Origin of the sequence: Flavobacterium sp. YJ01, from assembly GCF_029320955.1 — a bacterium.
Lineage (GTDB): Bacteria > Bacteroidota > Bacteroidia > Flavobacteriales > Flavobacteriaceae > Flavobacterium.
The window spans coordinates 4,786,733-4,902,075 of sequence record NZ_CP119757.1 but is presented as its reverse complement, the minus strand read 5'-3'; the positions used below and the strand labels follow the sequence as shown (position 1 = coordinate 4,902,075).

General features: G+C 33.6%; 79 protein-coding genes (2 of these 79 running past the window's edge). 18 read left to right on the top strand and 61 right to left on the bottom strand.

From position 1 onward, the window contains the following. From P0R33_RS21215 to P0R33_RS21180, 8 genes are all read left to right on the top strand, one after another. Positions 1–623, top strand: the end of a protein-coding gene (locus tag P0R33_RS21215) for a DUF4955 domain-containing protein (protein WP_276173155.1). Its footprint begins 967 nt before the window's first position; only the last 623 of its 1,590 coding nucleotides appear in the window; its start codon lies off the left edge, out of view; the stop codon is at positions 621–623. Positions 624–798: 175 nt separating this feature from the next. Then, positions 799–4,890 carry a two-component regulator propeller domain-containing protein gene (locus tag P0R33_RS21210; RefSeq protein ID WP_276173154.1) on the top strand — a complete coding sequence of 1,364 codons (4,092 nt, stop codon included), beginning with the start codon at positions 799–801 and terminating at the stop codon, positions 4,888–4,890. 216 nt (positions 4,891–5,106) lie between these two features. Then, positions 5,107–8,109 carry a TonB-dependent receptor gene (locus P0R33_RS21205; RefSeq protein ID WP_276173153.1) on the top strand — a complete coding sequence of 1,001 codons (3,003 nt, stop codon included), beginning with the start codon at positions 5,107–5,109 and terminating at the stop codon, positions 8,107–8,109. 187 nt (positions 8,110–8,296) lie between these two features. Next, positions 8,297–9,817 carry a RagB/SusD family nutrient uptake outer membrane protein gene (locus P0R33_RS21200; RefSeq protein ID WP_276173151.1) on the top strand — a complete coding sequence of 507 codons (1,521 nt, stop codon included), beginning with the start codon at positions 8,297–8,299 and terminating at the stop codon, positions 9,815–9,817. Positions 9,818–9,998: 181 nt separating this feature from the next. After that, the gene (locus tag P0R33_RS21195) at positions 9,999–11,189 is read left to right on the top strand and encodes a glycoside hydrolase family 88 protein (protein WP_276173150.1); all 1,191 of its coding nucleotides are present in this window, start codon (positions 9,999–10,001) and stop codon (positions 11,187–11,189) included. Positions 11,190–11,258: 69 nt separating this feature from the next. Continuing rightward, positions 11,259–13,670: a glycoside hydrolase family 2 TIM barrel-domain containing protein gene (locus P0R33_RS21190; RefSeq protein ID WP_276173149.1), complete on the top strand. Its 2,412-nt coding sequence runs from the start codon at positions 11,259–11,261 to the stop codon at positions 13,668–13,670. Between the two features lie 208 nt (positions 13,671–13,878). Beyond that, entirely contained in the window at positions 13,879–15,678 is a 1,800-nt protein-coding gene (locus P0R33_RS21185) for a glycoside hydrolase family 2 TIM barrel-domain containing protein (RefSeq protein ID WP_276173148.1), read from the top strand. 185 nt (positions 15,679–15,863) lie between these two features. Next, entirely contained in the window at positions 15,864–16,427 is a 564-nt protein-coding gene (locus P0R33_RS21180; RefSeq protein WP_276173147.1) for a DUF2911 domain-containing protein, read from the top strand. A 234-nt stretch (positions 16,428–16,661) separates the two neighbouring features. Here P0R33_RS21180 and P0R33_RS21175 read toward each other — a convergent pair whose 3' ends face one another. Genes P0R33_RS21175 through P0R33_RS21165 form a run of 3 tightly spaced genes read right to left on the bottom strand, consistent with a single transcriptional unit; the run spans position 16,662 to position 20,490 of the window. Continuing rightward, a complete protein-coding gene (locus tag P0R33_RS21175; RefSeq protein ID WP_276173146.1) occupies positions 16,662–18,866 on the bottom strand; it encodes a xanthine dehydrogenase family protein molybdopterin-binding subunit in 2,205 nt (734 codons plus the stop codon). An 8-nt stretch (positions 18,867–18,874) separates the two neighbouring features. Beyond that, a complete protein-coding gene (locus P0R33_RS21170) occupies positions 18,875–19,855 on the bottom strand; it encodes a xanthine dehydrogenase family protein subunit M (RefSeq protein ID WP_276173145.1) in 981 nt (326 codons plus the stop codon). After that, positions 19,852–20,490 carry a 2Fe-2S iron-sulfur cluster-binding protein gene (locus P0R33_RS21165; RefSeq protein ID WP_276173144.1) on the bottom strand — a complete coding sequence of 213 codons (639 nt, stop codon included), beginning with the start codon at positions 20,488–20,490 and terminating at the stop codon, positions 19,852–19,854. The genes P0R33_RS21170 and P0R33_RS21165 overlap by 4 nt, the downstream gene beginning before the upstream one ends. Positions 20,491–20,806: 316 nt before the next feature. Here P0R33_RS21165 and P0R33_RS21160 point away from each other — a divergent pair, with 316 nt between their 5' ends. Beyond that, on the top strand, positions 20,807–21,943 hold the full coding sequence (locus P0R33_RS21160) for a cysteine desulfurase family protein (RefSeq protein WP_276173143.1): 1,137 nt from the start codon (positions 20,807–20,809) through the stop codon (positions 21,941–21,943). Positions 21,944–22,185: 242 nt separating this feature from the next. Here P0R33_RS21160 and P0R33_RS21155 read toward each other — a convergent pair whose 3' ends face one another. The 4 genes from P0R33_RS21155 to P0R33_RS21140 all read right to left on the bottom strand — a co-directional run bounded on the left by P0R33_RS21155 (position 22,186) and on the right by P0R33_RS21140 (position 25,272). After that, positions 22,186–22,788, bottom strand: coding sequence for a nucleotidyltransferase family protein (locus P0R33_RS21155; RefSeq protein WP_276173142.1), 603 nt, complete (start codon positions 22,786–22,788; stop codon positions 22,186–22,188). Continuing rightward, entirely contained in the window at positions 22,778–23,899 is a 1,122-nt protein-coding gene (locus P0R33_RS21150; protein WP_276173141.1) for an XdhC/CoxI family protein, read from the bottom strand. The genes P0R33_RS21155 and P0R33_RS21150 overlap by 11 nt, the downstream gene beginning before the upstream one ends. A 94-nt stretch (positions 23,900–23,993) precedes the next feature. Continuing rightward, positions 23,994–24,467 carry a copper resistance protein NlpE N-terminal domain-containing protein gene (locus tag P0R33_RS21145; protein WP_276173140.1) on the bottom strand — a complete coding sequence of 158 codons (474 nt, stop codon included), beginning with the start codon at positions 24,465–24,467 and terminating at the stop codon, positions 23,994–23,996. 61 nt (positions 24,468–24,528) lie between these two features. After that, entirely contained in the window at positions 24,529–25,272 is a 744-nt protein-coding gene (locus P0R33_RS21140; protein ID WP_276173139.1) for a helix-turn-helix transcriptional regulator, read from the bottom strand. A gap of 136 nt (positions 25,273–25,408) precedes the next feature. Here P0R33_RS21140 and P0R33_RS21135 point away from each other — a divergent pair, with 136 nt between their 5' ends. Beyond that, positions 25,409–26,155 carry a DUF1349 domain-containing protein gene (locus tag P0R33_RS21135; RefSeq protein ID WP_276173138.1) on the top strand — a complete coding sequence of 249 codons (747 nt, stop codon included), beginning with the start codon at positions 25,409–25,411 and terminating at the stop codon, positions 26,153–26,155. A gap of 141 nt (positions 26,156–26,296) precedes the next feature. Next, positions 26,297–26,629, top strand: a complete 333-nt coding sequence (locus tag P0R33_RS21130) for a YegP family protein (RefSeq protein WP_276173137.1) — start codon at positions 26,297–26,299, stop codon at positions 26,627–26,629. Between the two features lie 72 nt (positions 26,630–26,701). Here the strand turns inward: P0R33_RS21130 and P0R33_RS21125 are convergent, their stop codons facing one another. The 7 genes from P0R33_RS21125 to rhaT form a co-directional block, all read right to left on the bottom strand. Next, positions 26,702–27,289: an LUD domain-containing protein gene (locus tag P0R33_RS21125; RefSeq protein WP_276173136.1), complete on the bottom strand. Its 588-nt coding sequence runs from the start codon at positions 27,287–27,289 to the stop codon at positions 26,702–26,704. Beyond that, a complete protein-coding gene (locus P0R33_RS21120) occupies positions 27,282–28,682 on the bottom strand; it encodes a lactate utilization protein B (RefSeq protein ID WP_276173135.1) in 1,401 nt (466 codons plus the stop codon). Before P0R33_RS21120 ends, P0R33_RS21125 begins: the two co-directional genes overlap by 8 nt. A gap of 165 nt (positions 28,683–28,847) precedes the next feature. After that, on the bottom strand, positions 28,848–29,588 hold the full coding sequence (locus P0R33_RS21115) for a (Fe-S)-binding protein (RefSeq protein ID WP_229350430.1): 741 nt from the start codon (positions 29,586–29,588) through the stop codon (positions 28,848–28,850). A gap of 95 nt (positions 29,589–29,683) precedes the next feature. After that, on the bottom strand, positions 29,684–31,045 hold the full coding sequence (locus tag P0R33_RS21110) for an FGGY-family carbohydrate kinase (RefSeq protein ID WP_276173134.1): 1,362 nt from the start codon (positions 31,043–31,045) through the stop codon (positions 29,684–29,686). 72 nt (positions 31,046–31,117) lie between these two features. After that, positions 31,118–32,392 carry a TIM barrel protein gene (locus P0R33_RS21105; protein ID WP_276173133.1) on the bottom strand — a complete coding sequence of 425 codons (1,275 nt, stop codon included), beginning with the start codon at positions 32,390–32,392 and terminating at the stop codon, positions 31,118–31,120. 441 nt (positions 32,393–32,833) lie between these two features. After that, positions 32,834–34,975 (bottom strand): bifunctional aldolase/short-chain dehydrogenase, encoded by a 2,142-nt coding sequence (locus P0R33_RS21100; protein WP_276173132.1) that lies wholly within the window; start codon positions 34,973–34,975, stop codon positions 32,834–32,836. A 27-nt stretch (positions 34,976–35,002) separates the two neighbouring features. Further along, complete coding sequence (rhaT, locus tag P0R33_RS21095) at positions 35,003–36,052, bottom strand: L-rhamnose/proton symporter RhaT (RefSeq protein WP_276173131.1); 1,050 nt, start codon at positions 36,050–36,052, stop codon at positions 35,003–35,005. Between the two features lie 386 nt (positions 36,053–36,438). On the opposite strand from rhaT, the gene P0R33_RS21090 reads away from it, so the two are divergent. Next, on the top strand, positions 36,439–37,479 hold the full coding sequence (locus tag P0R33_RS21090; protein ID WP_223704995.1) for a GntR family transcriptional regulator: 1,041 nt from the start codon (positions 36,439–36,441) through the stop codon (positions 37,477–37,479). Positions 37,480–37,618: 139 nt separating this feature from the next. On the opposite strand, the gene P0R33_RS21085 is transcribed toward P0R33_RS21090, so the two are convergent. The 12 genes from P0R33_RS21085 to P0R33_RS21030 form a co-directional block, all read right to left on the bottom strand. After that, on the bottom strand, positions 37,619–37,795 hold the full coding sequence (locus P0R33_RS21085) for a histone H1 (RefSeq protein WP_012026201.1): 177 nt from the start codon (positions 37,793–37,795) through the stop codon (positions 37,619–37,621). Positions 37,796–38,172: 377 nt separating this feature from the next. Continuing rightward, positions 38,173–39,456 (bottom strand): DUF4861 domain-containing protein, encoded by a 1,284-nt coding sequence (locus tag P0R33_RS21080; RefSeq protein WP_276173130.1) that lies wholly within the window; start codon positions 39,454–39,456, stop codon positions 38,173–38,175. 189 nt (positions 39,457–39,645) lie between these two features. Beyond that, on the bottom strand, positions 39,646–40,035 hold the full coding sequence (locus tag P0R33_RS21075; RefSeq protein WP_276173129.1) for a hypothetical protein: 390 nt from the start codon (positions 40,033–40,035) through the stop codon (positions 39,646–39,648). A 19-nt stretch (positions 40,036–40,054) separates the two neighbouring features. Beyond that, positions 40,055–40,198 (bottom strand): hypothetical protein, encoded by a 144-nt coding sequence (locus tag P0R33_RS21070; RefSeq protein WP_276173128.1) that lies wholly within the window; start codon positions 40,196–40,198, stop codon positions 40,055–40,057. Positions 40,199–40,721: 523 nt separating this feature from the next. After that, complete coding sequence (locus tag P0R33_RS21065) at positions 40,722–41,474, bottom strand: rhamnogalacturonan acetylesterase (RefSeq protein ID WP_276173127.1); 753 nt, start codon at positions 41,472–41,474, stop codon at positions 40,722–40,724. Between the two features lie 175 nt (positions 41,475–41,649). Next, a complete protein-coding gene (locus tag P0R33_RS21060) occupies positions 41,650–43,005 on the bottom strand; it encodes a glycoside hydrolase family 28 protein (protein WP_276173126.1) in 1,356 nt (451 codons plus the stop codon). Between the two features lie 10 nt (positions 43,006–43,015). Beyond that, positions 43,016–45,016, bottom strand: a complete 2,001-nt coding sequence (gene pelA / locus P0R33_RS21055) for a pectate lyase (protein ID WP_276173125.1) — start codon at positions 45,014–45,016, stop codon at positions 43,016–43,018. 231 nt (positions 45,017–45,247) lie between these two features. Then, a complete protein-coding gene (locus P0R33_RS21050; protein WP_276173124.1) occupies positions 45,248–46,837 on the bottom strand; it encodes a glycoside hydrolase 43 family protein in 1,590 nt (529 codons plus the stop codon). Between the two features lie 166 nt (positions 46,838–47,003). Then, on the bottom strand, positions 47,004–48,230 hold the full coding sequence (locus P0R33_RS21045) for a glycoside hydrolase family 88 protein (protein ID WP_276173123.1): 1,227 nt from the start codon (positions 48,228–48,230) through the stop codon (positions 47,004–47,006). A 22-nt stretch (positions 48,231–48,252) separates the two neighbouring features. Further along, complete coding sequence (locus P0R33_RS21040; RefSeq protein ID WP_276173122.1) at positions 48,253–49,476, bottom strand: glycoside hydrolase family 88 protein; 1,224 nt, start codon at positions 49,474–49,476, stop codon at positions 48,253–48,255. A gap of 50 nt (positions 49,477–49,526) precedes the next feature. After that, positions 49,527–50,465 (bottom strand): alpha/beta hydrolase, encoded by a 939-nt coding sequence (locus tag P0R33_RS21035; protein WP_276173121.1) that lies wholly within the window; start codon positions 50,463–50,465, stop codon positions 49,527–49,529. 122 nt (positions 50,466–50,587) lie between these two features. Continuing rightward, positions 50,588–52,033 (bottom strand): glycoside hydrolase family 28 protein, encoded by a 1,446-nt coding sequence (locus P0R33_RS21030; RefSeq protein WP_276173120.1) that lies wholly within the window; start codon positions 52,031–52,033, stop codon positions 50,588–50,590. Between the two features lie 289 nt (positions 52,034–52,322). On the opposite strand from P0R33_RS21030, the gene P0R33_RS21025 reads away from it, so the two are divergent. Then, positions 52,323–53,351, top strand: coding sequence for a LacI family DNA-binding transcriptional regulator (locus P0R33_RS21025; RefSeq protein WP_276173119.1), 1,029 nt, complete (start codon positions 52,323–52,325; stop codon positions 53,349–53,351). Positions 53,352–53,677: 326 nt separating this feature from the next. Here P0R33_RS21025 and P0R33_RS21020 read toward each other — a convergent pair whose 3' ends face one another. The 8 genes from P0R33_RS21020 to P0R33_RS20985 form a co-directional block, all read right to left on the bottom strand. Beyond that, a complete protein-coding gene (locus tag P0R33_RS21020) occupies positions 53,678–55,300 on the bottom strand; it encodes an altronate dehydratase family protein (RefSeq protein WP_276173118.1) in 1,623 nt (540 codons plus the stop codon). A 39-nt stretch (positions 55,301–55,339) separates the two neighbouring features. Further along, the gene (locus P0R33_RS21015; protein ID WP_276173117.1) at positions 55,340–56,785 is read right to left on the bottom strand and encodes a tagaturonate reductase; all 1,446 of its coding nucleotides are present in this window, start codon (positions 56,783–56,785) and stop codon (positions 55,340–55,342) included. Positions 56,786–57,006: 221 nt separating this feature from the next. Next, positions 57,007–57,675 (bottom strand): bifunctional 4-hydroxy-2-oxoglutarate aldolase/2-dehydro-3-deoxy-phosphogluconate aldolase, encoded by a 669-nt coding sequence (locus P0R33_RS21010; protein WP_202004538.1) that lies wholly within the window; start codon positions 57,673–57,675, stop codon positions 57,007–57,009. A gap of 13 nt (positions 57,676–57,688) precedes the next feature. After that, entirely contained in the window at positions 57,689–58,711 is a 1,023-nt protein-coding gene (locus tag P0R33_RS21005) for a sugar kinase (protein ID WP_276173116.1), read from the bottom strand. A gap of 97 nt (positions 58,712–58,808) precedes the next feature. Beyond that, on the bottom strand, positions 58,809–60,212 hold the full coding sequence (gene uxaC / locus P0R33_RS21000; RefSeq protein WP_276173115.1) for a glucuronate isomerase: 1,404 nt from the start codon (positions 60,210–60,212) through the stop codon (positions 58,809–58,811). A 24-nt stretch (positions 60,213–60,236) separates the two neighbouring features. Then, entirely contained in the window at positions 60,237–61,028 is a 792-nt protein-coding gene (locus tag P0R33_RS20995) for a gluconate 5-dehydrogenase (protein WP_276173114.1), read from the bottom strand. 4 nt (positions 61,029–61,032) lie between these two features. Then, positions 61,033–61,872, bottom strand: coding sequence for a 5-dehydro-4-deoxy-D-glucuronate isomerase (gene kduI / locus P0R33_RS20990; protein WP_276173113.1), 840 nt, complete (start codon positions 61,870–61,872; stop codon positions 61,033–61,035). A gap of 98 nt (positions 61,873–61,970) precedes the next feature. Next, the gene (locus tag P0R33_RS20985) at positions 61,971–63,440 is read right to left on the bottom strand and encodes an MFS transporter (RefSeq protein ID WP_276173112.1); all 1,470 of its coding nucleotides are present in this window, start codon (positions 63,438–63,440) and stop codon (positions 61,971–61,973) included. 406 nt (positions 63,441–63,846) lie between these two features. Between P0R33_RS20985 and P0R33_RS20980 the strand changes: the two genes are divergently transcribed. Next, entirely contained in the window at positions 63,847–64,782 is a 936-nt protein-coding gene (locus P0R33_RS20980) for an alpha/beta hydrolase (RefSeq protein WP_276173111.1), read from the top strand. 84 nt (positions 64,783–64,866) lie between these two features. On the opposite strand, the gene P0R33_RS20975 is transcribed toward P0R33_RS20980, so the two are convergent. The 5 genes from P0R33_RS20975 to P0R33_RS20955 all read right to left on the bottom strand — a co-directional run bounded on the left by P0R33_RS20975 (position 64,867) and on the right by P0R33_RS20955 (position 76,314). Continuing rightward, entirely contained in the window at positions 64,867–65,514 is a 648-nt protein-coding gene (locus tag P0R33_RS20975; protein ID WP_276173110.1) for a porin family protein, read from the bottom strand. Positions 65,515–65,579: 65 nt separating this feature from the next. Beyond that, positions 65,580–71,720 carry a M4 family metallopeptidase gene (locus P0R33_RS20970; RefSeq protein WP_276173109.1) on the bottom strand — a complete coding sequence of 2,047 codons (6,141 nt, stop codon included), beginning with the start codon at positions 71,718–71,720 and terminating at the stop codon, positions 65,580–65,582. A 383-nt stretch (positions 71,721–72,103) separates the two neighbouring features. After that, positions 72,104–73,732 (bottom strand): hypothetical protein, encoded by a 1,629-nt coding sequence (locus tag P0R33_RS20965; RefSeq protein ID WP_276173108.1) that lies wholly within the window; start codon positions 73,730–73,732, stop codon positions 72,104–72,106. A gap of 111 nt (positions 73,733–73,843) precedes the next feature. Then, entirely contained in the window at positions 73,844–75,463 is a 1,620-nt protein-coding gene (locus tag P0R33_RS20960) for an arylsulfatase (RefSeq protein WP_276173107.1), read from the bottom strand. Positions 75,464–75,507: 44 nt separating this feature from the next. Continuing rightward, complete coding sequence (locus P0R33_RS20955) at positions 75,508–76,314, bottom strand: DUF2490 domain-containing protein (RefSeq protein WP_276173106.1); 807 nt, start codon at positions 76,312–76,314, stop codon at positions 75,508–75,510. Positions 76,315–76,594: 280 nt separating this feature from the next. Between P0R33_RS20955 and P0R33_RS20950 the strand changes: the two genes are divergently transcribed. The 4 genes from P0R33_RS20950 to P0R33_RS20935 all read left to right on the top strand — a co-directional run bounded on the left by P0R33_RS20950 (position 76,595) and on the right by P0R33_RS20935 (position 80,028). Next, positions 76,595–77,593, top strand: a complete 999-nt coding sequence (locus tag P0R33_RS20950) for an aldo/keto reductase (RefSeq protein ID WP_276173105.1) — start codon at positions 76,595–76,597, stop codon at positions 77,591–77,593. Positions 77,594–77,609: 16 nt separating this feature from the next. Continuing rightward, positions 77,610–78,509, top strand: a complete 900-nt coding sequence (locus P0R33_RS20945; RefSeq protein WP_276173104.1) for a helix-turn-helix transcriptional regulator — start codon at positions 77,610–77,612, stop codon at positions 78,507–78,509. Positions 78,510–78,606: 97 nt separating this feature from the next. Beyond that, positions 78,607–79,188, top strand: coding sequence for a TetR/AcrR family transcriptional regulator (locus tag P0R33_RS20940; RefSeq protein WP_276173103.1), 582 nt, complete (start codon positions 78,607–78,609; stop codon positions 79,186–79,188). A 48-nt stretch (positions 79,189–79,236) separates the two neighbouring features. Continuing rightward, positions 79,237–80,028 (top strand): SDR family oxidoreductase, encoded by a 792-nt coding sequence (locus tag P0R33_RS20935; protein WP_276173102.1) that lies wholly within the window; start codon positions 79,237–79,239, stop codon positions 80,026–80,028. 66 nt (positions 80,029–80,094) lie between these two features. Here the strand turns inward: P0R33_RS20935 and P0R33_RS20930 are convergent, their stop codons facing one another. From P0R33_RS20930 to P0R33_RS20825, 22 genes are all read right to left on the bottom strand, one after another. Then, on the bottom strand, positions 80,095–81,132 hold the full coding sequence (locus P0R33_RS20930) for a proline iminopeptidase-family hydrolase (protein WP_276173101.1): 1,038 nt from the start codon (positions 81,130–81,132) through the stop codon (positions 80,095–80,097). Between the two features lie 105 nt (positions 81,133–81,237). Continuing rightward, on the bottom strand, positions 81,238–82,020 hold the full coding sequence (locus P0R33_RS20925; protein WP_276173100.1) for a hypothetical protein: 783 nt from the start codon (positions 82,018–82,020) through the stop codon (positions 81,238–81,240). A gap of 74 nt (positions 82,021–82,094) precedes the next feature. After that, positions 82,095–83,504, bottom strand: a complete 1,410-nt coding sequence (locus P0R33_RS20920) for a TolC family protein (protein ID WP_276173099.1) — start codon at positions 83,502–83,504, stop codon at positions 82,095–82,097. A gap of 2 nt (positions 83,505–83,506) precedes the next feature. Then, positions 83,507–86,662 carry an efflux RND transporter permease subunit gene (locus P0R33_RS20915; protein ID WP_276173098.1) on the bottom strand — a complete coding sequence of 1,052 codons (3,156 nt, stop codon included), beginning with the start codon at positions 86,660–86,662 and terminating at the stop codon, positions 83,507–83,509. A gap of 33 nt (positions 86,663–86,695) precedes the next feature. Further along, the gene (locus P0R33_RS20910; RefSeq protein WP_276173097.1) at positions 86,696–87,841 is read right to left on the bottom strand and encodes an efflux RND transporter periplasmic adaptor subunit; all 1,146 of its coding nucleotides are present in this window, start codon (positions 87,839–87,841) and stop codon (positions 86,696–86,698) included. Positions 87,842–88,219: 378 nt separating this feature from the next. Further along, the gene (locus P0R33_RS20905; protein WP_276173096.1) at positions 88,220–88,975 is read right to left on the bottom strand and encodes a LytTR family DNA-binding domain-containing protein; all 756 of its coding nucleotides are present in this window, start codon (positions 88,973–88,975) and stop codon (positions 88,220–88,222) included. 5 nt (positions 88,976–88,980) lie between these two features. Next, complete coding sequence (locus P0R33_RS20900) at positions 88,981–90,075, bottom strand: histidine kinase (RefSeq protein WP_276173095.1); 1,095 nt, start codon at positions 90,073–90,075, stop codon at positions 88,981–88,983. Positions 90,076–90,108: 33 nt separating this feature from the next. After that, a complete protein-coding gene (locus tag P0R33_RS20895; RefSeq protein WP_276173094.1) occupies positions 90,109–91,155 on the bottom strand; it encodes a beta-ketoacyl-ACP synthase III in 1,047 nt (348 codons plus the stop codon). 611 nt (positions 91,156–91,766) lie between these two features. Next, positions 91,767–92,600 (bottom strand): universal stress protein, encoded by an 834-nt coding sequence (locus tag P0R33_RS20890; protein ID WP_276173093.1) that lies wholly within the window; start codon positions 92,598–92,600, stop codon positions 91,767–91,769. Between the two features lie 124 nt (positions 92,601–92,724). Further along, positions 92,725–93,858, bottom strand: coding sequence for an aldose epimerase family protein (locus tag P0R33_RS20885; protein ID WP_276173092.1), 1,134 nt, complete (start codon positions 93,856–93,858; stop codon positions 92,725–92,727). A 30-nt stretch (positions 93,859–93,888) separates the two neighbouring features. Further along, entirely contained in the window at positions 93,889–95,031 is a 1,143-nt protein-coding gene (locus tag P0R33_RS20880) for a glycoside hydrolase family 76 protein (RefSeq protein ID WP_276173091.1), read from the bottom strand. A 36-nt stretch (positions 95,032–95,067) separates the two neighbouring features. Next, complete coding sequence (locus P0R33_RS20875) at positions 95,068–96,393, bottom strand: sugar porter family MFS transporter (protein ID WP_276173090.1); 1,326 nt, start codon at positions 96,391–96,393, stop codon at positions 95,068–95,070. 12 nt (positions 96,394–96,405) lie between these two features. Further along, positions 96,406–99,105, bottom strand: coding sequence for a glycoside hydrolase family 78 protein (locus P0R33_RS20870; protein WP_276173089.1), 2,700 nt, complete (start codon positions 99,103–99,105; stop codon positions 96,406–96,408). A 34-nt stretch (positions 99,106–99,139) separates the two neighbouring features. Further along, positions 99,140–101,101, bottom strand: coding sequence for a glycoside hydrolase family 97 protein (locus P0R33_RS20865; RefSeq protein WP_276173088.1), 1,962 nt, complete (start codon positions 101,099–101,101; stop codon positions 99,140–99,142). 58 nt (positions 101,102–101,159) lie between these two features. Then, positions 101,160–103,337, bottom strand: a complete 2,178-nt coding sequence (locus P0R33_RS20860; protein ID WP_276173087.1) for a GH92 family glycosyl hydrolase — start codon at positions 103,335–103,337, stop codon at positions 101,160–101,162. 29 nt (positions 103,338–103,366) lie between these two features. Next, complete coding sequence (locus tag P0R33_RS20855) at positions 103,367–104,800, bottom strand: glycoside hydrolase family 125 protein (protein ID WP_276173086.1); 1,434 nt, start codon at positions 104,798–104,800, stop codon at positions 103,367–103,369. A gap of 48 nt (positions 104,801–104,848) precedes the next feature. Further along, positions 104,849–107,140: a GH92 family glycosyl hydrolase gene (locus tag P0R33_RS20850; RefSeq protein WP_276173085.1), complete on the bottom strand. Its 2,292-nt coding sequence runs from the start codon at positions 107,138–107,140 to the stop codon at positions 104,849–104,851. A gap of 7 nt (positions 107,141–107,147) precedes the next feature. Further along, a complete protein-coding gene (locus tag P0R33_RS20845) occupies positions 107,148–108,956 on the bottom strand; it encodes a sugar-binding domain-containing protein (protein WP_276173084.1) in 1,809 nt (602 codons plus the stop codon). Between the two features lie 101 nt (positions 108,957–109,057). Further along, positions 109,058–110,242 carry a glycoside hydrolase family 76 protein gene (locus P0R33_RS20840; RefSeq protein WP_276173083.1) on the bottom strand — a complete coding sequence of 395 codons (1,185 nt, stop codon included), beginning with the start codon at positions 110,240–110,242 and terminating at the stop codon, positions 109,058–109,060. Positions 110,243–110,304: 62 nt separating this feature from the next. Beyond that, complete coding sequence (locus P0R33_RS20835) at positions 110,305–111,432, bottom strand: SusE domain-containing protein (RefSeq protein ID WP_276173082.1); 1,128 nt, start codon at positions 111,430–111,432, stop codon at positions 110,305–110,307. A gap of 26 nt (positions 111,433–111,458) precedes the next feature. Further along, positions 111,459–113,084, bottom strand: coding sequence for a RagB/SusD family nutrient uptake outer membrane protein (locus P0R33_RS20830; protein ID WP_276173081.1), 1,626 nt, complete (start codon positions 113,082–113,084; stop codon positions 111,459–111,461). Between the two features lie 11 nt (positions 113,085–113,095). Beyond that, positions 113,096–115,343, bottom strand: partial view of a TonB-dependent receptor gene (locus tag P0R33_RS20825; RefSeq protein ID WP_276173080.1) — the 3' portion only. The gene runs 857 nt beyond the window's last position; the window shows 2,248 of its 3,105 coding nt (coding positions 858–3,105); its start codon lies beyond the right edge, outside the window — the gene reads right to left on this strand; its stop codon occupies positions 113,096–113,098.

Genomic DNA, 115,343 nt, shown 5'->3' with positions numbered 1-115,343 from the left:
TATTTAATAGTTGGGTACAAGATGTAAAAATCACCAACGCCGACAGCGGTATTTTAGCCGAAGAAGTTTCTAACGTTACCATTCAAGATATTACAACCGACGGACCGCATTTGTCACACTATACCGTAACTTTGGGAGGTGTTCATAATGTTTTAGTTAAGAATTTGAAAATCTACAATAAGGCAGTTCATCCTTTGAGTTTCAATACATTTTCAACTAAAAATGTATATCAAAATTGTGAGATTTTTGACGATGCGCTTTTAGATCAGCATTCGGGAGCAAATCATCAAAATTTATTTGATAATATTACCGTTCATATTACACCTGACAAAAATAATAGCTATCTTTTATTTGGCGGCGGCGGCGCAGACTATTGGAAACCATCGCACGGACCTTTCAGTACTTTTTGGAATTTAAGTGTTCAAGTTGAAAATCCAAATGTTTCAAAACCAGTTTTATTGTACGGAATGAAAGACGGCGCTTTGGCAAGGATTATTGGTGTTCATGGAAATACTAAATTTGAAATCAAATACGACGTTGATCCTTATATTGAATTTTTAAACACGCCTGTAGAAAAAATTCCGTCTTTGTATGATTATCAATTAAAAAAACGATTAAAATAGGTTCAAAAATTTGCCACAGATTTCACAGATTAAATGGATTATTTTTCTTTGCGTTAAGATTAATAACAAATCACGAATTTTTTAAATCATTTTTTATAATTCGTGAATTAGTGGCTAAAAAATCATTTTAATCTGTGAAATCTGTGGCAAAAAACTTCACCATAATACAAATGCTATGAAATACAAAATAGTCTTTCTGGTTTTGCTTTTTATTTCAGGAAACCTATTTTCCCAAAATAAATACCGTCTTAAAAATTTCTCTACAACCGACGGACTTTCGCAAAGTTCTGTCATTGCCATTCATCAGGATAAATTTGGACAGATGTGGTTTGGAACGCGTGACGGTTTAAACAAATATGACGGAAGCCGATTTACCATTTTCAGAAATGATACTGCCGATAAATATTCGATTAGTAACAATGATATTTTGGCAATTGAAGAAGACAATTCAGGAAAAATATGGGTTGGAACTTACAACGGATTAAATTGCTACGATCCTATTTCTAATCGTTTTACGAGATATCTACACACCAAAGCTAATCACACCATAAGTAATAATGCTGTTTGGAGCATTCGGGAAATTGGAGGCGAAATGTGGTTCGGAACTTCAAAAGGATTAACCATTTTAAATAAAAAATCGGGATTATTTACTTCCGTATTCCATTCAGATGATGATGCTTCAACTCTTCCAAGCAATAATATTCTTAGTATTTTAAAAACCACAAAAGGAGAAATATGGATTGGAACTACGAAAGGTTTATGTCAATTAACGAATAGAAAAAATGGAAAATTATCCTTTAAAAATTATCCTTTAAATGTAACAGATTTATTAAATGTTCAATCGATTATCGAAAATAAAGATGGTAGTTTATGGGTAGGAACAAAAAATAAAGGGCTTTTGAAATTCAATCAAAAAGAAAAAGCTTTTGTTTCTTTTTTACCTGCTGAAAAATACCGCGAAATCAATACTGATATTCGATCTTTAGTAATTGACAATCAAGGTTCTTTGTGGGTTGGCGCTTATGACGGAATTTATATTTTAGGAAAAGATCAAAGTCTTCAAAAAATCAATAATAGCAATAACGCGAACGGAATCGACAAAGTAAAGTCGGTTTTTATGGATAAAAAAGGATCGATTTGGATTGGCTGTTATTACAAAGGCGTGAATCTTTGGGATGTTTCGAATGTTAATTTCTCTAATTACAACCAAACCTCAAAAAAAATTCCAATGAGTTTTGATGTGGTAAGTTCCATTATTTCAGACCAAAACAATAATATTTATTTTGGAACTGAAGGTGGCGGAATAACAATTTACAATAAAAATTCTGAAGCTATAAGTTACATCAACAGCAAAACTGGACAATTTAATAAAAACGATATAAAAGCGATGTGTCTTTCTGACGATCACATTTTATGGATTGGAACTTTCTCGAAAGGATTATCGGCTTATAATACCATTTCTAAAAAAATTGAGGATAACAGAATTGCGTCTGATTTAACCGAATTATTAAAAGAAAGCGGTGTTTATTCGCTTAAAGCTGAAAACAAAATTTTATGGATTGGAACTTTTGGCAAAGGTTTAATTCGTTATAACACATTAGATAAAACCTTCCAAATTATTGGAAATGAAACTTCTAAACCAGTTTTCTTAACCAATAATATGGTTCGCAGTATTTTGATTGACAAACAAAATTCAATATGGCTTGGAACACAAAATGGATTAAATCGTATTTCGCTTCGAAATTTTAATCCAAAGAAATATCAAATACAGCATTTCTTTTACGATCATTCGGCTTTGTCTGGTGATGATATTTTGACATTGTTTGAAGATTCTCAAAATAAAATTTGGGTAGGAACAAAAGCAAAAGGGCTTCATGTTTTTGATGGAAAAAAATTCAATAGAATTAATCTCAAAGTTGGAAATACGGTCATTACTTCTATTCATTCTATTTTAGAAGACGACGCTAAAAACCTATGGATAAGTACCAATCAGGGAATTATAAAATACAATCAATCTAAAAAATCGGTCGTTATTTATGATCAGAAAGATGGTTTGGCAAGTAATGAATTCAATGATAATTCTGCTTTAAAAGTAAGTTCTAATCAATTTTATTTTGGAAGTCCATCTGGTGCTACCTTTTTTGATGCATCAAAAATTTCCTTAAATAATTATGCGCCGCAGGTTTTGATTACTGATTTAAAAATTAAAAACGAAATTATCAATGCGCATGACAAAGATGGAATTTTAGAACAAAGTATCGGCTTTACCAAAATGATTACTCTAGATTATGATAAAGCAAATTTCTCCATCAATTTTGCGATTCCGAATTACATTCGATCTAAAAACAATCAATACAGTTATCGTTTGGTTGGTTTAGAAAACAACTGGACGACGACTAAAAACAGCGAAGCCAATTTTGCGATTCAAAATCCGGGAACTTATACTTTTGAAGTTCGCGGTGCCAATAATGACGGCGTTTGGAATCAGAATCCTACAACATTAACTGTAATTGTAAATCCCGCTCCGTGGCGCAGTATTTGGGCATTTTTATTGTACGGAATTATAATTGGTTTGGGCTTATACGGTTTGATTTGGATTATGAAATCGAAAGCGAGATTGAAGCAAAAACTGGAATTGGAATACCTGGAAACACAGCGAATTGAAGAAAACAACAAATTAAAATTGGATTTCTTTACCAATATTTCGCATGAATTTAGAACACCTTTGACTTTAATTTTAGGTCCGTTACAGCAAATTTTGGCTGATTACAACGGAACTAACGAAATGTACAAAAAGCTTTTGGTTATTGAAGGAAGTGCCAATCATCTATTGAGTTTGATTAACCGTTTAATGGATTTTAGAAAACTAGAAAATCACCAAGTTACGTTAGAATCAGCAAATGGAAACATTGTCAAATTTACCAAAGAAATCTTTTTATCTTTTATAGAATATGCCAAAGACGGCGGTTACGATTATACTTTTGAAACTCAAAACGAAGAAATTCTGGTTTATTTTGACCGATACAAACTCGAACGTGTATTTTATAATCTGATTTCTAATGCTTTTAGATACACTCCAAAAGGAGGTTCCATTCATATTAAAATAAATCACGATCAGCAAAATCTTTTTATTGCTGTTGAAGATTCAGGAGTTGGTATTTCTGAAGAACATATCGATAAGATTTTTGATTTATTTTTTGAAGTTCCGACACACAATCAAGTTCAGAAAAATTACAATAAAGGAACTGGAATCGGGCTTTCGATTGTAAAAAACATTGTCGAGCTTCATAAAGGAAAAATTGATGTTACGAATAAACCAACTGGCGGAGTTATTTTTACAGTGACTTTACCGCTTGGTCGCGAACATCTTTTGGATAGTGAAATTATTACTGACTTTAAAATCAGTGACGATATTGAGCAATATTCTGCACAATTGGAAACTTCTGAAATTGTTGAAAATGATGACATTGAAGATTTAATTGTAAATGAAGAAAAACAAACCATTTTATTGGTTGAGGATCATAAGGTTTTGAGAAAATTCATGAAAAACCTTCTCAAAAAAGATTATAATATCATCGAAGCTGAAAATGGAAAAATTGCTTTAGAAAAAGCATTAAAATTTGTTCCCAACCTAATTATCAGCGACGTGATTATGCCCGAAATGGTTGGAACTGAGCTTTGTTCTAAAATTAAAGAAAACATTAAAACCAGTCATATTCCCGTTATTTTGCTCACTTCTCGATCTTCATTAGTTTATAAATTTGAAGGACTAGAAAGCGGTGCCGATGATTACATCAGTAAACCTTTCAACTTAATGGAATTCAGGCTTCGCGTTAAAAACCTTTTAAATACAACAGAACGTTTAAAAATCAAGTTTTCTAGCGAAGACAGTTTTATTCCGTCAGAAATCACGGTTTCTTCTTTGGATGAAGAACTATTAAAAAAGGCTTTTAAAATTGTTGAAGAAAACATATCAAACGAACAATTCGATATTCCGTTTTTCTGTTCTGAATTAGGCGTAAGCCGAACCATGTTATTTTTAAAAATTAAAGCTTGGACCAATTGCACACCAAATGAATTTATTCATGAAATAAGATTAAAACGCGCCGCTCAATTATTAGAACAAAATAAATTAACCGTTTCAGAAATCAGTTATAAAGTTGGTTTTAATAATCCGAAATACTTTAGCAAATGCTTTCAGAAAAAGTATGGAGAAACTCCTTCTCAATATGCCGACAAATTTTATAAATCTTCGGCAACATTTTAAACAATCCGCATTTTTAAAGGCTTAAAAAAGGGTATCTGTATTTTTAGATACCCTTTTTTGTATTTCTGTTTCTTTTTTGGCTTCTACATTTGCGATATGAAAATCAAGAAAACAAACTTCTTATTGCTGCAAATTCTATTTGTCATTATCATCATCGGAATGAGTTTATTGCTTTTCTACTTTATCTAACTTATTAACCTTAAAACCAAAAAATGAATGTTTACAAACCAAAAAAACAAATCGTTTAAATGGTGTTTACTAGTTTCTTTTTTACTAGTAAATATCATGATGAATGCACAGGAACGAAAAGTTACCGGAAAGATAACTTCTAGCGAAGATTTACTCGGACTTCCTGGTGCTAATGTTTATATTAAAAATTCTTCTGTTGGAGCTTCCGCCGATATGGATGGAAATTACACGGTCGTTGTAGGAGAAAAAAATGCTGTTTTAGTTTTCAATTTTGTCGGATTTCAAACCGTTGAAATTCCAGTTGGAACCAAAACCGTAATCAATGTTAGTTTAAAACCAGACACCAAAGCACTTGACGAAGTAATCGTAGTTGGTTACGGAACACGTAAAAAAAGTGACATTACAGGTTCTGTTTCTTCTGTAACGGCAAAAGAATTGACTGCTTATCCGCTTTTAAATGCAGAACAAGCTTTGCAAGGCCGTGCAGCGGGAGTTTCTGTAATGACGAACAATGGTGGCGAACCAGGCGCTCCTGTAAAAATCAGGGTTCGTGGAGGAACTTCTATTAATGCCAGCGGTGATGCCCTTATCGTTGTTGACGGTTTTGCAGGAGTAGCAATGCCGGCTCCGCAAGATATCGCTTCGATTGAAGTTTTAAAAGATGCTTCGGCGACGGCTATATATGGATCTCGAGGTTCAAATGGAGTTATCATGGTTACGACTAAAAAAGGAAAACCTGGAAAACCTGTAATTGAATTTAGCAACTCAACTTCTGTACAATCTGTAAATAATAAATTGCATTTATTGAATGCCGATCAGTTTGCAGCTTACCGCAAAAGTTTTACCACGCATACGCAAGGTCCTGCAAATTCAGATTGGCAAGATATTATTTATCGTGATGGAATGATTTCGAATACGCAATTATCATTTTCTGGCGGTTCAGAAGATATTAAGTATTATGTTTCGGGAACTTATTTTAACCAAGATGGAGTTGTTATTAATTCTGGAATTGATAAATACACCATTGTTGCGAATCTTGAAGCGAATCTTACTCCAAAATTGAAAGTTGGATTAAACAATTTTACAAGTAAACAAAACAAAGAAGGAATTATTAGCCAGACTGGTGCTGGAGGAACTGGTGCTGCTGGTGTAATTGCGTCTGCATACCGTTTTATGCCAGACAAAGGAATTTACAACGCAGATGGAACATACACGACAACGGCTCCAATTGGAGATGATATTGACAACCCGTATGCAACGGCAATGGAAAATATCTTGGAAACAGTTTCTATCGTAAACCGAAACAATTTCTTTGCGCAATATCAAATCACTAAAGATCTTGATTTTAAAACAACTTTAGGCTTAACCGATAATAATTCGCAAACCGGAAGATTTATTCCGTCAACTTTAATTGCAGGAAAAAATATTAAAGGAGAAGCTTCTGTAAACAATACTAGATTTTCTTCTTTCTTGACAGAGAATTACTTGACTTTCAAACGTGAAATTATCGCAAAAGGAATTTTAACTGTTCTTGGAGGATATTCATACCAAAAAAACAAAAACGAAAGTTCTTATGCCGCTTCAAGAGGTTTTTTAACAAATACGAATTCGTATAGAAATTTAGGAGCTGGAACGGTATTCTTAAAACCAGATTCTAACTTGTCTGAAACTGAATTAATTTCTGCTTTTGGAAGGTTAAACTTCGATTATGACGATAAATATTTGCTAACATTTACGGCTAGAAGAGATGGTTCTTCAAGCTTTAGTAAAAATTACAAATACGGGACTTTCCCTTCTGGAGCAATTGGTTGGAACATAGCAAAAGAGAACTTTTTGAAAGACAATAAAACTATTTCGAACTTAAAATTAAGAGCAAGTTACGGAGCGACAGGAAATCCATCAATCGGCGCTTACTCTACTCTTTCTAGATTCTCTGAAATTTATGATGTCAGCGGCGACGTGATTGTAAATGCGGTTCAATTAACTTCTTTAGATAATCCGAATCTGAAATGGGAAACTTCATACCAACAAGATTACGGAATTGATTTAGGTTTATTTGATAACAGAATTAGCATTACAGCAGATTATTATAAAACAATTACCAAAGATTTATTGTTCAACAGACCGCTTCCGGGAGTTTCTGGAATTGCTTCTCAGCTTCAAAATGTGGGTGAATTAGAAAATAAAGGTTGGGAATTAGGTATTAATACTAAAAACTTTATCGGTGCCGATTTTACGTGGTCAACAAGTTTTAATATTTCTTCAAACAAAAACAAAGTATTAAAATTAGCGGATAACAAAGATCTTTTAATCAACTCTGCTCCTGGTCACTTTTTAGCAACTGAATCGCAGATTTTGAGAGTTGGACAACCGGTTGGTTCTTTCTTCGGATTTATTTATGATGGTGTAATTCAGCAAGGAGAAGCCGTTTTACCAGGAAATTTTGAAACGATTGCAGGAGGTGAAAAATTCAGAGATGTAAATGGCGACGGGAAATTAGATTCGCAAGATAAAACGATTATCGGAAATCCAAATCCTGATTTCATTTTCGGATTCAATAATGATTTCACTTATAAAAATCTGGATTTAAATATCTTCTTCCAAGGTTCGCAAGGAGGTCAAATCTTAAACTATACTTTGATGGAATTGGCTTCTGGAAACAATAACGCCACAACAGAAGTTTTAAACGCTTGGACACCAACAAATACAGATACAAATGTTCCTATAAATGCAGCTAGAACCAAAAGAATCACTTCAAGATTTGTTTATGACGGAAGTTATATTCGTCTAAAAAACATCTCTTTAGGATATAGTTTGGATGAAAAAATTGTTTCGAAAATGGGATTAAGCAAAGTTCGTTTTTACATCAGTGCTCAAAACCTTTGGACTATTACCGATTATCCAGGAACAGATCCTGAAACAAACTACTTAAACGATACCAACTCAAGAAGTAACACCAATTTAGGATTAGATTATGGCGGATATCCAAACGTAAGAACATTTACATTCGGATTTAACCTTAAATTTTAATCTAAATAATATTAAACACATAGAAACATAGATTTTTTTCAGAAGAAGAGAATTAAAAAAACTAGCTTTTATACATAGCTATACACAAAGCACTATGATTATTAATGCAAGTGAAATGCCTATTTAGCATTCCTAAAAGCTATGTATCTATGTTTTAAGTTATACCCTAATATCAAAAAATAATATTATGAAAAAATATATCGCTTTTTTATTATTCGGAACACTCGCTTTTTTTAGCTGTTCCGATCTGGAAGAACATCCGGTTGGTGTTATTCGTCCAGAGAACTTTTTCAACAATACAGATGATTTGCAAGCAGCAGTAAATGGTGCATTTGCCAACATCGCACACAATAATTATTGGGGACGAGAATTTACAATTGCTTTAATGCTTCGCGACGATATGTCTGATATTGGCGATAGAACCACGCAAGCAGCTCGTATTGATGTAAATGATATGGGCATGAATGATACCAACGCACTTGTTGCCAACTTTTGGCCACAATCTTACGTGATTATAACGGCGGCAAATCAAGCGATTGAAGGTGCAAAAAAAACACCTGGAGATCCAGCAAAAGTTAACGCTATCGTGGCTCAAGCCTATTTTGCCAGAGCATTTACTTACTATCATTTGGTGCGTCTTTTTGGAGACATTCCATACATCGATTTTGTTGTGAATGATGTAAAACAAGTTAGTTCGATAACTAAAACAAAAGAAGCAGATGTTTATCCTAAAATTATTGCCGATTTAGAATTTGCAAAACAATGGCTGGAAGATAAACCAAAAGTAAAAGCAGTTCCCGGAAAAGGTACAGCTGCGGGATATTTATCTTCTGTTTATTTAACTTTAGGACAATATCAAAAAGCTTATGACGAAGCTAAATTTGTTATTACAAACGAAGCTAAATTTGGTTTAGGTTTAGATGCTGATTTTCAGGATTTGTTTAATGCTACAAAAACTGCTTCGTTAAAAGAACCTCTTTTTACAGTTGACTTTAACAACTTAACTTCAGGAAATTATGGTCAAGATTATACAGCGTTTTTTACAGGTTCTCTAAAAGATGACAGCTACAGTTATGGACAAGGATTTTCGGTTGCCGTTCCTTCTTTAAAAGTATTTACTACTTGGGATCAGAGAGATTATAGAAGAGCAGTAAGTTTTGATACTATTATTAGAAAGAAAACAGGTCCAGGCGGTTCTTTGCAAGTTTTTCCTTCAAGTGATAATGAAAAAGCGCCACGTCCGCATATTGCAAAATATTTCCGTTTTCCGGGAAAAGCTGGTGCAAACGGAAGAACTTCTCAGCATAATTACATTACAATGCGTTATGCAGAAGTTTTACTGACTGCAGCCGAAGCTTTAAACGAAATTACTCCAGGAACAACGGAAGCTGATGGTTATGTAAATCGTGTTCGCGCAAGAGCAAGAAACAAAGCAGGAAAACAAGTTTCTTTTCCAGCAAATGTTACTCCAGGTTTATCTAAAGATGCTTTTAGAAAAATGGTTGTTGACGAAAGAAGATTAGAATTGGCTTTTGAATATATCAGATGGTACGATATTAAAAGACTTAAAATTGGTCCTGAAGTTTTTGGTCCAGCTGGTTTAGAACCACATGCTAATTTCGATCCGAATAAAGATTATTTATGGCCGTTGCCAGGAACTGAATTGGCTATTAATCCGAATCTAAAACCAAATAATCCTGGTTATTAATTTAGCACAATTAGTATTGAACGCAGATAAAACGGATTCGCCATCGCGAAGACGAGGATTTTCGAGGATTTTTTTAATCTATATTTTTTAAAATCCGTTTTAATCCTTGTTTTTACGAAGTAAATCCGTAAAATCCGCGTCTAAAATTTAGTTTAGATACTAAAAAAATATTATTTTAAATATGAAGAATGTCAGTTTCATTTCTTTAATTCTTGGGTTTGCATCGTTGGTAACAGCATGCAAATCCGGAATTAATTCTCCCAAAAAAAACACTCAAGCAGCGACAGAAAAACTGGAAATGCGTTACAAAATGCTACTCGATTATCCTGTTGATTCTATGTCGATGCCGAGAAGTATGAACATTAAAACATTAGAAATTCGCAAAGTACCTTCTAAGGATTGGACAAGCGGTTTTTTTGCTGGAAATCTTTGGCAATTGTACCGATTAACAGGCGATTCAAAATACAAAGAACAAGCTCAAAAATGGACTCCGTTTAGCAAAAAGGAAAGTGTCAACAGTAATTCGCATGATGTAGGTTTTAAAGTGTTTTGCAGTTTTGGAGAAGCTCTAAAAGTGGAAAATAAGAAAGAATACGAAGCGGTGATTATTAAAGGCGCTGAAACTTTATGCACAAGATTTAATCCAAAAGTGGGTTCTATTCGTTCTTGGGATTTCAATAAGGAAATTTGGGATTATCCGGTAATTATTGACAATATGATGAATTTAGAGTTGCTTTTTGAAGCTTCCAAATTATCTGGAAATCCGAAATATCGTAACGTAGCGATTCAACACGCTAATACCACTTTAAAAAATCAATTTAGGGAAGACAACAGTTGTTATCACGTCATCGACTACAATCCAAATACGGGTGCAGTTAGAAAGAAAACTACTCTTCAGGGTTACAACGATGATTCGGTTTGGGCTCGTGGACAAGCTTGGGCAGTTTATGGTTTTACAATGTCATATCGTTATACAAAAGACGAAGCATATAAAAAACAGGCAGAAGCTACTGCTCTCTTTTTTATGACAAATAAAAACCTGCCAGAAGACGGAATTCCATATTGGGATTTAAAAGATCCAAGTATTCCAAATTCACCAAGAGATGTTTCTGCTGCTATGGTTATGGCTTCAGCTTTATACGAATTGTATGATTATACCAAGAAAGAAAATTATTTGGCATTTGCAGATAAACTGATGACTTCTGTACAAACCGATAAATACATTCTAGATACTGAAATTAAGGCTCCATTTCTTTTCGATCATAGCACAGGAAACTGGCCAAAACATGATGAAATAGACGAACCAATAATTTATGCTGATTATTATTTTCTAGAAGCACTTCTTAGACAAAGGGACAAAGGTTCAAAGTAACAGAGTAACAAAGGTTTCTAGCCTTTGTCACTTTTAGCCTTTGTCACTTTGTCACTAAAAAAATAACCTATGAAAAAAAGACATAACCATACATTTTCAATTTTTGCGCTTTTTGTTTTGTTTCAGATTTGTCTGAGCAGTTTTGCTCAGACAAAAATGAACATTAACGACAATTGGCTTTATTTAGAAAATCACACTACAAACCTCAACGAAGCGGAAAAAGCTTCAAATTGGGTTTCACTAAACTTACCTCATACTTGGAACGCTGAAGACGCAACAGATTTAAATCCGGGTTATCGACGTGATGCAAGCTGGTATCAAAAAAAATTAAATATTCCGCAAATCGACAAAACCAAAGTTTATTCTTTATACTTTGAAGGTTCGAATGTAACTACAAAAGTGTATGTAAACGGAAAAGAAGCTGGAAGTCATATTGGCGGTTATATTGGCTTTTCAATTAACATTACGAACTTCATCAAAGAAGGAAATAACGACATTTTTGTTCGCGTTGATAATAGTTATGATATAGAAATCATTCCGTCTCAAAAAAGTGATTTCTTTATTTATGGTGGAATTACACGCGATGTTTGGCTAGTTTCTCAATACAAAAATCATATTGAAAATATAAAAATTACAACTCCAGAAGTTTCTGCTAAAAAAGCTTCTGTGCAAATTATCTCTTCAATTGTAAATCCTGATAATTCAAAAGATTTATCATTGAGAGTAACTTTAAAAAATCCGAAAGGCAAAAAAGTAGCTAGTAAAACAGTTTTGGTTTCAGATAAAACTTCAACTATCACTTTCGAAAACATCAAAAATCCAGAACTTTGGGATACTGAAAAACCTAATTTATATAGTCTTTCTGCTGTTTTATCAGAAAAAAATCAAATTAAAGACAGTGTTTCAGAAAAAGTAGGTTTTAGATGGTTTGAATTTAAAGATCATGGTCCGTTTTATTTAAATGGAAAACGTCTACTAATTCGCGGAACGCATCGTCATGAAGAACAAGCTGGAGTTGGTGCGGCAATGAGCAACGAACAGCATTGGGCAGATATAAAATCGATTAAAGCAATGGGTGCTAATTTTGTTCGTTTAGCACATTATCCGCAAGATCCTGAAATTTATAAAGCTTGTGACGAACTTGGTCTTTTGGTTTGGGATGAACTACCGTGGTGTCGCGGCGGAATTGGGAATGAAGTTTGGAAAACGAATGCCAAGAATATGCTGGAAGAAATCATCAACCAAAACTACAATCACCCAAGTATTATTATTTGGTCTTTAGGAAACGAAATTAACTGGCTTCCTGATTTTCCTGATGGAGATAATGCCGATAAAACCAATGCTTTTTTAAATGAATTGAATGACATTGCCCACAAACTCGATTCAAATAGAAAAACAGCAATTAGAAAATATTATGAAGGTTCGCACATTGTAGATGTTTTTTCTCCTTCTATCTGGTCTGGTTGGTATTCTGGAAGTTACAAAAGTTATCAAAAAGCGATTGACGTTTATAAAAAAGAATACAAACATTTTATTCATGCTGAATATGGCGGAGACAGTCATGTTGGCCGTCACAGCGAAAATCCAGTAACGGGAGAAAATGTCATTAAAGCCGAAGGCTGGGAAGAAGCCATTGTTCAGACTAAAATTGCAAACATTGCCCAAATCGGAGATTGGAGCGAAAATTATATAGTAGATTTATTTGATTGGCATTTGCATGTATCTGAAAATGATCCAAACTTTGTGGGAAATATTCAATGGGCATTTAAGGATTTTGCTACGCCTTTACGTCCAGAAGATGATATTCCGTACATGAACCAAAAAGGATTGACAGATCGAAATGGAAATCCGAAAGATGCGTATTATGTTTTTAAAAGTTATTGGGCAAAAGAACCTTTTGCTTACATCGAATCGCATACTTGGACAGAACGCCAAGGTCCAGAAAATACGGCGAGAACAATTAGTGTTTTCAGTAATTGCGAAAAAGTAACTTTATCTCATAACGGAAAATCTTTAGGAGAAAAACAACGAAATCTTTCGCTTTATCCCGCAATTGGCTTGACTTGGGATGTCAATTTTACTAAAGGAGAAAATATTCTAATTGCAATTGGAAAAACAAAAGAAGGAAAGACGGTTTCTGATACTTTAAAAGTCAATTATCGTTTCAATAAAAACGATACGGCTTCATCATTGCAACTTTCATCAGAAAAATTAAAAAATGGCAATTTATTAGTAACAGCAATTGCAATTGATAATAACAATCTGCGCTGTTTAGATTATGAAGAAAGTGTTTATTTTCAATGTCTAAAAGGCGGTAAAACTTTAAAAAATCAAGGAACACCAACAGGCAGCGAATCCATCAGAATGGCAAACGGAAAAGCTTCAATCGAAGTTATTCCTGATGGTTCTGGAAATCCGATTGAAATGACGGCTTTGAATCAGAGTTTTAAAGGAGAATATTTGAGAATTCCGGTTAAATAAAAGAAGCTAAGATTCTAAGTTTTTTTAGTCTAGTTTGTCATTTCGATGAACGAGAAATCACACTAGAAACTCCTCAATTTTTGTAGAATGCCGATTGCGATCCTTTCTCCGTCAGGATGACAAACAAGGCTAAAAAACCTTTGCGAACTTTGCGTAAAACCTTGCGTCTTTGCGTTTAAAAAAAATACAATACAAATTAATACAAAAAATGAAAAAACTATTAACCGCATTACTCCTAACCTCTTCTGTTCTAGGATTTACACAAAATCTAATCTCTAATGTTCCTAACCGAAATACCACTTCTTTAAACGGCGTTTGGAATTACATAATAGATCCTTATCAAACTGGTTTTTACAGCTTTCACTTGGATCAATACGACAAACAGGAAAAACCAGCAAAAGGAGCGTTTTTTAGTAATTATCATGCTCAAAACAAACAGGAATTAGTAGAATATGATTTTGATAAATCACCAACAATTAATATTCCAAGCGATTGGAATTCGCAGATTCCAGAACTGAAATATTATGAGGGAAATGTATGGTTTAAAAAGTCTTTCGATTATAATCTAAAGCAAAAAAAACGTCTTTTTTTATATTTGGGAGCTATCAACTACAAAGCAGATGTTTATTTAAACGGAAAAAAACTCGGAACACACGAAGGCGGTTTTACTCCGTTTAACTACGAAATAACGTCAATTGTACAGCCAAAAGACAATTATCTGGTTATTAAAGTTGATAATACGCGTCACAAAGAAGATGTTCCAACTGTAAATACCGATTGGTGGAATTATGGAGGAATCACAAGAGATGTAACTTTAGTTGAAGAAGAATCTTCTTTTGTAGAAGATTACACGATTCAGTTGAAAAAAGGGAATGCAAATGTCATTTCTGGCTTTATTAAAATCAATAATTTAGAAACTTCACAAAATAATATTTCAATTTCTATTCCTGAATTAAAAATCAATTTTAAAGGAAAAGCGGATAATAGCGGAATTTTAAACTTCGAAATTCCAGCGAAAAAAATCTCATACTGGTCTACAGAAAATCCAAAATTATATGATATTTCCATCGATTTTAACGGACAAAAAGTAAAAGATCAAATTGGTTTTAGAACTATCGAAACAAAAGAAGATAAAATTCTGTTAAACGGAAAACCAATCTTTTTACGAGGTATCTCCATTCACGAAGAAAATGCCAAAGGCGGAAGGGCTAATTCTCAAGAGGATGCTTTACGTTTATTAAACTGGGCAAAAGAAATGGGATGTAATTATGTCCGTTTGGCACATTATCCTCATAACGAAAATATTATTCGCGAAGCTGATAAAATGGGAATAATGGTTTGGGAAGAAATTCCGGTTTATTGGACAGTTGAATTTACAAACAAAGACACTTATCAAAATGCCGAAGATCAGTTAACGGCTTCTATTACAAGAGATAAAAATAGAGCCAGTATTATTATTTGGTCAATGGCAAATGAAACACCAATTTCGGAAGCGAGAAATAGTTTCATTAAAAATTTAGCATCACACGCCAGATCATTAGATAATACCAGATTAATCAGCGCTGCTTTATTAACCAAAAAAGAAACTATTGATGATCCGATTGGTGAAGTTTTAGATGTTGTGGCTTTCAACCAATATTTGGGTTGGTATGGCGGAAATCTAGAGGATGCCGAAAAAATAACGTGGAAATCTAAATACAATAAGCCTATTGTAGTTTCTGAATTTGGTGGCGATGCTAAAGCTGGTTTTCACGGCGAAAAAAACGAACGCTGGACTGAGGAATATCAAGAATATTTATACATTCAGAATTTGAAAATGATTGAAAAAATTCCACATCTAAGCGGAACGAGTCCGTGGATTTTGGTTGATTTCAGATCGCCAAAAAGATTGCTTCCAGGTATTCAGGACCGTTACAATCGTAAAGGTCTAATCTCAAATGATGGTGAAAAAAAGAAAGCTTTTTACATCATGCAAGATTGGTATGCTAAAAAGAAAAAAGAATATTAAAAATTTATTCTAACGCAACATTTATTTGTAAAGACGCGCCTCAGTACGTCTCTACGGAAAGTATAATCAGGAATAAAATTATTTGCTAAAACTGTTATCAATTCATTAACAAAAAACAAACTGTAAATTATATGATTTTTCTTCATTATTAGCTTACTTTGTAGTTATTCTAAAAATTGTAATCTATGAAAAATTTATGTTTATTGGCAGTTACATTGTTTGCTGCTTTTACAGTACAGGCGCAAGATGTAGTAAAATTTGCTCCGCTTGACGCAAGTCCGGTTGATATCTCTTATTTCCCTAACAAAGCGGTGAAATTCAAAAAAACGGATAATCCAAATCCGGTTATCAAAGTTCTTTACGCAAGACCTTCTGCAAAAGGAAGAACTATTTTTGGTGATGTTGTAAAATTTGGAGAGGTTTGGAGAGTTGGTGCTAACGAAAACACCGAAATTAAATTCTACAAAGATGTAACAATTGGTGGTAAAAAAGTGGCTGCTGGATATTACAGTTTATTTGCTATTCCTGAAAAAGATAAATGGACAATTATCATTAACAAAGAATTGGATTTATGGGGTGGTTATGCTTATGACCAAAGCAAAGATGTTGTGAGAGTTTCAGTTCCTGTGAAACCAGTTTCTGATGTTATCGAAGCTTTATCTATTGCTTTTACAACTCAAGGTAATGTAGCAAATCTTGTTATTGGTTGGGATAAAACCACAGTTGAATTGCCAATTACGGTTAAATAATTAATCGTTTTTGATATATAAAAGAGGCATTGAAAAATGTCTCTTTTTTTATGCAGGTAATTTTCTTCGCATATAATAACACAATCCTAGTCAAACATAGCCTAGTATCAACTAGGGGTACGCAAAGTATATAACATTACGTTTATAAAAATCCGTTTCCCGTGGTTGAAACCACGAGCTATGTTTAAAATCGGAACGTAAAACAAAAAAAGACATTTTTCAATGTCTCTTTTTTTAAACCTTAACAGTTTCTATAATTTTATCCAATGTAATAGGCAAATCTCTAACACGTTTTCCAGTAGCATTGAAAACGGCATTTGCGATTGCTGGTGCCATTCCAACTAAAGCCGTTTCTCCCAAACCTTTAGTTCCCATTGGATTACTGATTGGATCTTTTTTATTGACAAAGAAAACTTCTTGTTTTTCAATATCGGCATTTACGGGAACATGGTAATCTGCGAAATTATTATTGATCGGACGACCGAAACGATGATCGATTTCTAAAGCTTCCATTAATCCCATTCCGATTCCTCCTACTGCACCGCCAAACATTTGTCCTGCTGACGTTTTTTGATTAATAACAGTTCCAATATCAGCACAAGAAACAACGTGTGCTAATCTTATTTTACCCAAATTCGGATTCACAAGTACTTTTACAAAATGTACCGAAAACGAATAAATTGAATATTTCTTAGCTTCTTCTGCTGCTTTTGATAAATTTTCTACTTCTAATCCTTCTAATTTATTACTACTCAAAAGAGAAGCTAACGTAACCGATTTAGATTTATCTTTTTTAGAAGAAATCATACTATTTTCAAAAGTCAGATCGGTAATTGGAATTCCTTTAAAAGTCGGATTTTGAGTTGCCAATTCCAAAGCTTTGCTTACTAATAAATTGCAAGAATCATGCACCGCAGAACCAACAGAAGAAGTCGTTGCCGATCCGCCTTGCGTTGGGCCTTTTGGAAGTCCGCTTTTTCCCATTTCTATGATAATATTTTCAGCAGGAAGGCCTGTAATTTCAGCTCCAATTGCTGTCATCATCGTAGCGGTTCCAGGGCCCATGTCGTTTACACTACATTGAAGCACTAAATTTCCGTCAGGTAAAAATTTTGCTTTTACAGAAGTCGGACTTCTATAACAGCCAAAAGTTCCCGTTCCCATTCCGTAACCTACAAACCAGTTTCCTTCTTTTACAGAACCAGGTTCATTTTTACGATTTTTCCATCCAATGCGTTCCATTCCGCCTTCGTAACATTCTAACAGATATTTACTGCTCCAAGGTTTATTTTGTTCCTGATCTTTTTCGGCATAATTCAATTTGCGAAACTCAATTGGATCTAAATTTAATTTATAAGCCAATTCATCCATTGCACATTCTAAGGCAAAAGAACCTGTTGCTTCGCCGGGACCCCTCATCCAGATTGGCGTACAAGTATCTAAAGGCACAATTCTATAACGCGTAGAAACATTGGCACAATCGTAAATAAATCGTGACATATTTACGGTTCCTTCCATAAAATCCTCATAACTAGAAGTCATTGCAACAGCTTCATGAGTTAAACCTGTTAACTTTCCTCCTTTTGTTGCGCCAAGTCCCATTTTCTGGATTGTGTAAGGTCTAAAACCTACATTGGTAAACATCTGTTCGCGATGTAAAACCAATTTCACTGGACGATTTAATTTCTTTGCACCAATCAAAGCTGCAATTTCATACGGCCAAGTGTGCAATCCCATTCCGAAAGCACCTCCAAGATATTCAGAATGAACCTCAACATCTTCAACTGGAACTTCAAAAACTCCAGCGACACTTTTCCTTGTTCCTTCAACGCCTTGACTTTTCGTATATAAAATTGGTTTATTGCCATTCCATTTGGCAATAATATTCGCCAATTCCATCGGATTGTGAACTTCCGTCGGAATCGTATATTCAGCTTCTAAAATAACTTCAGCATTTTTATAACCATCGTGTTCGCCACGATGATAATCATTTCCTTTATCAGTATCTATTTTTCTTTCTTTATCAGCCGTTTTGTGAAGATCGGTTGAATGTTCTTCTTTAAAATAATCCGCTTTAATTAAACTCGCCGCATATTGCATGCGTTCAAAAGTATCAGCAATTACCAAAGCAATCGGCTGATCGTAATATAATACCGAATCATCTTTAAAAATTTGTAAAGGCTGACCAAAGTTTCTTTTATCTTTTGGTTTTTGATACCCAGATGGTTTATCAACATTCAAATGTGTAATTACAGCCAAAACTCCGGGTGCCCATTCTGCTTTTTTAGTATCAATGCTTTTGATTCTTCCTTTAGCAATTGTACTTCCTACCAAACAAGCATAAACAACTCCATCCGTTTTATATTCTGCCGAATAAGTTGCTGATCCAGTTACTTTAGCAAATCCGTCAACTCTATTAATATTACTTGTCTTGCTCATAATTCTAATTATTTTGATGCTGCTATTGTAAGTGCTTCAGTTATAGCATTGGCTCCAAGTGTAATTTTAAAATCATTATCACCGTATCCTCTTGCGCCTTTCATTGCTAGATTGGCTGCTTGTCTAAATGTTTCCTCAGAAACAGTTTTTCCTTTCAAAAATTCTTCTGCATCGGTTAATCTCCATGGTTTATGAGCTACGCCTCCCATTGCGAGTCTAACATCTTTAATCACATTATTTTTTAAATCTAATGCGGCGGCAACAGAAACCAATGCAAAAGCATAACTGCTTCTATCTCGAACTTTTAGATAATGAACATTTTTATTGAAATTATTGTCTGGAATTTCAATTGAAGTAATTAGTTCTTTTGTTTCCAAAGTATTATCTTTTTCTGGAGTGTTTCCCGGCAAACGATGAAAATCTGTAAATTTAATTTGTCTTTTACTTTTTGGTCCTTCAACCAAAACTGTCGCATCCAGTGCTGCCAAAGCCACACACATATCACTTGGATGAACAGCAATGCAACTTTCTGAAGCTCCAAAAATAGCAGACATTCTATTCGAACCTCCAATTGCGCCACAACCACTTTTTGGCGCTCTTTTATTACAAGGCATATCAGGATTATAAAAATAAGAACAGCGAGTGCGTTGCAGCATATTTCCTCCAACTGTTGCCATGTGTCTTATTTGCTGCGATGCTCCAGCTGCTAAAGCCAAAGCCAGCAAAGGATGTTTTTCTTTAATAGATGAATCTTCTGCAACCTGACTATTTTTTGCTAAAGCACCTATAGAAACTTTTCCCTTAAGAAATTCTATTTTTTTAAGATCTAAACCATTAATATCAACCAACTTATCTGGAGCAACAATATTCTTTTTCATTAAATCTACCAGATTTGTTCCACCAGCAATAAACATAGCTTCTTTTTCTTTACTAATATTTGTTACTGCCGAACCTGCTGATAAAGCTCTAATTATCTGAAAATTTTTCATAACTCCTTCCCTCCTTCCTTCACTTCTGTTATGGCATCAACAATATTATGATAAGCACCGCAACGGCAGATATTTCCACTCATATATTCGCTGATTTCTTCTCTGCTGTTAGCATGACCTTCTTTTATACAAGCAATTCCTGACATGATTTGTCCTGGCGTACAATAACCGCATTGAAAGCCGTCATGCTTGATAAACGCCTCTTGCATCGGATGCAGTTTTTTTCCTTTTGAAAGTCCTTCGATTGTGGTTACTTGTGCGTTTTGCTGCATAGATGCCAAAGAAAGACATGACAAAATTCTAGTTCCGTTTACGTGAACAGTACACGCACCGCATTGTCCGTGGTCACAGCCTTTTTTAGTTCCTGTAAGATGCAGCTGTTCTCTCAATAAATCCAATAAAGTAGTTCTTGGTTCAATATTGAGGTTATGTTTTGTGCCATTTACTTCAATAGAAATTGGTACAGTTTCTAAATACTCCGCTATTTTTTCATCCCATTTCTTGTCTGAAGCCATTACCAATGAAGGTGGCGTAAAAGCAAGAGCGGTAAAAAGTCCTGATTTCTTTATAAAGTCACGACGAGAATTGGAGTCGTCCGAAGTAACTTTATTCTGATTTGTTTTTTTAGAAGCCATTCAGTCTATTTGTTAAATTAGCAAATTCACTTTTTGTCATTCTAACAAATTTAATCATCTTAAATCACAAAAAGTTATGAAATTCAAACATTACGCTTATTTAGAATAATTACAATTTCTAGCGCAAAGAATTTTACTCTAGAGAGTTTTTATAAAAATGCTAAATTCATAAAGGGGGAATTGATAAAGCTTTGCGAACTTAGCTTAAGATAAAGTGATATAAAAAACTTTGCGCTCTTTGCGTTAAAAAACAAACATCAAACTCATTTATTCTTTACTTTGAAATTGTACATTTACGAGAATATAAGTTTTTATTATGCCACATCAACAAAATATTTATTTGGATAATAATGCTACAACTCGTGTTGATGCACGTGTTTTAGAAGCAATGTTACCTTATTTCACAGAATACTACGCTAATTCATCTAGCACGCATATTGCAGGATTGACAGTTAATGAAGCCGTTGAAAATGCGGCGTGGCAAGTTGCAGATTTAATTAATGCCGATGCAGAGGAAATCACTTTTACATCGGGTGCAACTGAAGCAATCAATCTGGCAATTAAAGGTTTGGTTAATCAAGACCGAAAACATATTATTACCGTTCAAACCGAACATAAAGCGGTTCTTGAAACTTGTCATTTTATGGAAAAGAATGGCTTTGATGTAAGTTATTTATCTGTAAGCAAAGACGGACTTTTAGACATTAAATTATTAGAAGAAATAATTACCGATAAAACTCTGGTTTTCATCGGGATGCTTTCTAACAACGAAACTGGCGTCATACAAAATATCGGCAAAATTTCTAAGATTTTAAAAAGAAAAAATGTACTTTTTATTTGTGATGCTACACAGGCTGTTGGAAAAATTCCAATTGATGTTAAAGCTTTAGGAATTGATCTTTTGACTTTGTCGGCACATAAATTTTATGGCCCAAAAGGAATTGGCGCTTTGTATATTTCAGCGAAAGCTAAACTTAAATTGCAATCACAAATTGTTGGTGGAGGTCAGCAAAGAAAATTGCGAAGCGGCACCTTAAACGTTCCTGGAATTATTGGTTTAGGAAAAGCTGCAGAAATTGCTGTAAATGAATTAGAAAAAGATAAAAATAGAATTGAAATTTTGAGAGATAAACTGGAAAAAGGTTTACTGCAATTTGAAGGTTCTTTCGTAAACGGAAATATTGAAAACCGAATTTATAACACTTCAAATATTTGTTTTCCGAGAGTAAATTCAGAACAATTGATTATGGCTTTAGGAAATATTTCAGTTTCAAATGGCGCTTCTTGTTCGGCAGTAACTTCTGAACCTTCTCACGTTTTAAAAGCAATGGGATTATCGGATGAAGAGGCTTTGAGTTCGATTCGATTTAGTTTGGGAAGATTTACTACGGATGAAGAAATTGATATCGCGATTGAAAGAATATTAAATCTTGTTGAAAAATTAAAGATCTAATATTCAATCTCGCAAAGTCGCTAAGAAGCAAAGGTTTTTTTTTTGAATTGCCTCCAGTTTCAACTGGAGAAATAAATAGAATCACAGCAAAAGGCTTTAGCCAAACTTCTGCTGTTTTTGGCTAAAGCCTTTTGAATATAAATAATTATATCATCCAGCTAAAGCTGGACGCTATTCATCTTTTAGTAAAAAACCTCTGAACCTTTGTCCCTTTGTCCCTTTGTCCCTAAAAAATCAAGAAATCAAGAAATCAACTCCTGATAATCTTCTTCGGTATCAATATCAATATTCCCTTTTTCAAAAAGAACAGAGACAACATCATCAGTATATTTTTTAATCAGTTTTTTGGCTCCTTCCTGTCCTGTTAATTCTAAAAGCTCTTCGAAATATTTTTGATGAAATAAAACTGGCGTGCCTAAAGTTTCGGAGTAAGCAGAAGCTATAATTCCTTTTTGGGTTTTATGATGTTCGTTTATAAGATTTTCAAATATTGTACTGGTTACAAAAGGCTGATCGCAAACTGCTAAAATACACTGCTGACAATCGGGATTTAAGATTGATAATTCATTTAATCCCTTTGCAATAGAAGATGACATTCCGTTTTCCCAATCTGTATTTAAACAAACTGTTATTTCAGCCGAATTAATTTCATTTTTTATAACTTCATCGTTCGCACCCGTTACAACTATTACCAATGCATTTTCGACCTTTAAAGCTTCAGAAATTGTGTTCTTTAAAAGTGTTGATTTTTTATATTCCAGCAATTGTTTCGGGCGTCCTAATCTCGAAGAATTTCCTGCGGCTAAAATGATAATTCCAGTTGAATTAGACAGTTTATTTTCCATGATAAACTTCATTATGAATTTTACCCGATTTGTATTTCAAGTAAGTTCCGGCACGTTGTGATGCAACGGCTTTAATTTCGGAAATGATAGATAATGCAATTTCTTCTGAAGTTTCGGCACCAATATCCAATCCGACAGGACTATGAATTCGGCTTAACTGTTCTTCGTTTATCAAAATTCCTTCGCTCTGGAGATCATCTAACATTCGGCTAAATTTTGATTTTGGACCGAGAATACCAATATAATGGCAGTTCGTTTGCAATAAAGATTTTAAAACTGCCAGATCATATTTGTAATTATGCGTCATTAAAAGAAAATAGGTATGATCGTCTATTTCAATATTATCAAGGAATTGCTCGGGTTTTACAACCAAAACTTGATTGGCTTTAGGAAAGCGCTTTAAAGTAGCATGTGTGGCACGACCTTCTCCAATATTGATTTCCCAACCTAAAATAGTTGCCATCTTTACTAAAGGCTGAATATCATTTCCAGCTCCGGCAATCACTAAAGATATAGACGGTTTTATATATTCTATTAAAGCTTCGTCTTCATTTTCTTTAAGTTTCTTGACTATTGAGGTTTTGTTTTTAAGAACTTCTACTACATCAGGAATCAGATTTAAAACTTCGTTACTATGATTTAAAACAGTACTTTCTTTTCGAAAAAACAAAGTCGTTCCTGTCTGAAAAGCATTTCTCTTTAAAGAAAAAACCGTTACCATTACGGCTTCTTTTCTTTCTAATTCCAATTGTTTTAAAAGCTCAATCGGATTGTTTCCAGTCTCTTCATTTATATATTCAAAAAGAATGTGAACAATTCCGTTGCATCCAAGCTGTAAACCAACTTCTGCATCATCTTCATTACTTGTATTGTAAGTTACAAGTTTATTTTGCTTTTGATTAATTGAAAGAAGCGCTTTTCGCAACGCATCTCCTTCTAGACATCCTCCGCTAATTGCACCAGTAAGCATTCCGTCTTCAGTTACCAGCATGCGCGCGCCAGGCTGCCTGTATAATGAGCCTTCGACTTTAACTACGGTTGCCAGAGCTGTTTTTTTTCTTGCTTCTTTTGCTGCTGAATAAGCTTTAAGAATTTCGCTGATTTCTTTCATGGGTAATTTTCATCAATATAAATTCTATTGAAGTATTTTTTATCAGCTTAAAAATAAAAACTTAATCTGAAACAGCGCTTACAATACACATTAATTATTCATTTAGTTCTAAAGAATAATCTAATTTTGATTTTATCACTTTTTTATTTCTATCGAGCATATAAATCTTTTCTGGATTTTTACTGAAATAACCATAATACGTTTGTTTATTTTGCGGTTTGTCCCAATTTAAAACATAAATTGTACCATCTGGATCATTTTCTAAGCCTCTTTCTGTATTAAGGTTTCCTTTTTCTTTAGATGTTCGTTCTGGAGATTTTCCTTTGTAAATACTAGAAAGTTCGTATTTATTATTCAAACGATCAATTCTCAAAATCGTTTCGATTCCAGAACAATCTGCGCATGGCAGTAATCCTTCAAAAACCAAAATATTATCTGTTTCTTCTCTTTCAATTTGATTTTCTATTGAATCTTTTTTTACAATTTCATCTGTCTCGGCTTGCTTTTTAGAATTACATGATACAAACAATTGAGCAAAAACTGCGGTAAGAATTAATATCTTTTTCATTTTCTTTTTTTACAAATATAAAGAATATTCTTACTTTTTTTGAATTAATTATTTTTAGGTTCTAAAAAGAAATCAGCCCAAGAACATAAGCCGTTTGAACTGCTTCTGCAGTATTAGTTACTTTCAACTTTTCAATAATATTTTGTCTGTGACGTCGAACGGTATAAACTGAAATATGCATTTCTGCGGCAATTTGTTCGCTTTTATTTCCTTTTGCAACACTATTTAAAACTTCTATTTCTCTTTTAGAAAGAATAGCTTCCGCTTTATTTTTATACTTTTCAGCTTCAATAACTTCTCCTGTTTGAATATTGAAAATTTTTCCGTCAATGCCGTTTTTAAATTGTAAATCTGTTGAAGGTGCATATAAACATAAGGCAAGAGAAATACTTCCGTTGCTGAAAGTTTTAAGGTAAATGGTGCGATGATTGATGTAAGAACATTTCTCAACCGAATCTTTCATTCTTAATCTACTCAATGTACTGTAATTGGAATATTCCTCTTTCGGAATTCCCTTTAAAAACTCATAAAAATTAAGTTCTAAGACATGGCGTTCAACCAAATCTTCTGGATTGATTTTAGTAAAAATACATTCTTCAAAAGCAGAGTCAATCACAGAACTTTCATTTGGAAGTCCGAAAACAGAACCAAAATTTCCTGCAAATATATAACTGCAATCAGCTTGATAATCAGACAAAACTGCCACACATTGCTCAATTTTGACATAATTTGCGACAAATTGTTTGTACATTTCTATGTCGTTAGATTCTCCAATCTCAAACTTTTGTTCTAAAAACGTATTCATTAATTGGTTTTCGACTGAAGGATTTTGTGGCATATAAAAAAGTGGAATTGGTTAATTTTACGTATTGCTGTTCTTATTTAGCAATTCTATTTTTGGAAACTTAAAAATATCACTTTCTATCCCAAAAAAATAATTTATGAAAACATTTTTTTACAACGCTCTTATTATCCTAAGCCTTTTTTTAGCTAGCTGTAATAATAAAAATGAAGGCCCGAAAACAACTATGACAGAAGAAATAAAATCAGATTCGGCAATTGTTAATGGTTCTCCTTGCGATATTAAATTGTCAAATATCCATTTTACAAAAGCAATAAATGGTGCCGACACTTTAATTAAAACAGAAACAAATGAAAAAATCGTTTTTAAAGCTGGCGAAAAATCAGATTATTTTTCTGATCCTGATGGAAAATTATCTAATACAACAGCTCCAATGCTTTTATCAAAAGTAGATAATACCAAACCTTTTACGCTTGTTTCTAAAGTAACACCACAATTTACAGAGAAAGGCTTATACAATGCTGGAGTTCTATACATTTATGTAAATGACAGTTTTTACCAAAAATTCTGTTTTGAACAGGACGAAAGAGGCAACCATAGGATTGTAACTGTTCGCACGATGGGAACTTCTGATGATAATAATCATGATGTTGTAAAACAGCCTTCAGTATATATGAAAATATCTTCGGACACTAAAACGGTTGCAAGCTATTATTCTCTTGATAAAAAGAACTGGCAAATGGTGCGTTTGTACAAAAACAATTATCCTAAAGAAATCTGGATGGGAATTAGCACACAATGCCCTATGGATAAAGGAACACAAAGTATTTTTGAAGAAATCAATTTAGAAGAAAAAAGTGTTTCTGATTTCCGTTTAGGAATTTAAATTTCACATAAGTTATTGTACTAAAATGATTTGTTATTGTTACGGTAATTATTTTTTCAAATTCACGTATGATTTGTATTACTAAGTTTTGTATTTTTATCGATAGCGAAATAATTAATACTCACCTTAAATTTAAACTGCATGGGAAAATTTGTAATTACTACTAGAACCAATGGAGAGTTTCAGTTCAATTTGAAAGCTGGTAATGGCCAGACAATTTTAACAAGCGAAGGCTATACAACAAAAGCTGCTTGCAATAACGGAATCGAATCTGTAAAAACAAATGCAGGCGACGATAATCGTTATGACAGAAAAGAAGCGAAAAACGGAAAACCATATTTTAACTTAAAAGCTGGAAATGGACAAATTATAGGTTCTAGCGAAATGTACGAAAGCACTTCTGCAAGAGAAAACGGAATTGAATCTGTTAAGAAAAATGCTCCAGATGCAACAATTGATGATCAAACAGCATAATTAAAACTGTTTTAAACATAAAAAAAGCGAGGTAAATGCCTCGCTTTTTCATTATATAAATATTCGATTTTCTTAATCTAATAGAAACACAATCAATCCTCTCGCGCCGTGAGCACCAAGAACTAAAGATTGTTCAATATCTGCTGTTTTTGATGGACCTGCGATGAAAGTTCCGAAACCATATTCCATGTTTCCAATTCTTTGATACGCTTGCTGCATTGTTGGAATAAGATCTTTTTTATGAACTACAATTGCTAAATATTGCGCTATGAAAGGCGCGACACGCTGACCTAAAATATCATCTGTTACCCAAAGTCCGCTGTTTTCTGCAACTCCAAAATGCGCTTTTACAACTGTTAATTCAACATCTTGTAACGAATGCGGATCGACTGTTTTCCAATCTAAAGAAGCAATCTCAGAAAGTTCTGGAAGCGTTGTAATTAATCGTTTTTCGAGATTATAATTGAATTTGATGTAATTTATAATTTCGCCATAACTCGCAACTTCAACAGGATCGCCACCAATTCCTTTTAAAACCGTTTTATAAGTTTCTAAAATATCAAATTGTTCTGAACCTAAAAGATTTAAATCTGGCAGTTCTGAAACCAATTCTGGCTGATTTGCTTTTATTCTTTTTAAAATTTCGCCTTTACTACTCATTTCCTTTTTCTTTAGATTCTCGCGAATTTTTCTTGTACCATTCTCTAAAAGATTCTTCTGGAACATCTGGCATTTCGCGCTGATCGTACCATTTATTCATTTTATTATTGACCATTCCTGGAATATTCTTCATTACGAATCGTCCAGATTTTCCAGCAATATTAAAAACTGTTGGATTTGCCAATACCGTTGCCATCGTTTTCATTGCTACAGTTTTAGCTGTCGGTGTATGCCCTTCTTTTACCAAAACCTGACGCCATTTGTACAATTGATCATGAATATCAATTTTTACTGGACAAACATTGGTACATGAACCGCAAAGCGTACTTGCAAAAGGCAGATCGGCATTTTTGCTCATATCTAAATTTGGCGCCAAAATAGAACCAATTGGTCCCGCAACCGCATTATGATAACTATGTCCACCGCTTCGTCTATAAACAGGACAAGTGTTCATACACGCTCCACAGCGAATACATTTTAGCGAATTTCTAAAATCTTCTCTTCCTAATTGTGTACTTCTTCCGTTGTCTACAATTACGATGTGCATTTCTTTTCCGTCTCTTGGTTTTTTGAAATGGCTTGAAAAAGTTGTAATAGGTTGCCCCGTAGCACTTCTTGCCAATAATCGCAAGAAAACACCTAAATGTTCTCTTTTCGGAATTAGTTTCTCGAATCCCATACAAGCGATGTGAACGTCTGCTAAATGCGCGCCCATATCGGCATTTCCTTCATTCGTACAAACTACAAATTCGCCTGTTTCTGCAACAGCAAAATTAACTCCAGTCAAAGCTACTTTTCTAGTCAAGAAAGTATTTCTCAAACTATGACGAGCCGATTCCGTTAAATATTGTGGATTGAAATTTCCTTTTTCTGTACCTAAGTGTTCGTGGAAAGTTTCACTTACATCTTCTTTTTTTAAGTGAATCGCCGGAAGCACAATATGGCTTGGCGGTTCTTTTCTAAGCTGTACAATATATTCTCCTAAATCAGAATCGATTACTTCTATTCCTTTTTCGGCTAAATAATCATTTAAATGACATTCTTCTGTAAGCATCGATTTAGATTTAACCATCTGCTTTACATCATGTTTTGCCATGATAGAATGCACAATTTCGTTATGTTCTTTAGCATCGGCTGCCCAATGCACAATGACACCGTTTCGTTGCGCATTCGCTTCAAATTCAACTAAATAATCGTGAATGTTAGAAAGTACGTTAAATTTTATTTGAGAAGCCGTTTCGCGAAGCAATTCCCAATCTGCTATTTGATGAGCTGATTTATCTCTTTTAGCACGAACAAACCAAAGTGTTTCATCGTGCCAATTGACACGCTCTACATCTTTATTGAACTTTGTTGCGGCTTCGCTATGCTGTATTATTTTTTCTGATGACATTTTTAATTATTTAAAAGTCAATTTTGAAATGTTTATAATGATTTATTTAACCGAAAGGTGCGCAAAGAAAAAAACGCAAAGTGCGCAAGGATAAAAATTAGCTTTGCGAACATTGCGTAAAACTTTGCGTACTTTGCGGTTAAATTTTATACTCAACATTTATTTTTAGTTTTCGAGTGAATTTAGTATTTCGGCAATGTGGATGGTTTTGATTCTACTTTTTTGTCTTTTTAGAATTCCATCCAAATGCATTAAGCAAGACATATCACCTCCTGTAATATAATCCACATCATGACTTTCGTGATCTTTAATACGATCTTGTCCCATTTTTACAGAAACCGCTTCTTCGGTTACACAGAAAGTTCCACCGAAACCACAGCATTCGTCTTTTCTCGTAAGAGCAACTAAATCAAGGCCTTCTATATTGTGCAATAATTGTTCTGGTTTTGAGAAAAATGGCGCGTTTAATTCAGACATCTGCGAAAGCTTTAAACCACGCTGACCGTGACAGCTTACGTGCATTCCGACTTTAAACGGAAATTTTCCGTCGATATGATCGATTTTTAAAACGTCTGTTATAAACTCTGTAAGTTCGTAAACTGTATTTCGTATTGCTGTTGCTTTCTCTTCTTGTTTTTCGTCATGCAAATGATCTTTGACATGTAAAACGCAACTTCCAGAAGGACAAACGATATAATCAAATCCAGAGAAATTGGCGATAAAATTAGCATCGCAACCTTTTGTCAAATGTGCATAACCGCTGTTTGCCATAGGTTGTCCGCAACAGGTTTGTCCCATTGGGAAATGCACATCACAGCCTAATTTTTGAAGTAATTCGTAGGTTGCAATTCCTACTTTTGGGTAAAATTGGTCGACATAACAAGGTATAAAAAGTCCAATTTTCATATTTTAATATTTAGTGTGTTGTTCATTAGGCGTATACTGTAAAAATGTAAAAATTACGTTTCTCAGCAAATTTACAACATACAGACCGTTTTTACCTAATGTTTATAGAATTTCAAGTCAATTAAATCGTTCTGAATTGGTTTCGGATTCCAGTTTTGATGTATCGCCAACGCCGCGCCCAAAGCACTCGCTTGAGCCATTGAGGCCGCATAAACTTCTACATCTGGAAAAGCTTCTGCCAGTAAATTCATGTAAATGGAATTTTTACTGAAACCTCCATCTACAAAAATCTTTTTTACCGGACTGTTATGAATGACCAAATTGGTAGAAAAAACCTGTTGTTCCACCAAATCCAACATTAATTGATGATAAGCTGTTTCGTAATCCTTATAGTTTGAAAGATCTCTTTTTTGAAAAGGACATTCTTTCAAAATATCAAAATTGTATTTTTTAGGATAAATAATCTGGAAATTAAGCGCTCTTAAATTGGCTACTATTTTCTTATCAAAATATACTTCTTTATAAGCGTCAACTGGAACATTAAAATACTCTGCCAAACGTTTGGTCTGCACTTCATGTTCATTTCCTGCAAATAAACGCGCTGCTTTTACTGGCTTTTCAGTGTATTGCATGTAACAAAGACAATCGTTTTGCGATTCGTCAAAAGTTAAAGGTTTATTGTTGAAAGGATTTAAAGAAATGCTCCAAGTTCCTGTTGATAATAAAACAAAAGGTTCTGTAAAATTGATCGTGTACGGAATAATGGCTGATGAACTATCATGAAGACCAACTCCAATCGCTAGATTTTCGCGGGTCATGATGACATCTTTTCCAAAATGTATTGGCGGTATTTTCTCAGAAATATTCTCTTCTTTCAGCCATCTGTGGTATTTCATTTTTTTGAAATTCCACATATTCGTATGACAGCCAATACTTGTAATATCCGCGTAAGCTTCATTCGTTAAAAGAAAACTCAAAAACTGCGGCAAATGCAGACAGTATTTTACCTTTTCGAATATTTCGGGCTTTTCTTCTTTTAAGCGGTAAATCTGCATTCCAGAATTTAAACTGCCTAAAACTGGAGAAGCTGTTTTTACAGCAAACTTTTTTTCTCCTTTGTATTTTTCGTAGAATTGAGTTTTTAATTCCTCTGGATAATCTTTTAGATAATTATACAGAGGAGTTAAAACTTTTCCGTTTTCGTCAATGTAAACAAAACTGGCGCCGTAAGTGCTAAAATTGATGGCTTTTAAAACATAATCTTTAAGCTCTTTTATTTCAGATAATCGATCTAAAATCCAATTTTTAAGTACTTCGATATCTTCACACGGAAATCCATCTTCGTCTGTGGTTTCCTCTAGATTAACTGATTTTTCCCAGACAATTTTATAATTTTCGTTAAATAAAAAAACTTTTTTGTTTGTTTTACCAATATCAAAAATCGCAACTACATTCATTTTTTTTAATTGTAAATTGTTAATTATCAATTGTCAATTAATGATTCATAATTAACAATTAATAATTTATAATTATAATCCAGTTGCCATTGTTTTTAAACCTCTTTCTTCGATAAGATTTTGTCTTACTTGAAGCGAACGATATAATGCTACAGGGTTTAACGCAGCTCCAGAACGTAAACGAGCTTCAGCAACTAACGCGCGAACATCTGTACGGAAAGCATTCTGCAAAATTTCTTGCGCTTTTACCACGTCATTTTCTTCTTGCGCTTGTTCTAAAGCTTTTCTGTCAACAGAAAGTGCTTGTGCGTAAGCAATCATAATCGCTTCAACAGATTGCAATAAATCTTCTAAAGGATCTTTGATGTTATGAGAAGCATCGATCATCCAACCTAAATCTTTGGCGTGGTTCATTCCTCTTGCATCCATTCCTTCAACCAATTCATTAAAAATCAAGAATAATTGATATGGTTTTAATGCACCAGCTGTTAAATCGTCATCACCGTATTTTGAATCATTAAAGTGGAAACCGCCTAATTTGTTATCCATCAACAAAATAGAAACAATTTGTTCGATGTTTGCATTTGGTAAATGATGCCCTAAATCAACAAGTGTTTTTGCTTTGTCTCCTAATTTTTGAACATAAGAATAAGACTGTCCCCAATCTGCTACAGTTGTAGAATAGAAGTTAGGTTCAGCACATTTGTATTCTAAAAATAATTTCCAGTTTGAAGGCAATGCATCATAGATTTCTTCTAAACTTTCTAATGTATTTTGGTAGGCGCGTCTGAAGTTTAATTGTCCAGGAAAATTAGAACCATCTGCTAACCAAACTGTTAAAGATTCAGATCCTAATTCGATTCCGTGTTTAATTACTTCAATATTATGTGCAATTGCTTGTTTACGAACCGCTTTATTTACGTTTTGTAAAGAACCGTATTTGTAAGTATGTTCCGCGCTTGCTTGATCTTGAAAAGTATTCGAGTTCATAGCATCAAACTTCAATCCGTGCTGTCCTGCTAATGTTTTGATAGCATTATAATCTGTTGGAATATCCCACGGAATATGAAGTGAAATTGCGCCAGAAGCATTGTTTAATTTGTGAAGCAAACCAACATCTTCTATCTTTTCTTCAATAGAACGAGGTTCTCCTCCTCCAGCGAAACGTCCAAATCTTGTTCCTCCTGTTCCTAAAGCCCAAGATGGAATTGCAATTTGAAAATCGATTAATTTCTGAATAATCGCTTCTGTATCATTGATTTCTGAAGCTGTAAAAACTAATTTATTCTGGTGTTTTTTGATTAAATCTTCGTTATGAGATTCGATGTGGTTTGATCCGATTAACATAGTTATTGATATTTTAATAGAGTTTACAAGGTATAAATTTTATACGTTTAGTATATTTTTTTAACACATAATGCCACAGTTTTAGTGCCGAAATTTTTGACGCTGATTTTACGGATTCGCTATCGCGAAGACGCGGAAAAAAACGGATTTTTAAAAAAGATAATTAAAAAAGATAATTAAAAAAAATCTGTGTCAATCGGCGTTTTCGCGATAGCGAATCCATCTCATCCGCGTTCTATGATTTTCATATGTTTAATATTTTTCAACTTAAAAATTTTATACAAACCAAACTCTGGTTGTACTTCACTTTTTTGTTAAGTTTTCTTTGTTAAAGCGAATTGTTATATGCTAAAAAAATCTAACGTTCGAAAGAATTCGAACGCTAGACCACAAAAAACCACTTTTGCTTAAACAAACTTATATAAAAAACCTAAACAATCTTTATCTATAAAAGCCCATTGCTACGCCACCGTCCACGTTTAATGCATTTCCTGTAGATTTACCAAGTAAACCTCCAACAAAAGCATAACAAGCGTTAGCGATATCATCAGGCAATATGATTTCATTTAATAACGTACGTTTTGCATAGTAAGCCGGAAGTTCTTCAACTGTAACTCCGTATGCTTTTGCACGACCTTCTGCCCATCCTCCAGACCAAATGTTTGAATCTGAAATTACAGCGTCAGGATTTACTGTATTTACACGAATTTTATCAGCTCCAAGTTCTGCAGCCATTAAACGTGTTAAGTGCGCTTGTGCCGCTTTTGCCGAACCATAACCTGGGTTATTTGGACCAGCAACAACTGCGTTTTTAGAAACGATATTTACAATATCTCCTCCAAAACCTTGCTTGCGCATTACTTCGATTCCGGCTTTAGAAACAATAAATTGTCCTTTTACCAAGATATCGTATAATCTATCCCACTCTTCTAAAGTATGTTCTGCGATAGATTTTGAAATACTGATTCCAGCGTTGTTTACTACAATATCAACACCTCCAAAAGCTAAAGAAGCTTCGTCTAATGCTTTTTCTGTACTTACTTCGTCAGTTACATTCAATAAAGTGCTAGAAACGGCATCTTTCCCAAAAGCTTTAATAAATTCAGCAGTTGCACCTTCTAAACGTTCTTCGTTAATATCATTAATCACCACGCAAGCACCTTCTTGAGCGAATTTTTTAGCGATAGCTTTACCAATTCCGCCCGCAGAACCTGTAATAAGAGCTACTCTTCCAGATAATGCTTTTGGTTTTGGCATACGCTGTAATTTAGCTTCTTCCAATAACCAATATTCAATATCAAAAGCTTCTTGGTGAGGCAAAGAAGTATATTCTGAAACTGCTTCTGCTCCTTTCATTACGTTTACAGCATTGATATAATATTCAGATGCTAAACGCGCCATTGTTTTATCTTTAGCAAAAGTGAACATCCCAACTCCAGGATATAAAATCACAACCGGGTTTGGATCACGCATTGCTGGTGAATTCGATTTTTTACATGCATTGTAATAGTCTTTGTACATTGCACGGTATGCTTCAAAAGCAGGAGTTAATTTTGCTTTAATAGCATCAATATCAGATAAATCTTCGTTTGGATCTAATTCTAAAACTAAAGGACTGATTTTAGTTCTCAAAAAGTGATCTGGACAAGAAGTTCCTAATGGAGCTAATTTCGAAAGATCATTAGAATTAATGAACTCCAAAACTCTTGCATCATCAGTATAATGTCCAATCATTTGACGTTCTGACGAACAGAAACCTCTTAAAATTGGTGCTACTTTAGCTGCTTTCAATTTACGATCTGCTTCTGGAAGACTGTCAATTTTCTTTCCTCCAAAAACAGGACGTTTTTTTCCGTAATTATCTTCTAAGTAAGTCGCACATTTCTCGATTACTTCCAGCGTATTAATATAACTTTCAAACGCAGTATCTCCCCAAGTAAACAAACCATGAGAACCTAACATGATTCCGCGTAGTTGTTTTCCGTTTTGAGCAGCTTCTTCTAAACAAGCTCTTAACTGAAGACCAAGATCAAATCCTGGACGCTGCCATCCTACCCAACCGATTTCTCCGTTGAATAATTCTTCTGTAATTTTCTTTCCATCTTTCGCAGCAGCGATAGCAATAGCCGCATCTGGATGCAAGTGATCAATATGTTTGAATGGAAGAAAACCGTGTAAAGGTGTATCAATAGAAGGCGCTTTTGAAGCTAAATCGAAAATGCAGTGGTTGAATAATTCTACCATTTCGTCTTCAAATTCAATTCCTCTGTAAACGTTTTCAAGATTACGAAGTCTGTCTAAATATAAAGCTGCACAACCTGATTTTGTCAATGTTCCGATATCTCCGCCAGAACCTTTAATCCACATTACTTCTGAAGATTCTCCAGTTAACGGATCTTTATCAGTAATTTTTACAGAAGTATTTCCTCCTCCATAGTTTGTCAATCTTAAATCGGCTCCTAACAAGTTAGAACGATAAATAAAAAGCGCTACTTCATCTCCCGCCAATTCTGCGGCTTTAGCATCATCCCAAAGGTAGCTTACATGCTTAAAATTTGTATTAATTGTGTTTGTATTCGACATATACTTTATAATTATTTCTTGTATTATTTATAATGAGTTACCAATTCCTACCAAAACGATCGCCAGCATAATAAGCCCGATTCCCCAGAAAAAAGTTCTTAATGTTTTTTTAGAAACTCCTTTCCATTCTTTCAAATAAAATCCCCAAAAGTTTGCTGTTAAAATGATTGTTGCCATATGCAAGATCCACGAACTAGCACCATTTCCTAATTTGCTTTCTCCCATTCCGTAAAAGAAAAATTGTAAAAACCACATGGTTCCAGCAAGCGCAGAAAACAAAACGTTTTTTGTTATGGGAGTAGATTTATCTGTATAATTTTTAATTGTTCTATTCTTAAAATTCAAATAAAGACACCAAATAAAATTGGTTGTAAGTCCGCCCCAAAGCAATACAACATAAGTCACGTTGTTTTGAAATAAAGGATTAGCACCATTTATTACGGCTTGTTCTGCCATTGGTTTTCCAGCTTCAATTCCGTAATTAAAAAAAGAACTTAAAATTCCAGAGATTACAGCTACAATTAAACCCTTTACTAAATTGAAATCTTTGTCTTTATCTTCATGACCTGTTGCAAAATCTTTCTCTTTTAGCATACCTGCTTTTCCAGAAATTGCAATTCCTAAAAGATATACCACAACTCCCAATAACACAATCTGACCGCCAGTATTAGTAAGCATGTGAGAAAATGAAATTTTTCCTTCTGTTGGAACAAAATCATAATATATTGAAGGAACTAATGCTCCAAATGCCGAACAAAATCCTAACGTAATTGAATTTCCTAAAGACATTCCTAAGTAGCGAACGCCTAAACCATAAGTTAGACCACCAACACCCCAAATTAATCCCATCGAGTAAGTGAAAGTTTTAATTGATGGAGACGCCGCTGCGATAATTTCACCAAAATGCGGAATCGTTAAATAAGCTGCGACTGGAGGAACAATAAGCCAAGAGAAAAATCCTCCTACTAGCCAATAGCTTTCCCAAGCCCAATCTTTTACTTTTTTAAAAGGCATATAAAAACTACCTGAAGAAAATCCTCCGATAGAATGAAAAATGATTCCTAATAATGATTCCATTTTATAGTTTTTGGTTTAAGGTTAGTTTGATAGTAATTTGGTTTTGTAAAATAATAGAATGTAAAAAACAAAACTGTCCTGTACTATCCTTTACGGATTTCGTATTTTTTGTTAAATCTAAAGATTATTAGAAATAAGGACTTACAATTATTGGGTAAATAAATTTAAAATGGCTATTTTAGCAATCGATTTCGCAATTATTAATTCTGCATTCTGGTTAAAATTTAGAAATTATAAAAAAAAGATTACAAGCCTTATTAAATTCTCTTTTTTCTAGCGAAACAGCAAAGCCACTAAAATTATTTTGCTGGAAGAGTTTTTTTTAATAAAAGCTACAATTAAAAATGAGTTTCGCTGAAATACGAAACAAATTTCCTCAAATGAACATGATCAAACTTATTAAAATAGACGAAGATTCGAGAGTTCCGAAGTACAAACAAATTGTCGACTCTATTCTTCAGAACATCGCCAACGGGAATTTGAAAATCAATCAAAAAATTCCTTCTATAAATAGTTTTAGTGAAGAATTTTATATGTCTCGCGATACGGTTGAAAAGGCATATAATATTTTGAAGGAAAGAAAAATCATTTCCTCCATTAGAGGAAAAGGCTATTATATAACCAGAACAAAATTAGAATCTAAAGTCAATATTTTGTTTTTAACAAATAAATTGAGCTCGTATAAAATGAAAACTTACAGCTCTTTTATTGATACTTTAGGCGCCAACGCACATGTTGATCTTCAAATTTATCACTGCGACGAAACTTTGTTTTTGAATATTTTAGACAAATTTGAAGGTGCATACGATTATTACGTTATTACAACGCATTTTAAAACAGACGAATTAAAACACTTAAGCTTTACCGATGAAGTTGTAAATGCAATTAAAAATATCCCACAAGAAAAATTAGTCGTTTTAGACAATATAAAATTAGGAACAGGCGATGAAGTAATTAAAATTTATCAGGATTTTGAAAATGATATTTACAATGCTTTAAAAGAAGGTCTTTCTAAAATAGCAAAATACAAACGATTAATTCTAGTTTATCCAGACAAAGCCGTTTATCCATATCCTCGAAGAATTTTACATGGATTTAGAAAATTTTGTGTAGAACACGAAATCAACTTTGAAATTCTTAGCGAGGTTTATGATGATATGATTCTTAAAAAAGGTGATTTGTTTATTACAATTGAAGAATCTGATTTGGTAAATTTAGTGAAACAGATTCGAGATGAAGAATATGTTTTAGGAAAAGAGATTGGCGTTATTTCTTATAATGATACGCCATTAAAAGAATTATTAGGTATTACAGTAATGTCAACCGATTTTAATATTATGGGAGAAACTGCTGCCAGAATGATCTTAAATAAAGAAAAAGGTCAGGTAAAAGTTCCTTTTAATTTTATTGATAGAAATTCTATTTAAGATACTAAGGTTCTAAGATGCTAAGCTTCTAAGTTTTCCTTTCTTTATCTTAAAACTTTGTGCTTTGTACTTTGTACTTTGTACTTTGTACTTTGTAAATCATAAAAAAACCTCGTCTATTGACGAGGTTTTTGTGGTATTATTTTTTTGATTCTTCGATAGAAACTTTTCTGAACTCTTTTAAAAGTTTTTCAATTTCTAAAGTAGCTTTACGTGCTCTTGGACCTGCAGCTTTAATTCCTTTTTCAGTTAAAGATTCAGCTTCTGCTTTAAATGTTTCAATTTCGGCGTTGATTTTTACTAATAAATCTTTCATGCTTATATATTGTTAAATTAAGCCACAAAAATAGAAGTTTGTGTGATAGTTACAACAAAATTGCTGTTAAATTTAATGCAGTTTTTCATTCATTTTCTTTACAATAAATTGATGATACATTTTCGCAAATCCTTAATAACTACAAAAAACTAAAAATCAAAGACTTATAAAAAAACATATAAAGACAGCTAATCCTTATAATTTGTTCATAAACTATTCTAATTTTAAAAAAATAGATTTTTAGCCCTATTCTGCTGTGTTTTTTTCTTAAAAACAATTTTTAAAAAGGAGAAAAATCAGCTATTAAAAGCCTGCAAAGGCAATATCTTTGATTTTCAAAACCAAATTATTTAGTTTTTGCAACCCTCAAAATTGAATTATCTAATTTGAACATTAATTATAGCTGATAGTTGTTTTGCTAAATTAGTTACATAATTAGCAAAGAAAACTGAGTCATCAAATCCTTTATCAGCACTCAATTCCCAAGCAGCAATTGCATAATAGCTAATCTCTTTATTATTTTCTATTTTTAATTTAGCCAAGTAAGAATCTGTTAATTGTCCTGTTTTTGGAGCCTCGATATAACCTTGATAAATAGCTTTAGGAACCAAAATAGCAGTTCCTAAAATCCACTGTCTTTCGTAAGTTAAATAATCATGCTGTATTAAACATATCCAATCTCCTGCTTCAATCACTTTTAGCGGATTTTTATTGTTTAAGTTTGAAAGAGCCACTAAAAAAGTTTCCTTTCCTTTAATTCCATTTATAGAAACAGTATTTTTATAACCATACATTCCAGGCCAAATAGAAGTTGTTTCCTGCACTTGATATAAATCATCCGATGCTTTCCAGTTTTGATAATGATAACTCAAAACGGAATTTACTGGTCCTTCAGCTTCAATTTTAAAAGTAGTTTTTTCGACATTATTTATAGTGTCGTTCCCTAAAATCCCCAGTCTGTTAATCTTGTCATTAACCAACAAAGCATAACCGCCTAAACCAACAGAACTTCCCACAGGAAAAATATCCCTGCCCCAGTCGTGCATTACATGATAATTATCTTCTACAGCACCTTTTTCATTTATGCCAACATTTTCTGGACTTATTTCGGGTATTTTTTTACCAAAAACATCTTTTGAATTCCTTCCATCCAGATAATGTCTAAAACCAACTTTATCATTTTCCCAAGTTGGTCCGTCTGTCTGGTACTTTTGGTAACCTAATTTTTTAAGGACTTGATCTGCCATTAAAATTTCTTGCGTATCTGGATGAACAGGGAGATTTTCTGCTTCTCTTTTTCCAAATCTTGCACTTGTCTTTACAACAAACTTCGGATCAATTTTTGACCATCTTAAGACAATATTTTTTTCTTCATTTGGAGAAAAATCAGCCGTAAAAAATAATTCATCCCATTTCCCATCACCATTAAGATCGTTTGTCTGGGCTGGAATTGTATCGGTTTTAAAAAGTAAAATCGGAAAATCACCTTTATTTTGAGATAGCTTTTCTTTTTTTATAGAAATTGCCTTTTGTGATAAAACTAGAGAAGTGCTGTTTTTTAAAACAATTGTATTTTGAGAAATACTTTGAGAAACTTTGCAACTGCTTACTGATGCAAAAATTAAAAGAATGGGTACATAAAATAAATCTCTTTTTTTCATTTTTTTCTGATTTTTACTTTTCGAAAGCAATTTAAGAGTTTTAATTGTAAAACAAACACTTAAAAAGTGTAAAAAAATAGGTGAATACTAAAAAACAAAAGCAGGATAACGAACAACTATTATCCTGCTTCTTACAACACATTATTACTCAAAATATGTGAACGAAAAAAAATAAAAAAATAAATTACGTTAAATTAGAAAATACATAGCTTTATAATATTCATTGAATTTTGTCGGTGAAATACTAGGTTGTAAAACTGATTTTTTCTCATTTTTATAATCTAATTTCTTTTTTAAAAATTGTTTTACTTCTTTAAAAATTTCGCGACTAGTTTTTGATTCATCAAATAAGATCAAATTATTAATTGCTTTCAAAAAAGATAAACTTCTATAAAATTGTTTGTCAAATAAACAAACCAGAGTATTTATTCTTTTATCATCTTGTAAAAAACTAAGCAATTCTTCTTTATTATATACTACATAAATTGTACGATCATAATTATTTGTAAGCTCTTCGCTTTCTTCATTAATAGACTTTTCTAAAAATTCAAATTCACCTTTTAATTTCCTCTTAAACATTTTTAAGAAGATTCCTCTATTATCTAGTACTGCTAGCTGTAATTATACCACCATTGGGGCAACCTGTATTACTAGCTACACCACTAACTGTTTGTGCAAATGCGGCACTGCCAAGAAAAAAAAATAAAATGAGCGTAAAAAATAAAGTAATTTTTGTCTTCATAAATCGATTTTTTTTAATTAAAAAAAATAATAGCATCCACAAAGTCAAACAACTGACTCCAAAAGGTTGTATTAATTACAATTTATTTTCTGCTATTAAATGATAGGATAACTAACTTGTAATTTTCTTTTACAGTTAACTCTATTATCAGAGATTTTAAATAAACAGTTAAAAACATTTTTTTGAATTACGGGCTTGTATATAAAAATTACAATTAAATATTCGCACTAGATACAGTAGAAAATTGTAATAATTTGGAAAGAAATAAGTATTAAAAATGAAATGCCAATGAAAGTTGATGTGGCGAAGATTTTAGGGAAGGCTTTGAATATTTTATTAATTCAGCTTGTAGACAATAACACAAATATACTGTTTTTCAGTACATTAACCTACAAAAATTATTTTTAACAATAAACTACTGAAAAAAACAAGATTTCAGTTTTTACTGTTAAAGTACTTTTTTCTCAAAAAAAAAAGAGAGAATTTCTCGTTCTCTCTTTTTTAAAAAATTAGATTTTTAAATCTATTTTTTGTCTTTAATCCCATTTTTAAGTTTCAGTAAAGAAGGGTTTTCAAGTAATTTAATTTGATCAATCACAATTTGTGCAATCGAAGTCGCTCCTAATAATGAAAGGTGTGTATCATCTGCTTTTTCTTTATCGTAATAAGCATTTTCACCTGCTTTATAATGTAAATGAAGCAGTTTTGATTTCTCTGGCCCATAAGACTGTTCCAACAATTCAGTGTAATATTCCAAATCTATAAATGGCACATTGTATTCCTGTGCTACTAATCGAGTTTCTAGAGGATATTCTCCATGCGTAGGAACCAATACTCCTTTTTCATTAAAATTGCGTCTTGATATAGATGTAAGTAAAATTGGTATGGCACCTTTTTCTCTGCTTTCTTTTACAAACTTTATTAAATTATATCTATATGCTGTATGAGGATTTGTATAACGACTTGGATCTTCTATTTTCTCATCATTATGTCCAAATTCAATTAAAACATAATCTCCTTTTTTTAACTGTTTATAAATAGAATCCCAACGTTTTTCATTTATAAAACTTCTGGTACTTCTCCCGTTTACAGCTTTATTTATAATCAAGACATTATCGTTAAAGAACGGCTGTAAAACCTGTGCCCATCCATGTTCTGGATTTTTTTCAGAATCTTTTTTATTTGCCATTGTGGAGTCTCCAATGCAATACACTGATGTTTTTTGTGCAAAACTTACTGTAGTGATTAGGAGTGTTAGGAAGATGTATTTTTTCATTTTGTTTGCTGATTGTTATTTTTGTTTGATTGCCTATAATACCTATGTCAGTCTGAGCGATCCAGAAGCTTCGGGAAATCTATATGGATATACTTTGTGTAGACGCACTGCGGTGCGTCTCTACATAAAAATACCTTTGAACCTTTGCCACTTTGCATCTTTGAACCTAAAAAATCTAATGTTTCGAAACCGCCGTTGGCACTGTTGCTCGTTGTCCTATAAAAACATCCGTCATAGTAACATTTTCTGCATTTTCATTTGATAAGGCATTTTTAGCCGACTTAATCTCAATATTTTTTAAGGATATATTTCTAATTTTCTTATCTGAAAATCCCTGAATTACAATTCCCGATTCTGAAGCTTTGTTGCATGTAATATTAGAAAAATACACATTGGATATATCTGATTGATAACCTTTACCTTCTCCATGATAATTTGCTGTAATATACAAGCAGTCTTCCACTTCATCTAATTGTATATTTCGAACAAATATATTTTTGATATACCCACCGCGATCTGCATTGGTTTTTAGATAAATTCCTCTTTTTAAATAACCTGATGTTTTACAATTTTCTACAAAAACATTCTGAACTCCTGCCGACATTTCACTGCCAATTACTACACCGTGAAGACCTTTAAAATTACAATTTCTAATAACTATATTTTCGCTTGGCGTTGCCGTATTTGCTCTTCCTTCATGATCTCTTCCTGCTTTAATAGCCACATTATCATCACCATTATCAAAATTGACATTTTCGATTAATACGTCTTTTGCATATTCTGGATCAATTCCGTCGTTGTTATGATTCAATGATTTATAACTGATTCCACGAATGGTTATGCTTTGGGATTTTAGTAAATGAAGACACCAAAATGGCGAATTTTCGATTCGGACATTTTCAACCAAAATATTTTTGCAACTTAGAAATTGAATCATTTGTGGTCTTAAAAAATAACCTTCACCAAATTTTCTTTCGCTAATTGGAACATTATCATGATTCATTTCGCGGCTGCGGTTTTTGCCTTCACCTTCTTTTGCTTTAAAACTTTTCCATGTTTTTCCTCCTTCTCCGTCAATTGTTCCTTCTCCAGAAATAGCAATATTTTTACAATTGTTGGCATAAATTAATGGACTGTAATTGTAAAGCATCGTTCCCTCCCAACTCGTTAAAACCAATGGTAGATAATCTTTCGGATTATCGCTGAATTTAATTTTTGCCCCTTTTTCTATTTTCAAATTTACATTGCTGACAAAATGAATCGGACCGTTAATTTTATAAATCCCCTTTGGAACAATTATCGTTCCTCCATTATTCTTTTTACATAATGCCATTGCTTTATCAAAAGCCTTTTTATTATCCGTAAGAGAATCACCTTTTGCACCAAGTTTTAAAACGTTTACTTGATACGAAGGAAATACTGGAAGCTCAATTCTCTTTACAATAGAATCTACTTTAGCATCGGGAAAATCATTATTCTGTGAAAACGAAGCCCAAGAAAACAATAAAAAAAGTAAACATTTAAAATTCATAAATTCTGTTTTAATTAGAATACCAGTTTACAATCTTATCCTTAAGAATATTTTCTATAGCATATTGTCCCGCTTCTTTTTTAGAAAGCTGATGTGACCAACTTACTCTTTTAGATGGCTGAAAACCCTCACCTGTACAATTGTATTCTGCGTAAAAAGCTTTCTTTTCTGCTTCAAGCTTTGACCAATTTTCCCAACCTTCTGGTTTAATTTGTTTACCCATTTCGCAGTTTATAAAAACCGTTTTAGCATAAATTCTCCATGGTCTTCCTAGATACACATCTTTTGCTTCTGGATTTGCAGTCAGCTTGCAATTTTTGAAAACAAAACCAAAAGAAGTTCCTTCTGGTGTTGAAGCTGCTGTGATATAAGAACTTTTAATACTGTGAATGGTGCAATTCTCAAATAAAGCTGTAGCTCCTCCAAAAATAAAATCAGTTGTTCCTTCTATGTAGCAGTCTTTAAAATATTGTTTTGTCTCTTTTCCAGATAAATATAAAGTGTCTTGATTTCCTAATAAATTACAGTTTGCAATTTTTGCACGATTGCCCACAACCGACAATGCTATCGCTTGCCCGCGCTCTCCTGAAGAGTTTTTAACTGTCAAATTAGAAACTGTACAATCGTCTCCTTCAACCAGAAGTGTATAAGTATAAAAAGTGCTATTTCTTCCTAAAGCTATTTTTGAGAAATTATCATCAAAAGTAATGATGGTATTTTCTTTGCTTTCACCTTTTAGAATTACGTTATTATTCCATTCTGGAATTCTCACTTTTTCATTATAAATTCCATTTTTAATGAAAATTGTCACCTTTTCATAAGGAAATGCAGGTGTTGCATAAACAGCATCTTGAATTTTAGTAAAATCCCCCGAACCATCTTGAGCTACGGTAATATAATTAACGATTTTCTTTTCGGAAGCTCCGCCTTTAGTGCCATTTTTAACTGCCCAATCTGGAAATCTTTTTATAACTTCCTGTGGCGCCTCTGAATACCAAGAATAACCATTTCTTCTTTCAGCACCAATTTGGTCAATTGATTTCTTTTTTATTCCATCACGATCACAAAAGAAAGGTTCATTGGTTTCCAAATCCATAAATCTTGCCCAAAGTGGTTTGGCATTTGCAACCGGAATCATTTTTTTGTCTACAATTTTTCCAGCGTCGTTTACGATTCTTTTTTCTTCTAAGTTGGTGATTTTTGTTTTTTCAAACCATTCAACTGCACTTTTAACAGCAGTTACAATTTCTCTTGACGGTTTCTCAATCGACATTAAAAGCAATACTATTTTTGCTGATTCATAACCGCTTAAAGAAGCCAATTCAAAAGCTCTTGCATTTGCAGGTGCCAAAGTAACTTCATCATGCTGAGCACACCAAGCAGTTAAAACACCATTTTGTTTGTATTGGGTTTTTAGAATGCAATCAATTCCCTTATCAAAGGCTTTTTGGCATTTTTCAACAATTTCTTTTGAAGGTTTAACACTGTAATAGTCTGTTTCGTCTGCAACTGCTTTTATTACATTCATAATATTAACCATCGAATCGTCATTGTAGGTAATATGAGTATAATATCCTTTTTTTAACGGATAAAACTGTGGCCATCCGCCGTTTGAATATTGCGCTTCAAGCAGATAATTTAATCCTTTTAAAAATGATTCCTTGTAACGTTCATCTTTTATTTGAGCGTACATTTTGGACATAAAAAGCATTTCCTGACAAGTTGCTCCATTATCTGTTGTAGTTTCAGCAGACGTTTTTTTGATCGCAATTAAATCATTTTTTTGTTTTTCAGTCAATTCATCTTGCATCTGAATATTTTTTGGCCAACCTCCAATATTTCTTTGGTAAAGCAAAACATTCTCTGCTATTTTTTTAGCTTCAGCAGAACCGAACCAAGCTGCATCATTTTTACGAATAATGTCAGGCCATCTTTTGTAAGTATTCTGGGCGTTTATTGAAATTCCTAAAAATAACAAAAGAACTAGAGCTACTTTTTGTAATTGAATCATTTTATGTTTGTTTTTAGTCGACAATTAATTTTGGATTTAAGAATGGGCTTTTTTTAAAAATGAATTTTTTTAAAAAAAGTCATTTTGTAAGAAAAATCATTTAAACACACTTTTTAAGCCTTATCCTATTACCAAAGATATCCGAATATCAATTTTTAATTTTTATTGAAAATATCCAATCTATGAAAGCTGTTTTTTTCTTAAATAAAGAAAATTTAAGTTTTTAGGAAATTACTTCACTATTCTAAACCAATCTACTGCAACATTTCCTGAATCATTTTTTACAATCTCTCCCAAAGCAAAAAGTCCGACTTTAGCACCAATCCATCTTCCTTCTCTAGCCTTAAAATCTTTTCCAATTGTTTGATAATTTTTATCATCTAAGCTATATGAGAAATTGCAAATGCCTCCTTTAGTGATTTTAACTCGTAAATAAATAGTGTTTTGATCTATCAATACAGGTTTGGTTTCTGTTTCTAAAACAGTTTGATCAAAAGTTCCTGTTTTCTGGTTTAGATATAATTTTCCATTCTCATTTTTTAAATTGAGATAACTGTAATCTAAGCCCATTATTATTAAACCTGTACTTTCTCCATTTAATCTTGTATTAAAAGTGAGTTTTGTAGTTGCTGTAAATTCTTCTGCTGGAAATTTTTGCAATAGTAAATTAGGAGCATTAAAAATATTTTTTGTTGTTGTATTACAAAACAAATTCAAATAGCCTAAACTAGTCGGAAATCCAAAATTGGTTTGTTTATTGGCTTGCCATTGCCATTGCAATCCTAATTTGGGTTCGTTAAACTCATCTGAAGTCGCAGGAACTTCAATCGGATATTTTTTTCCAACATTAGGTTTCTTATAAGTGGTAACTGGCTCTCCTATTCCATTTTTATCAAAATCTTCTCCCATAACTGGCCAATCGTTTACCCATTTCATAGGTTGTAAATGAACAATTCGTCCATAAGCTCCTTTATCCTGAAAATGAAAAAACCAGTCTTCTCCAGTTTGAGTAGTAACCCAAGCACCTTGATGCGGACCATTTATTTTTGTTGAACCTTGTTCGAGAACTTTTTTTATTTCATAAGGACCAAATACATTTTTTGATCTTAAAATTGTCTGCCATCCTGTTGGAACTCCTCCTGCAGGAGCAAATATGTAATAATATCCGTTTCGTTTGTAAAACTTAGGCCCTTCAATTGTTTCTTCTCCTGCATGTCCGTCAATTACCATTACTTCATCGTTGTTTACAACTGTTCCTTCTGGGTTCATGGTGCACACTACCAACAAACTTTTAATCTGTGCACGGCTTCCTGCAAAGGCATGAGTCATATAAGCTTTACCATCTGTATCCCAAAGCGGACTAGGATCAATCAAACCTTTTCCTGCTTTTACTAAAATAGGCTCTGACCAAGGTCCTTCTGCCTTTTTAGCTTTAATCATATAGATCCCAAAATCAGGATCTGGATAGTAAATATAGAATTCATTTTTATGATAAGTAATGCTTGGTGCCCAAACGCCATTTCCGTGCTGTACTTTGTCATAAGTTTCAAACGGTGGCTGTTTTATTAAAGCATGCCCTATAATTTTCCAATTTACCAAATCTTTAGAATGCAAAATAGGTAAGCCTGGAATACAATTAAATGAAGAAGCGGTCATATAATAATCATCGCCTACGCGAACAACATCTGGATCTGAATAATCGGCATGAATAATCGGATTGGTATACGTTCCGTCTCCATTATCAGGCACCCAAACTTGTGCATCATTCTTCTGAAAAGAAAAAATAGAAAGAAGAAAAAGGATGATTTTTATGTTTTTCATTTTGATGAAAATTTCTTTTTTGATTAAACCAGACAGGTTTTAAAAACCTGTCTAGTTTCTAACATGCTTTTCTTTGAGGAGTTTCTTTGCGGTGCTTCGACTTCGCTCAGCAAGACAATCTATAATTGATAATTAACAATTCACAATTATCAATTATCAATTAAAACTATCTATTCAACTCCAAAGCTGCCAAAATAAATGGCCCAGTTGCTTTAGGATCGTTGTCTTTTTTTCTTTCGTTTACATAATATTCATAAGATCCATCACGATAAGGAGTTCCGCCCAAACCAGCAACTTGACAGCAATTGGTTAAAGTGATACCACCATCTTCATCTACTTTTTTGATTAACACAGTAGTTAATCCATCAAAAGCTTTATTAGCTGCTTTTTTAAATTTAGCTGGTAAATAACCTTTGTTTGCTCCTTTTGCAAAAGCATAAGAAAACATTGCAGATCCAGAAGCTTCTAAATAATTTCCTTTATCAGCACCTCTGTCTGTAACTTGATACCATAAACCTGATGATTTATCTTGGAATTTAAGTATCGCTTCAGAAGCGTTATTTAAATATTGAACCAATTCTTTTCTTTTTGGATGATCTTTTGGCATATAATCTAAAACATCAACCAAAGCCATTACGTACCAGCCTAAAGATCTTGACCAGAAGTTTGGAGAATTTCCTGTTTCTTTATTTGCCCACGGCATTTGTTTGCTTTCATCCCAACCATGGTATAATAATCCTGTTTTTGGATCGGTTGCTTTTTGCTGAATTAACTCAAATTGTTTAGCAATATCATCGAAGCTTTTTCCATTTTCAAACTTAGCAGTGTATTCGGCGTAAAATGGTTCTCCCATATACAAACCGTCTAACCACATTTGATTTGGATAAATTTGTTTGTGCCAAAATCCTCCGCTTTGCGTTCTTGGCTGTTCTGAAAGTTGTTTGCGAATTAATTGTAATGCTTTTAGATATTTATCTTCTTTAGAATAAGCATATACATCAAAAAGCAAACGTCCTGGCAAAACTAAATCGATATTAAATTTATCAAATTCATAAGTATTGATACTTCCATCAGCTTGAACCAAATTATCTACATAACCTCTCACATACGCTTTGTATCTCGGATCTGGATTCTTTTTATACAATTCTTCAATCGAATGTAAAACTAAAGCATGAACATAATCCCATTTTGACTTTTTCGCGTCATCTAACATATATGATTCAGGATGGCGTTTCATCAATGTTAAAGCCATTTTATCAGACCACTTAGCATTCTTTGCGATTACGATATCTTTCTTTGCAGGCTCTTGAGAAGTTACTTTACAACTTGTAATTGTCATAACGCAAATCATTAAAACCGACATCAAATAACTTTGCTTTCTACTGTTTTTCATTTCAAAATATATTTAAATTCTATTATTTATCTAATTCAATCGACGCTAATAAAAAGGCTCCAAGGCCAATTGCGCCATTATCTTTTGGTTTGGAAGTAAGATAATATTGATTTGTTCCATCGCGGAAAGGCTTTCCTCCTAAAACAACATTCGACGAAACGTTTAAAATATTTACCTCTCCTTTTTTGTCCACTTTTACAAATTCTTTCACAAAACTTTCAAATGATTTTTTGGCAGTTGATTTATAACTTGCCGATAAATATCCTTTATTTGCCCCTTTTGCAAAAGCATAAATGATCATTCCTGAAGCAGATGGTTCTACATAATTTCCATACAATTCTGTTTTATCAGCAACTTGATACCACAATCCCGATTCGCTTTTGTATTGATTTACATTCTTTGCAATCTGATTCAAATACCCAACCAAAACTTTATATTTTGGATGTGATTTTGGAAAATAATCTAAAGTTTCAACCAATGCTACCATATACCAGCCAATTCCGCGCCCCCAAATTGTCGGCGAAGTTCCAGTTTGTTTATCTGCCCAGCCAATTTCTTTGCTTTCGTCCCAAGCTTGATAAACTAAAACTGTTTTTTTGTCAACAATATGCTTTTGAACCAATTCAAATTGTTTTGCAATGTCATCAAGACTTTTTCCTTTTTCATATTTCACCGTAAATTGTGTATAAAAAGGTTCAGCCATATACAAGCCGTCAATCCACATTTGATTTGGGTAAATTTGTTTGTGCCAAAATCCGCCGCTTGCTGTTCTTGGTTGCGTTTCTAATTGGTTTCTTAATTTGCCTATAATTTCTAAATAGCGTGAATCTTTTGTAATATCATACAAATTGAAAAGCAATTTTCCAGGATTTAAATAATCGATATTGTATTCTTTAATATCGTATTTTTTAATATTTCCAGTGCTGTCGATCATTCCATCAACGTAATCCTTGATATAATTTAAGTATTTTTTATCGTTTGTTTTCTGATACAATTTTTCAAAACCAGACAACACAAAACCCATTTTATAATCCCATTTTGGTCTGTCATTTCCATCAAGCTGCCATGCTTTCGGATATTTATTTAAAATTGAAAGAGCAGTTCGTTCTGACCATTTCAAATCATAAGAAATAACCGAATTTTCAGAATCTGAATGATTTTGCGCTTTTAGATTAGAATTGAAAATCAGCAAAAAAAGCAAAACAACTTTTGTAAAATTGACTGTTGTAGAAAGAGATTTTTCCATAAAATATACCATTTGTCTTTTTAAATTAGCTTTTTGAATTTTGCTCTAATTTATTTAAAAATTTTATCTAAAAATTGTGTTGTGTAAGAAATTGTTTGCTTAAACCAAGGCTCGTAAAACCAAAAGGAATGTGGTGAATCTGCAATTGTATACACTTCATTATAGATTTTATTCTCATTCAAAATCTTGATCATATCGTCTCTTCCTGCATGAAATCTTGGAATACTGCTACAGATATATAAAACCGGTGGCGTATTTTTGTCTGTATGTGTTAATGCTGAAGCCTCTTTCCAGATTTCTGGAATTTCATTTGACTTTCCTCCCAACCAAAAAGCGAGAACATCGCCTTCTGAAGATTCTGGATGTTTAAGTGCCAAAACTCCGTCAACATCAATTATCGCATTTACTTTTGATGACGATTTACTTTTAAAAGCACGATCTTCAAAAATTGGGTTATTATTAGTTGTTCCAATTAATGCGGCCATTTGGCCTCCTGCAGAACAGCCTAAAACAGCAATTTTATTGACATCAACACCAAATTTAGATGCATTATCTTTTATAAATTTGATAGCATTTTTTACGTCAATTACTCCAGTTGGATATTTTGCTTCTAATGATAATCGATATTCTATAGCAAAACACGAATAACCTTTTGCAGCAATTTCTTTTCCGATAAACTGCATTTGGTTTTTATTTCCCGATCTCCAGCCTCCGCCATGAATCATAATTACAGCTGGATTTTTTTTCTTTTTTCTATTAACGAAAGCATCAAAATGCAAAACTCGATTTTGATCTTTATTATAAACTAAATCGAAACTTTCTTCAACTTCTGAATTTGGCTTTATTTCTGGAATTGTAATAAAAGGATATTTCTTAATTAATTTTGTAAAAGTGCTTTTGATTGTATAAGATGTGTCAATCTGATATTGCTGACTTTGAGCCAGAATAACATTGAAAAATACTAATAAAACCAGAGCCGTTTTTCGCATCTTACTTTTAATTTTTTCAGTTAAGAAAGGAGTCCAACAATGTTAAACTCCTTTTTAACTCCTTCAAAAAACAATAATCTCAAAAAATAAATTACTAATTACCAACAATTCGAGAAATATTATTACTTAACAGATTCTACTTTTTTGTTGTTTACGTAGGTATCTATGAACTTTATATTTTTTACATTTTTCAACAAATAGACAGAATCTACTTTTTGAATTTTTACATTTTTTAATGTGATATTTTCAACAGGAGATTCTTTGTAACCATCAGCCCAAACGCTGTATTTTCCACCGTTTTTGACATTTACATTTTCTAAACTGACATTTCTTATTGTCGGAATAAAATTTCCTGTTTGAGATCCGTAGACATTGTAAAACATATTTAATTTTAAAACACATTCTTTAACCGTACCAACTTCAAGATTTCTAACAAAAATATCTTCTATAATTCCGCCTCTTTTTGAGTTGGTTTTGATGCGAATAGCACGATCAAGATTCGGACTGTCCATAACACAATTTTCAACAAAAACATTATTTACACCAGCAGAAATCTCACTTCCGATAACAACGCCACCATGTCCGTCAACCATTTTACAATTTTGAACAATTATGTTTTTACTTGGAATAGCCACTCTTCTTCCGTCTGCGTCACGTCCAGCTTTAATGGCAATACAATCGTCGCCTGTATTAAAAGTGCAGTTTTTAATTATAATGTTTTGAGAATATTCCGGATCGCAGCCATCGTTATTTGGACCGTGACTGTTTACCGTAACGCCATCAATAATCATGTTATTGGTTTTTATTGGATGCAAAATCCAAAAAGGCGAATTGATGATTTTTATATCTTTTATTAAAGCAGTATTACATTCAAAAAATTCAATAAAGTTAGGTCTTAAATAACGTCCATCTCCAAAAATGCGTTCTGAAACTGGAATTCCTTTTTCGGCCATATCAACCAAAACTTCACGATTTGTCGGATCATTTTGAGACGAAATTCCTTTTTTCCAGCCATAATTTTTTCCCCCAGACCAAATCCACCAATTGGTGCTATCAGCTTGACCGTTTAATGTGCCTTTTCCTGTAACTGCGATATTGGTTTTATTTTTCGCATAAATAAGCGGCGAATAATTCATCACTTCTGTTCCTTCCCAAGAAGTATGAACAATCGGATAATCTTTCGGATTTAAACTGAAAAGGATTTCAGCGTTATCTTCTAAATGCAGATTTATATTACTTTCTAAGTGAATCGCTCCAGTTAAATATTTTCCATTCGGAACCAAAACTTGACCGCCGCCGTTTGCTGCACATTCTTTTATTGCCTTTTGAAAAGCTATCGTGTTTAATGTTTTTCCATCAGCAATTGCACCAAAATCGTTTATATTGTAAATCTTATTCGAAAACTTAGTTTGTGGAATACTTTTAATGATTAAATCCATCTTTTTCCAAGGATTATTTGAAGCATCAGAAGAAGTTACGGCATTTTTTTCTCCGCAAGATGTAACTAACGCGACCATAGTCGTTAAAAACAGAATCCATTTAGATGTTATGCTCTTATTTTTAATCATTTGCAAAGTATTTTCTTATTTAATACCGAAAACATTCAAAAACCATGTAATCGATTACACGAAAGTAGAAAAATTGTTCTATTGGAACAAATTAATTTAGAAAAAAATTATATATTTAATTTTTATTACAAATTTTAATTACATTTAACGCAAAAATTTAGATAAATTATTATCATAATAATTCCTAAATCGTTTGATTTTTTAATTCTGGTAATCGATAACAATTTATATTACATAATAAAAAAAAATGTACTTTTGTCTAATACATAATCCGATAAACTTTTTTTGAATGAGTGAAAAAGTAACTATTTACGATATTGCTGAAAAATTAAATATCACGGCTGCAACCGTCTCTAGAGCTTTAAATAATAATCCGAAGATTAAAGAAGCCACAAGAGAGTTAGTTATTAAGACTGCTGCTGCCATGAATTACAAGCAAAATAAATTGGCACTTGCATTGAAGAGCGGTCGAAGTAATAATATCGGAGTTATTGTACCTCGTATTGACAGCAATTTTTTCGCTTCTGTAATTAGAGGAATCGAAGAAGAGCTTTATCCTCATGGCTATCAAGTAATTATCTGCCAAACACATGAAAGCATTAAAAGAGAAAATGAGAATCTTCATACACTTGTAGATGCGCAAGTAGACGGAATTATGATGTCGGTTACAGGAATTTCAAATGAAAATGATAGCGCTTTTAGAAATGTTTTGGAGAAAAATGTTCCCCTAATATTTTTTGATAGAAGTAAACATATTGATGGAGTAAGTTCGGTAACAATCAATGACTTTAAAGGAGGTTATTTAGCAACCAAACATTTAATTGACGAAGGTTGCAGGCATATCGCTCATTTATCTGGAGATCAATCTTTAGACATCTTTAAAAACAGGTTTTTAGGCTACAAACAAGCTTTATTAGACAGTGGACTTACTTTTAACGAAGAACATGTTATTTACACCAAAAGTAGCGTAGACGCAGGTAAAGAAGCAGTAGATAAACTTTTACAATTAGAAACTCCACCAGATGCTATTTTTTCATCGTCTGATTTTGCTGCATTAGGAGCGATTCAAGAATTGAAAGAAAGAAATATCAGTATTCCTAATGAGTTTTGTGTTGCTGGTTTCAGTAACGAACCTTTTACAAAATTTATGGAATTATCAATTACCTCTGTAGATCAATCTCCTTTGGAAATGGGAAAAATGTCTGCCCGCGTTTTCTTAGAACAAGTAGACAAAACAGACACTATTAAAATAGAAAAAAAGGTCGTTCTAGCACCAGAATTACATATTCGCAAGTCTTCTACAAAAACTAGTTTTTAATATTATTTTTACCATATAAGTTATATAAGCTATCTCACAAGGGTAGCTTTTTTTATAAGCTTCAGAGAAGCGAAATATTTATAGAATCACAATAAATCACACAACAAAGCTCCAGAGGAGCGACATATTTTTTCTGCAAACCTAATCAATCTATGTCGCTCCTCTGGAGCTTTATGTTGTAACCGCTTATTTTTTTTCTATAAATATTTCGCTTCTCTGAAGCTTTCTATATAAAAAAAGACGCACAATATGTGCGTCTTCTATATAAACCTTTGTCACTTTGTCCCTCAGAACCTTAGCATCTTAGTAGCTTAGTACCTAAAAAACTAAAGTGAAACTCCTCTTTTCCAAGGAATAAAATCATTCTGATTTAAAACTGCCGCTTTGGTTTTAATTGTACCACTAGCAATATCAATAATAAATTCAAGCATTTCATCAGACATTTCTTCGATAGATTTTTCACCTTTGATAATTCCTCCAGTGTCAATATCGATAATATCAGACATTTTTGCCGCCAACTCAGAGTTAGAAGATATTTTTACAACTGGCGCAATTGGATTTCCTGTTGGAGTTCCTAAACCTGTTGTAAATAATACCATATTAGCTCCTGAGCCTACCATTGCGGTTGTGCACTCAACATCATTTCCTGGCGTACATAGCAATGTTAATCCTGGTTCGTTAATATACTCTCCGTAATCATAAACACCAGCAATTGGAGATGTTCCTCCTTTTTTAGCTGCACCAGCAGATTTCATAGCATCAGTAATCAAACCGTCTTTGATGTTTCCTGGAGAAGGATTCATATCAAATCCTGAACCAGCATCAACAACTGTTTTTTCGTACCATTGCATCAAATCCAAGAAACGTTTTCCGTCTTCGTCATCAACACAACGGTTTACTAATTCCTGCTCTACTCCACATAATTCTGGGAACTCAGAAAGGATTGTTGTTCCGCCTAAAGCAGCCAATTTATCAGACAATACACCTAAAGTCGGGTTTGCAGAAATCCCAGAGAATCCGTCAGATCCACCACATTCTAAACCAATTCTTAGTTTAGATAATGGCGCTGGTTCTCTCTTAATATCGTTTGCTTTTTTAATCGCTTCGAAAGTATCTTTTACAACACTGCTCAACATCGTTTCAATTGTTCCGATAGATTGTTGATCGTAGATTAAAACAGGCTTTTTACTGTCTGGATTAATAGCATCTAAAGCTTCTTTGAAAATTGAAATCTGAAGATTCTGGCATCCTAAACTCAATACAGTTGCTCCAGCCACGTTTGGATTATTTACATAACCTGCCAAAAGTTTAGCCAAACTATGTGAATCCTGACGAATTCCTCCACAACCACCTTGGTGCGTGATGAATTTTACCTGAATATTATTGAATAAATTAGCATCGTTTGAAGCTTCTTGATTTCCTGCTCCACCAGTTTCTGATTTTACCAAAGAACGCAACAATAATTGGTAATCGTTCTCTTTTGGTTTCATCAATTCTTTCTCAAAAATATCTTTTAAGATTTCGATGTTTCTATTTTCGCAAAAAACCAATGGAAAAAATAACCAAACATTTTCTGTTCCAACTTGCCCATCTTCTCTATGATAGCCCTGCCACGTTCTGTCTTTCCATTTATCTACATTTGGCGCAGTCCAGCCAATCGTTTCTGTTTTACCAGTAACTTTATCACTTTCGTGTTTAACGTTTGCAGTAGAAAGCAATCCTCCTTTTTCGATTCTTGCACTCGCTTTACCTACTAAAACACCATACATAATGATTCTGTCTCCTACATTAAAAGGAACCATTGCAATCTTATGTTTCATTTTCACATCAGACTCAACAGCAATTGATTGTCCTTCAAAATCAATCACTTCGCCAGCTGTCAGATTCACCAAAGCCACCGCTACATTATCTGTAGGATGTACTTTTATTAATTTTTTCTGCGTTGCCATAATTAACCTTTGTTCTTTGTTCTTTTTGTGTGTTTTTTTTTATTTTATTCTTTCTTGAAACTTAGCAAAACCTGCTTCAATTCCGTTTGAATCTATTTCTTCTAATGCAATTGTAATTGCTCTTGTAAGTCCTGGAATTTCAGTTAAATCTTGATCCCAGAATGATTTGTTTTGTAATGTTAAACGAGCGATTTTCTCGTAATCATCCGATTTCCAAAGTCCGTTGAAGAAAGCTGTAATATCTTCACCATCTTTAACCGGTAAACTTTGACCGTTCCAAGTTCCTTTGTAGAAACGAATTAAACTCGCTAATGAAAAAGTCAAATTAACAGGCAATTTATTATTAGCTTTATAATATCCTAATAAACTAGGCAAAACTCTTACTTTGAATTTTGATACAGAATTTAATGCAATATCAGCAAGTGCATGTTTGATAAATGGATTTTTAAATCGGTCCATTACCTCCTCAGAATAGGCTGTAATTTCATTTTTATCCATATCAAGAGTTTCACTAATTTCACTAATAACGCTATTTACAAATTCTCCTGTAAAATCTCCGTTAACAGTTTCCATTACTAATTTATTACCATGCAAAAGTGAAAAAGGAACCATTGCTGTATGTGCACCGTTTAAAATACGAACTTTAATCATTTTAAAAGGACGTATATCATCAACGATTTTTACATTCAAATCTGTTTTGTGAAAAGGCAATTTTGCTTTTAGATCATCTCCCCCTTCAATAGCCCAAAGGAAAAAAGGTTCAGCCGCAACAATTAAATTGTCCTCATAATCTAATTTATTATTATATTCTTCAATTTCAGCTCTTGGATATCCAGGAACAATTCTGTCAACCAAAGTACTATGATAGGTACAAGCATCTGATACCCAAGTTTTAAATGCATCCTCTAATTTCCATAAATCAACATATTGCAAAATATATTTTTTAAGCGTTTCAGAGTTATAATCAATTAATTCACAAGGAATTATTGTAACTCCTTTAGAGGCATCTCCATTAAAATGTTTAAATCTTTCATATAATAAAACCGTCAATTTTGCAGGAAATGACACTGGTGGCTGCATGTCTGGAGTATCACTTTCAATAAATTCAATTCCAGCTTCTGTAGTATTAGAAACAATAAACTGAAGTTCTTCTTCTTTGGCTAAAGCCAAATAATTTGTAAATTCAGTATATGGGTTTATAGTTTTTACAATATTATTAATTAACACAATATCTTGTATCTTTTCACCTTTTTTAATTCCGTTCATAAACAAGGTATAAAGACCATCCTGATCGTTAATCATATTTACCATACCGTCTTTCAAAGGTTGAACTACAGCAATACCGGCATTAAAATCAACTTCTTTATTCAGTTTGTCAAAAGCATAATCAACAAAGGCTCTTAAAAAGTTACCTTCTCCAAACTGAACTACTTTAATTGGCTGTAACTTTTCTAATCCTGTATTTATTCTATTTAATTTTTTCATTTTAAATTTTCTTTAATGCGTTATAAATAACCATCTATAAACCTTATTTCTTCATTTCTGCCTTTTAAATTGTAAATGAAACATTACACCCGATTGAGTAAAATAAAGCCGGCTGTGAGGAATGGCTAGCTAAATTTTTCAAGCGTAATGTTCAATTACAATCTCTAAAAATCTAAAAAAAACTTATAAAATAAGGAGTTTGGCATGATTACCCCTTAATCTTATTTTCTTATATCTTTTATAATGTCAAGAACTTGTTTCACTTTTGTGGTTAGTCCGTCGAAATCTTTATTATCTAAAATATCTTTTGAAATTAATTGCGAACCTAAACCAACACAAGTTGCTCCAGCATTCAGCCATGAACTCAAACTTTCAACCGTTGGGTAAACTCCGCCTGTCGGCATAATGTTTGTCCACGGGCACGGACCTTTTATCGCTTTAATGAATTCTGGTCCATAAGTATCAGCTGGAAATAATTTTACGATTTCGCAACCTAATTCTTCAGCTCTTGCAATTTCTGTCAAAGTTCCGCAACCTGGCGACCACAATACTTTTCTGCGATTACAAGCTATAGCTATATCTTCTCTAAAAACTGGAGTTACAATAAAATTTGCTCCCAAACTCATGTACAATGAAGCTGAAGCTGCATCTGTAATAGAACCAACTCCTAAGATCATTCCAGGAAGTTCCGCTAAAGCATATTTGTTTAAAGCTCCAAAAACTTCATGTGCAAAATCACCTCTGCTTGTAAATTCCATTAATCTGGAACCTCCGTCGTAACACGCTTTTAATACTTTTTTACTCAATTCGATATCAGAATGAAAAAACAACGGAACCATACCATTATCCTTCATTGTTTGCGCAACCTCTATTCTTGAATATTTTGCCATTTTTTATTTAAAATTATCTTGATACTAATGCAGAACCATCACCATCAATCATATTTTCAACTTCTTTTAATGTAACCAAGTTGTAATCACCTGCAATTGTATGTTTTAAGCAACAAGCTGCAACTGCGAAATCTAATGCTCTCTGGTTATTATTCTGATATTCTAATAATCCATAAATTAATCCGCCCATAAAAGCATCTCCACTTCCTACACGATCCACAACTGGCGTAACTTCTTTTACTTTTGCGCTGTAAATTGCTTTTCCATCGTATAAAATCCCACCAATTCTTTGGTGTGAAGCACTTACAGAATAGCGTAAAGTTGTTGCAGCAATATGCAGATTCGGAATCAATTCAAACAATTTATCGTATACTGCTGGAAGCGATTTCTCATCCTGATAATTTGGATTTACTTTTGGAATTCCCAACATGAAATACGCCGTGTCAATATCTCCTAAAATTACATTACTGTATTTTAGCATTTCAGGCATAACTTCGCTAGGCGTTTTACCATATTGCCAAAGTTTTGATCTATAGTTTAAATCGCATGAGATTTTAATTCCTTTTTTATGAGCCACTTTAATGGCTTCTAAACAAGCTTCTGCTGCACTTTGAGAAATAGCTGGTGTAATTCCGCTCCAATGAAACCATTCGGCTCCTTCTAGAACTTTTTCCCAATCAACTTGTCCTTTTTCTATAGTTGACATAGCACTGTGAGCACGATCGTAAACTACATTACTTCCGCGAGTTCCTGCACCAGTTTCTAAGAAATAAATTCCTAAACGCTCTCCTCCATAAACCATGTTTTTAGATTCGACATTCATTTTCCTGATTTCTTTCAATGCAGAAAAACCAATTTCATTTTCAGGTAATCTTGAAACAAATTCAGCATTTACACCATAATTTGCCAGAGAAACACAAACATTAAATTCGCCGCCACCATACGTAGCACCAAATGCTGTAGATTGCGAAAAACGCAGATGTCTTTCTGTCGATAAACGAAGCATGATTTCTCCAAATGCAACTACTCTACTCATTATTTATATTTTTTTTGCCACAGATTACAAGGATTAAAAAGATTAAAACTTAGCGAACCTTGCGTAAATCTTTGTGACCTTTGCGGTTAATTTTCAATTAAAACTTAAAATATTCTTTAGCGTTGTTATATGAAATATCAGAAACTAATTTTCCAATCCATTCCATATCATTTGGCAATTCACCGCGTTTGATTTCGTCTCCCAAAAGATTACATAAAATACGTCTGAAATATTCGTGTCTTGGGAACGATAAGAAACTTCTAGAATCTGTCAGCATTCCAACGAAACAGCTAATTAATCCCATATTTGAAAGCGCATTTAACTGCTTTGTCATTCCGTCTTTTTGATCTAAGAACCACCATCCTGAACCAAATTGTACTTTTCCGCGAACACTTCCGTCGTTGAAATTTCCAATCATAGTCGCCATAACTTCGTTATCAGCTGGATTCAAGTTATAGATAATTGTTTTACTCAATTTATCTTTGCTGTCTAAAGCATTTAAGAAACCTGAAAGTTTTTGAGCCTGAGGATAATCTCCAATAGAATCCCATCCTGTATCTGGACCTAAAATTCTGTGCATACGAGCGTTGTTATTACGCAATGCCCCTAAGTGAAATTGTTGTACCCATCCAAACTCGTGATACGTTTCGCATAAGAAAATCAAAACAGCACTTTGGAATTTTAAAGCTTCTTCTGGCGAAATAATTCTGTTTTCTCTTTTCTTTTTGAAAATTGTAGCAACCTCAGATTCTGTAAATTCTTCAAAATAAATTTGATCTAAACCATGATCACTTAATTTACATCCGTTTGCATTAAAGAATTCAATTCTGTTTCTTAATGCAGCTTGCAAATCAGTAAAAGTGTTAATTGCAATACCGGACACATCCCCTAATGTGTCCAGATATGCATTATAACCATCATTAGCAATTAAGATGGCTTTATCAGGTCTGAAAGCCGTACTCATTTTAATTCCAGTCGAATTGTTTTCGAATTTTTTGTGATATTCTAAACTATCAATTGGATCTTCTGTTGTACAAACTAATTCAGCGTTTACTTTTTTAAGAAGGTTTTGTGTGCTGTAAGCTGGAGAATTTACTTTCTCTGAAGTTTCGATGTAAATTTTCTCAGCCGACTTTTCATTCAACAAATCATAAATGTCAAAATAGCGCGCTAACTCTAAATGTGTCCAGTGGTACAAAGGATTACGCATCGTGTACGGAACTGTTTTTGCCCAGTTTAAGAATTTATCTTTATCTGAACCATTTCCTGTTACAAACTGCTCGTTGATCCCTAATGTACGCATTGCACGCCATTTGTAGTGATCTCCATTGATCCATACATTCGTAATGTTATCAAAAATCTTATCCTCAGCAATAAACTGCGGATTTAAGTGATTGTGGTAATCAATAATTGGCTGGTTTTTAGAGTAATTGTGATATAACTCTTCAGCGTATTTATTTTCTAATAAAAAATTGTCGTGTATGAATGTATTTGCGCTCATTTCTTTTTAAATATAATTTGAGAATTATTCTTCGTTTGAAGGTTTTCCAATTGTTGCTAAGATTCCGCCATCAACATATAAAATGTGACCGTTTACAAAATCACTCGCTTTGGATGATAAAAATATTGCAGCTCCAGCTAAATCACTTGGATCTCCCCATTTTGCAGCAGGAGTTCTGCTTATAATAAAATCGTTAAACGGATGTCCGTCAACTCTAATTGGTTTTGTTTGTTCTGTAGCAAAATATCCAGGTCCAATTCCGTTAATTTGAACATTGTATTTTGCCCATTCTGTTGCCATGTTTTTAGTCAGCATTTTTAAGCCTCCTTTTGCAGCTGCGTAAGCAGAAACAGTATTTCTTCCTAATTCACTCATCATCGAGCAAATGTTGATGATTTTTCCTTGACGTCTTTCGATCATTCCTTTTGCAACATGCTTAGAAACGATAAATGGACTTACTAAATCTATATCTACAACTTCTCTGAAATCTGAAACTTCCATATCTAAAAGCGGAATTCTTTTAATAATTCCTGCATTGTTAATTAAGATATCGATTGATCCAACTTCACTTTCAATTTTAGCAACAGCTTCTTTTACTTGTTGCTCTTCTGTTACATTAAATTTATAACCAACAGCATTAATACCTTCGCTTTTTAACTCCGCTACAGCATGATCAATTTTTTCTTGAGAAGAATTACCGTTTACTACAATTGTAGCTCCAGCTTGCCCAAGTCCTTTTGCCATTGCCATTCCCAATCCGTGCGTACTTCCTGTGATAAGGGCAACTTTTCCTTTTATATCAAATAAGTTTGTCATTTTCTTATCTTAAATCTGTGATTTTACAAACATCCATATCTCCGTAATCTAGGTTTTCACCAGCCATTCCCCAGATAAAAGTATAATTACTAGTTCCTGAACCTGAGTGAATTGACCAAGGCGGAGAGATTACTGCCTGATGATTGTTCATCCAAATATGTCTTGTTTCTTGTGGTTGTCCCATAAAATGGCAAACTGCTTGGTTTTCTGGAATATCCAAATAGAAATAAACTTCCATTCTACGATCGTGAACGTGAGCTGGCATTGTATTCCAAACACTTCCTGGTTTCAATTCTGTCATTCCCATTTGCAATTGGCAAGTTGTCACCACGCTTCCAATAATCATTTGATTTACTGTACGGTGATTAGCCGTTTCCATTGTACCCAACTGCAATTTATTCGCTTCTTCTAAACTTACTTTTTTAGTTGGATAAGTTGTATGAGCTGGAGCAGAATTCAAATAGAATTTTGCAGGATTACTGCTATCATCACTTTTAAAAACAACATCTTTGTTCCCGCTTCCGATATACAAAGCATCTTTAAAACCTAACGCATAAGAAGTTCCTTCAACAACCACAGAACCGCTTCCACCAACATTAATAATTCCTAATTCTCTTCTTTCTAAAAAATAAGGTGCTTTTAGCGGATCAATAGTTTCTAAAGTTAAATCGCCTTTTACAGGAACTGCAGAACCTGCAATGTATCTATCGTAATGCGAATAAACCAACACTACTTCATCCTCTTGCATTAAGTCATCAATTAAGAATTCTTCTCTCAATTGTTGTGTATCATATTTTTTAACTGCTTCTGGACTTGACGCGTATCTTGAACTATATTTTGTCATAATTTTAAATTAATGTAATCGATTGCACAAAATTATATTTTTATATTTAAATAGCATAATTGAAACGAAAAAAATATTTCAATTCTGTCTATTTTTCTTTATAAATCAGTAATTGGAGCATATTTAGGAACTAGTGATTTCATTACAATCCAACCAGTTAAGTAACAAACTGCGCAAATTGAGAAAATGATAAAATATCCAGCTTCTATTCCTTTGAATCCCATAAAAACCATTTCAGATTCTTTTGCATAATCAAACAAAACTCCTGATCCTTTATTAATTAAAGTCGATCCTAAACCTCCTGCTAAACCTCCAATTCCTGTAATTGTTGCAATTGCTTTTTTAGGAAACATATCTCCAACAGTTGTAAAGATATTTGCCGACCATGATTGGTGCGCTGCTCCCGCAATTCCGATAATGATTACTGGAACCCAATAACTAATGTATCCTAATGGTTGTGCGATTAATGCTAAAAGCGGAAAAAAGGCAAAAATTAACATTGCTCTCATTCGTCCTTCGTAAGGATTCATTCCTTTTTTCTCTACAAAATAAGTTGGAAGCCAACCTCCAATAATTGATAATAAAGTGATTAGATAAAGTATAAATAATGGAAATGCCGCTTCTGTAGAATCCATTCCGTAAACGGAACTTAAATAAGCTGGTGTCCAGAACAAGAAAAACCACCAAACACCGTCTGTCATAAATTTACCGAAAGCAAATGCCCAAGTTTGTTTGTATTTGAAACAGTCTGCTAAAGAAACTTTCGTGGTAGTTTCAGGAACGTAACCAACTAATTTACTATCTGCAATATCATCTTGCTGAATGTAAGCTAATTCTTCTGCTGTAACTTTAGAATGTCTTTCTGGCTTATCGTACATAAACATCCAAAATCCCATCCAAACAAAACCTAAAGCTCCGATAATGATAAAAGACATTTCCCAACCGAAAGATTTTGCAATAAACGGAATTGTAATTGGCGCTGCCAAAGCTCCAACAGTTGCTCCTGCATTGAAAATACTGGTGGCAAAAGCTCTATCTTTTTTAGGAAAATATTCTGCTGTAGTTTTAATTGCTGCCGGAAAGTTTCCTGCTTCTCCAACTGCTAAAACAAAACGAGCAAAAATAAATAAAGCAACACTTACATTGATTACCAATGCTGTATCGCTTACTGTACTAATTATTTCTTTTGAACCATGAAATCCTACAAACCAATTTCCTGTAATAATTCCAGAAGTTGCAATTCCGCAAAATGCATGAAGACAGGCACCAACAGACCAAATTCCGATTGCCCAAAGAAATCCTTTTTTAGTATCTAACCAATCCACAAATCTTCCTGCAAACAATAGCGAAACTGCGTAGAAAATAGAAAATAACGCCGTAATATTTCCGTAATCATTATTTGTCCAATGAAATTCTGGCGCGATAAAATCACTCCAAGTTAAAGAAAGTACTTGTCTGTCAAGATAATTGATTGTTGTTGCAAAAAACAATAAGGCGCAAATACTCCAACGGTATTTTCCTGTGGTCTTAACGCTCTCATTTACTGCAACTGTTTCGGTTTGATTCATAGTTAGTGGGTATTATAGTTTTGTAATTTTTGGTAATCTTAATAAAACAATTGACTTCTGTTTAAAAATATTAAAATCAACAAATTAACACCTTCAAACAGAAACAATGTAATCGATTGCACAAATATAGTTTTTAATCTCTACAATCCAAATAAATTATATAAAAAATTATTTTAAGTATTTAAATTAATAAATTACATAAAAAAAAGAATACAAAATTACACATTAAACAATATATTTGTTAAAAGCTAACAGGTGAAATTCATCCTTTTTATGGGGTAAAATTGTACCAAAAAAGGTGTTTTTTGAGATTTTTTTAAAGTAATTTCAATTGCCAAGATCAACTGTTACATTTTCTTTAGCATAAACAAATAAAACATTGTAAAACAAATAATTAACTATCAAATTGAAAAATAAAAAGTACGGATTTTACAAAAGAATAACATTAAGTTTTATTCTTTTCTCAGGGATATTTTGTTCAAATGCTCAAAATCAAGTAATTCCGCTTTGGAATAAAATTCCAGACGAAATAAAGGCTCCAGATTATAAAGAAAAGCCCGAAATTAAAGAAGGCAAAATGCAAAGTACAAGTCAGGTTTCTGTACCAACATTAAGTATTTTTATTCCGAAAGAAAGCAAGCCAAACCAATCTGCGGTAATTATTTGTCCAGGAGGCGGTTATCAGCATCTGGCTTTTGATAAAGAAGGAGTAAAAGTTGCTGAATGGTTTAATAGTATCGGAATTGCCGCTTTTGTATTGAAATATAGACTTCCAACAGATTTAACAATGAAAAATAAAAATGTTGGCCCGTTGCAAGATGCACAAGAAGCTATTCGATATGTGAGACAAAATGCTTCAAAATGGAATATTGATCCAAAGAAAGTTGGTATTTTAGGATTTTCTGCCGGAGGACATTTAGCTGCAACTGCCTCAACTCATTATGATGACAAAGTCTATGAATCTGCTTATAAAGTAAGCGCTCGCCCCGATTTTTCTATTTTGATTTATCCTGTTATTTCGATGGAAAATGAAATCACGCATAAAGGCTCGCAAACTAATTTGTTAGGAAATAATCCTTCGCAAGATTTAATAGATTCATTTTCTAATGAAAAAAAAGTTACAGCGCAGACACCGCCAACTTTTTTGATTCATACTACAGACGATACAGTTGTAATGCCCGAAAACAGCATAAATTATTATTTAGCTTTAAAGAAAAATGCGGTTACAGCGGAGTTACATTTGTATGAAAAAGGAGGTCACGGATTTGGTTTGGGCGTAAATGATACAAGTAAATTTTGGACAAGAGATTGTGCAGAATGGCTTAAGGTGAACGGATTTTAATTAAAATTTCTTTCTCATCATAAAAAAAAACCACTCTTTTTAAGAGTGGTTTTAAAAAAGATATGAAGAAGTCTGTTACTAACTCTACTTAAAAAAATAACCAACGGTTACTTGAAAAATTCTGTTCTTCATATCACTTTTAATAATGTAATTTGTATTTGATGTTGCATCTTTAAATACATCGGTATAAGACATATTATATCTTACATCTGCATAAAACTTGTTCTGAAACTGGTAACCCAATCCGAAATTTACAGAAGCATCTACTCCATTTGAGTAATCTTTCAAATCCATTTTATCATGGTTATCATATCCTAAAAAGTTATCTTGATATTTGTTGTTTGCTTTTAACAAAATTCCTACTTGAGGTCCTGCCTGCAAACTAAAACCTTTCGCAACATAATATTTCAACATTATCGGAATATTCAAATAGTTTAAAGCGATAGTACTTTTATAATGCGAATTTTGAACTTCTGGATCTGAATAAGATAATTTCATTCCTTGCTGGCTAAATAATAATTCTGGCTGTACAGAAAAACTTTTTGTTAATGGAATTTCTGCCATTAAACCTGCTGTAAATCCTGTTTTATCAGATGATTTCAGTTCATTTTCATCAAATGTAAGATTCGAAATATTTAATCCTGCTTTTACACCAAGTTTAACCTTTTCGGTCTGAGCCATTGCACCTGCACACATTAATAGTGCACAAATTATCAGCTTTGATTTTTTCATCGTATTTATTTGTTTTAAAGAAAGGCAGTTCTGAAAATTGAACTGCCATTTCTATCTGTAATTTGTTACTTTTTAATAATCTTAGCCGTATATTTTTTGCCTTGAACTGTACAATCCAAAATGTAAACTCCAGTTGTAAGCTGACTAACATCTACGCTTGACGGAACAGCAGAGTAGTTTTTACTCCAAACAGCATTTCCTTCCATAGAATAAATTTTCATTTGAGCTTCGCCTTCAACTTTATCAGCCAAGAAAATATTTACATCATTTACAGCAGGATTTGGGAACACCCTGAAAGAATTCGACAATTTTCCGATTAGAAGACCTTTAGAATCAATTGGAGCCGACATGCTTGTACATCCGTTTGCGTTTGTTACTTGAAGACTATAGCTTCCTTCCCAAATTGTCGAAACCATTTTTTCGGTTGCATTTGGTAAAACTCTTCCATTTAAATACCACTGATAACCTGCAGCATCAGCAGAAGCTGTTATTTTATTTCCGTCTAATAACTGGATTTCTGGAACTGTATTTTCAATTACATTTATGGTTGTATTGAAAATTTTACCTAATCCGTTTTCATTGTAAACAGTTACATAGTATTCACCGCTTTCTGTTGTTTTGAAAGTTGGCTCTGTAGAACCATCAAACCATTCGTATGCTGCATAATTTCCTGGATTTAGAACTACTTCTGGACCACAAACATCACCGCTTGGAAGTTCAGATTTGAAGCTATCGAATGTCACAGAAACTTTTTCGGTCAAACTACAGCCATTTTCAAGAACTGCTGTAACAATATAGTCCCCAGGTTTAGTTACCTCAATAGCATTCGTTACTTCTCCTGTATTCCACTTGTATGAAACTGCCTCTAATTCTTTAGACAATAAGTTAGACTCCGCATTGATATAAATGCTTTTTCCAGCATAACCATGAATTGATGATTTATCAAACAATTTGAAATCACCCGAAACTCCCTGATATGTATAATTTTCGATAATATTATTCTGATCGATTATATCACCTTCTAATTTTGCCGTAAAATTGAATACGTGAGAATCTCCGCTCTGATCTAATTTTGGTTGTTTTTTAAAGATATATTCAATACTTCCTCCAACTGGAATTCCTGCTTCTACAGTTTCAGAAATAGCTTCTGAAGTATTTAGATAATCTAACTGTAATTGTATTGAATTTTCTTTAATAGCAATTTGACCTTCGTTACTCAGCCTTACTTTATATTCTTGACTTCCGCAGACATCTTTTGGAGATAAAATTTGTAAAGCAACATCTGCAACTGCATCGTTAAAGATTTTCAAATCATCTAAAACCATATAAGAATATCCAGCCGCTTTTGCATGTCTAAAACGGAACATAACCGATTTTCCTTTGTAATTACTAATGTTTAATGCAGCTCTTTTCCAATCTGTATCAACAAAACTTCCTGTTCTGTTTGTTCTCCATAACTCTGTCCATTCACCTCCAACTGACTTAATATCTACTAATAAAATATCATTAACATTACTTTGCATTGCATAATAAAATTCAACAGCAGAAGCGCTATCAGACAATTTATACATTGGTGAAATTAACTCTCCATAGTAAGATAAATTTTCTAACTGGCTATATAACATTTTTGTTGAAGTGTCTCCTGTATGATCTTTTTTAGGAACTGTCAAATTAACGTTATCTGGAGTCGTTACAACTCTCCACGGATAATTATCATCACTCAAACTTGAAACAAATCCTTTGTTTCCAAATAATGAACCTGCTGGCAGAGTAGAAAAATTTTCAACATTTAGTTCAGGTGCATTTGCAACAACTTGGAAAACACTCTTTATTACCTGTGCCTGATCTTTTGGTTCATCTGCTGTAAATGCTTTTACAGCAATTTCATAATTTCCTGCAGCTAATTTTGGCAAACCATCAATTTTATAAGTAATTGTCTGACCAACCAATACCTCATCATTTTTTTCTAAAGAAATCGGAGCTCCAACTGCAGTTCCGTTTTGAGAAATTTGGTATTCAAGCGTAACTTTATTTAAAGTCTGGTAACCTGAATTTCTGGCGCTTACTACAAATTCATGGGAAGCTGAATCTTCGTATACATTTTCTGCAACACTTAAATTTGAAAGTCTTACATTCGATTTAGTTTCTTTAATTTCGATATTATCTACCGCAAAACCATTTGCAAACAATCCGTTATCATTGTGTACAAATGCTACCATTACACAAGATTTTCCAGCATATTCAGTCAAATCTACACCATATTCCCACCAAGCTCCATAATAAGGCATATGGAATACTTCTTTCCATGTTTCACCGCCATCAGTACTTACTTTTACAGATCCGTCTGAAAGGTGTTGAGAATCTCCATAACCATCAAAAGTTAAGTGCGCTGATTTGTAATTTGTTAAATCAAATACAGGCGAAACCAACATATCATTTGCTTCGTCGCAATTACATTTGTCATCATTGCTAGCCATGAATTTAGTATGATCGGCAATAAACCAGCCCGGAGAACCTAAATCTGCTCGTACTCCGTGATTCCATCCTGCAGAACCGCTGTTTTCAGATGTTCTCCAACCTTTATATTTACTAGCATCTTCAAAGTCCATTTTATAAGGCAGGACAGAAACTTTTAAATCTTCATTATTCCAATTATCATAAGTAAATGTCAAAGCATTATTGCCTTGTTTTACATCCTTAGTCATATCTTCTGGAAAAACTGAAACAGAAACTGTATGTGTTCCAACAGTTTTTAAACTAATATTTGAAGTAGAAAAACTAATTGTATCTCTAAATTTGGCAAAATTCAAAGTAGTCAATTCTGTTTTAGAAAAAACTTCATTTTTAGCTGCGTCCAAAATTTTAATTGTAATATTCACACGCTGACTTGCTGTTGCGAAGTTGTTGCTAATTTTACTAACTATTGTTACATTGTTGTTATCAACCGTGCATTTTCCCGCTTCGAGTTTTGATGATAGCAATGCTAAATCGTAAGGTGCGTCGCTCACGCGGATATTATCTACAAAACCTCCCAAGAAACCGTCATTATAATCGTCTGTTCTAACACGGAAACGAATAGCTACTTTTTTTCCAGCCAAATCATTTAAACGCATCTGGAACGGATCTTTTTTAAGGTTTGTATTTACTGCTGTAAACCAGCCTCCCTCGGTATCATCATAGTGTGTTGTTTGCGGATAATTTAAGGCTTCTACTTTTTTCCAGTTTTTACCTTTATCCTCAGAATATTCAACTATTAATCCGTCGTATCCTGCATGAAATAAATAATACAAATCAAATTCTATGTAAGGAGATACTACATTCGTAAAGTCAAAAATTGGAGATTCTAATACAAAATCAGAATTAGGAGCCATTCTCTCAGTTCCTCTAAAATCTACGGTAGCCCAATTGTATTGTGATTTTATATCTCTAAATGATCCAGGATAATTCTGAAATATAAACTTTTGGTTGCTTGAGTTCAATGATTTTGTATTCCATCCTCCGGGTGTTCTTTCAAAACCTTCAACATAAGGAAGTTGCGTTACAATTCCACTGTAGGCTGCATTCAAAATACTATTATTAGTTGTAACTGGATCTTGAGCCAATGTTACATATCCTTCGTATGTGTGCAAACCAAGCCCTGATAAATCGAAAGTACTATCAAAGGCAATTGTCATTTCTGAATTTCCTTTGAAATCTGTTGCCAAAGTAACATCTTTCCAAACCGTTGCACTTCCAGGAGCTGTATCCGCATATCCAACTTTTAGCACAGTTCCTGCCGGAATAGCTACACAGCCTAAATTAAATATCGTAATTGATGATTGATAATTTGAAGAAAGGGCATCGCCAGTGTAGTACGGCATGCTTAATGCTGTCGCTTTAAGATCGTAATCTTTTTGAGCTGTTGGAACAACTATTTGTGAAACGAAAGTATAACCTTCTTTTGCTCCAAATTCTGCTATCGGATTTAAATCTACTTTAATTTCTATATAGTTGACTGCACCACCTGTTTGATATGGAATTTTACTTTTTAATGCTAAAATTGTTTCTTCGCCAGGGTTTAAATCTTTTCCAAAAGCAACTTTTCCATCATAAGTATAAAAAGTAATTAACCTGCCAAGAGCATTTGCCATTGCTCTTAATTTAAAATTTAAATTCTCGTCAGCCTTAATTACAGTACTTCCAGTATTTTTAATTTTCACATAAAAAGGTTCTTCTCCTTTTAAAGGACCGCAAGGAACAGTAGGATTTTCAACAGAAACTAAAAGCACTTGTTTTTCTCCATAAGCTGGCCCTACACCAATGGCGTACCAAGCATTGGTCACTTGTATATATTCTTGAGAACCTAATCCGTATAAATCTTCTGTAGCCATCAAACTCGCCTGACGCATTGCCATGAAATTTGAAGAAGGAGATAAATATTCTGTAAGTGTTGCATAAGCTATTTTTTCTGCTTTCTCAAGACCAATTGCTTTTACATTATAGCTTTCATTAAGGTCATTAACACCTTCTCCACCTTCTACTAAAAGATAATACCAGTAATTAGTAATTCCACTATTCTGATGTACTCCACCGTTATCATAACTCGTATCAGCAGGATTTGTCCAAAACTCACCTCCATAAGTATCTGGCTGACCAGCTGCTTTTGGGTTTGCCATACTCCTCAAACTTCCGTGTTTATACAACTCATCTCCCAGCATCCAGATATCATTTTTAGAATCTTTTCCTGCATAAAGCTCAATAGAAATTCCAAAAATATCACTGAAAGATTCGTTCATTGCTCCAGATTCTCCCTGATAAATTAATCCAGCAGAGAATTGTGTTATAGCATGAGTCATTTCGTGACCTGTAATTCCTAAACTTACAAAAGGCTGATCTACTCCATCTCCAAACTGCGCCCATCCTCCTGTCCAGGAAGCATTCTGAACATTGGTTCCTAAATGGGCCAATGCAAAAATGGTCATCCCTTTATCATCAACACTATTGCGGTCAAATTTTTCTTCGTAATAATTCAAAGTTTTTTGAATTCCCCAATGAATATCAATTGCAGCTTCATCATGATCTTTATTGTATAAATCATTCCAGTTATTATCTTCATCAATATACTCTGTCAATACTTCATCAGATGCGTGTTCAGCATGATTCATATTCAAAGTATACATTGGCACTTTGTATTTTCCAACTAAATCCTCCAATCTGTAACCATCTGCATATTGAGTTGTTCCAAAAGTTACATCGCCAGCAAATCTTGCTTTTCCTTTTCCTATTGCACTTCTTCCATCTGCAAAAGGTGATGCAGACGAACGAAAATCTCTGCTTAAATCAATTTTCAAGATTACCTTTCCAGTATTGGCATCCACATACATAGTCTGGCTTGATTGCGGATTTGTTGCGAAAATGTCAAATTTCCAAGCCAAATGATATTCTGTCAATTCAGCCGAAAAGTTTGGCCCAACATACACCAATTCTCCTTGTGGTTTTTTGCTGATTTTTTCATGAACTAAAGCCGATAATTTTTTGCTTTGCCAAACATATTCCTTAGCATTTACAGTATTTAAAGCGTTTTGTAATGCAGCCGATGCATTTACTTTATAATTACTGTTTGAAGGCAATTTTTTACTGATATGCCCAAAAGCCTCAATCTTCTTTTTATTATCTCTAACTTTATAAATTGCTCCTTCTACAGGAACAGCATTATGCATTTGCTGATAGGTTGCCAAACTTCTGCCGTGTTTGTCTGAAACCGATTTTAGCTGCATTTTGTCTGCGTTAGACAATTCAAAATCTGCTTTTTTAACTTCGAATACATTTCTGATAGTCAAATTAGACGATTTTGCAAAAGATCTCACTTTTGTGCTGTCTGCACTTTGGACATTTTTAGCTGTCGAACTGCTTTGGCTTTTATCAAAAAGTTTTTGGCTTTCTTTTGCTCGCTTATTAACAGCATCTGTTTCTTCTTGCGAAAGTGGAGTTCCTTTTACGCTTTTTTGCGTTAAAAGAATATTCGAATCATCACTCTGATTATTAATCTGATCTGTAGTTTTCTGAGAAACTTGATCCTTTTTTAGAAGTCCAACCGACGAACCTAATGCCGTCTGCGAATTCGATGTTTTGTTTTTTGGTAAAGGTGACTGAGCCATTCCGACGGAACAGACTAAGAAACCTAACAAAAGAAACAAATACTTGGGTTTAAAGTAAATTTGGTTCATTTTTTTAAATTTAAAATTAGTATTAAGGCTGCGAGTTAATAGAACAAGGGTTCGCAGAAAACCACAAAAGCAAGCTCTAAGAATCAATTCGGCGGTTGATTCTTAGAACTTGCTTTCGTTATTTTTTCTAAAATTTTTAAGAGTGCGCTCTTTTTTGTTTTTGTTTCTTCTAAAAGTTCTTCAAGACTTTTAGTTGGTTCATCTTTTTTCTTCGAGTTCATCAAACGTATTTCTTACAATAGTTTGGTAAAAGTAGAATGCCTCTTTAAGTCTCGAAAAAAAAGGACTAATGCAAAAACACTCTCGTACAAAAAAGTGGTACCCAAAAAACACTCATTTTATTTTAAACTTAATAAAATCAAAACATTATGATAATATTTATTTTACATGTTTTCTGGTTTAAAAGAGTTTAAATAGGTAGAAAGATTTACTTTTTCGTTGGTTAAATCGAACTTTTTACGAAGTCTCGTGCGGGCATTTTCTATCGATTTAAACGATTGTCCCGTAATTTGAGAAATCTCTTTTGTAGTTAAATCTAAATATAGCAAAGCACAAAGTCGGCGTTCTTTTGGAGTAAGTGTTGGATAATCGATTGTCAATTTATCGAAGAATGATTTATGAACTTGTTCGAAACTGATTTCAAATTCTTTCCAAATATCCGTATTCAAATCTTTCTCCAGACGTTTTAAAACAATATCAATAGCTTGCTGCAATTCTTTATTTGCTGTTTTAAGTTTGATTTTTTTAAGATCAGTCAGAATTTCGTTAATATTATCTGTACGATGAATTTCGGACATTGCTTTTCCAACCAAAACCATATTTTTAGCTTCAAGGCTTTGTTTCAGTTCTTGTTCTTTTGCTTTTAATTTTTCCTTTTCCAGCTGATTGGTAATATTTCGGTTTCGATAACGGATCAATAGTAGAATTAAAACCAATATTCCAACAACCAATATTAATCCAACAACATAATACTTAAACCTTGTTTTTTCTTCAACCAAAGTTCGAATCTGACTGCGTACTTTATAATCTTGTTCAAGTCTTATTCTTTCTAGATTTACTGCTTTTTGTTCAATATTTATGCTGTCGCTGATGTCGTTGTATTTCTGAAAATAATGAACTGCATTTTTATAATCTTCTTTGCCTAAGTATGCTTGATAAAGTAATTTATTTAATCTTAAACCTGAAAAACCAAATTGATTGTCTTTGGATAATTCTAACGCTTTTTTTGCATTTAGAATCGCTTCGTCTAATTTCTTTTCTTGAAAATTATATTCAGAAAGTGATTCGTAAGTAAAAGTTTTCAATGAATTATCGATAGAAGTATCCGTAAAAGAAAATGCTTTTTCAAAATAAGAATCAGCATTTTTCTGATCTTTCTTTAAACCATAAGCTCTCGCTAAATTAGTATAAACATAAACCTTCAAAGTATTATCTTTTAATGTCTTTGCAATTGCATCTGCTTTATGATAATAATAAAGTGAAGAATCTAAATTTTTACTTAAGTAAATTGTTCCAATATTGTTTAAGATTTTAACAAGCTTATCCGATTCTTTTTTAGATTTCTGATAACGATATACGTGCAAAAAATATTGAAGCGCTTTTTTTTCATTATTACTTTTGGCATAAATAATAGCTAAATTATTTTCTACTCTTGCCGCTTCATCTATAATATTATTGCTTTTATAAATGTCATAAGCCTTAAGATAATACTGTAAAGTAATATCGAAAACGTCTTTTGCATTGTAAATTTCTCCTGCTGCGGCATAAACTTTAGCCAAGTTCAAATCTGACTTTTCTGTTTTCTTTGCTTCCGTTTCGGCTAATTCTATATACTTTAATCCTCTTTCCCAATCAGAATCCTGAAGATTTTCGGCAATTTTTAATGCTAAATCAACTTTTTTCTCATGATCGTCAATAGTGTTTAAACTATCTATTAATTCTTTTGTTGAAGACTGAGAATGAATCGATAAAGAAAAAAGAATAAAAAATAAAGAAAGTAATCGTGGTATCATTGGTAAAGATCTTAGGGAAAATCAAAATTAGATAAAAATTTTTCTAGGGAAGAAAAATAAAATCCCATTTCTAACGAGAAACGGGATTTTAAATTGTAATTAACCTTTGTATTATTGTTTAGGATCAACGCTTAAAGGAGGTAGCGACAATTCTTTACTATTTAGCAATTGTTTAGCTTGCTCAATAGTTCTATATCTTCCAATTTCCATTGGTCCGCCATAAGAACCACTTTGCTGCGGTCTTGGAGGAGTTGCTGCATACGTTTTCATGAGTTCCATAATTACTTGGTCAAAAATTACCATAGTCCATGTTTTCTCTGTAAAACTATTCATAAAAAGATCGTAACGTTCTTGAGGATCTTGCCATAAATCATAAACAGCCGGAACAGTTGCAATATAAGTTTGATCGCCTCTCCAGCCTAATTGCTGTCCTGGCGTATCGCTTCCTGCTTGCGCTCCGTTATCTCCTCTTGTATTAAATACGGCTTTCCATTTTCCTATACGAACCGCTCCTGGAGACAATTCATTTTCTGTAAAATAAAACCATCTGTCACGAAGTGGTTTTCCTTTTTTAAACAAAACATTTGACATATCATAGCTATCAAAAACCATAGGTTTTCCTTCTCTATCATTTTTTGGAAGTTCCACTCCAGCAAGAGCTGCGAATGTTGCCATCAAATCTAAACCTCCAACAATATCGTGGCTAACGCTTCCTGCTTCAATTTGTCCTGGCCACCAAGCAATTGCTGGTACACGGCTTCCTCCTTCTCTATCAGTTCCTTTTGAACCTCTAAAAGGTGTATATCCTGCATCTGGATGCACATCCTGCCAAGCTCCATTATCGACTGTGTAAATTACAATAGTATTGTCTGCAATACCAAGCTGACGAATTTTATCCATAATACGTCCTACGTTATAATCCATTTCTACAACGGCGTCACCATATTTACTTTTTGCAGGAGATTTTCCAACAAATTGTTTAGAAGGTAAATTCGGCTGATGGTTTTTAGCAAAATTAATGCACATAAAAAACGGATCTTTTGATTTACCATATTCATCAAGCTGCTTCAAATTATTATCTACCATATTGATATCCAATTCGGCAATATTTTCTTCGGTAACAGGACCTGTATCACGTGCTGGTTTTCCAGCTTCTCCTTCTAATATTCCTTTTGTAGATTTTTTGATAAAATTTGATATTTCTGGAGCCATATCTGGATTCCATGAAGGAAAACAATAGGTGTAAGCATTTAAATGATACAGTACTACGTTCTGCATTTTATCAAAACCATGTGCAATAGGCATTGCATAATCGGCTTCGCCCAAATGCCATTTACCAGAAAAATACGTTTTGTAATTTGCTTTTTTAAGCACTGAAGCCAATGTCCATTCTGCAGCTGGAAGTCCGCCGCCTTGTCCCTGAAAAGCAACTGTTGTCATACCGCTTCGATTCGGAATACGGCCTGTAATCATAGCTGCTCTTCCTGGCGTACAGCTTGGCTGTCCGTAAAAAGACCAAAACTGCATTCCTTCTTTAGCCATTTTATCTAGATTAGGAGTTGGCATTCCACGCCCGACACCGCCTCCATAAACACCTAAATCACCCCAACCAGTATCGTCAGAAATAACCATAATAATGTTGGGCTTCTTTTTGGTTTGTCCGTTTATAATTCCAATAAAAATAAAACAGAGCAAACTAGTACAAATTAATTGCAAGTGACTTTTTTTCATGATTTTGAAGTTTAATTATATTGCTGTTTTTGTTTGTTTTCTTATTAATCTGCACCACCATCAACACTATCAAAAGTTTCTCTTTCTTTTGGTCTGATGCTGTACTTCAAGGATAACATTGGACCGTAATAAACGTCAAATTGATCTCCGTTTGTACGAAGTTGCATTTGCCCAATTATCCCTGCCAAAAAGTGAAGGTTGGGTGTTATTCCTGCACTGTAATAAACTGAAAGTCTGAAAATATCAAAGTGTTCTTCAGCATAATCTTTGGATGCAAACTTTAACATAAGCTCTGTGTAATACCCTAAATTTGGCGCTAGAAATAATGGTTTTTCTTTAGTTTGGCGAAGAAAATGATTTACACCAAACCTTGCTCGCAATCTCGGAATTGTCTGAGGTGTGCCATTTCTATCATCAAAAAATTTAGTTTCAAAACGGACTTGTTCAAAAATAGATCCCCTCGGCATTTCCTGAGAATAAGTTCCCATTATAATTAATCTATTTTCAAGCGTTTTATAATTGCCCATTTCTTCTACAGCATATTTTTGATTATGTGCATATCCTAGCCATAATTTCATATTCTTAAAACCAGAATATACAATCCAAGGTCTTACTACAACACGCTGCGTATATTCAAACGGGTTTGTGGTGTTATAAGCTCCTTGCGTAACTAATTGAAAATCTACCTGACCGCTTAAGTGCCATTTATCATATATCGGAAAAGCAAGATCTCCTTCTGAAATAGAAGCAGGAATGAAACCCATAGTATAAGGCGCATCTAATTGTGCGTATACATAAGATTGGCAAATAACGCAGAACAAAATACTAATCGTATTCTTAATTTTACTCATAGCTTTTCTAGATTAATTCCAACTGACTATCAAATAATTAACCAGCACTAAATTAAATCTAATCGGTTGAAGAAAATTTTTAAAGATGTTGCAAATTATAATTTGCAACAAAGTTTTAAAGTCTATAATTCAAGAAAAATATATCCTTATAAACCTTTAAATACAGTTCTAAGAATGTTTTTTTTAAAATTACCAGTAATTGGCTTACAATATTCCGTAATCTGCAAACTATTAAAAGTGTCTTTGCTGTCGAACTTTGTATTCAATAAAACTTAAAAAAATGAAAAAGATTAAATTAGGAAATCAAGGATTAATCATTCCGCCAATAGGTTTGGGATGTATGGGAATGACAGGTTTTGAAGAAGCAAATATTTATGGTGCAGCGGATGAAAATGAAGCTATCAAAACAATTCACCGTTCGTTTGAAATGGGCGGTAATTTTTTGGATACAGCAGATTTATATGGGCCGCTAAAAAACGAACAGCTCATTGCAAAGGCCATCGGAAAAGAACGCAACAAATATATTTTGGCTACAAAATTTGGTTGGGAAATTGACGATGCTGGAAAAGTAACTTGGGCGATAAACGGAAGCAAAAAGTATATCAAAAAAGCGGTGGAACGTTCTCTTAAAAATTTGAACACCGATTATATTGATCTTTACTACATGCATCGTCTTGACAAAAATACTCCAATTGAAGAAACGGTTGATGCGATGAGCGATCTTGTAAAAGAAGGCAAAGTGAAATATTTAGGTCTTTCTGAAGTTTCTTCTGAAACAATTAAAAAAGCACATAAAATTCATCCTATTACAGCCGTTCAAAGTGAATATTCTTTGTTCGAAAGAAACGCAGAAGAAAGAGGCGTACTAAAAACGCTTAAAGAATTGGAGATTGGTTTTGTTGCTTATTCTCCTTTAGGACGTGGCTTTTTATCAGGACAAATTCGTTCAATTGATGATCTACCAGAAAATGATTTCCGCAGAGCTATTCCTCGTTTTCAGGAAGATTATTTTCATAAAAACATCGAATTGGTAAAAGCAATTGAAAAAATGGCAGATGAAAAAAACATCACTTCATCTCAACTTGCTCTCGCATGGATTATTAGCAAAGGAATTGTACCCATTCCGGGAACTAAACGCAGAAAATATCTTGAGCAAAATATAAAAGCTACTGCCGTAGAATTGAGTCCAGAAGATCTGCTACAACTTGAAAGTATTGTACCTTTGGGAACTGATACTGGAGCACCATATGATGAATTCAGTATGGGACTTCTAGATTAACTTAAAATAAGCGTTTATGAATACTATTGCATCTGTTTCTGCCTTTCATCGCCTGCTTTCTCTTCCAGAACCCAAACATCCAATGGTAAGCGTTATAAATTTATCGGAAAGCATTTTTTTGGAAGATGAAATCTGGAAAGGATTTATAAATAAATTTTACTGTGTCGCTTTAAAAAGAGATGCAAAAGGAAAAGTTAGATATGGCCAAGGACATTACGATTATGACAAAGGAGTATTAAGTTTTACTGCACCGAATCAGGTGCAGTATTTAGATTTTCATACTATGGAATGTGGAGCTGGATATCTGCTGATATTTCATGAAGATTTTATTTTAAAACATCCTTTAGCACAAAAAATACATGATTTTGGATTTTTCTCTTACGCCGTAAATGAAGCGTTGCATTTATCTGAACAAGAAGAAAAATATCTGATAGAAATTCTCGACCGAATTGACAGAGAATGCCAGCATATCGATCATCATACGCAAGATATTATTCTATCGCAGATTGATTTGCTTCTAAATTATTCGAGCCGTTTCTATGAAAGACAATTTATAACTCGAAAAAATAACAGTCACACTTTGCTTTCTAAATTCGAACGATTTATAAATGATTACTACAATGATAGTATTGAAGAAAAAGGTCTTTTAAGCGTTGGTTTAGCTGCTGAAGCGATGAATATTTCTCCAAATTACCTTAGCGATTTTCTAAAAATACATACTGGACGCAACGCGAGTGAACACATTTATGAAAAATTGATCAATAAAGCCAAAGAAAAACTATCCGTAACCGAATTGTCTGTTAGTGAAATTGCTTACACTCTTGGTTTTGAACATCCACAGTCGTTTAGCACGCTTTTTAAGAAAAGAACACAAATGGCGCCATTAGAATTTCGAGAAAAAATCAGGAATAATTAAACCCGAAAAACTAATTCTGTTTTTCATTTTTTTATAAGTTTTTGCAATTCTAATTTTTTTTATATTTTTGTACCAATCATTACAAAATAAAAATTCAGTGAGAGGAAGACCAACAATATATGAAGATTCAAATATTATAAAAAAAGCTCAGGAGATTTTTTGGAAGAAAGGTTACAACGCAACCTCGCTAAGCGATTTACGAAAAGCCACGGGCGCAGGTGCAGGAAGTTTTTATAATACTTTTAAGGGAGGCAAAAAAGAAGTTTTTGAGAAAGCTATTCAAGAAAGAAGGCTGGCTTTTGATGCTTTTAAGGAAGAATTAAATAGAAGTAAATATCCATTAGAATTAATTAAAGACTTTTTTAAAAGCATTGCAGACGCAGATAAAAATGAACATCTTAAAGGTTGTATCATTGCTAATACTGTAGTTGAAATGACTTATATTGATGAAGATCTTGAAGCAATTTCTATACAGATATTAAAAGAAGTTGAAGAAATGTTTACCGAAATTATTAGAGATGAACAGAAAAAGGGAAATATAAAAACGCTCACTTCTCCAGAAATTCTTGGAAAATATCTTATAACATTTTGGTGCGGACTCAATACACTTCGCAGAATGTATCCTGACAAAAAGGTATTAAATGAACAAATCGAAATGCAATTAGCTGTTATCAGCTAATTTTTTTGAATATTTATGTATCAATCATTACAAAATTAAACAAACAAAATGAATTTAAAATTAGAAGGGAAAAAAGCTTTTATTAGCGGATCAACACAAGGAATTGGTTTTGCAATTGCACAACATTTACTAGCAGAAAATGCGGAAGTTATTACTAATGGAAGAAATAGAGAAAAAACTAAGTTGGCTGTTCAAAAATTATTAACTGAATTTCCTAACGCAAAAATTTCTGGTTTTGCAGCTGACTTTGGAAAAAAAGAGGAAGTTGAAGAATTAGTACAAAAACTAAACGATATTGACATTCTAATTAATAACGTCGGTATTTTCGAATTAAAAAATTTTGAAGATCTTGATGATGAAGATTGGTACAAATTTTTCGAAATCAATGTTATGAGCTCGATTCGGCTTTCAAAGAAACTTTTACCTTCAATGTTAACCAAAAAAACAGGAAGAATAATTTTTATCTCTAGCGAATCTGGATCAAATATTCCAGGAAACATGATTCACTACGGAATGACAAAGGCAGCAATGTCAGCCATTAGCAATGGTTTATCAAAACTTACGAAAGGCACAGAAGTTACGTTAAACACAATTCTTGGCGGTCCAACGTATTCAGACGGTGTGGCTGCAACTATCGAACAAATTGCCGCAATGCAAAATCTTGAAGTAGAACAAATGAAAAGCCTAATCGTACAACAAACCAATCCAGATTCATTATTGCAACGATTTATAAATCCGTCAGAAATTGCTTCATTGGCAGTTTATCTTTCTAGTCCGTTATCAATAGCAACAAATGGAGCTTCTTTAAGAGCTGATGGAGGAGTTTTAAAAACGATCTAAAATTTTACTTTTATCATCATTAAAATTAAAAAAGCCAGAAAGTAATTTTTCTGGCTTTCTTTATTTTTAATTTGAAGTATCTTTTAAAAACTTAATTAATCCTTTCATGTACGTTTCTTGGTCGTCATACATACTCATATGGCTTCCTTTTTCACAATACAAATATGTCCCGTTTTGAACTTGTGTTGAAATCCATTTCATGTGTTCTGGATCCATTGTATCGTATTCTGCTCCAATTGATAATGTTGGAACTGTGATTTTTGGAAGTTCTTTTGTAATATCCCATTTTTCGAGTTTACCAGAAAGTCCAAATTCACTCGGTCCTTGCATCGTAACATATAAAGATTGGTTGATTTTAGAAAACGAACGATTAACAGGTTCTGGCCATAGATTTGGATCTAAACGCAAAATATGTTTCGCATAAAAATTAGGAACAAGCAGTTTCATATATTCTGGATTCTCAAAATCTTTATTTTTTTCTATTTCTCGTATTTTGGCTAAAACTTTCGGATCCATTTGTTTAGCAAGAACTTCGTCGGCATATTTATCATAATCTATTGCGCTCATCATCATATTCGAGATAATAAGCCCTTTTATATGTTGCTGATATTTAAGTGCATATTGCGCCGCAAGAATTCCGCCCCAAGAATGACCTAATAAATAAAAATTGTCTTTGTCTAATTTCAATGCCTGACGAACCTGCTCAACTTCTTCCACAAATCGAGACAAATCCCAAAGTGCTGGATCGTTCGGATTGTCAGAATTACCAGTTCCTAATTGATCGTAGTAAATAAATTCAATTCCTTCTGCTGGCAAAAAACTTTCCAAACACTCAAAATATTCATGTGTAGCGCCAGGTCCGCCGTTAAGAAGCAATAATTTTATTTTAGGATTATTTCCAATTCTTTTCGTCCAAACATTAAACTTTCCTTTCGGAGTATTAATCTGTATAACTTTAATTCCTCCCGTTTTTATACCCGAAGCGTTGTCCGTTAAGTAGTTTTTTAAATCAGCACTTTTGTTCTCAGAAGAATTCTCTTTTTTGCAACCAGTTAGAAAAAAAGCAGTTACTATTATAAAAAAAGCATTTCGAAATAAGGTCATAAACTATACTTTTAAATTATTTGAAATTCTAATTTAAGTATTTATTTGACATTATATAGATTTCATTATAAGATATTTAAAATAATTTCCTTTGCATTTTTTAATTTATAAAAAACTTTCTTCGTTTGCTATAAGTTCTAATTTTGCTAAAATAATTGCCAGTTTGTTTTCTAATAAATCTTTTCCGTCACGCCATTCTTTCTTAATAGATTCTCTTTTAGCCCGAAGTATAAGTTCTCCCGTAAAAACGTATTCAGATGTTTCTCTTTTCCCTTCAATGGTAATTCTTTTTAATGCTTCTCTTAAATCAATTTCGATCTCAATTCCGTTTGTAAAAAGAATACAGTCAGAACCGCTTTTATTTTTTCTTAATTGATGACTGCGATATTCTAAAAGTTTTATAAATGCATCCATAAATAGTAAAGCTCTGTTTATGCTCTTTTCGGATACATTTAAATTTAAAATCTCAAGAAAATCATTTTCCTTTTCTTTTAAATTTTTAAAATAATTTTCTGTAGCCAAAACAATTTTATAAGGGTTTTCAAGCTTTTGTTTCACTATCAATAAATCCGTTAGATCTTTCCTTATTTGATTAACAGAATCAAGCAGCGGACTAGATTTTGATGTGTGCCTAGATTGCATTTCATATCTTTTCTTTAGAATATAAATTTCATCACTTCCCTTGTAATCTGATGATAATTTTGGTGTTTTTGATCTTTTGTATTCTGGTTTATTCCAATGGCGGTTATTGGGCAAAGAAATTTGCATTTTACTGCACGCATTTTTTATTCCCATAGTCGAAATTTCATAATGCTTTGCAATTTGAATAAGCGGAAATTTCCAAACCAAGTTATACAGTTCTATCCTTGTAAAACTAACTTTGTCCATATTTAAATAATAATCTGCTGAAATAAAAAACACCATTTCTGTTTTGTCCAGAAATGGTGAATTATAATAAATAATTATTCTACTCCGCCTCCTAAAGCTCTGTAGAGATTTATTGCTGCATTGAGTTTTTCTAATTTTATTGTTACAACGTCCAAATCATTTTGAAGTGAACTGTTTTGAGCAGTTATAACTTCTAAGTAATTTGCCATTCCGCTTTTATAAAGAAGAGAAGCATCGGAAGTTGCTTTGTCTAAAGATGCTGCTTTTTCTTTTGCTAAAACAATTCTTTCGTCTGCATATTTTAGTCTTGACATGGCATCATTAACTTCTCCAACAGCAGTTATAAAAGATTGCTTAAACTGAACCGCAGCTTTTTCTTGTTCTAAAACAGCAACTTCATAAGCGGTTCTTAAGGCTTTTTTTCTAAAGATTGGCTGTGCTAAATTGGCAGCAATAGTTTTAGTTAAAGATCCAGGAAAATTGAACCAAGTATCAAACTCAAACGAATTTACTCCAATAGAGGGATTTAAACTTAAAGTTGGATACATTGCCGCTTTTGATAATCCTGTTTTTGCTGTTGCAGACATTACAGCATATTCGCTTGCTTTTACGTCTGGTCTTCGGCTCAAAAGTGAAACTGGAATTCCTGTCGGGAAAACAACCGAAATTTCTGCGGCGTCAATATTTCCGGCTCTTTCAATTTTATCTGGATATTCTCCGCATAAAATCTGCAAAGCATTTTCTTGAACAGCAATATTTGCTTTAGCTAAAGGCACTAATAATTCAGCCGTTTTTTTCTGAGCTTCGGTCTGATTAACCGCTAAAGAACTTATCGAACCCGAATTGTATTGCAGTTTCATCATATCTAAAGTACTGGTACTTAATTCGATGTTTTTCTCTGCAATTTTCAGCTGTTCATCCAAACCTAAAAGATTGTAATACGATTGTGCAACTTGAACAATAATTCTGGTTTTTAAAGCCGATAGATTTTCTTTTTGGGCAAAATAAGCCGCCTTAGCATCTCGTTTTTGCATAGCCGCTTTTCCCCAAATATCAGCTTCCCAAGACAATTTTAACGTGGCGCTGTAATCGTCCATATAATCTTTGCTTGTAAACTGAGAACTTAGAGATCCGTTTAATGAGTTTTTTGAAAGATACGAACGGCTTGCTCCAGCATCAAAATCAAGTGTTGGAAGTAAGGACAGCTTGGCTTGTTTGTAAGCAAGATCAAGCTGTTCCATACTTTTCATTGCAATAAGCACCTCATTATTTTTAACGAGGGCTTTTTCAATTAAATTAACCAACAAAGGATCTTTGTAATAGCTTTTCCATGGAAGCAAAACCGTATCTCCAGTTACTGCGATTTCTTCACGGTATTTTTCTGGGGCATTCAAATCTGTACGGGCATATTTCTTTCCTACTACGCACGAAGTCATAATCGTTGCAGTAAGTAAAACAATTCCGATTTTATATAGTGTTTTCATTATTATTCTTTTATGGTTTGAACTTGTACTGCAATCTTTTTTCCTGATACTTTTTCCTGTAAATACTGGAATACAATGAAAAGCAACGGAATTACAAAAATTCCCAATACAACACCGCTAAACATTCCCACAGCGGCACTAACACTTATTGATCGGTTTCCGACTGCGGTTCCTCCAGAAGCAAACATTAACGGAATCATACCTACGATAAAAGCCAATGAAGTCATTATAATTGGTCGTAACCTTGATCGTGCTCCTTCAATTGCCGCTTCTATTATTGATGATCCGCCAAGACGTCTTTGCAAAGCAAATTCCACAATCAAAATGGCATTCTTGGCTAAAAGCCCGACGAGCATAATTAATCCGACTTGAACATAAATATTGTTGTCTAATCCAACCGCTTTAATTCCTGCAAAAGCTCCTAAAATTCCTGTTGGAATAGAAAGTAATACTGCAAGTGGCAATAAATAACTTTCGTATTGAGCAGCAAGCAGAAAGAATACAAACAATAGACATAACCCAAAAATGGCAACAGTCTGGCTTCCTCCTGCTTTTTCCTCAAGACTTAAACCTGTCCATTCGTAACTGTAATCTGCTGGAAGCTGATCTAAAACTTTTTCTAGATTCCCCATAATTTGACCGTTACTATAACCTGGCAATGCCATTGCTGTAATATTTACCGAATTATAAAGATTGTATCGATTTACCGATTCTGGTCCGTATACTTTGTGGAATTTCACAATCGATTTTACTGGAACCATTTGCATATCTGCATTTCTTACGAAAATTTCATTAAAGGCATCTTCATCCATTCTAAAAATACCATCTGCTTTTACATTCACTCTGTAAAACTTACCAAATCTCGAAAAGTCAGCCGATTGATCTCCTGCAAAATACGTTTGGATATTTCCTAAAAGCTCCTTGATATTTACGCCCATTTGACGCGCTTTGTCTTCGTCTACTTCCAATTCTAACTGCGGATAATCTGCTCTAAAAGTTGTATAAGCATATTGCACTCCTGGTTGCTGCATAATCTGAGCGATTACTTTATCTGACATTGCTTTTAAAGTTTCTGGGCTTCTCGCCATTCTATCTTGCAAAACAATTTCTGCACCACTTGTTACACCGAAACCTTCAACTGGAGGCATTCTGAAAACCATAATCTGGCCTTCTTTAATTTTAGCCAGTTTTCCGTTTACGGCATTCATAATTTCGTCAATATCCTTAACTGCTCCTCTTTCTTTTTTAGGTTTCAATTTAATAAATCCTAAACCGTAAGCAGGGCTGGCACTATTACTCAAAATATTAAATCCTGTAATACTCGTATTGACATCAATAGCTTCTACCGAACCTAATTCTTTTTCCATTTTTTGAATTACCGCAGTTGTACGATCCAAAGCCGTTCCTGGTGGCATTGATAAACTGTATACCATGAAACCATCATCTTCTAACGGAACGAAACTTTTTGGTGTCGACATCATCATATAAACCGCAATTGCAGTAATTCCAGCAACTAATACAGCTGCAATCCATTTTCTTCCAATTAAAAAACGAACACCTTTGATATATCTTCCCGTTAAATTTTCGAAACTGCTATTAAATCCAACAAAAAAACGTTCTTTAAAAGTCGTTTTATGTTCGTTATTGCCATGTTTATCTCCGTGATTTTTTAACAAAAGTGCGCATAATGCAGGCGTTAACGTCAAGGCATTTACAGCCGAAATGATAATCGCAATTGCCAATGTATAAGCGAATTGTTTATAGAAAATTCCTGAAGATCCTGTCATAAAACCAATCGGAATAAAAACCGCAGACATAACCAAAGTAATTGAGATAACTGCTCCCGTAATTTCTGCCATCGCGCTATGTGTAGCTTCTTTAGCCGTAATTTCTGAATCTTCTTCCATTTTACTGTGAACGGCTTCTACAACGACAATTGCATCATCGACCACAATTCCGATTGCTAAAACCAAAGCAAAAAGTGTTAGAATATTCACCGTAAATCCGAAAACTAATAGAAAGAAAAACGTTCCGACAATTGCCACAGGAACCGCAATCGCAGGAATAATCGTCGAGCGAATGTCTTGCAGGAAGATAAATACCACGATAAATACCAGAATAAAAGCTTCAAACAAAGTCGATTTTACCTGTCCAGTTGCTTCATCTAATCTTTCTTTTGTACTCATTACGTTGACGTACTTAATTCCGGGAGGAAAAGATTTAGACAATCTTTCTACTTCTTTATTAATTCCGATTTCAATATCATTGGCGTTGGAACCCGAAGTTTGTAAAATTGCCATTGTAACGGCATTTTTACTATTCGATTTATTATCACCACTGTACGAAATTGAACCAAATTCTACTCGTGCAACGTCTTTTAATCTTAAAACATTACTTCCGTTATTTTTAACGACAATATTTTCATATTGTTCTGGTTTGTTCTTTTTTCCTTTGTAACGAATTACATATTCTAAAGCCGCTGAAGATTCTTCTCCTAATTTTCCAGGAGCCGATTCTAAACTTTGTTCAGCAATTGCCTGCGTAACATCTGAAGGCACTAAACCAGCATTTGCCATTTTACGAGGATCAAGCCAAACTCGCATCGAATAATCTTTCTGACCAAAAATCTGAACTTGTCCAACACCTGGAACACGTTTCATTTGAGGAACAAGATTTATATTGGCATAATTCTGCAAAAATAACTCATCGTATTTGTTGTTATCATCTGTATACAAGTTGAAAATAACAATCATACTATTTTGCTGTTTAGAAGTCGTTAATCCCATTCTGATAACTTCTTGCGGCAGTTTTGGCGTTGCTTGCTGAACTCTGTTTTGTACGTTTACAGCAGCCTGATCTGGATCTACACCTTGCTTGAAAATGACACTAATCGAAAAAGATCCGTCATTACTGGCAGTAGATTTAATGTACTGCATATTTTCAACACCATTAATCTGTTCTTCTAATGGTGTTACCACCGAACGAATAACGGTTTCACTATTTCCTCCTGGATACGAACCGCTTACCATAACGGTTGGAGGCGAAATATCTGGGAATCTCGTTACAGATAATCTCGTAAGACCTATAATCCCCAAGATAACCAATACAATGGAAATGACTGTAGCCAAAACTGGCCTGTCTATTATTTTCTTTAACATGGAAAATGTTATTTTTTATATTAATTCAAAAAATTATTTGCTGCTAAGATTTTTTGCAGCCGTTTTTGGAACAACTTCCATACTATCATAAAGTACATCGATAGAATTTAAAGCTACTTTGTCACCCGATTTTAAACCAGATTTTACAAAGTAATTGGTTCCTGCATTTCCAGCAATTTCAATTGGAACCATCGCTACTTTGTTGCCTTCTCTTAAAACAAAAACAAAAAACTTATCTTGAATATCTTTTACACTTGCCATCGGAATTGTAATAACAGAAGACAAATTCTTGTTCAACACAATTCTAGCAGAACCTCCAGAACGTAATTCTTTCTTCGGATTTGGAAAAATAGCTTTTAAAGCAATTGTTCCTGTAGCGCGATCTATATTTCCGCTGGCAACTTCTAGTTTTCCTTTTTGGTCGTATTCGCTGTCATCTGCCATAATTAAACTCACCGATTTATCAGATTTTGAATCTTTTGAAAAAGCTAGATAATCGGCTTCTGTTAGAGAGAAATACACAAATACATTGTTAATCTCTGAAAGTGTCGTTAACGGAACTGCGTCGTTTGGCGTAACTAGATTTCCGATTCGGTTTGGAATACGGCTAATATAGCCGCTTACAGGAGCTTTAATCAAAGAGAAATCGGCATTTAACTGAGATGATCCTAAAGCGGCTTTAGCCTGTGCAACTTGAGCTGTTGCAGCTTCGTAATTTGCTTGTGCAGTTTTTAACTGCATGTCTGAAAAAACTTTTCCTTCAACCAAAGGCTTGATTTTTTCTACTTCTAATTTTGCATTTGCCTGATTTGCTAATGCACTTTTATAAGCCGCGCGACTGTTGTTTACCTGTTCTGCATAAACATCGCCTTTTATTTTAAAAAGAGATTGCCCTTTGTTTACATAATCTCCTTCTTTTACATAAATAGCTTCAAGATATCCTGATACTTGCGCTTTTATATCAACGTTTACAGTACCTTCAACGGTACCTGGATATTTTTTTTCGATATCTCCAGATGCCGTACTTGTCTGAAGAAAGTCAACTTCAGGTTTAGGAGGTGCCATTTGCGCATCTCCACTCTTTCCGCATGAAGAAAGTGATATGATTATTAATAAAACTGCAATCTTTCCAACTGCTTGATTATTTTTAAAAAACTGTTTTGTCATTTTACTTTTCATTTTTAAATGAATTACCTCAAATTTGGCAGCAAAATAACAGCTGAAAACAGCTTTTTTAAGGAAGAAAGTTACCCAAACGGCATTTTTTGATACTGAAACGGATGTTTTTTTTTTTAAGGTTCTAAGGTTCTGAGATGCTAAGATTCTAAGTTTTTTTTCCGCCACGACACGAGCGATAGCGAACAGGCGAAGCAATTCACGAATTTTCGATAATTAAAATTCTTGGATAAAAACTGGCGATATGATTTCTCTAATTTTTATGAGGTAGAATGATAAATGACAAAAACGAGAGTAAAACATCGTAACTTCAAAAAGAAAATTAGCGAAAATTAGTGCAATTCGTGGCAGAAAAAAACTTACAACCTTAGCATCTTAAAATCAGCGATCCATCCATTGTTTAAACAGAGGTGTTTTTTCTCGGCTAATAATTACTTCGCGTTCTGGATCTCGTTTTAATTGAATTTTCAATTTTGCGTTAAAGTAGTTCGCAATAGATTTGATGCTTTCGGCGCGAATAAAAAACTGGCGGTTGGCGCGAAAAAAGATATTCGGATCCAGTTCTTGCTCCAATTCTTCCATTGTTTGCGGAATCGAAATAATTACACCCGATTTAAGAAATAAATTACTGGTTTTAAACTCCGAATAAATAAAGTCAATCTCTGAAACATCAACGCTTTTATAACCGTCACGATATGTAACTAAAAAGCGCATTCTAAAAACTGGTTTCTGAATAAGTTCTTTGAGAATCCCAGTAATATTGGTATAATTAGTTTCGTTTTTATTTAGTGATTTGAATTTCGTTAAAGCATGCTCCAATTCGTTTTTTTCGATTGGTTTCATCAAATAATCGATGCTGTTTACTTTGAAGGCTCGAATTGCGTATTCATCGTAAGCAGTAGTAAAAATTACGGGACAAGTGATATTCACTTCATCAAAAATGGCAAAACTCAATCCGTCAGCCAAACGAATATCCATAGTAATTAAATCAGGTGTTGGGTTTGAATTTAGCCATGCTACCGTATCAATAACAGTGTCAATAATGCCTAAAATTTCACAATTTGGCTCTAGCTCTTCAAGCAGTCTTTTTAGACGGCTTGCATTTATACTTTCATCTTCTATAATTAAAATTTTCATAACTCTTAAATTAATGGAAGACGCACCTCATAATAGCCGTTTGATTCACTAAAACTCGGCATTTTTTGAGATAAAATTTTATAACGAAATTCAATATTTTTATTTCCAATTCCAGTTGAAATCAGACTTTTTCCAGCAGTTTGCTGCAATTTATTTCGAACAATAATATCGCCTGAATCCGAAAAAATAGAAATGGTAAGCGGATTGCTTAAAGTGGCCGTATTATGCTTTACGGCATTTTCTACCAGCAATTGCAAAGTTAATGGTGGCAAATGCAATGAAAGCGAAGCTGAATCAATTTCAATTTTCAAATCAATTTTTTCGCCAAGTCGTTTCTTCAATAAATAGAAATAAGCATTTAAAAACTCTATTTCTTCTTTTACCGTGATTGTATCTTTATTCGAATTTGAAATCATATAACGATATACTCTCGTTATATTTTCTAAAAAAGAAGCCGCTTCTTTTTGGTCTTCATAAATCAATTCTGTTAGTGTACTGAAATTATTAAACACAAAATGCGGATCTAATTGCATTTTTAAAGATTCTAATTTAGAACGTGTAACCGCTTCCTGAAGTTCCGAAGCTTTAATTTTTAATTCGGCAGTTTCAATAGCATTTAAACGCCATCTGTTTAACAGAAATATTCCGGTATGAATAGCACTGATGAAAAGCGAAATAATGGCAGCCATAATTTTAGACTGCCAAATCGTAACTAAGTCATTTTCTTCTAGTGCCGTGCAAGGATATAGATAATCCCAAAGCCAAGAAAAAAAATAGTTTAGAAGCATATTTCCGGCAATTAGGCAAATAAACTGTGCTATCGCCCTAAAAACCGGATTTTGTTCCCAACTGATGTAATAATTTAATTTTCTGCCTACAAAAAGTGTCAGTTCGGTAAGTATGGCACAATATAGAAGAATGATAAAGATATCGAAGCTTTGATCTAAATCGAGCAAACTTTCTTCTTTAAAATTTCTATACGGATTCAGAAAATAATACGAAGATAAATACACCAAAAAAACAGCCGGAATTACGATAACTCTGTAATATTTATAGAAAAAATTCTTCCCCGACCTTTTATTTTGGTTTCCTAACCCCATTTATTTATTTTAAATAGAACATTTTGGCATTGCTTAGTGCGCTACCAAAACATTCTCTTTTTCTGTATTTGCTATTTTTTGTTCTACAGATTTTCTTTCACGCATTACACCCCATTTCAAACAAGTTGCACCCCAAGAAAATCCTGCACCAAAAGTTGTGATCAATAAATTTTGACCTTCTTTAAAATCGTCTTTAAAGTCCCATAAACATAACGGAACTGTTGCAGATGTTGTATTTCCGTAACGGTCAATATTTACTTTAACTTTTTCAAAATCAATATTTAAATTTTCGCTTACAGCGGTAATAATTCTCAAATTAGCTTGATGCGGAACTACCCAATCAATTTTATCTGATTCTAAATCATTTTTTACCAAAGCATCTTGCGAAACCTGACTCATTGCAGAAACTGCTCTTTTAAATACAAAAGCACCGTCTTGTTTTAAATAATGTGTTCTGTGCAAAAGACTCTGCATAGAAGTTGGGTTTCTAGAACCTCCAGCTGGTACGGCAAGAGAAGAAACACCGCTTCCGTCTGTTTTTAAAATTGTTTTCATTAATCCATAATCAGATTCTGTTTTTTCTAACAAAACAGCTCCTGCTCCATCTCCGAAAAGAATACAAGTATTACGGTCTTCATAATCTACGATCGAACTCATTTTATCTGCTCCAACGATGATTAACTTTTTGTAGCGTCCGCTTTCGATCATGTTTGCTCCCATTTCTAGAGCATATAAAAAGCCGCTGCAAGCCGCATTCATGTCAATTCCGAAAGCATTTGTAAGTCCGCTTTTTTCGCAGACAATACTTGCTGTTGGTGCTAAAATGTGATCTGGAGTTGCTGTTGCTACAAGCAAAGCTTCAATTTCGCCACGATCAACATTATAATTTTCGATCAGATTTTCAATTGCAGCTGCGGCAAGATCAGATGTTGCCGTTTCGTCGTCTGCAATTCTACGTTCTCTAATTCCAGTTCTTTTGATGATCCATTCTTCTGATGTATCTACAGTTTCTGAAATCTTTTTATTGGTTAGGATAGATGGCGGTACGAAACCACCTATAGCTGTAATTACTGCGCTCATTTGTTTTTGTTTTTTTTAAGCTTTGTACTCTTATTACCCAATGCTTAACACTTTCATTATTCTTTTGAAAGTTCTGCGGAATAATAATCAAAAAAATCCCTTAGAACAGACCTCGAAAACAATAATAGTTATCGTAAAAAGTCAATTTAATCTTCTGACATTAACCTTTTTGAGAAAAATTTAAAACCTGAACAAACTAACTATTATAAAAAAATACAATTAAAATGAATTAAAAATCTACACAAAGTGTTTTCTCGGTATTCCTTGGTATAAACCTTTTAATTGATTTTATTTTTAAAATCTTATAATGCTGTTTCAGTTTGTAGATTATTCCCAATTACAGCTGCTGCCATTTTAATAAAAAAACTATCTGCATTAAGTTTTAGAGCGTCACAAAATTAATTTAAAAAAATCTGAAACAAGCAGGTAATTAAAAATAATTAACAAAACTGCTCAAAATGTTAAAATATAATTTTTATATCTGACAACAAGCATTAAAAAATTATAGAATCCCTAAAATCAAAAATATTTTCTTTATGATTTCTTTTAGTAAAACTTTTTCAAAAAAACCTTGCAATTTTTATGTGTCTTTTTTAAAATAACCTCAATTTTTAATAATTTGGAAATGACAATAACGGAATATCCAGACCTGCTGCTAAAATCCTAGTCTTACTTCTATGAACTAGAGAATCCCAAAAACCATACTTTTGAGGCACCATAATTAACAAATCTGCTTCGTAATTTTTAATTTCCTTTCTAATTTCGTCTATAACTGCATTAGATCTTACTGTTTTATAAAGGTATTTGACATCTTCAAACTCTTTTTCTATATTAGAGTTCATTAAAATTCTATGCTGTTCCTCTTTTAAATCATCCAGCTTTTCGTCTACACTAAAAAATTCAATTTCAGCGCCAAAATCTCCAAGAGCATTTTTAATCCAGCTGAATCTTTTTATCGCAGAAAAACTCAAGCTGTCACAGGCATACAAAACCTTTTTTATATTTAAGAACCTTGCTTTTTCTGGAACTGCCAATACTGGAACATGGAGGTTTTTTATTGCCGATGTTGTTGAGTTTCCTAATAATTCCTGTTCAAAAGAACGTTCTGCCATTCCCATTACTACTACATCTGCTTTTGTATTTTCAATAATTTTAGGAAGTTCATCTTCTAAAAAAGAATATGTACAAATTGATTCTGTTTGAATCTTAAACATTTCAGCCGTTTGTTGGGCTAAACCTTCTAATCTTGAAATTGCCTTTTCGATTTGTTTCTGCATGGCATCTGCAGTAATATGCGAATTTGCACTGTGAACGCTCAAGGAAAATGAATTAAATAAAATAAGTTTTGCTCCTGTAGCTTTTGCAAGTCCCGCAGCATATGTAACGGCATTGTTTGCAATCGCTGAAAAATTGGTTGCAGCAATTATAGTTAGTGGTGACGTCATAAAATTGTCATTAAGCATTAATCCAGCAAAATTCCTCAATTAATCAGCATAAGCTCTTTTAAAATCACCGAAGTAACATTATTTACTTCTCAACCGTAAATTATAGTTTCTGAAAAAAAGTGGCTTATTTTCGAACAACAAATTTATAAATGGTTTGAGAAGTAAAAATTTCATTAGGACGCAAAACTGTATTTGGAAAAGCAGGCGTATTGATTGAGTTTGGATAATGCATTGTTTCCAAGCAAAATGCACCATTTTTTGTGTAAGGAACGTTGTTGCGTCCTTTTACTTTTTCGCTCAGCCAGTTTCCAGAATAAAATACAACACCCGGCTCCGTTGTGTAAACTTCCAATTCACGACCGCTTAAAGGTTCGAAAGCTTTTGCAGCGAGAGCTAATTTACCAGTTTGATTTCGCAAAACAAAAGTAACATCGTATCCATTTGTATATTGCTGCACTTTTTCTATCTCTTTCCCAATCGTTTTAGGAGAAGTAAAATCGAAAGGCGTTTGTTTTACATTCAGGATTTTTCCCGTTGGCATACTTCCATCTTTAAACTCCAAAAACTGATCGGCAAAAACGGTTAATTCTGTGTTTAATGCTTTCGTTTCTTTTCCGCCTGAAAGATTGAAATAAGTATGATTAGTCAGAACTAATGGCGTTGCTTTATTTGTAGTTGCCATATAATCAATAACCAAATCATTATTATTTTTGAGTGTAAACGTTACCGAAACAGACAAATTACCCGGAAAACCTTCCTCTCCGTCTTTGCTTAAATACGTCATTTCGACTGATGGTTCATTCTTTTTTGAAATTTCTCTGGCTTTCCAAACATGTTTATCAAAACCATTTACACCGCCATGAATATCTGAAGAAAGAGTAAATTCTTTTCCATCAAGTGTGAATTTCTTATCTGATATGCGATTAGCAACACGACCAACCGTAGAGCCCATCAACGAGTTGTCATTACTTGCATATTGCGAAAGCGAATCGAAACCAAGTACGACACTGCTCATTTTTCCATCTTTATCTGGTGTGACAATATTTGTAATTGCCGCTCCATAAGTAATTAATTGAACCTGCATTCCGGTTTTATTCTGTAACGTATATTGAAAAACATCTTCTCCGCTAACTTGTCCCATCATTTCTTTTTTAATGGACACTTTTTTAGCCGAATTTTTGTTTTGAGCCAATATATTTTCAGTCAAGCCGAATAAGATTAAAAATGACAAGCTTATACTTAATTGAAATTTGTTCATGATTCTAAATTTTATTTTATACTGCTAACATTATTTCAATTTTGACAAATCGTACTGTTCTTCAAGATGTGCAAATCGAGCCAGAATTTCGAGCATTCCGCCATGTTCTACTAAATTGTATTCACCATTATCTGCTTCAAATAATCCTTTTGCATTTTTATTGTCTTTAATCGCATTATCCAAACATTTTTTAAATCCTGAAATGTATTTTAGATCTTTATTATATTTTAAAAGATGCATATAACCACGAAGCAAAACAGCATTAAACCAATATCCGTCTCTAAATTTTCCGCTTTTATAAAAATAGTCTAAAGAACTCTCTGCCATTTTATTTGCTTTTTCAAGATACTTTTTGTCTCCCGTCAATTCGTATAAATAGACACTAGACTGCAGCATAGTTCCTGTATTATAAGAGAATACGGTTTCTCCAATAGTTTCATCTTTAACCTTTATATTATCGTAAAATAAACCTGAAGGAGTCTGTAGTTTTTGAGTTGTCCAATCGTAAATCTTTATCGCATTTTCAAGGTATTTTTTGTCCTTTGTGGCTTTGTACATTTTTAAGGCAACAATAATTCCAGGTCCGTTTGAGCAGGTATTTTTCGTTTCAAAATCATTTTCTCTCCAGTACAATCCGCCTCCAAGCGCATTGTCTGATGCCGTCATCATGAAATCATACATTGATTTTCCTAAATCGAAATAAGATTTCTTGCCGGTTCTTTCGTAAATATCCAAAGCCGTTATTCCAATCCATTGGTTGTCATCATAATATCGCTGACCTTTGCTCAATTTTACAATATATTCACCATAACCCGGTTTCGGTGGCGAAGGATCATAATAAGGCTGCATACTATTGAAAATGCCATCGACTAAGTTTGCCTTTTTATCTACTTTTTCAATTTCGTTAGAAGCTTCAAACATCGCACAAAGTGCCCATAACCAACTGTATTCTCTTTTATGTCCAAATTTCGTTTCTCTTTTTGCCGGATCTAAATCCACGAAATAATAACCAGAAGCCTTATCATGAAAATTATTTTCAATCGCAACATTCAGACTTTCCATTTCCTTTTTATAAAAATCGTTTTTTGGCTTTTCACTTCTTTTTATAAATGAAAAACTAGAGAACAGTACTATTGCTGCAAAAAGTAGAATACTTCCTTTTCTTTTATTCATAATCTAATTATTTATATTATATATTTTTTAATGGAATTAATCTTGTTTGAATATGGTGCTCTGAAGTTCCTCTAACGATTTTCCTTTTGTTTCAGGCATCATAAACACTACAAAAAGCAATTGCAGAATCATCATTAAAGTAAAAATAAGAAAAACAGTTCCGGCTCCAATTGTTGAAAATAAAAACGGAATCATAGACGGAATAATTGCCGCCAAAACCCAATGTGTTGATGAACCAAATGCCTGACCGCTAGCTCGCAAATGATTTGGGAAAATTTCTGAAATAAAAACCCAAATTACAGCGCCTTGCCCAATGGCGTGCGAAGCAATAAATAAAAATAAGAAAAGCGGAACTTGTATGCCTTGCCATTTTAAGAAAAAAGCAAGAGATACCAATCCTAAAGAAATAATATAACCAATTGATCCTATAATCATTAAAACTTTTCTTCCTAGAACATCAATTAGAAAAACTCCAATAAGTGTAAATATTAAATTTGTGATTCCGATTCCGACGCTACTCATTAAAGCCGCACTTTCTTCTAATCCTGCTTCCGCAAAAATTCTTGGTGCGTAATATAAAAAGGCATTTATTCCAGAAAACTGATTGAACAAAGCGATTAAAAATGCCAGCAAAAGCGGAAATCTATATTTTTTCAGAAATATGGTTTCTTTTTTTTCTTCTTTATTTTCATTTTCTGAAAAATGCATTTCGTGCAATAGATCTTCAATTTTTGCAGTTGGATCTATTTTCTTTAAAACTAATTCTGCCTCAGAAAATTTAGATTGCGATATTAGCCATCTCGGACTTTCTGGTATTGTAAAAACAATTAATGTGTAAAAAAATGCTGGAAAAGCCATTATACCAAGCATCCATCGCCAAGCATTTTCTCCGGCATCTTTTAGTAAATAATTAGAAAGAAAAGCCATTAAAATTCCCAAAACGATATTAAATTGATATAAAGAAACCAATCTGCCTCGATCTTTTGCAGGAGAAATTTCAGAAACATACGCAGGTGCGGCGATAGTTGAAGCGCCAATTCCTAATCCGCCTAAAAAACGGAAAAAAGCAAAAATCCACGGATTGTTTGCTAATGACGAACCAATCGCAGAAGCCAGAAACAAAATTCCTATCCAAATCAATGTTTTCTTTCTTCCAAGCTTATTGGTTGGAATTCCTCCAAAAATTGCACCAGCTACAGTTCCCCACAATGCCATCGCCATTACTACAGCACCGTGAAATGCATCTGAACTATGCCATAATTCCTGAAGTTTTTTGTCTGCGCCCGAAATAACAACGGTATCAAAACCAAATAAAAAGCCTGCCAATGCGGCCGTAATTGCCCATAATACTATTTTATTCATAATAATGATTATTTAGTTTTTAATTCTAAATGAATATTTTCCTGATTTTAGCTGAATCACTTTATACAATCCCTCATCACTTATTTTTATATCTTTTGAATTGCAAGAAAAAGTGCTATTTCTTTCTAAATAAAAACTAGCATTTGAATTTGGTGGCACAACAACTTTGTACACTATTTTATTTCTTTTTCGTTTCCAGTTCGAGACAATTTTACCATAAGGCGATTCATGTTCAGATTCAAAATAATCTAGTCCGTTTACAAAATTTGGTTTTAAAATAATATGCTTAAAACCTGGTAAATTTTCATCTGGAAAAATTCCACCCAAACCTTTGTACATCCATGCTCCTATTTCTCCAAACATAATATGATTCAAGGAAGCATCATTTTTCTCCACATGTAGCGGCCAGTTTTCATACAAAGTTGTAGCTCCATTTTTGATCCAATAACCCCAAGACGGAAAATCTTCTTGAGAAGCGATTTTATATGCTGCATCGGCATAACCGTTTTCGCTTAACGCATTAAGTAAAGCTTTTGTTCCAAGTAAACCAACATCCAAATGAAAATTAGTTTCTTGCACTTTTTTATATAAATTATCGGCTACTTTTTGTTTGAATTCATCAGGAACCAATCCCCAATACAATGAACCAGATAACTCGGTTTGTGTTCCGCTCGCATACAAGTTTGTTGATGGATTAAAAAACTGATTATTGAATGCTTTTTTAATTTTTTCTGCTAATTTAAAATAGTGTTCTGCGTCGCTTGTTTTACCGAATAATTTGGCTGTTTTGGCTAAAATCAAGGCATCTGCATAATAATACATTGTCGAAGTGAGCGGTTTTGAACTTTGAGTTTTTACAGGAACCCAATCGCCTAATCCCCAATCTGTAACGCCAGTTGGATATTTTTGATCAATCAAATCCACATATTTTTTTATGTTGGGATACAATTTATTGAGCAAACTGCTATCTCCATAAAACTCATATATTTTCCACGGAATTATAGCAATCGAACTTGTCCAATCTGGTCCAGTTGCAAATTCATATCCAAAAGCTCCAGGATTTGGAACAATATTAGAAATTCCTCCATCTGGCTGCTGCTCGTCTTGATGATCTGCAAGCCATTTTTCGTAAATCGTAATTCCGTCAAAATTGTATAAACCCGTTTCGATATTGATTTGTGCATCTCCCGTCCATCCGTTTTTTTCACGTTGCGGACAATCTGTCGGATAACCAAATAAATTTGCTAGATAACTACTGTTTGTGGCTTCCCAAATTTTATTAAAAACTGGATTCGAAGTTTTAATTTTTCCGACCGAAGGAACGTCACTATGCATTTCGAGAGCCAAAAGGCAATCTTTATTTAATTTAAACGGACGGCTTGAAGTTACCTCAACAAATTGAAATCCTTTGTAATTAAACTTTGGCGAAAAGTTTTCCTTACCATTTTCTTTCGCAATAAAAATATCCGTCTGAAAAGGATCTGAATTATCCGTTGGACGATAATGCAAGTCAATATTAGAAAGATCAACCATTCCGTTTTCATACAAAAGTTCTGCATGTTTTATTCTGAAAATCGTTCCTGCAACTGCATTTTTTATAGAAAAACGAACTGTTCCTGCAATGTTTCTAGGAAAAGTAAAAACGGTTAAAGTATCATTTACTCGATTAATTTTAGTTGGTTTTAATTGAGTAGTAACCCGAATAGGATGCAATTGCTGCGAAACCAAATTGGATGATGGCGATTTTACAACTATTGATTGTTTCCAATTATTATCATCAAAATCGGGTTTATTCCAATTGCTGATTTCTTTTCGCGCATCATAATGTTCGCCTGTGTAAATGCTGTTAAAAATTACGGGACTATCTGCTGTTTTCCAAGTTTCATCTGTTGTTATGGTTTCGGTTGTATTGTCAGAATAAGTAATTCTAATGTTTACCAAACAACGCGGACGATTTCTCCAAATCGCTTTATCAAACTTCCAAACGGCCGTCGATTGATGGTTGTACCAGCCATTTCCTAATAAAATTCCGAAAGCGTTTTTTCCCTTTTGCAATTGCGATGTTATGTCTAAAGTTGCATATAAGTTTCGGCTATCGAATTTTGTAATCATTGGATCTAGCAGTCGATTTCCAACTTTTTTTCCATTCACATAAAATTCATACAATCCCGCCGCTGCAACATAAACACGAGCTGATTTTATAGTTTTTTCTGTAGAAATTTCTTTTCTGAAATAAGGCGCTGGTTTATAATTCATATCATGAGAATCTGAAATCCAACTTCCCTTCCAATCGGTAGAATTCAGCATGGCGGTTTCAAAACGCTGAATTTTTGAAACTTGAATTTTCTCATTTTGATCCCAAACTTTTACTCTCCAGAAATAAGTAGTAAAAGATTGAAGAGATACTCCTTTATATGAAACTAAAATGTCTGATGAAATTACTTTTCCCGTATTCCAAACCGTTGCTTTTTCTTTACTTAAAGCTATTGAATCTGTGGCAATTTCTATTTGATATGCGGTTTGATAACTACTTTTTCTATTCCCATCAAATTGCCAAGAAAGTCTCGGTTCTCGAACATCAATTCCTAATGGATTTACCAAATGTTCGCATTTAAGATTTACTGGAATTTGCGCATAACTACTGAAACTCATTAACAGAAAAAGTAAAAACAGCTGTTTTATTTTTGTATTATTTTGATTCTGTATAATCATTAGATTTTCTTTTTTTTAGAATGGTTTTTAGTTTTTAAATTTCTTCTAAAACTGCAGCCCAACCTCCATTTCTAACCATTTTGATTTCAATACTTTCGCCCGATTTTATATCGAAATTCTTTTTTCTATAATCCATTGCCTGATAACCCGCGTTGATTCCGTCTTCGAATGAAGTTACTTTATAGGATTTCCCATTCTTTAAAAAATTAAGATTCAGTTTGAATGTTCGTTCTTTTTCAGCATTGTTTGTAATTCCTCCAATAAACCATTTTAAACCTTTTCTTTTGGCTACAATTGCGTATTGTCCAGTTTTGGCTTCTAAAGCAACTGTTTCATCCCAAGTTGTGGGAACAGAAGTAATGAATTCTGTACATTCTTTTTCACGATAGTAAAGGGTTGGATTATCGGCAAGCATTTGTAAACCGCTTTCAAAAACAACAAATAAAGCCATTTGATACGCTCTAGTTCCGATACTTGCAGAATTAGGACGCTCTGACCTGTATACTTCTGGCTGCATGCTAATCATCGCTCCAGGCGTATAATCCATCGGGCCAACGGCGTTTCGCATAAAAGGAAAATACACACTATTGTCTGGTTTACAGCCGTCCATTTGTTCCATTCCTCTAACGCCTTCGTAAGAAAGTAAATTCGGGTATTTATATTCTAAACCAGAAGGTTTAAAGGCGCCATGAAAATCTACAAATATTTGATTTTTAGCAGCTTCTTTTACTACTTTTTCATAATAATTCACCATTACTTGATCGCTGCGATCCATGAAATCAATTTTTACGCCTGCGATTCCCCAGTCTTTAAAAGTTTTAAAAAGTTCCATGTTTTTATCTACCGTTAACCAAGTCAGCCATAAAACAATACCAACATTTTTTTCTTTTCCGTAGCGAATCAATTCATGCACGTCTACATCTGGATTTGGCGAATACGGATCTGTTGTACTTTTTGCCCAACCTTCATCCATAATGATATATTTGATGCCAAATTTGGAAGCAAAATCGATGTAATATTTATACGTATTTAAATTGTAACCTGAAACAAAATTGACGTCTGGACCATAAGGAGTTGCGCCGTTCCACCATTCCCAACTCGCTTGTCCAGGTTTGATCCATGAAGTATCTTTTATTTCGCTTTTTGGAGCTAATTTTAATGTCATGGTATTTTGTATCAATTCTTTATCATTTTTTGTAATGACAAAATAACGCCAAGGAAAATTTCGAGTTCCAGAAGTTTTTGCGATGTAATCTGCTTCTTTTAAAATCTTTAAACTTCTGTCGCCATCGGGTCCAAAATCTAAAGGTGTTTTAGGAAATGTAGATTCAGCGCCTTTTCCAGTTCCTTTTAAAAACATTCCCGGATAATCGGACAAATCAGACTCGCTGATTAGTATTTTGTATTGTTTTTTGGAATCAACTAAAATAGGAAGTGTAGACATTTTTGAGGAAGAAGTCCAATCGCTAGAGTTTACATGTGAATATTCTTCTTCGCTTGAGGTTTTAAAATTTCCTGTTTGCTGTAAATGGACGAAATAATTTGTTGGAAAATTGATCGAGAAGTCTTCATTTAAAACTTCAATTTCTCCTTTTTTGGAAGTTATAAATCGATATGCAATTCCTTCGTCAAAAGCTCTAAATTCAACAGAATAATTTCCTTTAAAATTTAAAAGCAAATAATTATAAGAATTAGAAACGGTTGAAAATTTAACTGGAATTGCAGGTTTTATCACTTCATTTATTTTTCCTGTTTTGCTATTTATTAGTTTCGGATTTGAACCTAAAGTTTCATTTTTTAGCACTAATCCTAAATGATTTTTTTCTGTTAAAGTTTCATTTCCTGCCGAAACAACATAATAGATTTTATCTGCTAAATTGATTGAAACTTTTATTTCTCCATTTGGAGAACTGACTTCAAAATTTGTTTTTTGTGAATGAGCATTATAACTTTCAAACAACAAAAACAGGAAAACCAATACTTTTATATTTTTCATGTAAAATCGTTTTTATATAAATAACGTCCCAAAAAATGGGACGCTATTATAGATTGAATTATTTTGTTTGAAGCTGAATTTCGCCACCATTTTTAAATAAATCGTGAGAAATGAAATAACTATTGATTTTAGAACCATTTACTTTAATAGATTCTAAATCTCTTTTCCCGTTTGGATTTTTAATCGTTACTTTTTTTCCTTGCGGAGTTGTCCACGAAACTTCTTTAAAAATCGGAACTGTCACAATATATTCAGGATCTGCAGGCGATAACGGATATAATCCTAAAGCGCCAAAAACATACCAAGAAGACATTTCTCCCGCATCATCCATGCCGCTCATTGCCAGTTTTTCTGGACCAATTCCGTACATCGTATCTAAAATCTCGTCAATTACTTTTTGCGATTTTTCAGGTTTATTTATAAAATAATACGAAAACGGCGCTTCATGATCGGGCTGATTTCCATGACAATATTGACCGATAAAACCAGAAATATTCCAAGCAATATAATTTGGGTTCCAAGGTTTTGTAAAAAATTCATCCAATTTTGCTTCAAACGGTTTGTCGCCTCCATACAATTTCACCAATCCCGGCATATCATGCGGAACGAAAAATGAAAGTTGCCATGCATTTGCTTCTCTGTACATATATTCATAATACGGAAATTCAGGATTAAAAGGTGTAATCCAATTGCCGTTTGCCAATCTTCCTCGCATAAAAGTGGATTCTTTATCAAAAACATTGGCGTAATTTTTAGAACGTTTTGTCAAATCATTATAATGCTCTGTGTCGTTTAATTCTTTCGCCAACAAAGCCAGCGCGTGATCGTCATAAGAATATTCGAGCGTTTTTGTAACTGCTGCATTTGCTACCGTTTCTACTTTAGGATCCTTAATATCTTGTTCTGGCACATAGCCTTTTGCTATATATTCTGCGATATGAGGTCTTGTTCCGCCTTCTTTGTAAGCGTTATTTAATAATAATTCATAAGCTTTTTTAACGTCGTAATTTCGAATTCCTCGCATGTAAGAACCAGCAATAAAAGATGCCGCGTGATCTCCGTGAAAGAACGTCGGAATGAAACCTTTAATTTCTCCTTCATTGATAATTGAACTGATGACATCTGCCGTAACTTCTGGAGAAAAAATACTCAATAAAACCAATTTATTTCTGTAATCATCCCATAATGAAGGAATTGTGTAATAACGATAATTTTCTCTGCGAACTTTTCCAGCTTCGTCTGTAAATTGTCCATTTACATCGCTTCTTAAAGCTGGCCATAAAAATGATCTGTACAACATGCTATAAAACATTACATTTTGTTCGTCTGTACCGCCTTTTACTTGAATTTTCGAAAGCAGTTTTTCCCATTCTGAACTTCCTTCTTCAAAAACTTTTGTTAGCGTTTTATCACCAACTTCTGCTTTCAGATTTTCAGTTGCATTTTCAACACTTACAAACGATAAAGCAATTTTTACTGTAACGGGTTTGTTATCGCCATCTTTGATATTTATCAAAGTATAACCGCCACTTTTTGCGATATCTTTAGTATCTAATTTATCAATTGGACTACTTAAAGTCGCATAAAAATATATTTTTTCGCCTCCAGTTCTTTGAAAACCGCTCACTGCATTTGTGCCTTCTTGTTTGATTTGCCAATCGTCTACACGATTATTTGCTTTTCCTAAATCAAAAAGTACTTTTCTTCCTTTATTATTTTTGAATGTATATTCGTGGATTCCGCAACGTAAGGTTGAAGTCAGTTTTACTTGAACATTATAATCTTTTAAAAATACTTCATAATACGCAGGACTTGCTTTTTCCTGATTGTGACTGAAAGATGATTTATAAGGAAATGAAGCGCCTTCTGAAACGGGTAATAACGGAATGTGGCATAAATTCCAATGTCCTTTATTGGTATGCGTGAAACCTAAAATTTCGGTATCTTCATATTCATAACCAGCTCCAGATCTGTATTTCGTCATCGGACTTAATTGCACCATTGCGTTGGGTACAGAAGAACCAGGAAAAACCAAACCTGCCCAAACACGCATATCTTTTGGAGGTGTATAACCAATAATTTTTGTATCAAGTAAAGGCGCTGTTCCAATAAACGGATTGACCAAAGCTGTATATTTTCCTTTTGCAAGACCTCCGCCTGATTTTTGAGCAATAGTTGTCAGGCTCGCCATAGACATTGTTAATGTCGCGAGTAATATTTTCTTTCTTAATTTCATAATTTTAAAAAATTAAAATCGGTTAAAAGTTATAACTCCAGTAGCTTGGGGTTGGTTTTATAAGTGTCCCATAAAAGTTCTCCAAACAAAGTGTTTGTCCAAGCAAACCAAGATCTAGTAAAATTCTTAGCATCGTCTTTGTGGAAAGATTCATGCATAAAACCGGTGTCTCCATGAGAAGCTTTTAGCATTCTGATACAATCTTTAATTTCGTTTGCATCTGAAGTTGTATAAGCTCTCATAACCAATGACATTGGCCAAATCATATCCATTCCTACGTGTGGACCGCCAATTCCTTCCGCCACTTTACCTTTGAAGAAAAACGGATTGTCTTCTGAAAGAACAAATCTTCTAGTATTTTGATAAATTGGATCTTTAACGTCGATAGCATCTAAATACGGTAAACTTAATAAACTCGGAACATTAGAATCGTCCATCATTAAATGTCCGCCAAATCCATCTACTTCAAATGCATAAATATCACCGTGTTTTGGATGTTTTACAATGGCATGTTCTTTAATTGCTTTTGAAACTTCATCTGCTAAAGCTCTTAATTCTTTAGCCGTTGCAGTGTCTTTTTTAATGGCTTCTAACATTTCTGCCGCCTGATTCATACTTGCTACAATGAAGAAATTTGAAGGAATTAAGAAAGAAAAAACAGTTGCATCGTCACTTGGTCTAAAAGCAGAACAAACCAAACCAACTGGTTTTACTGGATATCCGTAACCTTTTAAAGGTCTTGTGTCGGTAGCAAATTGCGTCGTTCTCTGGAAAGTATATGGATTTTTACCATCTTTTTGCTGCTGATCTTTAAAAGTCTTTAAAGTCGTTTTAATCGCTTTTACCCAATTTTCATCAAAAGGAGAAACGTCTTTTGTATTTTTCCAATAATTGTACGCTAATCTGATTGGATAGCAAAGAGAATCAATTTCATATTTTCTTTCGTGAACACCAGGTTTCATGTCTGTATGATCACTTGTCCACTCGCCTTTTTTGTTCGGATCGTTGTAAAATGCATTCGCATAAGGATCTTTCAAAATATATTCTGTCTGTCTGTTGATAACACCAGCAATCAGATTTTTTAATTTTTCATCTTTTCCTGCAAAAGCCATATACGGCCAAACTTGCGCAGAACTGTCACGTAACCACATCGCATCAATATCTCCCGTAATTACATACGTATCTGGACGTCCGTTTTTTTGTGAATATGTTACAGTTGTATCCAATGTGTTCGGAAAACAGTTGTTAAACAACCATCCTAACTCTTTATCTTTTACATTTTTTTGAAATTCAGCAATTGTTTTTTCAATAAACTCACTTTCAAAATTTCTTTTGTTTTTGGGAACTCTGACAATTGGAAAATCCTTAACAGCAGCTTTTGTTCCAGCCACTATTTCTAGAGGATCAATAAGGGCTAAACTGCTAAATAAAACGGTGTTTTGGATAAATTTTCTTCTTTGCATAATGATATATTTTAAATTGTGAAGGCAAGAACCTCCATTTATTCTTTTTTATTCGTTTGATAAAGAGTATGGAAAATCTTCTTTATTGATTCCTCTTTTCTTATTTGGTTCCGATGACATATCAAAATCCAAAGTTGCGCCTTTCATTAATTCAGAATGGCTTAACCAGTTTTTTGTGTAAACTTTTCCATTCAATTTCATGTTTTGAATGTATCGATTCTGCTCACTATTTTCTGGAGAATTAATTGTAATTGATTTTCCATTTTCTAATTGAAGTGTCACTTTTTTAAACAATGGCGCACCAATTACATATTGATCTGAAGCGGGAGTTACAGGATAAAATCCTAAAGAAGAAAAAACATACCAAGCCGAAGTTTGTCCGTTATCTTCGTCGCCGCAATAACCATCTGGCGTTGCGTGATACATTCTGTTCATAGTTTCTCTTACCCAATATTGTGCTTTCCAAGGTTCTCCTGCATAATTATACAAATAAATCATGTGTTGAATTGGTTGATTTCCGTGCGCGTATTGTCCCATATTGGCAATCTGCATTTCTCTCATTTCGTGAATTACACCACCTTTAAAATCTTTTGTGGCAAAAACTGGAGGCGATGAGAAAACTTTATCCAATTGAGAAACAAACGTTTCTTTTCCGCCCATTAAATTAACCAAACCTTGTACATCGTGAAAAACTGACCACGAATAATGCCAGCTGTTTCCTTCTGTAAATCCGTTAAACCATTGGAAAGGATCAAACGGTTCCATAAATTTTCCGTCTTTATTTTTTGGACGCATCAAATTGTATTTCGGATCAAAAAGATTTTTATAGTTTAAACTTCTTTTTTTGTACAAATCAATTTCTGATTTTGGCTTATTTAATGCTTTCGCTAATTGATAAATGGCAAAATCGTCATAAGCATATTCCAAAGTTCTAGCGGCACTTTCATTCACTTCATCATTTGGAACATAACCTAAAGCATTGTATGAATTAGCCGCTGCACGACCAACTGCTTTCATCGGACCAGCATTGTTTGCTCCATGAATTAAAGCTTTGTATAAATTCTCAATATCGTAGCTTTTTACTTTTCCGCTTTTCAAATATGCTTCAGAAACGATCGATGCCGAATTATTTCCGACCATAATATCGCGCAAACCTGGACTTGACCATTCTGGAAGCCAGCCACTTTCGTTAAACGCATTTGATAAACCTTCCTGCATCTGCGTATTCAATTCTGGATACATTAAATTTAAGAAAGGATATAACGCCCTAAAAGTGTCCCAAAAACCAGTATCTGCAAACATATATCCCGACAAAACTTTTCCGTTGTATGGACTGTTATGCACGACTTTATTGTTTTTATCGTACTCATAAAATTTTCTTGGAAAAAGCAACGATCTGTACAAACAAGAATAAAAAGTACCGAATTGATCTGAAGTTCCCCCATCAACTTTAATTCTTCCTAATTCTTTATTCCAAATGTTTTTTCCTTTTTCCTTAAGCTGATCGAAGTTATTAGTTCCGATTTCTTTTAAGTTTAATTCGGCTTGTTCATAACTGATAAAAGAAGAAGCCACTTGAGCATTTACTTTTTCGCCTACTTTTGTTTTAAAACCAATTACAGCACCTGCATGATCGGCTTTCATTTCTAAAGCATTTTCTAAAGCATCTCCGTTGAAAGTAGAATTCAGCTGGAAATCTTTATCGAAAATGATGACGAAATAGTTTTTAAAATTCTCTGGAACACCGCCGCTATTTTTGGTTGTGTAGCCGATAATTTTTCTTTCAGAAGGAATAATTTTTACATATGAACCTTTATCAAAAGCATCGATTACGATATAAGATTTGTCAGTTTCTGGAAACGTAAATCTAAATCTTGCCGCTCTTTCTGTTGGCGTAATTTCAGTTGTAACATTGTGATCTGCGAGATAAACGCTATAATAATATGGCGTAACAGTTTCTGCTTTATGCGAAAACCAGCTTTGTCTATCTTCTTCCTTAAATTTTAATTCGCCCGTTACTGGCATTATAGAAAACTGCCCGTAATCATTCATCCAAGGAGATGGCTGATGGGTTTGTTTAAAGCCTCTAATTCGGTTTGATTTATAAGTATAAGCCCAACCGTCGCCCATTTTTCCTGTTTGAGGCGTCCAAAAATTCATTCCCCACGGCATTGCGATTGCAGGATAGGTATTTCCGTTTGAAATTCCGTAATCTGAATCGGAACCAATTAAAGGATTTACCCAATCGATAGGCTGTTGCGGCGTTATAACCTGCGGATTTTGTGCACTTAAAAAAGTGAAAGTGAAAAGCGTAAAGACAATGGAGTTTTTAATATTCATCACAACTTTAATTATTAATCGAATTAATTACTTCTTTGTTGATTTTATTTACTTCAGAAAAATTCATTTTATCCACTTTACGATCATAAGTCATAAAACCATTTACTTCTCCTTCTACATCTGTCGTTTGCGTGTAAACTGCTGCTGAAAATCCAACTTTGGCTTGTTTTATTAATTGATCTGCATATTCTCTATACTTTGCCGTTGTTTCGTCTGTATTTTTAAACTGTGTATAACCCCAATTTTTGTCTGCTTGCCAAAGATGTCCGGTAACTGGAAAACCGATTCCGCCATATTCGCCTAAAACAGTAATTCTTCGAGCATCATACAACTTCAATTCTGGACCAGGATAATGATGAATATCTAGCATATCTCCTGTCTGAAAATGATTTCCCCCACTTGACGAATTTACCAATCGGCTTGGATCATGATTTTTGGTCCATTCTGTAATTTCGACCGTTTTGAATTGTCCCCATGCTTCGTTGAACGGAACCCAAACCACAATACTCGGATAAGAATACAAATGATCCATAATTTCTCTCCATTCTTTTTTGTAGGTTTCCTCAGATTGAGCTGTTCTTTTCAATTCTGTTCCTTCAAAATATTTGTGCATTTGCCAAATCGGACCTTCATCTCCGCTCGGCATATCTTGCCAAACCATAATTCCCATTTTATCGCAATGCGTGTACCATCTTGCAGGTTCTACTTTTACGTGTTTGCGAATCATGTTGAAACCTAATTCTTTAGTTCGAACCAAATCGTATTTTAAAGCTTCATCTGTTGGAGCTGTGTACAATCCGTCAGGCCACCAGCCTTGATCTAAAGGACCGAACTGAAAACAATCTTTATTGTTCAATTGAATTCTCACAATACCATTTTGATTTCTTTTTGAAGAAATTTTACGCATAGCGAAATAACTTTTTACTTCGTCTGCTACTTTTCCCCCACTAAGCAATTTTACTTTCACATCATATAAAAAAGGTGAATCTGGCGACCACAATTTCGGGTTTTTTAAAACAATATCCAACGATTGTCCTGCAACAGCTTTTTCTGATGCAATTGTTTGATTACCATCTAAAACGGTAATTTCGACAATATCTCCAGTGTTTGCGCCTTCTGCCTCTGCTTTTATGTTTATTGTGTTGCGATCAATATCTGGAGTTGTTCTTAAATTTGTGAAATGTTTTTTACTAACAGGTTCTAACCAAACCGTTTGCCAAATACCCGTTACAGGCGTGTACCAAATGCTTTCTGGATTTTTAACCTGTTTTCCTCTTGGCTGCGTTCCGTCATTTGTTGGATCCCAAACTTTTACAACTAATTTTTGAGATTTTCCATTTAAATAAGGCGTGATGTTAAAACTAAAAGGAACAAAACCTCCCGTATGCGTGCCGATTTTTATATCGTTAATATAAACTTCTGTTTTCCAATCTACAGCACCAAAATGCACTAAAATGTCTTTATTTTTCCATGAATTATCTACTGTAAAATTTGTTTCGTACCAAAGTTCATTTTCTGAGCCAACCGTTTTCATTACACCCGAAAGGCTTGATTCTACAGCAAAAGGAACGAGAATTTTTCCGTCATATCCTTTTGGCGCAGTTTGTCCCGCGGGTTGTATTGCGTAGTTCCATAAACCGTTAAGATTTTTCCATTGGCTTCTTTCCATTATAGGTCTAGGATATTCTGGAAGCGTGTTTTTAGGATCTACTTGTTCTGCCCATTTTGTTTTGATTTTGTCTCCCTGCGGTTGCCATTGCGCGATGCAATTTAATCCTAAAAAGAGAAAAAGTATTATGCTGATTTTATGCTTCATTATGCTATTTCTTGAGGTTTAAATAAAATAATATAAAACCTGAAGGCTTTTTATAACCTTCAGGTGTTACAAAAATTACTAACAAATACTACTTAAACTAATTAATTAAAATAACCATCTTTATCCAGCTTGGCAGCTGCTTCTATTAACATAACCCCGCTCAATTGGGTTGTAAGATCTGTGTTTGCTCCTGCCGCAGGTGCTGCTTTCCAATTGCTTCCTGATAACATTGAAGGTCTTAAAATTCCTTTTTTGTAAAATGTCTGAGCATTAAATTTCATGAAAGCTGCAAATTTTTCTTTATCTGTAGAATTAATTGTTGGATGCTCAGTAAGTTCTACGAAATAACGCACTAAGATACCTTTAAATAATCCGCCATCTCCTTGTCCTTCATCTCTTAAAAGACCTTCTGAAAGCAATTTTGGACTCACCAAAACTGTTCTTCCGCATTTTACAGCATCGTCAAGATATACTTGGTCGTTTGTTGCTTTGTATAATCTTAGACCTGCTCCAATCCATGTTCCCATGTTATAAGTAAAAACCCAGTCTTTGTTGGTTGTAATTACTCCGTTTACTTCTGATATATTATCCCAAACAGTTCCAGTAACCGGATCTACAAGATTAGCTTTTTGCCATGCATAGATTTTTTTTGCCCAATCTAAATCATCTGCTTTTTTATCGATTTCATACAATCTCATGGCAAGAATTACTGCTGGACCGTTTGAAACGGCATTTTTCTGTCTTGGCGTATCTTGTTTCCAAGTAATTCCTCCACCAAAAACATCACTCCAGCTTAATTTTATTCTTCCCCATAAATAATCGGCAACATCTTTATATTCTTGATCTTTTGTTGCGTCATAAGCACGAAGGCAAGAATTTGCTAGCCAAAGCATATCATCATTAAAAACATTGTTATAAGTATTATTTCCGTTTTTAACTTTGATTCCTTGTACCAAAGCTTTCATTCTTGTTTTGTAATTCTCATTTCCAGTTCTTACAAAGCCATCCACCAAAACATCCAAAACGTGTGCATTTGGCCAATAATTGAAAGTGCTTTTTCCTGTATTGTTTTCTATAAAAGTTCCATTAGAACCTAAGTAAGTATTGTAAGTTGCTGTTTGCAAAGAATCGGCTGTTTGTGCCCAAGTATATTTAAATTCAGCTCCGCCTGTACCGTTTGGATCACGTAACGGAATCGGATCATCATCGCAAGAAACAGTCAATAACCCCAATCCTATCACGCTTAGCATTACGATACTAAAACGCTTTGAAAATAATTTTTTCATAATATATTCATTTAATAAAACGTCTCTTAAAAAACATCTTTTAAGAGACGTTTTGGGTTATTTTATAATACTGTAAAACTGTGTGTATAAGCCGGTGCAGTTGCACTGAAATTAATTTCTGCATTTACATTTTTGTTATCAACTGCTGAAGCAAATTTGAAACAGTTGTTCCAGAAATCGCTCGTTACAGGAACCATATACCAGTAAGAAGCGGCAACGTTTGCTCCGTCAGGTCTGCTGTTATCTCCGTTGATACTTCCGTACCATTCTTCAGATGTAGTTGCACCATTTACAACTGTAAATTTAAATTTGTAACGCTCATCTCTACCCCAAGATTCTTGCTTGAAGCTGATTGCTTTATTTGCTGCTTTCCAGATACCTCCACCTGAATAAGTGTATTCAAATAAATATTGGCTAAGTGGCGGGAACCATAATTCGATTTTTTTGATTTCTGTCATTTTTGTAGAACCATCACTAAAATCTACTCTAATTTTGTACACTTTGCTTTCTCCTGCAAAAGTTGTTGCTCCGTCTTGTTTTAATTTACCATCTTCAATATAGAAAACTTCTGGCGTACCATTTTTTCTAGAAATGAATTTGTAAGTTCCAGCTTTAAGTTTTGTATAAATTTCGAATGAAGTTGCTCCTACTTTTTTAAATGCTTGAGCATCTGCAACCGTTTCTCCATTTTCAGAACCTGTACCAGTTATAAATAATTGATCTGGAGTTGGGAAACCGCCTGGTCTTTGCACTTCAAAAATTCCTGAAACTTTAGATTTTTGAACATTAATTCCTTTTGAAGAATAAACAGTCCATTTTAATTTTCCGATAGATTCTGATTGAATTCCCGCTAAAGCGGCAATTTTATTCAGCTCAGTAAAAGAAAGATTCAACGTTTTTTGGAATCCGTTTCCATCAGAAGGAATGGTATAAATTGGTTTAGAAAAATCGCCACTTTCTTTATCAAAAACAACATCATAAAGTACAACACCGTTATCCTCAGCTTTAGCTCCTTCCCATTCAAAAAGAGCAGAACTTTGTGCTCCAAGATCAAAAAATTTGTTATCTGCTGGTGCGTAAAGTGCATTTACCATACTCACATTAGTATGACTCATTGAATCGTCATTGTCGCAACCCACCACGAAGATGGAGCATACTAGTAATAATAATTTTGAATATATATTTTTCATGATTTTATTTATTAGGTTAGTTAGTTTTACCAGTTTGGATTTTGAGATAGATTACTGTTAATCAAACGCTCATCTCTTGGTATTGGCCATAGATAATGTTTTCCTGGATCAAAAGTTCTTAAGTTTACTCTTAAATAACCGTTGTCAACAGAAGACACTCCGAATTTTGCTCCGTGTGCATAACCATTTAACACATTTTCAGCAATTTTCCATCTTCTGATATCGAAGATTCTTAAACCTTCCATTCCAAATTCTGTACGACGCTCATTTCTAATCACTTCTCTTAGTCCAGCTTGTCCTAAAGCGCTATTAAATCCTAAAGCGGCTCCATCTGTAAAACCAGCGCGAACTCTAATTGCTCTGATAGTCTGGTCCCAAACTGAACTTGTCATTTGGTTTAATTCATTTTTAGCTTCTGCATACATCAACAAAATATCTGCATAACGGAACAACATTAAATTTAAACCTGAATTTAAAGAAGTTAAATGCTGTGGATCGTAATATTTGCGTGTGTAATATCCAGTTGGCGTTGCAGATGAACCTTGAACAAATTCGTCTGTAGCATTTCCTGGAGAAGAGCCTGGTTTAATGTAAATTGTACGTGAAGATCCATCTGCTTCTTTCCAAACATACTGATCGTAAACTACTGTAGCTGTTAATCTTGGATCTCTATTTACATACGGATTGTTTTCATTATAACCAGAACCCGCTTCGTTGATTTTCTTTCCATTCAACATTAAATAGCTATCAACCAATTCTTGAGTTGGTGCCAAAGCATTTAATCTTGCTCCAGCTGAAAGTGGTGCCATATCAAAAAATTCGCCCCACATTCTAAATTGAGGAACATATTGCAAGCTTAAAATATCTTCGCTATTGTATTCATTTTGTGGAAGAAATAAACCTTCGTAAGAAGGAAAAAGACTGTACTGACCGTAATTATTGGCTATAAATTGCTCTGTAACTTGTGCAACTCCAGCCCAATCTCCTTCATATAAAAGAACTCTTGCTTTTAATGCAACTGCAGCTCCAACTGTAATTTTGCCTCTATCAGCCTCAGCTTGTTGGTTATTTTTTTGTAAAGCTGGAATAATTGCATCCAATTCGCTTAAGATAAACTGAACCACTTCTGCATGAGAAGTTCTGCTTAAAGTTGTTGATTCTTCTAAAGAAGGATCTTTTTTAAGAAGCGGAATATCTCCAAACCAGGTTGTTAATTGAAAATGCTGAAATGCTCTCAAGAAACGTGTTTCAGCTTTCATTCTTGCAATAACAGTCGCGTCTGCATTCGGTACACGATCAATATTTTCTAAAATCAGATTACAAGTTTTGATACCTGCATAACGATTTTTCCATTCGTCTTTAATTCTACCCAATGACGGATCATACAATCCAGCACCAATTGAAGCTGCACCGGCGTTGTCTCCTCTACCGTTATAAGCATTATCTGAAAGTGCTTCATTATAAAAGAAATACTGACTGTTTTGCATTTGCGAATAAGCCGTATTTAGAAAAGTCTGCGCTTTATCAACACTTGTCCAATAGGTTGTATCTGTAAATTGGTTTTCAGGTACTTGGTCAAGGTCTTCACAACCTGCCAATAGTAAAAATGCTACTACTGGTATAAATTTTATTTGTTTAAGTATATTTTTCATTTTATTTCTTTTTAAAAGCTAACATCAATACCCATTCCGTAATATACCTGCGATGGATAAGCCCTACCGCTGTTTGCTCCATTTGTTGACATACTATTATTGAACTCAGAAAGCTCTGGATCAACAAATTTAACTTTAGATAATGTCAACAAGTTTTGTCCTGAAACATACACACGGAATTTACTCATACCTAACTTTTTAGCAACATCATCTGATAATGAGTAACCAAACTGTACGTTTTTAAGTCTTGCGTAAGCACCATCATACAAATACATATCTGAACCTCTTCTGAAGTTATTTGTATTCGATTGCGTTCCGTTGTTAGCTAGACGAGGATATCTCGCATCTGGATTTTGAGGTGTCCAGTAATCCAATTGATGTGTATACATTGTCATACCATAATTGTAGTGAAAAGGTTCTACCAATTCTCCTCTAATCATCATGGTTCTTTTTCCAACTCCTTGAATGAAAATGCTTAAATCGAAATTTTTATAATCTACATTATAAGTTGCTCCGAAAGTGTATCTAGGAAATGGATTTCCGAAAACGAATTTATCATTATCATCAATTTTTCCATCTTTGTTCACATCAACATATCTGTTATCTCCTGGCTGAACTGTAATTCCTTCTGGAACTGCAGCTCCTTGAATTTCTTCAACACTTTGAAAATAACCGTCTCTTTTTAAACCAACATAAGAATTAAATGGAAGTCCTTCGCGAAGTATTACTTGCAATTCTTCTACTCCTGTTAATCTTTCTTGTCCGTTAAATTCAAGTACTTTATTTTTCGAATCTCCAAAATTTACGGTTAAACTTTGGTTTACAGCTTTACCTTTATGACGGTAAGTTGCGCTTATTTCCCAACCTCTATTTCCAACTTTACCAGAGTTAAAATCAGGAAGATCTGTTCCGTAAACTCCTGGAACTTGAGGCGGAACCAAAATGTCTGAAGTTACTTTATCGAAGAAATCAAATGAGAAACTCAAAGCGCCTTTAAAGAAATCAGCATCTAACCCTACGTTGAAAGTTGCCGCTTTTTCCCACTGAATATCTGGGTTTGCAAAGTTGTAACCTGTTCCACTTTGTACGTTATTATTAAATCCGTAAGCGTTTTGGAAAGTAAAATAAGTCGTTTGGTATTGATAATTTCCAACGTTTTGGTTTCCAAGAATTCCGTAAGAAGATCTTAATTTAATATTCCCTACATTATCTCTGTAGCTTTCCATGAAATCTTCTTTTGTAAGTCCGTAACCTACTGTCACAGATGGAAAAAATCCCCATCTTACATCGTCTCTAAATTTAGAAGAACCGTCATATCTAAAGCTGAATTCGGCGAAATATTTGTCTTTATAATCGTAACCTGCACGACCAAAAAGCGAATTTAAACTGCTTGTTGAAGAAGCTGGATTACCATTAGGATCAGTTCCGTTAGAAGTGTAAGAGTTTTTTCCGATTACAGTTTCACTTGTTGGCGTTCCTAAATCTGGATCATTAAATTTTGTATATAAAGCTGATCTTCTTTCTGAACGGCTTTCGTTAGAAACACCCACTAAAGCACTTACGTTATGATTTCCGAAAGACTTAGTATACTCTAACATAAACTGCGTATTCAAATCAAGACTTTTTTGATTTTCTTCGTTTGTATCGCGATCTGCACCATAAATTCCTTGCGGTAAGAAATTAACTTGCATAGTTCTCGCATACATATTTCCAGACCATAAACGTCCTCCAAAAACACCTTTAACTTTAAAGTCGCTTGTTAATTTGTATTCTGCATTAAAAGCTCCGAAAACATCATCATTATCATATTTTCTAAAACCACCTTTTTCTAAAATTCCTAATGAGTTAAATTGCTGCAAAACATCATTTGTCAAGAAATTACCCTCTTCATCTTTTTGAGTATAATATAATGGAACCCTGAATGCGTCTACCATTAAAGTACTTGTGCTAGAAGAATGATCTGTAATTTTTTGTTTAGAATAAGCTAATGTAGACGTCAATTTGAATTTACCATATTCATTGGTAAGATTGATTCTGAAATTGTAGCGCTCCATTCCTTTTTTTGGTCCAACGAAATTACTTTCTTGATCCAAATAACCTAAAGAAACTAAATAAGTAGAATTTTCACTTCCCCCCGAAATAGAAAGATTCTGATTTAATTGCAATGCTGGTTTTACAATTTCTTCTGCAAACCATTCTGTATCTCCTTTTGCTTTAAGTTCGGCAATTTTTTCAGCTGTAAAAACTGCAGTAGATTCG

Excerpts from the sequence above, each read along its gene's own strand:
- P0R33_RS20910 (WP_276173097.1), bottom strand. The coding sequence starts at position 87,841 with ATGAAAAGTAAAATGACAAAACAGTTTTTTAAAAATAATCAAGCAGTT.
- P0R33_RS20845 (WP_276173084.1), bottom strand. The coding sequence starts at position 108,956 with ATGAAGCATAAAATCAGCATAATACTTTTTCTCTTTTTAGGATTAAAT.
- P0R33_RS21050 (WP_276173124.1), bottom strand. The coding sequence starts at position 46,837 with ATGAAAAACATAAAAATCATCCTTTTTCTTCTTTCTATTTTTTCTTTT.
- P0R33_RS20970 (WP_276173109.1), bottom strand. The coding sequence starts at position 71,720 with ATGAACCAAATTTACTTTAAACCCAAGTATTTGTTTCTTTTGTTAGGT.
- P0R33_RS20850 (WP_276173085.1), bottom strand. The coding sequence starts at position 107,140 with ATGAATATTAAAAACTCCATTGTCTTTACGCTTTTCACTTTCACTTTT.
- P0R33_RS21075 (WP_276173129.1), bottom strand. The coding sequence starts at position 40,035 with ATGTTTAAGAGGAAATTAAAAGGTGAATTTGAATTTTTAGAAAAGTCT.
- P0R33_RS21205 (WP_276173153.1), top strand. The coding sequence starts at position 5,107 with ATGTTTACAAACCAAAAAAACAAATCGTTTAAATGGTGTTTACTAGTT.
- P0R33_RS21155 (WP_276173142.1), bottom strand. The coding sequence starts at position 22,788 with ATGGAAAATAAACTGTCTAATTCAACTGGAATTATCATTTTAGCCGCA.
- P0R33_RS20890 (WP_276173093.1), bottom strand. The coding sequence starts at position 92,600 with ATGACGTCACCACTAACTATAATTGCTGCAACCAATTTTTCAGCGATT.
- P0R33_RS20875 (WP_276173090.1), bottom strand. The coding sequence starts at position 96,393 with ATGAATAAAATAGTATTATGGGCAATTACGGCCGCATTGGCAGGCTTT.
- kduI (WP_276173113.1), bottom strand. The coding sequence starts at position 61,872 with ATGACAAAATATAGTTCAAGATACGCGTCAAGTCCAGAAGCAGTTAAA.
- P0R33_RS21210 (WP_276173154.1), top strand. The coding sequence starts at position 799 with ATGAAATACAAAATAGTCTTTCTGGTTTTGCTTTTTATTTCAGGAAAC.
- P0R33_RS21200 (WP_276173151.1), top strand. The coding sequence starts at position 8,297 with ATGAAAAAATATATCGCTTTTTTATTATTCGGAACACTCGCTTTTTTT.
- P0R33_RS20905 (WP_276173096.1), bottom strand. The coding sequence starts at position 88,975 with ATGAAAATTTTAATTATAGAAGATGAAAGTATAAATGCAAGCCGTCTA.
- P0R33_RS20830 (WP_276173081.1), bottom strand. The coding sequence starts at position 113,084 with ATGAAAAATATACTTAAACAAATAAAATTTATACCAGTAGTAGCATTT.
- P0R33_RS20995 (WP_276173114.1), bottom strand. The coding sequence starts at position 61,028 with ATGACAAACTTATTTGATATAAAAGGAAAAGTTGCCCTTATCACAGGA.
- P0R33_RS21100 (WP_276173132.1), bottom strand. The coding sequence starts at position 34,975 with ATGTCGAATACAAACACAATTAATACAAATTTTAAGCATGTAAGCTAC.
- P0R33_RS20935 (WP_276173102.1), top strand. The coding sequence starts at position 79,237 with ATGAATTTAAAATTAGAAGGGAAAAAAGCTTTTATTAGCGGATCAACA.
- P0R33_RS21180 (WP_276173147.1), top strand. The coding sequence starts at position 15,864 with ATGAAAAATTTATGTTTATTGGCAGTTACATTGTTTGCTGCTTTTACA.
- P0R33_RS21150 (WP_276173141.1), bottom strand. The coding sequence starts at position 23,899 with ATGAAAGAAATCAGCGAAATTCTTAAAGCTTATTCAGCAGCAAAAGAA.
- pelA (WP_276173125.1), bottom strand. The coding sequence starts at position 45,016 with ATGATTCAATTACAAAAAGTAGCTCTAGTTCTTTTGTTATTTTTAGGA.
- P0R33_RS21020 (WP_276173118.1), bottom strand. The coding sequence starts at position 55,300 with ATGGCAACGCAGAAAAAATTAATAAAAGTACATCCTACAGATAATGTA.
- P0R33_RS20975 (WP_276173110.1), bottom strand. The coding sequence starts at position 65,514 with ATGAAAAAATCAAAGCTGATAATTTGTGCACTATTAATGTGTGCAGGT.
- P0R33_RS21030 (WP_276173120.1), bottom strand. The coding sequence starts at position 52,033 with ATGATTAAAAATAAGAGCATAACATCTAAATGGATTCTGTTTTTAACG.
- P0R33_RS21080 (WP_276173130.1), bottom strand. The coding sequence starts at position 39,456 with ATGAAAAAAAGAGATTTATTTTATGTACCCATTCTTTTAATTTTTGCA.
- P0R33_RS21190 (WP_276173149.1), top strand. The coding sequence starts at position 11,259 with ATGAAAAAAAGACATAACCATACATTTTCAATTTTTGCGCTTTTTGTT.
- P0R33_RS20855 (WP_276173086.1), bottom strand. The coding sequence starts at position 104,800 with ATGCAAAGAAGAAAATTTATCCAAAACACCGTTTTATTTAGCAGTTTA.
- P0R33_RS21140 (WP_276173139.1), bottom strand. The coding sequence starts at position 25,272 with ATGAATACGTTTTTAGAACAAAAGTTTGAGATTGGAGAATCTAACGAC.
- P0R33_RS21125 (WP_276173136.1), bottom strand. The coding sequence starts at position 27,289 with ATGAGTAGTAAAGGCGAAATTTTAAAAAGAATAAAAGCAAATCAGCCA.
- P0R33_RS21025 (WP_276173119.1), top strand. The coding sequence starts at position 52,323 with ATGAGTGAAAAAGTAACTATTTACGATATTGCTGAAAAATTAAATATC.
- P0R33_RS21175 (WP_276173146.1), bottom strand. The coding sequence starts at position 18,866 with ATGAGCAAGACAAGTAATATTAATAGAGTTGACGGATTTGCTAAAGTA.
- P0R33_RS21110 (WP_276173134.1), bottom strand. The coding sequence starts at position 31,045 with ATGAATGTAGTTGCGATTTTTGATATTGGTAAAACAAACAAAAAAGTT.
- P0R33_RS20925 (WP_276173100.1), bottom strand. The coding sequence starts at position 82,020 with ATGGACAAAGTTAGTTTTACAAGGATAGAACTGTATAACTTGGTTTGG.
- P0R33_RS20865 (WP_276173088.1), bottom strand. The coding sequence starts at position 101,101 with ATGAAAAATATAAAAGTATTGGTTTTCCTGTTTTTGTTGTTTGAAAGT.
- P0R33_RS21060 (WP_276173126.1), bottom strand. The coding sequence starts at position 43,005 with ATGAATTTTAAATGTTTACTTTTTTTATTGTTTTCTTGGGCTTCGTTT.
- P0R33_RS21105 (WP_276173133.1), bottom strand. The coding sequence starts at position 32,392 with ATGTTAATCGGATCAAACCACATCGAATCTCATAACGAAGATTTAATC.
- P0R33_RS20955 (WP_276173106.1), bottom strand. The coding sequence starts at position 76,314 with ATGAGTAAAATTAAGAATACGATTAGTATTTTGTTCTGCGTTATTTGC.
- P0R33_RS21185 (WP_276173148.1), top strand. The coding sequence starts at position 13,879 with ATGAAAAAACTATTAACCGCATTACTCCTAACCTCTTCTGTTCTAGGA.
- rhaT (WP_276173131.1), bottom strand. The coding sequence starts at position 36,052 with ATGGAATCATTATTAGGAATCATTTTTCATTCTATCGGAGGATTTTCT.
- P0R33_RS20840 (WP_276173083.1), bottom strand. The coding sequence starts at position 110,242 with ATGAAAAAATTATTTTCAAAGCGTTTTAGTATCGTAATGCTAAGCGTG.
- P0R33_RS21035 (WP_276173121.1), bottom strand. The coding sequence starts at position 50,465 with ATGCGAAAAACGGCTCTGGTTTTATTAGTATTTTTCAATGTTATTCTG.
- P0R33_RS20920 (WP_276173099.1), bottom strand. The coding sequence starts at position 83,504 with ATGAAAACACTATATAAAATCGGAATTGTTTTACTTACTGCAACGATT.
- P0R33_RS21120 (WP_276173135.1), bottom strand. The coding sequence starts at position 28,682 with ATGTCATCAGAAAAAATAATACAGCATAGCGAAGCCGCAACAAAGTTC.
- P0R33_RS21090 (WP_223704995.1), top strand. The coding sequence starts at position 36,439 with ATGATCAAACTTATTAAAATAGACGAAGATTCGAGAGTTCCGAAGTAC.
- P0R33_RS20900 (WP_276173095.1), bottom strand. The coding sequence starts at position 90,075 with ATGGGGTTAGGAAACCAAAATAAAAGGTCGGGGAAGAATTTTTTCTAT.
- P0R33_RS21145 (WP_276173140.1), bottom strand. The coding sequence starts at position 24,467 with ATGAAAAAGATATTAATTCTTACCGCAGTTTTTGCTCAATTGTTTGTA.
- P0R33_RS21170 (WP_276173145.1), bottom strand. The coding sequence starts at position 19,855 with ATGAAAAATTTTCAGATAATTAGAGCTTTATCAGCAGGTTCGGCAGTA.
- P0R33_RS20885 (WP_276173092.1), bottom strand. The coding sequence starts at position 93,858 with ATGAACAAATTTCAATTAAGTATAAGCTTGTCATTTTTAATCTTATTC.
- P0R33_RS21115 (WP_229350430.1), bottom strand. The coding sequence starts at position 29,588 with ATGAAAATTGGACTTTTTATACCTTGTTATGTCGACCAATTTTACCCA.
- P0R33_RS21070 (WP_276173128.1), bottom strand. The coding sequence starts at position 40,198 with ATGAAGACAAAAATTACTTTATTTTTTACGCTCATTTTATTTTTTTTT.
- P0R33_RS21010 (WP_202004538.1), bottom strand. The coding sequence starts at position 57,675 with ATGGCAAAATATTCAAGAATAGAGGTTGCGCAAACAATGAAGGATAAT.
- P0R33_RS21085 (WP_012026201.1), bottom strand. The coding sequence starts at position 37,795 with ATGAAAGATTTATTAGTAAAAATCAACGCCGAAATTGAAACATTTAAA.
- P0R33_RS21065 (WP_276173127.1), bottom strand. The coding sequence starts at position 41,474 with ATGAAAAAATACATCTTCCTAACACTCCTAATCACTACAGTAAGTTTT.
- P0R33_RS20985 (WP_276173112.1), bottom strand. The coding sequence starts at position 63,440 with ATGAATCAAACCGAAACAGTTGCAGTAAATGAGAGCGTTAAGACCACA.
- P0R33_RS21135 (WP_276173138.1), top strand. The coding sequence starts at position 25,409 with ATGAAAACATTTTTTTACAACGCTCTTATTATCCTAAGCCTTTTTTTA.
- P0R33_RS21160 (WP_276173143.1), top strand. The coding sequence starts at position 20,807 with ATGCCACATCAACAAAATATTTATTTGGATAATAATGCTACAACTCGT.
- P0R33_RS20895 (WP_276173094.1), bottom strand. The coding sequence starts at position 91,155 with ATGAGCGCAGTAATTACAGCTATAGGTGGTTTCGTACCGCCATCTATC.
- P0R33_RS21130 (WP_276173137.1), top strand. The coding sequence starts at position 26,297 with ATGGGAAAATTTGTAATTACTACTAGAACCAATGGAGAGTTTCAGTTC.
- uxaC (WP_276173115.1), bottom strand. The coding sequence starts at position 60,212 with ATGAGCGCAAATACATTCATACACGACAATTTTTTATTAGAAAATAAA.
- P0R33_RS20950 (WP_276173105.1), top strand. The coding sequence starts at position 76,595 with ATGAAAAAGATTAAATTAGGAAATCAAGGATTAATCATTCCGCCAATA.
- P0R33_RS20915 (WP_276173098.1), bottom strand. The coding sequence starts at position 86,662 with ATGTTAAAGAAAATAATAGACAGGCCAGTTTTGGCTACAGTCATTTCC.
- P0R33_RS20870 (WP_276173089.1), bottom strand. The coding sequence starts at position 99,105 with ATGATTATACAGAATCAAAATAATACAAAAATAAAACAGCTGTTTTTA.
- P0R33_RS20835 (WP_276173082.1), bottom strand. The coding sequence starts at position 111,432 with ATGAAAAATATATATTCAAAATTATTATTACTAGTATGCTCCATCTTC.
- P0R33_RS21165 (WP_276173144.1), bottom strand. The coding sequence starts at position 20,490 with ATGGCTTCTAAAAAAACAAATCAGAATAAAGTTACTTCGGACGACTCC.
- P0R33_RS20960 (WP_276173107.1), bottom strand. The coding sequence starts at position 75,463 with ATGAAAAAAAGTCACTTGCAATTAATTTGTACTAGTTTGCTCTGTTTT.
- P0R33_RS20945 (WP_276173104.1), top strand. The coding sequence starts at position 77,610 with ATGAATACTATTGCATCTGTTTCTGCCTTTCATCGCCTGCTTTCTCTT.
- P0R33_RS20930 (WP_276173101.1), bottom strand. The coding sequence starts at position 81,132 with ATGACCTTATTTCGAAATGCTTTTTTTATAATAGTAACTGCTTTTTTT.
- P0R33_RS21005 (WP_276173116.1), bottom strand. The coding sequence starts at position 58,711 with ATGAGTAGAGTAGTTGCATTTGGAGAAATCATGCTTCGTTTATCGACA.
- P0R33_RS21040 (WP_276173122.1), bottom strand. The coding sequence starts at position 49,476 with ATGGAAAAATCTCTTTCTACAACAGTCAATTTTACAAAAGTTGTTTTG.
- P0R33_RS21195 (WP_276173150.1), top strand. The coding sequence starts at position 9,999 with ATGAAGAATGTCAGTTTCATTTCTTTAATTCTTGGGTTTGCATCGTTG.
- P0R33_RS20880 (WP_276173091.1), bottom strand. The coding sequence starts at position 95,031 with ATGAATAAAAGAAAAGGAAGTATTCTACTTTTTGCAGCAATAGTACTG.
- P0R33_RS21015 (WP_276173117.1), bottom strand. The coding sequence starts at position 56,785 with ATGAAAAAATTAAATAGAATAAATACAGGATTAGAAAAGTTACAGCCA.
- P0R33_RS20965 (WP_276173108.1), bottom strand. The coding sequence starts at position 73,732 with ATGATACCACGATTACTTTCTTTATTTTTTATTCTTTTTTCTTTATCG.
- P0R33_RS21045 (WP_276173123.1), bottom strand. The coding sequence starts at position 48,230 with ATGAAAAACAGTAGAAAGCAAAGTTATTTGATGTCGGTTTTAATGATT.
- P0R33_RS20860 (WP_276173087.1), bottom strand. The coding sequence starts at position 103,337 with ATGAAATTAAGAAAGAAAATATTACTCGCGACATTAACAATGTCTATG.